Genomic DNA, 115,343 nt, shown 5'->3' on the forward strand with positions numbered 1-115,343 from the left:
ATAATCCGTTTGACGACAAATTTTTCAAAGCCAATTGCGCAATTTTTCTATAGAAAAGTAACGCATCGGTATCTTCAACAAAAAGCGCCAAATGCGGTTCGTAGTCCAATACATTTTTCTTTATTTCTTGTTTTTCTAAGTTCCGAACATAAGGTGGATTTGATACGATGATATCAAAGTTTTGATTTAAATCTAGTACTTCTAAAATATTGGCTTGAATGAAATTCACTTCAACCTTATTTGATTGAGCATTTCTTTTGGCAACTTCTAATGCTTTTTCGGAAACATCAATTGCTGAAACATTTGCTTGTGGTAAATTTACTTTTAATGAAATAGGAATACAACCTGTACCGGTTCCAATATCCAAAATCTCTAACTTTTGACTTTGAACTTTTGACTTTTGACTTTCAATAATCCATTCTACTAATTCTTCTGTTTCTGGTCTAGGAATTAAGGTGCTTTCGTTAACTTCAAATTTTAAGCCGTAAAACCAAGCTTCTCCTGTGATATACTGAATGGGTTTATCATGTTGTAATTGAGCTAAAATGACATTCCATTTTTCAACTTCTTTTTCAGAAATTTCAAAATTTGGATTCAAAGCGACATCTACTCGTTTCAAATTATGCAAATACTCTGTCAGGATAAAAAAGAAACTTTCGATTTCTTGTTCATCTTGAATGTTTTTCAGTGAATTGAAAAAATGGATTTTGTATTGTTTTAGTAGCATTAGAATCCGTATTTTTTTCTGATAAGTTCATAAATATCTTTATCCAATTGCCATGGCGCTAAACCAACAGCTACTCTTCGTTTATCTAAGTTTTCAAAATCTTCAATCCTTTCTTTTTTTACGTTATTGTAAATTCCATATTTAAAAATCCCATTACTTCTTAAATTACTATCGATTAAACGACCATAAATATCTGCTGGAGCTCTTCCCCTTCTTATTAAATCTAGGAAAATAGGTTTCCAATATTCAGCATCTTCCGCATTAATATGCATTACTAAAACAGATATCTCTGGATCAAATTCATCTGTATCGTAACTACCCACTAGATTCACAGAATAATTCGGATAACAATCGCAATCTTTAACTATTCTTTTCAATTTTTCATTATTAATACTATCTACAATTTTAGCTCCTTCAGCATCAAATCCGTTAGTTCTTACCCTTTGATCTTCCTTCTTCATAAAGTTTAATTCTTTTCGTAAATCAAAATCAACACTTTTGGAATAATCATTAAAATATTTCTCAGCATTATTCTTAATTTTTTTCCATCTTTTAGAAGATTTTAATTCATGAAATACAGAGTCATTTTCAATATAACTAAACTTTGTTCCAAATTCTTTTAGGGTAAATTCAATATAATCTAACGCTTCATTATTTTTACCTAATCTAACTGCACATTCTGCTAAAATTGTTGGCTCATAAATCCCCATTTGATTCAATAGCGGACAATTCTTTTCAGCCGTTTTTAATAAATCATACGCTTTTTGGTAATTTCCAGATAAGTTCTCATAATGTGCTTGATAAACAAACTGATAATAATTGTTGATATAATCATATTCTTCATTATTTTTTTTCTTTTGAGAAAAACCAACAATAGAAATTAACAAGAAACATAAAATCTTAATTTTCATAAATTTAGTATTAATACTTACTACTATAATTTCTTCGTCATCCAAACTTCACAACTATTATGTCCTGTATTTCCCATTGGACCATCAATATTTTCAAAACCTATTCTTTTGTATAGTTTTTGTGCGGTTGTCATAAAAGATAAGGTTTCTAAATAACAGATTGCAAATCCTTGAGCTTTGGCGAATTCCAAACATTTTTCAATGATTTTTTCGGCATAACCTGTACCTCTGATTTCGGGAGCAAAATACATTTTTTGTAATTCACATACCGAAACATCTGCATTTTCTAGAGGAGCCACACCACAACCACCAAACACTTTTCCGCCATTTTCCACCACATAATATACCGAACGTGGTGCTTGATATACTTCGTATAACGTATCTAAAATGGGGTCAGCATAAGCAGTTCCTACTTTTGGCGCATCTAATTCATGAAAAATATCGCGAATTACCTTAGCAATCGACTCATTATCTTTTTGTTGGATTTCTCTAATTAGCATAGCATTTTTATTGTCGGGTAAAATTACATAAATTAACTTGAGATTGTTTTAAACATAGAAGTCATTTAAGTTTTTTTTTACAATTTGGAAAGATTTAAAAAGCACATAAAAGAAGATTAATAACTTATATAAACTTGTTAATTAACTCCTTAATCATTTTTAAACTTATATGACTTATATGTTTAATTTTTTAATCTTAAAAATACTACTTTTGTATTATGACGACGCACGAATTTTACATGAAACGCTGTATTGAACTCGCCAAAAATGGTTTGGGAACTACTTATCCAAATCCGTTAGTAGGAAGTGTGATTGTACACGATGGTAAAATCATTGGCGAAGGTTGGCACAAAAAAGCAGGCAAACCTCATGCGGAAGTCAATGCGGTGAATTCTGTAAAAGACAAATCGTTATTGAAAGAAGCTACGATTTACGTAAGTTTAGAACCGTGTAGTCACTTCGGAAAAACGCCTCCGTGTTGCGATTTAATCATTGCAAATAAAATTCCGAATGTTGTAGTTGGAACGGTTGATCCATTTGCAAAAGTGGCTGGAAATGGCATCAAGAAATTAGTTGAAAGTGGCAAAAATGTAACCGTTGGTATTTTAGAAGATGAATGCAACGAACTCAATAAGCGATTTTTTACCTTTCATCAAAAGAAAAGACCTTTTATTATTTTGAAATGGGCAGAAACCGCTGATGGATTTATTGCTCCACTTTCGAAAGAAGAAAAAGCTCCTATTTGGATTACAAATCCATATTCCAGACAATTGGTTCACAAATGGAGAACTGAAGAGCAAGCGATTTTAGTGGGAACCAATACCGTTTTAGACGATAATCCAAAATTAGATGCGCGTGATTTTTCAGGAAATAATCCCGTTCGAATTATCCTAGATAAATCAGGTAAGATTTCGGAAAACTATCATGTAAAAGACAATTCGAAAAAAACAATTTTCATAACCGAAAACGAAAATTTCATTTCAACTGAAAATTGTATCTATGAAAATGCTATCTTTGATATTCACCTGATTTCTTCAATTTGTGACATTTTGTATAAAAACGAAATACAATCGCTTATTATTGAAGGAGGAAGTAAAACTCTTCAATCATTCATAGATGCCAATTTATGGGATGAAGCAAGAGTTTTTATTGGAAAAACAACATTTCAAAACGGCACAACAGCCCCAATTATTTCCGGAAATCCGGTTGCTGGTTTTGACATAATGAATGATGAACTTAAAATTTTCAAGAATTATGATTGAAGCAATTATTTTTGATTTTGGCGATGTTTTTATCGATTTAAACAAACAAGCTATTGATACCGAATTTAGAAAATTAGGTTTAACCGCTTGGCATGACGATTTGGATGCTTTGAACAAAAAGTACGAAATTGGAAAAATTGACGAACTTGAATTCATGCAAGGTTTTCAAAAACATTTACCAAATGCTGATTTATCAGAAATTAGAGCTGCTTGGAATTCCATTTTAGGTGATTTCCCTTTATATCGATTGGAATTTTTACAAATGATTGCATCAAAATATCGTTTGTTTCTTTTAAGCAATACTGATCATACTCATATTGAAAAATTTGAACACAAAGAAGGCCAAACTTTTGCTCGCGATTTTTATAGTTGTTTTGAAAAAGTATACTTTTCATACGAAATCGGAATTCGTAAACCCGATGAAAATGCGTTTAAATACGTGATTAACAATCATAATTTGAATCCTAAAAAGACGTTATTTGTAGACGACAAAAAAGAAAACACTGATATGGCTGAAAAGTTAGGTTTTCGAATTTGGAATTTACAACCAGGCATTGATGATGTTGTGGAACTTTTTGATAAAAAAATAATTTAACATCGTGATTTATTTATTACTGAGCATTGTATTTAATGCTGTACTTTTTGTTATTATTAAACTCTTTGCCAGATTTAACATTGATGCATTACAAGCTTTAGTAGTAAATTACTTTGTTGCTTTTTTAGTTGGATTGTTCTTTTTAGATAATAGTCTTGCGCCAAAAGAAATCATCAGTCATGATTGGTTTAAAGGAAGTATTCTCTTGGGATTTGTTTTTATATCTACTTTTTATGCCACAACATTAACATCACAAAGAAATGGCCTTTCGGTTGCTTCAGTTGCTTCAAAAATGTCAGTGATTATACCTATCTCTTTGGGTGTTATTTTATATAATGAATCTCTCGGTTTCGTTAAGATTATCGGAATACTTTTGGCGTTAATTGCCGTTTATTTTACTTCTAAAAAAGAAACTGGCGAAGTACAAAATGCCAACAATTTACTTTTCCCAGTTTTAGTATTTCTTGGCGCTGGAACTATCGATGCCAGTTTAAAATATTTACAAACCTATCATGTTCCTGCCAATCAAATTGGACTATTTTCAACAGTTACTTTTTTTTGCGCTTTTACTGTTGGAGTTTTAACAATACTTTTTTTAACCATCAGAGGACAAATTAAATTTTCAGGAAGAAATATTTTAGGCGGAATAGCTTTGGGCTTACCCAATTACTTTTCTTTGTATTATTTAGTAAAAATGTTAGAAGCAAAAGCTTTCCAAAGCGCAACTTTATTTACCATTCACAATATTTCTATCGTTTTAGTTTCTACTTTTGTAGGCATTCTTTTTTTTAAAGAAAAAATTTCGCTTCGCAATGCATTCGGAATTGGATTAGCATTATTCGCCCTTTATTTAGTTACCTATTAAAATGAATTTTTCAGAAAACGATTTATACAAAACCATAGATTTTCCGTCGGAAGAAGTTTTACTCAAAGAAAAAAACAGTAAATTCTTTGGCTACGCTATTCCTGTAACTTCTGAAGAAGAAGTAAAAGAGAATTTAGAACGTTTGCGAAAAGAACATTTTTCGGCACGTCATTGGTGTTATGCGTATCAAATTGGTACAGAGAAAATACAATATCGTGCAAATGACGACGGTGAACCAAATAATAGCGCCGGAATGCCCATTTACGGACAAATTCAGTCATTTGAAGTCACGAATGTATTAGTTGTAGTCGTCCGTTATTTTGGTGGCGTAAAACTCGGCGTTGGTGGATTGATTTCGGCATACAAAACAGCAGCTCAAATGGCTTTAGAAAATGCAACTATTATTGAAAAAACAATTGACAAGCATTTTATTATTTCGTTCGGTTATGCACACATGAATAAAGTGATGCGAATTATTAAAGAGAAAAATCTTCAAATTGTTTCTCAAAAAATGGAAATGGATTGCGAAATTGAGATTTCTATCCGAAAAAAAAATGCCCAAAATTTATTGGACACTTTTGAAAGTTTGTATGAAATTAAATTAACGGAAATTTAAACTTGTAGAAAAGAATTTATCTTTTCAGAAACATAATTTGGAGGTGTCATTGGACGTCCAGTTTTCATGTCTACAAACACCAACATTGAGTAACCCGTTGTTAATAACTCATTTGCTTCGTTATAAATTTCATAGTCAAATTCTATCTTCACAGAAGTCTGACTTTTAAAAATTGTTTTAACGGTTAGTAGGTCGTCATAGCGTGCAGGCTTTTTATAATTCATGGTTAAAGTAACTACAGGCAACATCACCCCATTTTCTTCCATCCATTTATAAGAAACCCCCATGTTTCTTAACCATTCCACGCGTCCCATTTCAAAATATTGTGCATAATTTCCGTGATAAACGACTCCCATTTGATCTGTTTCCGCATAACGCACACGAACTTGAAATTGATATTCTCTCATATTAAACTAATATTAAATTAATCTTAAAAAATTATTTACAAGGCTTACAATATTTTTTTTTAAAAATCAAGTGCAAAAAAATTTTTTTTACAGAATTTTGTTCACATATTTGCTATCCCAAATTATCCGAACAGAATATCCGTTCTTTTCACTTTTGTAACCTATACAAAACTAAAATAAACAAGTAATAATTAAATGAATTTATGACGAAAACTGCGCAATCGGTATGGAATAACTGTCTGTCTTTCATAAAAGACAATATTCAAGATCAAGCTTACAAGACTTGGTTTGAACCTATACAGTCAGTTGAGCTAAACGATAACGCGTTGTCTATTCAGGTACCTAGTAAATTTTTCTACGAATGGTTAGAAGAACACTATGTAAAATTATTAAAAGTAGCCTTAACTAAAGAATTAGGACCAGGCGCAAAGTTATTGTATAAAATTAAGATGGAAAACACTTATGGCAATAAACTTCCATTTACTGAGCAAATTCCGAGTTATAATAGAACAGCGGTAAAACCTCAGGAAGTAGATGTGCCAATTGTGAATAAAAATCCAGAATTAAAAAACCCTTTTGTTATTCCTGGAATTCGTAATTTAAAAATCGAATCGCAACTTAATGCTAATTATAGTTTTGATAATTTCCTTGAAGGAGATTCTAACCGTTTAGCAAGAAGTGCTGGAATGGCTGTTGCAAATAAACCAGGCGGAACTTCTTTCAACCCATTGTTAATTTTTGGTGGTGTTGGATTAGGAAAAACGCATTTAGCTCACGCTATTGGTGTTGAGATTAAAGATAAATATCCAGAAAAAACGGTGTTGTATATTTCGGCTGAAATATTCACACAACAATATATCGATTCAGTTAAGAAAAACACACGTAACGATTTTATTCACTTCTATCAATTAATTGATGTTTTGATTATTGACGACGTACAATTCTTATCAGGTAAATCGGGAACGCAAGATGTATTTTTCCACATCTTCAACCACTTACACCAAAACGGAAAACAAGTAATTCTAACTTCTGATAAAGCACCAGTTGACATGCAAGATATTGAGCAACGCTTACTATCTCGTTTTAAATGGGGATTATCAGCAGAATTACACCAACCTGACTACGAAACTCGTATTTCTATCTTAAAAAATATTTTATTTAGAGATGGGGTTGAAATTCCTGACGAAATTGTAGAATATGTTGCTAAAAACATTAAGTCAAACGTTCGTGAATTAGAAGGTGCTATTATTTCGTTAATTGCTCAATCTTCTTTCAATAAACGTGAGGTTACCATTGAATTAGCAAAACAAGTAGTTGAGAAATTCGTTAAAAACGTAAAACGTGAAATTTCAATTGATTATATCCAGAAAATTGTTTCTGATTATTTCCAATTAGATGTTGAGACTTTACAGTCAAAAACTAGAAAACGTCACGTTGTACAAGCTAGACAATTAGCGATGTTCTTTGCTAAGAAATTTACAAAAGCTTCTTTGGCAAACATTGGTTCACAAATTGGAGACAGAGACCACGCAACTGTTCTTCACGCTTGCAAAACAGTAGACAATTTGGTTACTACCGACAAACAATTTAGAAAATTCGTAGACGATATCAACAAGAAATTATCGCTGTAATTCATGGCTTCTAAAATCTTAATGGTTTGCTTAGGAAATATTTGCCGTTCTCCTTTGGCAGAAGGTATTATGCGCTCTAAACTTTCCGAAGATTTTATCGTGGATTCCGCAGGAACTGGCGGTTGGCATGCAGGTGAACTACCTGACAAACGTTCCGTTTCAACTGCCAAGAATAGAGGTTTAGATATTACCAATCAAAGAGCAAGACAATTCAAAAAAAGTGATTTTGATACTTTTGACCATATTTTTGTAATGGATAATTCCAATTACAAAGATGTTTTGACGTTAGCTCCAAATGAAGAATCAAAATCGAAAGTCAAGCTGATTCTAAACGAAATTTTTCCAAATGAAAACGTTGATGTTCCAGACCCATATTACGGAGGTCAAGACGGATTTGAAAGCGTTTTTGATATGTTAGACCAAGCTTGCGAGGAAATTGCAAGAAAACTAAAGCAATAATATCATGAAATCAACTGCAGCAGGTAAACTATATTTAATTCCCATTACTTTATCCAATCCTGGAGAAACTACGGTAGTCCCTGAAGATGTTTTGCCTCAAACCATAAAAAGAACCATTGATTTTGTAGATTATTATATAGTTGAAAACGAGAAAACCGCTCGTAAATTCATTAAAAGCATTCATCCCGAAAAAAAACAACCTGAGTTAAAAATTTCGGTTTTAAATAAGCACACAGAAATTGCGGAACACAACGAATTTATCCAACCTTTATTAAGAGGTGAAAACATCGGATTAATGAGTGAGTCTGGTTGCCCTGGAATTGCTGATCCTGGTGCTGTAATTGTGAAGTTAGCACATGAAAAAGGAATTCAAGTAGTTCCTTTAGTTGGACCAAGTTCGATTTTATTAGCTTTGATGGCGAGTGGAATGAACGGACAAAGTTTTGCTTTCAATGGCTATTTGCCAATCGATAAAAACGATAAAAAACAAGCGTTGAAAAATTTTGAACGTTTGTCGCAAGATAAAAATCAGTCACAATTGTTTATTGAAACTCCGTATCGAAATAATAAATTAATGGAAGATTTGTTGCAAATTTTACAACCAAGCACCTATTTATGCGTGGCTTGTGACATTACTTTGCCAACAGAATACATAAAAACCAAAACGGTTAACGAATGGAAAAAAGAAAAGGCCGATTTACATAATCGACCTTGTATTTTTATTATTCACAAAATGTAAAATTACTCTAAATCTACTTTAGCATTTGCATCTGCTTCAATATGCGAAATGTCGTAATTTGAAAATTTTCTGATGTAACTTGATAACGATGTTCCAAAACCATCTTTGAAACCATTACGTCCATTACTTCTTAGATATTTCTTTACCGAACCTGCACCACCTAAATGAGCTGCTGCAACTAAGCCTGATTCTGTAATTTCAACACCATTAATAATTCTTCCTGAGTATTTTTGAATTTCTTTACGCAATTCCCATTTGTTACGAGCAATTAAAGCTTCAAAAGCCTTGTCTTGCCAGACAGCATTACGTAAAAATTCTTGAAAATCATAAACACCTACAGTGCGTAATGTACTTCTTCCAAACTGGTATTTTCCCATGTATCCGTATGGATTCACTAAATGTAAAATACCTCTTGACTCTTTGTAAGCCATTTTTTGAGCAAAACCAGCAAATGATTTACCAACGTGTGGTACTTTAACTGGTATAATTACTTCTTCGTTTTCGTATTCATTTGGAACGTGGTATTTAATTACCTCTGAGTTCGACAAATGAAATCCTTCCAATTTTTCTTCTTTAAAGGTTATAAAACCTGAAGAAACGACTAAGACTAGGAGTGTCAATCCTATAAAGTAAGACCTTTTTTTTATCATGAATTGTTATTTCTCAGCGTCTGTCACCCATCTGAAATTACCGATGCAAATATACAAAAAAAATTATAATATTGATTTACAGCATGTTAATAATTTCTAAAAGTAGATGAAGTGAGCTTTAACTCCGTTAAAATCATCGTATTGCAAAGTTGGTGCAGGAATTTTTAGCGTGTTAAAAACCGAGAAAAGTGACTTTAAAAAGTGTGATTTTGTTTCAATTTTAGTCAAATCGATATCCAAACTAAGGTAAAATTGACGATATGGGTTTTGAATGATTCCATTTTCGAGTGCTTCTGAATCATTTCCATACAACATTCCCTCTCCACTATAACCAATTGCAAGGTTTAACCACTTGGGAATAAAGCTATCTTTTGTAAACGAATGAACGTTAAACGACAACCAATACGTTTGACCGTTGTAATCTTTTAAAATTTCTTCGTTAAAGGATGCTCCCAGAGTTTCAGGACGTTGTGACGCGAATTTGGTTTGATGAAAGGAGAATTTTGGAGTGATTCGTTGTTCCTTCCAAAGTAGTTCTTGAGAAACATAAAGAGCTGTTCCAGAAACATTTGCAATAATATCGCCAGATGATGCTCCCCATTCTTGCGAAAACCCATCAAAAACCTCAACTACGGTTAAAAAGCCTAATCCAAGAGTAGAACCATAAATTAATTGTTCCTTTTTTGAAGCTCCACTCCATTGCAACATTTCAGCTCCTACCCTTCCTAAATGATAGGTAGAATATAGGTGTCCTAATTTATCCATTTGTAACCACTGATTATTATCGTTGATGAAATGGAAACTCGATTTTGGGTAATCTTTGTACCAAAGTTGGTTCAAACCAATTAAAGTAGCACCCAAAGCAACAGATTCACCAACATATACGCCAGTTCTTCTTGGTTTATTGAGCGTATCAGAAGGTTTTAAGAAAGCATTGATATCTGATTGTGCCTGAGAAAAAACAGAAACAAACAGAAAAATGGACAGCAAACTAGCCCTGATTGTAGTGGAAATACTTTTATAAAACCTTAAAATTTTATAAAAGATTGTAACGGAAAGCAGGAATATGGAAACCAAGAAAGCCCAAGCCATTCGCTCCTAAAAATTAACGGTCAATTCCTAATTTAGTAACCCACTCAGCATATTTTTTGGCATTTACTTGATGTGCTTCATAACTTGATGCAAAAGCATGATAACCTGGTTTATCTGGATTTGCGCAGAAATAAATATAATCGTGTTTTTCTGAATTTAAAACTGCATCGATAGCCGAAACATCTGGCATAGCGATTGGTCCAGGAGGCAATCCTTTATTTACATAGGTATTGTAAGGAGAATTAATTCGTAAATCGTTAAAGAAAACGCGTTTAATTTCTTGGTCAAAATCGCCCGAACGTTTTTTGATTGCAAAAATAATGGTTGGGTCAGCCTGAAGTGGCATATCTTGTTTCAAACGGTTTAAATAAACGCCAGCTACTGTTGGTCTTTCATCTACTTTTGCTGTTTCTTTATGTACAATTGAGGCTAAAGTATATACTTGAATTGGTGTTAAACCTAATGTTTTTGCTTTTTCAGTACGATCAATATTCCAAAAAATTCGGTATTCTTTAGCTAATTTTTGAGCAATTTTGTCCGCCGGTGTATTCCAGTAAAATTCATACGTATTTGGAATAAAAAGCGCTAAAATGGTTTCTTCTGTTAATCCGTTTTCTTCTAAAAAAGGCGTATTAGTAAACGCTACTTCTAATTTTAAACTATCAGGTTCTAATTGAGTTGCTAAACGTTGCACTAACTTCCCTAATGTTTCCTGGTTATTAAAAGCCACTTTTACTGGAACATTTAAACGTAAACTTCTTACCATATCAAAACTGGTCATGTCTTTTTTGAAAAGAAATTTTCCTGCTTTTACATTCGTACTATAATTTCTTGATGTAGCCACGAAATCAAATTTTTCAAAATCTTTGACGAATGGTTTTACAATTTCTACTACTTGTTCATAAGTTGAATTCGTAGGAATATAAACATAAACCTCGTTTTGAGAAAATTGAGTATTTGGTGTAAAAGCTTTAAAATATACATAAACACCAACTGCAGTTGCAACTACGATTCCGGCAACAGCTATAATTGAAATAAGTTTTTTTACGTTCAAGGGGTTATTTTTTTAATTGTGATTGATTAATTGATATAAAATTTCGTCTTCGTATTGGTTGTTGATTTTATTCCAATCTTTTTTTACTCCGATTTTTTGAAAGTCAAATTTAGTAAAAAGGGAAATACTAATTTCATTTTTTGAACCAATATTTGCATATAGTTGATGCAATTGCAATTGATTGAATGCATAATTGATTACAAGTTGCAATGCTTCAGAACCAATTCCTGAATTTCGATTGCTTTCGCTTGAAATTACAATCCCAACTCCTGCTCTATTATTTTTAGGATCAAAATCAAATAAATCGATTAAACCTACTGCTTCAAAAGTATCATTTAAGCAAATGGTTAAGCGTAATTGTTTGGCTTCATAAATATCTTGGTGCGCATTTTCTAAATACTGACGAATTAAAAAACGACTATAAGGCGTTTGTGTATTACTCACTTCCCAAACCGACTCATTGTTTTCTATGGCATAGATAAACTCTAAATCTTCGGGTTCGAGTGCGCGTAGGTATATGTTGGTTCCTTTTAATGTTATCATTAGAGTTTACTTTTAAATTTATCAATATCTAATTTCAATTTTGTAAGAACTCTAATTAATGATTTATTTATAATAATTGTTTCTCTTTGAATTTCAATTTTCCTGTACAATAAATTCCATAATTCAATTGAACCACCAAGTTTATTAAAATCTGTTTCATGTCCAGATTTAACAGAAACATCAGGTAAGTTAAAATGTTTGTTTTTCTCAGGTTTGAGCATTACATCAGCATAATTAATATTTTTTTGAATATAAGGTTGTAATTGCATAATGCAAAATTCATTTCTTAAATCATCATTAACTTTAATCTGCATCTCATAATATTTGAAATGCTCAAATTGTTTTCTAATTTGATTATCATTTATATTTACTAAATACCCTTGATCAAGAAATTCATTTATTACTGGAAAATATAATGTTTGAGCATCACAATCTAACAAAACCTTCAATTTTTTTTTAAAAAAATCATCAGAGGTATTTTTATTGGCTCCCAAAAAAAGAACATTTTCATACAAATCATTTGTTGTTCCTTCATAATATTTAGTATTGTAATCAATTAATTCAACCATTGATGTTATTTCTTCAGATATCTTCTCGCAATATGCTTTAACCTTAATATTTTGCTTCCTTACTTCATTCCAATTATTAATTTGCAAAGCAATCAATATACCAAGAACAACTAAAATCAACTCCCCAAAAGCATATTTAAAATATTCCTTATATGCTTGTTTGATTATAAATTTTTGTCGTATTTTTCTAAAAAGACCTATCATTATATTTCTATTTTACCTTCAAAAACAAAAGTTGCGGGTCCGATTAAGAAAACGTTTGTGTAATTTCCATTATCTACGTCAAATTGTACTTTTAATTTTCCGCCTTCTACATTCAAATCTATAATATTATTATTTGTTTTTCCAGTTTGATGCATCGCAATTGCAACTGCTGTAACTCCTGTTCCACAAGACAAAGTTTCATCTTCTACGCCACGCTCATACGTTCGAACTGCAAAAATGTCATTTGCTAATTGGTGTACAAAATTGACATTACTTCCTGCTTTTCCATACAAATCAGAATAACGAATTTTAGCGCCTTCTGTTTTAATATCCAATTCTACTAAATTATCTACCAATTGCACATGATGTGGTGAACCTGTATTTAAAAAGGTATAATTTGATTCGCTTTTAATCGTATCAACATCTTTCATTTGAAGCGCTACGATTCCTTCAGCCTCGATAGTTGCGTAATGATATCCATCTACGGCTTCAAACTCAGCTTTGTTTTCGATAACGCCCATTTGTTTGGCAAAAGCCACTAGACATCTACCTCCATTTCCACACATCGAACTTTCATTCCCGTCTGAATTGTAGTAGACCATTTTAAAATCATATTGCGGATGATTTTCTAACAAAATCAATCCATCACCACCTACACCAAATCTTCTGTCACACAATTGTGCTACCAGTTTAGTATTATTTTTTGGAAAAAAATCAGTACGATTGTCAATCATAACAAAATCATTTCCTGTTCCTTGATATTTATAAAATGTAAGTTGCATTGTCAAATTAGTTTATACAAAAGTACAAATATTAATAAGATGTTAAACATTGTTAATCGAGCGTTAAAGTGATTTTTTGGAATATTTTTTGTTATAATTTTGAGTGAACAAAAATTAATACACATGAAAAAATTTGGAAGTTTATTATTCGTATCGCTCTTGAGTGGAGCTGTAACATTAGGTGCTTACAAATTCTTTTTAGAGCCAAATAATGCAGGAAAACTTACACTTGCATCACCTAATTATGCCAAAAATGTAAATTTAGGCGCCGAAAACATTGATTTTACCTCAGCAGCCGAAAACACAATTCACGCAGTAGTTCACGTAAAAAACGTGAGCGTTTCAAAAGTACCAAATAATCCTTTAATGGAGTTTTTCTATGGCTATCAAGGACCAAGAGAACAAACACAAATTGGAACTGGTTCTGGAGTTATCATTACCGAAGATGGTTATATTGTAACTAATAATCACGTAATTCAAGATGCAACTGAAATCGAAGTTACACTAAACAATAACAAATCCTACAAAGCAAAATTAGTCGGAACCGATTCTAAAATGGATGTCGCGCTTTTAAAAGTAGAAGCGGATGAAAAATTACCTTACGCTGTTTTTGGTGATTCTGACTCTATTAAAGTAGGTGAATGGGTTTTAGCTGTTGGGAATCCGTATAACTTAAACTCTACTGTTACTGCAGGAATTGTTTCTGCAAAAGCTAGAAATCTATCAAACAACGGAATTCAATCCTTCATTCAAACCGATGCTGCCGTAAATCCTGGAAACAGTGGTGGAGCATTAGTAAATACTCGTGGAGAATTAATTGGAATCAATACCATGATTTCTTCTCCAACAGGAAGTTATGCTGGATATTCGTTTGCTGTTCCGTCGAATTTGACTCGAAAAATTATTGAAGATTTAATGCAATTTGGAAACGTTCAAAGAGGTGTTTTAGGAGTTGAAGGTGGCGAATTGAATTCGAATTACGCAAAAGAACTAGGTATTAAAGAAACACAAGGTTTCTATATTAATAAGGTAACCAAAAATTCGGGAGCTGAAAAAGCAGGATTGACTAAAGGTGATATCATTGTACAATTAGACGATAAAAAAATTAATGGTTTTGCTGAATTATCTGCCTACATAAATACAAAACGACCTAATGACGTTATTCAAGTAACCGTTTTACGTGATGGAAAACAAAAAACACTTCCGGTTAAGTTAACTAAAAAAGAAATTTTGAATTACGAATTCAACGGAATTGAATTTGAAGATCTTGATGCTACCGATAAGAAACAATTCAATACAAAAGAAGGCATCAAAATTAAAAAAGTCAACAATCCTGAGTATGCAGAATATAGTGATATTTTAGATGGCGCAGTTATTTTAAGCATTGACGGAATTAAAGCGAAAGACATGGAAACTGTTTCGAGCTATTTGGCTAAGAAAGAAAATCAGAAAGCGCGCTATCAAATTATTTCTAAAAACGGTCAGATGTATAGTATTATCATGTAAAATCATGCTACCCAATTCATATTTAAAACCAGACAAAAATAATGTCTGGTTTTTTTAGTTAAAAAATTTTACGAAAACGATTGAAATCTATACTTTTGCACCACAAAACAACACATATTATTTTCATGAGCAATATCTCTTTATACGAAAAAGAATTAGCTTTTCAGGCAGACAGAAGAAAAGCTGGTGTAGAATTCATTAAAATCATCAGTGATTTATGGTATGACAAATCAATCGAATTGGTTTTATTCCGTAATCAATTGATTGATAAAAACGTGAGCGAAATCATCAACTTACACGAGTACGCAGGTGCTTTTGTTGAAAAACCAATTAACGTTTTCGACTCAGTTGAAATTGCAAGTGCTATTGTAGATTTAGATTTACCACCTTCAAGAATTGATATTGGAAAATTAACTTACGAATATCATTTAGAAGATGACAAATACAATGATGCAAAAGCATTCGTAATCGACAAATTAAAAAACGCAAAAAACTATCAAGAAATTAAACCAAAAGATGTGGTTTTATACGGATTTGGTAGAATTGGTCGTTTATTAGCACGTGAATTAATGTCGAAAATTGGAAAAGGACAACAATTGCGTTTAAGAGCAATTGTAACTAGAGATAAAAATGATGCGGTTTTATTAGAAAAAAGAGCTTCATTATTACGTTATGATTCAGTTCATGGTGATTTCAATGGTTCAGTTATTGCAGATCCAGAAAATAATGCTCTATTGATTAATGGAACAACGGTTCACATCATTACAGCTAACACACCAGAAGAAATTGATTATACGGCTTTCGGAATTGAAGATGCTTTAGTTATCGACAACACAGGAGCTTTCACTACAGAAGAAGCATTAAAACGTCATTTATCTTCAAAAGGAGCTGATAAAGTTTTATTAACTGCACCAGGAAAAGGAGTTCCAAATATCGTTTACGGAGTAAATCATGAAGATTACAATCCAGACGAAGTAAACATTTTCTCTGCTGCTTCTTGTACGACAAATGCGATTACTCCAGTTTTAAAAGCCGTTGAAGATACTTTAGGAGTGGTTAAAGGACACTTAGAAACGATTCATGCGTATACGAATGACCAAAACTTAGTAGACAACATGCACAAAAAATACCGTAGAGGTCGTGCTGCTGCCTTAAACATGGTTATCACAGAAACTGGCGCTGGAAGTGCTGTTGCAAAAGCTTTACCTGCATTAGCCGGAAAATTAACTTCAAATGCAATTCGTGTTCCCGTTCCAAACGGTTCATTAGTAGTATTGAATTTAGAAGTTGGAAAAGAAACTTCTATTGAAGAAGTAAACAATATCATGAAAAAATATGCTTTAGAAGGCGATCTTGTAGAGCAAATTAAATACTCTTTAAACAATGAGTTAGTATCTTCGGATATTGTAGGAACTTCTGCTCCTGCTATTTTTGATAGTAACGCAACTATTGTTTCTGGAGACGGAAAAAACATTGTAATGTATGTTTGGTACGATAACGAATATGGTTATAGTCACCAAGTAATCCGTTTAGCTAAATACATTGCTAAAGTTAGAAGATACAGCTACTATTAGTAGATAGTCTCAAAAACAAAAAGCTCCAATTTTTCAATAGGAGCTTTTTGTTTTTATAGTATTGCAATTACTCTTTCGAAGCAATATAACGCTCTGCATCTAATGCCGCCATACAACCAGTTCCCGCAGCCGTAATAGCTTGGCGATACACATGGTCAGCTGCATCACCTGCAACGAATACACCTGCTACATTTGTTTTAGAACTTCCAGGAACATTTACGATGTAACCCGTTTCGTCTAACGTAATGTAATCGGCAAAAATATCGGTGTTTGGTTTGTGACCAATCGCTACGAAAAATCCTGTTGCTGGAATTTCAACAACTTCTCCTGTTGCTCTATTTTTTGCTTTAACCCCTGTTACAACTTGACCGTCACCTAAAACTTCTTCTGTTTCAGTGTGCATTAAAATTTCGATGTTTTCTGTTTTTTGAACACGTTCAGCCATAATTTTTGAAGCTCTAAACTTATCGCTACGCACTAACATCGTTACTTTTTTACATAATTTAGAAAGATAATGTGCTTCTTCACATGCACTATCTCCTGCTCCAACAATTACTACTTCTTGATTTCTATAGAAAAATCCGTCGCAAACCGCACAAGCTGAAACACCACCACCTAATTTTAAATAGTGCTGTTCAGATTCTAATCCTAAATATTTAGCTGAAGCTCCAGTAGAAATAATTACCGTTTGTGCATGAATTTCTATGGTATCATTAATCCAAACTTTATGAATATCTCCAGAGAAATCTACTTTTGTAGCCCAACCATCACGAATATCTGAACCAAAACGTTTTGCTTGCTCTTGCAACTGAACCATCATTTCAGGTCCGGTTACACCTTCAGGATATCCTGGAAAATTTTCAACTTCATTGGTTGTAGTTAACTGACCACCTGGTTGTTGTCCTTGATATAAAACAGGATTCATATTAGCTCTAGCCGCATAAATAGCCGCAGTATAACCCGCTGGACCAGAACCTATAATTAAACATTTTACTTTTTCAATTGTATCTGACATAACTTTATTCTTTTAAGAGTAGCAAATGTAAGTTTTTAATTAAAATTATTTCTTAAAAATAGATTAGAATTCACTATTTCATAATAAACGAAATTTATTTTTAAAAAACGTTTTGAAAATAATAATATAGTTCTATATTTGCACTCACAAATTCGGGGTGTAGCGTAGCCCGGTTATCGCGCCTGCTTTGGGAGCAGGAGGCCGCAGGTTCGAATCCTGCCACCCCGACAAAAGACCTTCAATTGAGGGTCTTTTTTCATTTATAAAAATCTGTTTTCTATCTGCGATGCAAAGCATCCGTTTTATCTGCGTTCCAAAACCTATATTTTTTTAGCATTTATTCCCAAAACTTTCTCACCAAAACAAAAAACACATAGAATATTATTTCTATTTTTGCTAAAACAATCAATTTAAGAATCTTTATGCTAATTATTGGAATTGCCGGCGGTACCGGAAGTGGAAAAACAACAGTTGTACATCAGATTATGAATGAGTTACCTGCTACTGAGGTAGGTATTATTTCTCAAGATTCTTACTACAAAGAAACGCATCATCTGAGTTATGAAGAGCGTACCAAAATTAATTTCGACCATCCAAGAGCTATTGATTTTGAATTATTAGTAGCTCATCTTAAAGATTTAAAAGCTGGAAAAACTATTGAACAACCAGTTTATTCTTTCGTTACTCACGACAGAACCGACGATAAAATCATCACACATCCAAGAAAAGTAATGATTGTAGAAGGTATCTTAATTCTAACCAATCCAGAATTAAGAGATATGTTTGATATTAAAGTATACGTTCATGCCGATTCTGACGAACGATTAATTCGCCGTTTAAAACGTGATATTGCAGAACGTGGTCGTGATATGGAAGAGGTTTTAAACCGTTATCAAAACACGTTAAAACCAATGCACGAACAATTTATCGAACCTACAAAAGCATTTGCGGATATCATTATTCCAAATGACAAGTATAACACAGTTGCTATTGATGTAGTACGTGCTGTTATCAATCAAAGATTAGTATAATGAAAAAAATAAAGAATTTAATTGCCAACTATCCGTTCCTAAAGTTTTTAGTGAACCGTTATGTTTTGGTATTACTTTTCTTTATTATTTGGATGTTATTTTTTGACAATTACTCCTATTTAGAACACCGCGTTTTAGATAAAGAAATTGAGGAAATAGAGGATAACATTCAATACTACAAAACCGAAATCAAAAAAGACAGCGCCAATATAAAACACCTTAAAAATGATGATCGTGTAGAAAAATACGCTCGCGAAAAATACTACATGAAACGCGAAAACGAAGATATTTACATCATAGAATTTGAAGGCGAAAAGAAAGCTGAAACTGAGAAAACAACTAGTAACAATTAAACATATAATTCGTGGCTAACAATAATTTATTTTCCGATTTTGAAGCCGTTTCTTCTAAACAATGGAAGCAACAAATTCAATACGAACTAAAAGGTGCTGATTACAACGAAACTTTAGTTTGGGAAAGTCCAGAAGGCATTAAAGTAAAACCGTTTTATCACAATGATGAAACAGCAGTAAATCTTGACGCCATTGTTCCAACAAAACCTTTTGCAATCGTTCAAAATATTTTTGTTCATGATGTGAAAAAATCGAATGCTCGTGCGCTTGAAACTTTACATAGAGGAGCTGAAAGTATTCGTTTTACATTAGAAAATGACACTGTTTCCATTGAAGAATTGATGCAAAATCTTCCGACAGAAAATGTGAATTATTATTTCAATTTACCTTTTCTTTCTGTTGAATTTTCGAATAAAATCAATGATTTCGCTTCAAAAAACAAATCCAACATCTTTATCCAAAACGATCCAATCGGTCAATTAGCAAAAGATGGTAATTGGTTTGAAAACCTTGAAAAAGATTTCGAAAAGCTAAATACAATTGCTTCAAAAACAATAGTTCCATTTTTAACTATTTCAAGTGGAATTTATCAAAACGCTGGTGCGAATATCGTGCAACAATTAGCTTATACTTTAGCACAAGCAAACGAATATTTCAATAGAATTCCAGCTATCAACCAACCGATTACGATTGAAGTTGCTGTTGGAACAAATTACTTTTTCGAAATTGCGAAACTAAGAGCATTACGTCTTTTATTCAACACATTAGCATCAGAATACAATCACAATTTTGATTGTCATATCATTGCAACTCCAACAAAACGCAACAAAACCTTATACGATTACAACGTAAACATGTTACGTACAACCACTGAATGCATGAGTGCAATTCTTGGTGGAGTCGATGCAGTTGCGAATTTAGCTTACGATGCGATTTATCACAAAGACAACGAGTTTGGCGATAGAATTTCGAGAAACCAATTGTTAGTTTTAAAACACGAAAGTTATTTCGACAAAGTGAATAATCCTGCTGATGGCGCGTATTATATTGAAACCTTAACGGAACAATTAGCAGAAAAAGCTTTAGAATTATTCAAAGACATCGAGAAAAATGGCGGACTGATTTCGCAATTAATCGATGGAACAATCCAAAGAAAAATCAACGAAAGCGCACAAAAAGAACAAGAACTTTTCGATTCAGGGAAAGAAGTTTTGTTAGGAACTAACAAGTATCCGAACAAAAACGACCAAATGAAAAACGATTTGGAATTGTATCCTTTCGTAAAACAAAACGCCAGAAAAACGCTAATCACACCGATTATTGAAAAACGTTTGGCTGAAAAATTAGAACAGGAAAGATTAGCTTCGGAATAATTTTGTAACTTTCAAAAAAAGAAGACCATGGAAGCAATTAGAAGATTTGTAAAAGTAAAAAATCATCAAGTAAACATTACTTTACCTGAAGATTTCAATGCAGAAGAAGTAGAAGTGATTATTCTTCCAACTTCCAAGGAATATCAAATTCCGCAATGGCAAATTGATGAAGTTAGAGAACGAACCGAAAACTACTTAAAGAATCCAGAAAGTGCAACAGATTACGAGGATTTTTTAAAAGAACTTGGAGATGAACTTTAAGATTATAATTTTAGAAGAAGCTAAATCTGATGTTCGTGAAAGTATCGCTTGGTATAAAAACATCAATCCAATGCTTTCAAAAAGATTTGCTAATTCTTTTAATAATAGTGTTAAACAAATAAAAGAAAACCCATTTCGATACCAAATTAGATATGATCAAATCCGAGTAGTTTTATTAAAAACTTTCCCCTATCTAATTCATTTTAGTATTGATAATGAAATAATAGTGATTAAAGCTGTTCTTCATACATCGAGAAACAGCAAAATCAACCAAATATTTTAATTGCAAAAGCAATGAGAAAAGATATACAACATTTAAAGTTAGAAGTTAGAAGTCAGAAGTTAGAAGTTTCTGAAAAACAGCACTTCACCACAGCTGAAAACATCGAGTTAAAACCAACTTACACTAAAGAAGATATTTCTAATTTAGAACACCTTGGTTTTGGAGCAGGTTTTGCACCAAATTTACGCGGACCATACGCAACTATGTACGTTCGTAGACCTTGGACAATTCGTCAATATGCGGGATTTTCAACTGCGGAAGAAAGTAACGCTTTTTACAGAAGAAACTTAGCTGCTGGGCAAAAAGGTTTATCTGTTGCCTTCGATTTAGCCACACACAGAGGTTACGATTCTGACCATGAACGAGTGGTTGGTGATGTTGGAAAAGCTGGAGTTGCGATTGATTCGGTGGAAGATATGAAAGTACTTTTCGACCAAATTCCTTTAGGTGAAATGTCGGTTTCGATGACGATGAATGGTGCGGTTTTACCAATTATGGCATTCTATATCGTAGCAGCGGAAGAACAAGGCGTTACTCCTAACCTATTATCGGGAACGATTCAGAATGATATTTTGAAGGAATTCATGGTGCGAAATACCTACATTTATCCACCAACGCCTTCGATGAAAATTATTGCGGATATTTTCGAATATACGAGTAAAAATATGCCAAAATTCAACTCGATTTCTATTTCGGGTTACCACATGCAAGAAGCGGGAGCTACTGCAGATATTGAGTTGGCATACACTTTAGCTGATGGTTTAGAATACATTCGCACCGGTTTAGCCGCTGGAATGGATATTGATACGTTCGCTCCTCGCCTTTCGTTTTTCTGGGCGATTGGAATGAACCATTTTATGGAAATTGCAAAAATGCGTGCCGGTCGTATGCTTTGGGCAAAATTATTGAAACAATTCAACCCAAAAGACGAAAAATCTTTAGCTTTAAGAACGCACTGCCAAACTTCGGGTTGGAGTTTAACCGAGCAAGATCCTTTTAATAACGTGGCTCGAACTGCAATTGAAGCAGCCGCAGCGGCTTTTGGAGGAACACAATCGTTACATACCAATGCTTTAGACGAAGCGATTGCTTTACCAACCGATTTCTCCGCACGAATTGCTCGTAATACGCAAATCTTTTTACAGGAAGAAACTAAAATCTGTAAAACAGTTGACCCTTGGGCAGGAAGTTATTATGTGGAAAGTTTAACCGCTGAAATTGCTGAGAAAGCTTGGGCTTTAATTGAAGAAGTGGAAGCACTTGGCGGCATGACCAAAGCGATTGAAGCTGGAATTCCAAAATTAAGAATTGAAGAAGCTGCTGCGCGCAAACAAGCACGTATCGACAGTAGTCAAGATATTATTGTTGGGGTGAACAAATACCGTTTGGAAAAAGAAGATCCGTTACATATTTTGGATGTGGATAACCAAATGGTGCGCAAACAACAAATTGAACGTTTAGACCAAATCAAAGCCACTCGCGATAACGCTAAAGTTGCCGAATGTTTGGCAAAATTAACCGAAAGCGCTAAAAATGGTGGTGAAAATTTACTATCTTTAGCAGTAGAAGCAGCACGAAATAGAGCTACATTAGGCGAAATTAGTGATGCTTTAGAAGTAGTTTTCGGAAGATATAAAGCACAAATTAGAAGTTTTAGCGGCGTGTATAGTAAAGAAATTAAAAACGACGAAAGTTTTGAAAAAGCAAAACAGTTAGCCGATGCTTTCGCTAAGAAAGAAGGTCGTCGTCCTCGTATTATGATTGCGAAAATGGGACAAGACGGTCACGATCGTGGTGCGAAAGTAGTAGCAACAGGTTATGCCGACGTAGGTTTTGACGTAGACATTGGCCCATTATTTCAAACACCACAAGAAGCAGCCAAACAAGCAGTTGAAAACGACGTACACATTTTAGGCGTTTCTTCATTAGCAGCGGGACACAAAACTTTAGTACCACAAGTAATTGAAGAACTAAAAAAATACGGAAGAGAAGATATCATGGTAATTGTGGGTGGTGTAATTCCTGCACAAGACTACCAATTCTTATTCGACGCCGGAGCTGTAGCAGTTTTTGGTCCTGGAACTAAAATTAGCGATGCCGCGATTACGATTTTAGAGGTTTTATTGGAGGAATAGCTTAAACTCAATATAAAAACAAAAAACACCAGCAGAAATGTTGGTGTTTTTGTTTTATCTAAATTTCTTTAATTCCGATTTTAATAAAAAAATCAAATGTACCATCATACATAAAGTCCGGCCTAGTTAAATCTTCATTATTTCCCTCAGGAATATAAATAATCATACCTTGTCTTGCTCTTGTTAATAAAACCCTATAAGAATTAATCAAATATTTTATTCTTTCAGTATCGCTACAATTCTTCCAAGTTGTTCCTGTAAATTTTTTATAATTCCATTGCTCATTATTATAATACAAATCACCATCCCAAGCAACACAAGTCCAATCTAATTCTAATCCTTGAATATCAAATTCTGTTGCAACTTCTTCCAAAAAATAAGAAGAACGAATATCTTCTTTGGGGTTTAAAAACCAAACCGGGGCATCAATCTTAGCTTTAACATTTAAACCGAAAGGTCTTAATCGAATAGCTCCAGAAGATGCAATAATTCCAGTTCTTTCTGTCCCTTTTGCTTTATTATTTAACCAGTTTTTTGCTTTTTCTAAATCACGAGTTATTCTAATTGGGTAATCTTTTTCAATAAACTCCTTATAAATACTATTTGCTTTTACAATATCATTATTTATAATCTCTTGAATAAAACTTGATAATTGAGCGCTTCTAAATGAACGCAAGGAAACTGACAAATGAAGTTCATCTTTTCTTTCAGCTTTTTTATTTTCTAAAATTTCTAAGGCATAATTGTCTTTTATATAATTATCATCTTCTATTATTTTTGATGAATAATAAATATCCCAATCTTTAAATTTATAATCAAAAGGTCTAATCCATTCTTCTAAACCTGCTTCTCCCGTATTAATTTCTTGTCCTCCTCCTATTAAACAGACTATTGTACACCAATCTTTATGCCTGTCCATAACTTCAATTAAGAATTCAGGTTCAGATTTATTAAATTCAGAATTTCCTTTATTTCTTTTCATAAAACTCGATGCTTGTTCCTTCGTCCAAGCTCTTTGAGCCTCATCGAATATTGTTACTTTTTCAATTGGTGCTTTGTCATCTCTTAAAGATGCATCTCTAAAATGATGAATATTTTGTATGAATGATTTAACTTGAGATTTTGCATTTTCTTTTGATAGTTTTTCTCCATTTTCCAATGCAGACTTTACTTTATCTCTTGTTAAAGCTTCTCTTAAAACATCAACCAATGGACCATTTCCTGAAAGGAAAACTGCATGCTCTTCCTCAATATAATTTGAACGTATGTTCGCGATATTTAAACCTGCCAATGTTTTTCCTGCTCCAGGAACTCCAGTAATAAAACAAATCGATTTCTTATTATTCCTTTTTGAAAAATCAATTATTTCTGAAATACAATTTGATGTTACTGATAAATTTTCAGCACCTGAATCACTTCTTGAAATTTCTAAAACATTATGTTTTTTATACAGAGCCGTTGCTGCTTCAATAATTGTTGGAGTAGGCTTATAAATAGATTCTTCCCAAAACTTTATATCTATCTTCTCAAAAGATTTTAAATTTTGTAGAGTGTTATTAATTATATCTTTAAGATTAGAAGAATTTGCGCAAATAGTCTGATGTAAGCAATCTAAACTTTTTGAATATGTATTTATAATTGAAGGAGCTTTATCAGCAACTAAGATTGGTATTAAATTTTTGTTATGACTTCCTTCATGAAAATTATTCAAGTCTAATCCGTAATCAAAAGCTTGTTCTTTAGCTGATTTATCATAAATATCAGAACCAATTTTAAATTCTAAAACAAAAATACAATTATCAATAATTAAAATATTATCAACTCTTTTTCCCATTCTTGGGATTGTAAACTCAAAATAAATCTTTCCGCTAAATGACGATATGGATTGTTTTAAAATTTCAATTTGCTTTTTCCATGCATTTGACTGTTGAATAGTTAATTTATTCAAATCAAAATTTCCTGAAATTTTTCCGTAAATTGAATTAATATCTTCGTTGATAAATTCTTCAATAGAATTTGAGTAGTAAGACCTATTCATCGAATAAATCTTTAATTTTCACATCAAGAGCTTTGGCTAATTTTTCAACTACTTCAATGGAAACATTTCTTTCTCCTTTTTCTATTGTTGGCAAATATGTTCTATCAATTTCAGCTAAGTTCGCTAATTTTTCTTGCGACAAATTTTTTACTTTTCGCAATTCTTTTACTTTGAGACCAAATTTTTGTTTAATATTCATAGCCTCAAAGTTTAAAAAATGAAGACTACTAAACAACGGAGTATTGTCTACAAAAATAAAATTAGAATTTACTTCACCTCATCCACCGCCTTCACACCTTCAAAAAAATCAATACTTTTCACTTCTTCAAAAAAGTCGATTTCGGTTTCGTGAGGTAAAAAATCGGAGATGATGCGCACGATAAAATCTTGTGGTTTTTTCAAAAATTTAAAGGTATAATCTTCCATATTTACTACCGTTTTTTCGGCTAAATCGGTTGTTCTTACAAACTTATCGGAAGTTAAGGAAGACAAAAAAGGCAAATTTAGCTTTGGCTTTTCGGTGATAATGGGTTTTCCGTTTTCAAACAAGCCGCCTTCGTAACCGTATAGCGAAGCATTGGTAATTTCGATAGGTTTACCTAAATGCAAATAATCGGGTAAATGGGCTTCTTTTCCTACAACAGCAGCAAAACCCATTAACACACAAATATCATGTGGTGGCATTTGCATCATCGCCTTAGCGGTACTTTCACGACCAATTCCAGAAACGATTACTTCGTAAGTATGATTCAAATTCGGAATTCGAGCTAAAGCGTTTAGGACTTTTTCTCGCTCAATTTCCATTGGGGTTAGGATAATTATCTTCAATGTGCTATTTTTTGAAATACAAAGTAAAAGAAATCTATCTTAGTTTCCTAAATTTGTAACATGTCAAAACTACCTAACATCACCACCAGTATTTTCTCTGTAATGTCGCAATTAGCGAACGAACATGGAGCTATTAATTTATCGCAAGGATTTCCAAATTTCCCTGAAGACGAACGCTTGTTACAAATTTCAGAACGCATTATTAGAGAAAACATTCATCAATATACCCCAATGGCGGGTTTGCCTTCGTTATTGGAAAAAATTGCGAATCAAACCTTAAAACAATACGGTAGAAAAGTCAATACGACAACCGAAATGTTGATTACCGCTGGCGCTACACAAGGCGTTTTTACAGCGATTAACACGTTTGTGAATCATGGTGATGAAGTATTGATTTTAGATCCAAGTTATGACAGTTACGAACCCTCGGTTTTAGTAGCGGGTGGAAAACCAGTTCGTGTTTCATTAAACGATGATTACACACCGAATTTCAACCGAATTGAAAGTGCGATTTCGCCTAAAACTAAAATGATTGTCATCAACAATCCACACAATCCAACTGGGAGAATTTGGACAGAACAAGATTTTGAAGCTTTAGAAACCATTTTAGAAAAACATCCTCAAATTCTTATTTTGGGCGACGAAGTGTACGAATATATTACGTTTTCGCAACCTCATATTTCGTTTAATACACGTCCAAAATTAGTAGAACGAACGATTATCGCTTCTTCTTTTGGAAAATCATTACACGTTACCGGTTGGAAAGTGGGTTATCTAATTGCACCTGAAAACCTAATGTTTGAAATGAAGAAGGTGCATCAATTTTTGGTCTTTAGTGTGAATAGTTTTTCGCAACACGCTATTTCTGAATATTTGAAAGTGGTTGATTTTAGTGAAGTTTCGAAAATGTACCAACGTAAACGTGATTTGTTTCAAAACCTAATCAAAGACAGTCGATTCGAGTTGATGCCTTGTGATGGAACGTATTTTCAGGTGGTGAATTACAACCAAATTTCGAATAAAAACGATGTGGATTTTGCTAAGGAATTGATTGTAAATCATGGTGTGGCTTCCATCCCGATTTCAGTTTTTTATAATGATGCTACTGATAGACACATGCTTCGTTTTTGTTTTGCGAAAACCGATGAAACTTTGATTGCCGCAGCTGAAAAACTGTGTTCAATTTAGAAACAACAAATTTATTTGTTTATAAAATCAAACTTTAACCTAAACAACACCTATACAGAATAACGATTTACATCATCAAATCAGCTTTAAAGTCAGTAAATATTGATATTTATTGCTTAATGATTATTTGTATAGTTTTTATGACTGATTTTCGCTTCTAACTCTTGAAAAGATATTCTAATTTTAAGAAGTTATGAATATCCCGAAAAACATGTCACTAAAATTAAAAGAATTTTATTTTTTTATTGTTTTAATTTTTTATTCTGCCCTTTCATTTGGTCAGTTAGGATTTTGTAATGGTAGTAGTGGCGCTCCTATTTTTTTAGAAAATTTTGGTAGTGGTTTAGATTACGGTCCAGCATTACCAGTTGGCGTTACCAATTATAGTTACGTTAATACTGGTTTTCCTCAAGATGGTCAATACACATTATTTCACAGAACAAACATAATTCCGAATTCTCCTAACTGGCTTTTTTCACTAGACCGTACACCCGATAATGAAGTTGACGGTTTAAACGGAAAATGTTTAATCGTAAATGCTAGTAATTCATCAGGACAATTTTACAGAAGAACCGTAACTGGATTATGTAGCAACACGCGTTTTGAATTTTCGGCTTGGCTTTTAAATATTTATAACGCGGCATCAGGCGGTTGTCCTGGGACTGGAATACCAATTAATGTTACTTTCGAAATTTGGGATGAAACCGATACCATTTTGTTACGTTCAGGAAATACTGGGAATATTGCAGGAACTTCAACTCCGATATGGAATCAATTTGGATTAGTTTTCACAATGCCTGCAGGACAAACTTCGGTAATTTTAAAAATGCGAAATAACGGTGTTGGTGGTTGCGGAAACGATTTGGCTATTGATGATATCATGTTTAGAGCTTGTGGAGAAAATAGCGCCATTATCAACACGGCAACTACTGGAAGTGCAATGACCGTTTGTCAAAATTCAAGCATTACCAACCCGAATTTACAAGTAGTAACAACAGGTAGTATTTCTCATGTTTACCAATGGCAACAAAGCAGTGATAACATTAATTTCATGGATATTCCTGGCGAAAACACAGCAAATTATACCATTCCAAATATAACAAACACAACGTATTATCGTGTTAAAGTTGCGCAAGACATTGCTAATTTAAACAATGCGTTTTGTTCCACTTTTTCAGATATTTACACCGTATCTTTAATTTCAGCTCCAAATGCTCCAATTTCAAATGGTGCCCAACGTTTTTGCACCAATCAAGCTACGAGTTTAAGCGTTAGTGTTTTGGCTGGAGAAAGTGCTAATTGGTATGATAGTCCCACAAACGGAAATCTTTTGTTAGCAAATTCAACGACTTACACACCTACTTCCACCGGAACTTATTATGCTGAAACTGTCACTATTTCAAGTGGATGTAGAAGTAATACTAGAACTGCTGTAACATTATTACCCGCAATTTCAGTTACTTATTCAGGACCAACAACTTTATGCACCAACTCCAATACCATGATATCACTTGTTGCTTCTGATGTTAATGCTTCTTTAAATTGGACTGCTTCATCTTCTGATGTTACAGGTTTTTCAAATAGTTCGGGTACGAATATCAATCAAACATTACAATATAATGGAACAACAACAGGAACTGTAACTTATGTGGTTACACCCATTTTAAATGGTTGCGCAGGAACTCCCGAAACCATTGTTGTAACTGTAACGCCTGCAACTACTATTGCTTTAGTTTTTCCACCGATAACTACTACTTATTGTATAAATGCAACCCCAGAAGTTTTACCAACATCATCATCAAATACAACTCCAATTGCAGGAACTTGGAATCCTGCAATAATAAATACAACAACATCAGGAACTACAACCTATACTTTTACACCTCAAGTGGGTTCTTGTCAAAATATTCTTCCGTACCAAATAAATATTACGATTGGAAACAGCTTTTCTCCCGATTTTCCTAGCACCATTTCATTATGTTCTGGAGAAACACCTCCTGTCTTATCTTCTACTTCTCCGAATGGAATTTCAGGAACTTGGTCCCCAGCTGTAATTGATAATTTAGTTTCAGGTAGTTATACTTTTACACCAAATCTAGGTTCTTGTGCTAATCCGCAAACGATAAATACAATCGTTTTACAATCAACACTTACAAGCATTACTTATTCTGTATCTGGTGCTTTTACACAAAATCAAACCATCACTATTATTGCCTCTCCAAGCGGAAATTATTACTATCAACTCGACAATGGGACCATTCAGGAAAGTAATATTTTTGAAAATGTGAGTCCAGGAAATCATACCATAACAGTTATGGATCAGAATGGATGTGGTAATTTTATATCTGAAGATATTTTTATAATAAACTATCCCAATTATTTTACTCCAAATGATGATGGCATAAATGATTTTTGGACAATTGTAGGTATGGATAGTTTTGAAAATTGGAAAATTTCGATTTTTGATCGTTATGGAAAATTAATTACACAACTTTCTGAAACTAATTTATCTTGGGATGGTAAATACAATGGAAATCAATTACCTTCAAGTGATTATTGGTTTACTATTGATTACCAAGAAAACAATGCTGCTAAAAAATTTAGAGCCAATTTCAGTTTAATTCGATGACACTAAATGAAAAAGATTAAATGATATTTGCTTTTTAATTACTACATTTACTAAAAACCTAGAAATTATGGCAAAAAGTCAAGACGCGAAGAAAACCGCAAAGAAAGAACCTTTGAAAACCGCAAAAGAGAAAAAAGAAGAAAAACGAAATAAGAAAAATTCACCAAAGCGTGATTAATACACCTCCAAACACGAATGATCTTCGTGTTTTTTATTTTTTATTCCTAAACGATTGATTGTAGCCCCGATTGTAGTGAAAATCCATTTTGTAAAAGTCAAAAAACTTTTGCAAAATTATTGCAACGGAAAGCGGGAATCGACCTTTAAAAAATGCCTAAAGTGTGGCTTCAAAATATTTTTATTTCGATATTTTTCTGTCTCTAAATCAGTTAAGTTACACTTTAACCCATTGTTAACAAAATTGACTTGAAAAAACCATAAATAATTGTATTTTTACCACTTAAAATTTTTAACTATCAAATGGGTAAAATCATTGCAATTGCCAATCAAAAAGGTGGTGTTGGTAAAACAACTACATCTGTAAACTTAGCGGCGTCTCTGGGTGTTTTAGAAAAGAAAGTACTTTTAATCGATGCTGATCCGCAGGCTAATGCCAGTTCGGGTTTAGGAATCGATGTGGAAAGTGTAGAAATTGGTTCCTATCAAGTTCTAGAACATAGCGCAACACCTGAAGAGGCAACTGTTTCTTGTTCGGCACCAAATGTTATGGTGATTCCGGCTCATATTGACTTGGTGGCTATCGAAATTGAATTAGTAGACAAAGAAAATCGTGAGTACATGCTTAAAAAAGCTTTGGAAAGTGTAAAAGATAAATATGATTATATTTTGATTGACTGTGCTCCTTCTTTAGGATTATTAACATTGAATGCATTAACAGCTGCAGATAGTGTTGTAATTCCAATTCAGTGCGAATATTTTGCATTAGAAGGTTTAGGAAAATTATTAAACACCATTAAAAGTGTTCAAAAAATACACAATCCTAATTTAGATATTGAAGGATTGTTATTAACCATGTACGATTCTCGCTTGCGTTTATCGAACCAAGTGGTTGAAGAAGTTCAAAAACACTTTAACGATATGGTTTTTGAAACGATTATTCAAAGAAATATCAAATTGAGCGAAGCACCAAGTTTTGGAGAAAGCATTATTAATTATGACGCTACGAGTAAAGGAGCGACTAATTATTTGAACTTGGCAGAAGAAATTATTAAGAAAAATCAATAATAGAGAAGATGACAAAAGCGGTAAAAAAACAAGCCTTAGGAAGAGGATTATCGGCTTTATTGAAAGATCCTGAAAACGATATTAAATCGGTTGAGGACAAAAACGCAGATAAAGTTGTAGGAAATATTATTGAATTAGATATTGAATCGATTGAAATTAATCCGTTTCAACCGAGAACAAATTTCAATGAAGAAACGTTACAAGAATTAGCCAAATCAATTAAAGAACTAGGCGTGATTCAGCCGATTACTGTTCGAAAATTAGATTTCAATAACTACCAATTAATTTCGGGAGAACGTCGTTTGCGTGCATCTAAATTAATCGGATTGAAAACGATTCCGGCATACATTCGTTTGGCAAATGACAACGAATCATTGGTTATGGCTTTGGTAGAAAACATCCAACGTCATGATTTAGATCCTATTGAGGTGGCTATTTCATACCAACGATTAATTGAAGAAATCAATTTAACGCAAGAAGAATTGAGCGAGCGTGTTGGAAAAAAACGTTCTACCATTACCAATTATTTACGTTTATTGAAATTAGACCCAATCATTCAAACTGGAATGAGAGATGGTTTTATTTCAATGGGACACGGAAGAGCGTTGATTAATATTGACAATCAAGATGTTCAAAGCGATATTTATCATAAAGTGGTAACGCAAAATCTTTCGGTTAGAGAAACAGAAGCTTTGGTTAAAAATTATCAAGATAGTTTAAAACCAAAAACAGCTAAACCTGTAAAAGGCAATTCATTTGACATTAAAGAAGATGAGAAAAAAGCATTTGCTAATTATTTCGGAACAAAAGTTGATGTTAAAGTAGTGGGTAACGGAAAAGGGAAAATTACGATTCCATTTCACTCAGAAGAAGACTTTAATCGTATCTTGAAACTAATCAATTCTTAGTGAGAAAACTTCAATACATATTCATTTTAACTTGTCTTTTTCTAAGTTTTGAAGGAAGAGCGCAAGAAGAGATTTCTTTGGTTCCTAAAGACACTGTAAAAGCAGTTATAGATCCGAATCGTCCAGCTAGAGCCGCTTTCTATTCAGCTCTTTTACCAGGTTTAGGTCAAGCTTACAATAAAAAATATTGGAAAATTCCAATTGTTTATGCTGGTTTAGGTGCTGGTATTTACTACTATACTTTCAATCAAAATAAATATCACGAATACAGAGACGAATACAAAAGAAGATTAGATGGAACTTCTGACCCTAATCATCCAATTTATGGAAGTTTAGACAACGATAGATTAATTCGTGCCCAAAAATTTCATCAAAAAAACAGAGATTTGTCTGCTTTAATTACGGGTGCTATTTACATTTTAAATATTGTAGATGCCAATATCGACGCGCATTTAATGCAATTCAACGTTAATGATAATCTTTCTTTAAAACCCGATATGAATCAAAATCAAATGGATTACAGATTCAATTACGGAATGACACTCACCTATCGTTTTTAACAAAAATTTGGGTAACATTTCAATCAATCCAACAACTAACTACTATGAAAATTGCACTTTTAGGATACGGAAAAATGGGAAAAGTTATTGAAAGAATAGCTTTAGAAAGAGGTCATGAAATCGTATTAAAAAAAGACCAAAACAACACTTTTGAAGGATTATTAAATGCCGATGTCGCTATCGATTTTAGCGTTCCTGATAGTGCTGTAGAAAATATATCAGAATGTTTAAACAACGGAATTCCTGTTATTTCAGGGACTACAGGTTGGGTTGCAGATTATCCAAAAATGGTAAACTTGTGTGAAGCTAAAAACGGAAGTTTTATTTATGCCTCTAATTTTAGTTTAGGCGTAAATGTGTTTTTTGAATTGAATGAATATTTAGCCAAAATGATGGCCAATTTGAAACAATACAACGTTTCAATGGAAGAAATTCATCACACACAAAAATTAGATGCGCCAAGTGGCACAGCAATAACATTAGCAGAAGGAGTTATCAAACATACCGACTATGTCAATTGGACATTAGAAACACCAATTAGCAACGAAATACACATTGAAGCAAAACGCATCGAAAACGTTCCTGGAACGCATAGTATTTTCTATGATAGCGAAGTTGACCAAATCGAAATCAAACACACAGCACACAGCAGAGAAGGTTTTGCATTAGGAGCTGTTGTTGCTGCCGAATGGTTAGTAGGCAAAAAAGGTGTTTTCACTATGAAAGATGTTTTAGGTTTAAGATAATAGAATATAGAAAACAGAAAAAAGACCAAATGAGTGGTAAAAAGAGACATAATCATAAGAATTTGAAAATTTGGTTATTAGGGATAGAAATAGCAAAAGACATTTCAGATATTTTAGTCCTTTTTCCAAAGCATGAACAATATGATTTAAGTTCTCAAATGAACAAAAGTTCAATTTCTATTTCAAGTAATATTGCAGAAGGATCTTCACGAACAGATAAATCTTTCAGTCATTTTATTGATATATCTTTGGGCTCATCTTTTGAATTAGCAACTCAACTTATTATAGCACGACACAAAAATTACATAGACGATAATACTCATCAAACAATTGAAAATAAACTAGAAGAATTTCAGAGAATGGCAATGGGATTTCAAAACGGACTTCAATAAAGTCTATATTCTATTCTCTATATTCTTTTTTCTAAAAATAAAATTATGGAAATATCAGGTTGGTTAATCTTTATCTTATTAGTTCAAGTAATTCACGGAATTGGAACTTGGAAATTATATGTAAAAGCAGGTAGAAAAGCATGGGAAGCATTTGTTCCGGTGTATAACGGAATTGTATTAATGCAAATCATCAACCGACCAAAATGGTGGATTTTATTGCTTTTTATTCCAGTCATCAACTTGTTTTTATTCCCAATTATTTGGATTGAAACCCTAAGAACTTTTGGTAAAAAATCAACCGTTGACATGGTTTTAGGTCTTATTACATTAGGATTTTACATCGCTTATGTAAATTACACACAAAAAGTAACCTATCATGCAAATCGCGATTTAACGGCACCAAACAAAACAATGGATACTTTGGGTTCGTTGTCTTTTGCAATTGTTGTTGCGACCTTAGTTCACACGTATTTCATACAACCTTATACCATTCCAACTTCATCATTAGAAAAATCGTTATTGGTAGGAGACTTTTTATTTGTGAGTAAATTTCATTATGGAGCAAGAACCCCAATGACGCCAATTGCTGCACCTATGGTTCATGATACTTTACCAATTGTAAAAGTAAAATCATATAGTGCTAAACCTTCATTACCTTATTTTAGATTTCCTGCATTGCAAAAAATTGAGCGTAATGATATTGTAGTTTTCAACTGGCCAGCTGATACTTTATTTCACATGTACAAAGCGGCTGATAAAAGATACGATAAGCCTATCGACAAGAAAACCAATTATGTAAAACGTTGTACGGCTATTCCTGGTGATAAAATTGAAATTAAAGAAGGTATTATTTTTATAAATGGAAAAGAATCAATTCTTCCAGAAAGAGCGAAACCGCAGTATTCATATAAAGTAGCTTGGGACGGAAAAACACCCGTTGATTTAGATTATATTAAAAAAGAACTCAATATAACGGATGCTTTTGGACAGATAGCAAACGACACTTTAATTTTCAGTGCTTTACCTCAATCGTCTGTAGATAGATTAAAAAATATTCCTGGACTTACCAAAGTTGAACGCATTATTCATAAAGAAACTGATAAAACTATTTTTCCTGGAACAAAAGATTGGAACGTAGACAATTTAGGCCCAATTTACATTCCTGAAGCAGGAAAAACAGTTGAATTAAATAAAGAAACACTTCCTTTTTATAAAAAAGTAATAGGTGAATACGAAGGAAACGATTTAAAAGTAAATGGTAATGAAATTCGTATCAACGGACAAGTTGCAACTTCTTATACTTTCAAACAAGATTACTATTGGATGATGGGAGACAATCGTCACAACTCATTAGATTCACGTTATTGGGGCTTTGTTCCGGCTGATCATATCGTTGGAAAACCAATTTTCATTTGGATGAGTATTGATGGTATCAACGATGGCCTCAAAAACTGGAGCATTCGTTGGGACAGATTATTCACAACTGTTCGTGGTGATGGGCAACCAAAATCGTATTTCCAATATTTCTTAATTGCTTTAGCAGCTTACTTTGCTTTTGATTATTTCAGAAAAAAGAAGAAAAAGAAAGAAGACGCTTAATTTCAAATTACCAAAATGAACATCCTTATACATCCAACTTATTTTCCATCAATTAGTCATTACATTGCTATGATTAAGGCTGATTCAGTTACGTTTGAAATGGAAGATAATTTCCAAAAACAAACCAACAGAAATAGGATGTATATTTATAGTCCAAACGGTGTTCAATTACTAAATATTCCTGTAAAACATGCTATTGAAAAACATCAAAAATATAAAGATGTTCGTATTGAAAATGATTTTGGATGGCAAAAAAACCACTTTAAATCCTTAGAAGCAGCTTACCGAACTTCTCCTTTCTTTGAATATTTTGAAGATGATTTTCGTCCATTATTTGAAAAAAAACATGAGTTTTTAATGGATTTGAATTTAGAAGTTTTTCAATTAGTAAATGATTCATTAGGAATTAATATCCAACCCCAAAAAACTACTGAATTCTTCCATGAAGTTCCTGATTATACTGATTTCAGACATTTAGTAAACGGGAAAAAAGACACCACTCAAATAGAAGAATACACGCAGGTTTTCAATGAAAAACATGGTTTTATCAATAATTTAAGCATTCTGGATTTGCTATTTAACGACGGTAGATATGCCGTAGATTATTTGAAGAACCAACAACTTTAGCATTATTCTTTTTCTCCGATTTTCAAACGTGTAATTTGCGGAAAATGATCACTTTGCTGAAAAGTTTCAATCGATTTGAATTCCTTTACTTCAATATTTTCTTCTACAAAAACATAATCAATTCTAGCAGGATAATATTTGTAATTATACGATTTACCAAAACCAGTTCCTGCTTGTTCAAAAGCATCTTTCATATCGCCTTTAATGGTTCGATACACATAAGAAAAAGCACTATTGTTCAAATCGCCACAAATAATTTTTGAAAATTTACAATCTTCAAAATGCTTTTTAATCAATTCAGCCTGTTGCTGCTGCACAGTAAAAGCTTCACTTAAACGTTTGAAAATAAACTTTGACTTTTCCTCATCAATTTTTTCATGAATATCAGTACTGATTTTTATGGATTGTAAATGCATACTGTAAACACGCATGGTATCTTTACCTTTAACAATATCAGCAAAAATGACATTGTTGCTAGAATTTGGAAACTCAATTTCTCCTTCGTCAATTATTTTAAAATTAGAATAAATGGCTTGTCCGTATTTATTTTTTCCTCCGTACAATTTTGTAAAATTGTATTTAAAATTGAACGATTTCGAAACCAATTTGTTTGGAGAAAATTCTTGCAAACACAAAATATCAGGCTGTTCTTCCACTATGAATTTTGAAATTTGTTCAGGTACATCTGTATTGGGTAACCATTCATATAAATTGAATAATCTAACGTTGTAACTCATCAATTTAAAATCGGAATTTTCAGTTGGAATATTGGTTTCAGAAAATTTATAAAATCGATTTACAAACGTAATTCCTAGCAACAAAACAAATCCAGAAAGCAACATATAACGCTTTAACTGAAGTAACCAATACACAAAAAAGAAAAAGTTAAGGAATAAAAAAACAGGTAATCCTAATGTTAAAACGCTTAAAAATGGAAAAACTTTTGGCGCTAAAAAAGGTAAAGTATAAGCAACGAAAGTTACTACAGCTAGAACTATATTAAGAAAAAACATTAATTTGCTTAACCAACTTTGCTTTTGCATGTACTACTTTCCTGCTTTAAATAGGAATTCCTTTTCTTCTTTTGTTAAACTATCATAACCCGATTTACTGATTTTATCTAAAATATCATCAATCTGTTTTTGTGTTACATCTTTATTCTCTTGAAACGAATTTACGCCATTTTTTGTTGTATTACGATGCACTTTTTTAAATGGTGTTTTCTTTTTTGGTTTTAAAAGATTCGCAAAACCATCTAATAGAGCTGAAAAAGGCTTTGTAATATCTGTACCCGATTGCAATAATTTTATGTAGATAAATCCGAATAAAGCGCCACCAAGATGTGCTAAATGTCCGCCAGTGTTATCTAACGGCATTTGAATTAAATCAACTAACAAAATCACAAAAGCGACATGCCATAATTTTACAATTCCGATTAACGGGATACGCAACAACATAAAAGGCGCATACGTTGCTGTAGCAATTAAAATGGCCATAATAGCACCACTTGCTCCAACTAACAAACCTGCTTTTCCAATAAAAATATAAGATATAACGAAGGTGATTCCAGAGAAAATACCGCCTAAAACATAAACACCGAATAACTGCTTATCTGTAAAATAGGTATTAAATAAACGTCCTGAAAAATGAAGCACCATAAGATTAAAAATCAAATGCAAAAATCCACCATGAAAGAAATTAAACGTAATTAATGTCCAAGGTGTTCTAATGAACGTTCCTAAATCAGAAGACAAAGCAATCCATGTTGGAATTTGGAATTTCCCAACAGAAAAACTATAAAAAAACACCAACGAAAACAAGAAGAAACCAATGTTCCAAAAGATTAACTTTTGCACCATGCCTCCTGTTTTGTATTGTAGTTTTAAATCGTCTAAAATGTTCATCTTTTTTCTTTGTTCTTATTTCTATTTTCTAAAAACTATCTATCCCAACGGTTTTTATCAAACTGATTTTTCTTCCAATACCACATCATAACAAAACCAATCAAAGCACCACCAACGTGAGCAAAATGGGCAATATTACCTCCAAAAAGACTAATTCCTGTTACCCCAGAAAATAAATCTAACAATACGATTACAGGAACAAAATATTTTGCTTTAACTGGCACAGGAATAAACATCATCATCAACTCAGCATTTGGAAACATAAAAGCAAAAGCAACTAATAAGCCATAAATAGCTCCAGAAGCTCCTACTGCCTGATTATTAAAGGCATCTCCCATTTGATTTACATAATTTTGAAGTAAAACCGTATCAGAAGCATTAATATTTACACTATCTCCCTTTATTAAAGTTTGAATATCTTGAACAGAAACGCCACTCTGTATTAAGAAATTTTGAGCGTCATGAAAGTAATAATAATTCACACCTGAATGAATTATGGCTGCTCCTAATCCACAAGAAAGATAGAAAAACAAAAACTTTTTTGCTCCCCAAAAATGTTCCAAGGCACTTCCGAAAGAAATTAAAGCGAACATATTAAAGAAAATATGCATCAAACTTCCATGCATGAACATGTGTGTTATCGGTTGCCAAAATTTAAAACCATCGCTTTCAAAATAATGAAGCGATAATAATTCATTGGCTTGTGGCACTAAATAACTTCCTATAAAAAATAAAACGTTAATAATTAATAACTGTTTTACAGTATCGGTCATATTATTCATCATAAGGCAAATCTTTTATCTAAATCTTCTACCGTTAAGGTAATAAATGTGGGTTTTTGAAAAGGAGAAACATTTGGGTCTTTACAAGCAAATAACGAATTTACCAAATTTTCTTGTTCCTTCACCGTCAAATATGTTCCTGTTTTCACCGCCATACTTTTTGCCATTGATTTGGCAATACTATCACTTTGTGAAAAACTACTTTCCGGAATTTCGTTTTGTAAATTACTAATTAATTCTTCTAGAACAATCGAAACTTCGCTTTCAGCCATTCCAATTGGCAATCCCGAAATCTGAACTGAATCGCTATTGAAAGCATCAAAAACAAATCCTGTATTTTCTAACGACGATTGTAATTCGCTTAATAAAACCATTTCTTCCGAAGAAAAATACAATTCCAAAGGAAACAACAATTGCTGACTCGATGCTTTTTGAACCGTAATGCTTGTTAGAAATTGTTCGTATAACACACGTTGGTGTGCTCTACCCTGATCAATTACTAACATGCCCGATTTTATAGCACTTACAATATATTTTTTATGAATTTGATACGTTGAAGAAGATTTTGTTTCCTCAACCTCATCATCAAATAATTTTCCAGTCACTTCTTCGCTTTCAAATGAAAACTGTTCTAATTCTTGTGTTTCTTGCTTTAATCCTACATATAAACTTTCCCAACTTGCAGAAGACGTTTCTCTCTTGTAACTTCCAAAAGAAGAAAGCGATTTAGCAGCTGGTTTATCAGTTGCAAATGGATTAAAACTAGAATCCACTTGAATCGTTGGAAAATCGGCTTCTTTATCTTTGTATTGATATGGCGTATCTAAATTTGAATCGCGCTCAAAATCTAAAACTGGCGCCACATTAAACTGACCTAAACTATGTTTTACAGCCGAACGCAAAATCGCATATAACGAATGTTCATCGTCGAACTTGATTTCGGTTTTGGTAGGATGAATATTGATATCAATGGTGTGAGGTGGCACTTGCAAATACAAAAAATAACTTGGTTGATTGCCTTCCTTTAACAAACCTTCATACGCATTCATAATAGCATGATGCAAATAAGCACTTTTGATATATCTGTCATTTACAAAGAAAAACTGTTCGCCTCTACTTTTCTTGGCGAATTCGGGCTTTCCTACAAATCCTGTAATATTAATTAATTCTGTTTCTTCTGAAACAGGTACTAATTTTTCATTGGTTTTTCCACTAAAAATATTGACGATGCGTTGACGATAATTTGAACTTGGTAAATTATACAACTCACTTCCGTTATGAATCAACGTAAACGAAATTGACGGATGCGCCATTGCTACACGCTGGAATTCATCCATCACATGACGAAATTCTACTGTTTCCGATTTCAAAAAATTTCTTCGAGCCGGAATATTAAAAAAAAGGTTTTTAACAGCAAACGAAGTTCCTTTTGGCAAAACGGCCACTTCTTGAGTTACTAATTTACTGCCTTCAATTACGACATGCGTTCCTAATTCTTCTTGATCTTGTTTGGTTTTCATTTCTACATGAGCAATTGCGGCAATTGAAGCTAATGCTTCTCCACGAAAACCTTTGGTATGCAAATCAAATAAATCTTCTGCTTGGCGAATTTTAGAAGTAGCATGACGCTCGAAACACAAACGCGCATCAGTGGTATTCATACCTAAACCGTTATCAATTACTTGAACTAAGGTTTTACCAGCTTCTTTAACGATTAATTTTATATCGGTAGCTTTAGCATCAACGGCATTTTCCAACAACTCTTTTACTACAGAAGCAGGTCGCTGAACCACTTCTCCTGCAGCAATTTGATTGGCAACATGATCCGGTAAAAGTTGAATAATACTCGCTGCCATTATTTTCTTCTAAAAATGGAAAAATCAAAATCGATGATAAAGAAAAATATCAACACCAATACCAAAGCAATAATGATTACTCTCATATTGAAAGATCTATTCTTTCGGTTACGACTACTATCACGTGCATCTTGCCATTGACCTCTAAAATCATTATAACTCACTCCCTCTCTATCACGACGAATAGGTGAATCAAAATCAAACGGATTATCAACTGTTTTTCCCTGATAATGACGTGGTGTATAATTGAATTGCTTATTTTTTGGCATTCTACCTTTTCCAAACTTAATCATGTCGCATTATTTTTTTCAAATTTAGGGATTTTTACGCTTTTAACCTCCAAATTTTTGTTAACAAAAAATCCCGATGAAAATCGGGATTAGTATATTGATTTTAAAGGAAATCCTTTTATTTTCTATTCAAATCTACCATTTTAATTGCAGCAATTGCAGCTTCTACACCTTTATTTCCGTGTTTCCCACCACTTCTATCTAACGATTGTTGCATGTTGTTATCGGTTAATACACAAAAAATGGTTGGTACATCATATAAAAGATTTAAATCTTTCATTCCTTGTGTAACACCTTCGCATACAAATTCGAAATGCATAGTTTCACCTTTAATTACACATCCAATTACAATTACAGCATCTAGCTCTAATTTTTCATGCATTTGTCGTGCTCCGAAAATCAATTCAAAACTTCCTGGTACATCCCATCGCGTGATATTTTCTGGTAAAGCACCACAATCTGTTAAGGCAGCAAAAGCACCATTATACAAACCTTCAGTTACTTGTTCGTTCCATTCTGAAACAACAATCCCAAACCGAAAATCTTTCGCGTTTGGGATTGTGTTTTTATCATAATTAGATAAATTTTTATTTTCTGTTGCCATTCTTATTCAGTCATTGCAATGAAAGCGTCAATATTCATTCCTTCTTTAGAAGTTTCATATTTTTCTTTAATCTCCACAAATAATTTATTTGCTTCAGCTTTTTTACCAGCTGCTAAATACAATTGAGCTGCTTTTAATAAAAATCTTGGCGTAGTGAAATCATTTTCAGAAGCTTCAGCTGCTTTTTTGTAATGAGCAATAGCATCATCTACTTTATTAGTTTCTGCTAAAGCATCTCCAATAGCTCCTAAAGCCAATGGTTTTAAAATAGCATCTTCCGATTTGAATTTTTCTAAATACGTAATTGCATTTTTAAAATCGCCTAAGTTTAAGTAAGCCATACCTGCGTGGTAATTTGCTAAGTTTCCAGCATCAGTACCAGCATATTGCTCTGCAATTCCGATAAAACCTAATTTACCTTCACCACCTTTAAGTGCTAAATTGTATAATGAATCATTTTTCTCAGTAGCATCAACTGCTTGTTGAAAATATTGTTGCGCTTGGAAAATTTCGTTTGTAGCTTTTTCTTCTTTTGGCTCTACAACAAAACGATTGTATAACAAATAACCTAAAGTTGCGATTGCAATTGCTCCAACCACTCCTAAAATTACTTTTTGATTCTTAGCTACCCAATCTTCCGTTTTAGATGCTGTTTCGTCTAATGTATTGAAAACCTCAGCGGTTGTACTATCGGTAGTATCAACTACTTCTTCTAATTCGTTTTCAACTTTAGCTTCTTCTGGTTTTGGAGCTTTGTATCCTCTTTTGTTATATGTTGCCATTTATATTAAATTTAATGAGGTGCAAAAATATAATTTTTATTAAAATTAAAAACCATTTTAGTATATATTTTTAACAAATTCGATTTACTTTTGCATTAAGTCCTATTTTTAGTCCAAAATCAAAGTATATTTATTGTGTTTTTAAAACAATTATCGCTTCTTAATTACAAAAATTTAGCCCAAATCGAATTTGATTTTGACGCTAAGATTAATTGTTTTGTAGGAAAAAATGGTGTGGGAAAAACCAATGTTTTAGATGCTATATATCATTTAGCCTATGGAAAAAGCTATTTCAATCCGTTAGCGGTTCAAAATATCAAACATGGCGAAGAGTTTTTTGTGATCGATGCTTTACTTGAAAAAAACAGCAAAGAAGAAAAAATTATTTGCAGTTTAAAAAAAGGACAAAAAAAAACCATCAAACGCAACGGAAAAGTTTATGACAAACTTTCTGAACATTTAGGCTTGATTCCGTTGGTAATTATATCACCTTCCGATGCGGATTTAATTGTTGAAGGAAGCGAAACACGCAGAAAATTCATTGATAGCGTAATTGCAACTTTAGACAGTACGTATTTGCAATTACTGATACAATACCAAAAAACGTTAGCGCAACGAAATGCATTATTAAAGTATTTCGCTTTGAATCATACATTTGATGCAGATAATTTATCGATTTATAACGAGCAATTGAGTAATTCTGGACAATTGATTTTCGAAAAAAGAAAACAATTTTTAAATGATTTTATTCCAATTTTCGAAAAACATCACACTAATATTTCGGGCGGAAATGAAAAAGTTGCTTTAAAATATGAAAGTCAGTTGTTCGAAAAAGAATTACATTCACTTTTAGAAGAATCACTACAAAAAGACCGAATTATTCAATATACCAGCGCTGGAATTCATAAAGATGATTTAATTTTTGAAATAGATGGTTTCCCAATTAAGAAATTTGGTTCGCAAGGCCAACAGAAATCTTTTTTGATTGCTTTGAAATTGGCGCAATTCGAGTTCATGAAAAAACAAAGTGGCGAATTACCGATTCTTCTTTTTGATGATATTTTTGATAAATTAGACGAAACCCGCGTGCAAAAAATTGTAACCATGGTTAATGATGCCGTTTTTGGACAAATCTTTATTTCTGACACTCACGCAGAAAGAACAGAACTGATTATCAAAGAAACACATCAATCGTATAAAATATTTCCGATTTAGAAGTTGGATGATGGAAGCTGGAAGCTGGAAGTTTTTTTTAACACATAGTCACATTAGTTTTTCTTTGAACATAAAAAGGCGTTTTACTTTACATAGACAACATAGATTTGATTTGTGAAAATTTTTAAAATTTGTGTTTATTTTTGGAATTTCTACTATATAAGTTACATTTGAAAAAAATTATTCTAAGATGAATATTCAAACCAATTTCTCTCTAAAAAATTATAATACTTTTGGAATTGAGGCTAAAGCTAAACACTTTGTTTCAGTAAGTTCAATTGCTGAATTGAAAGAAGTGTTGACAGAAAACGATGATATTTTTATTTTGGGTGGCGGAAGTAATATGCTTTTAACACAAGATATCGAAAAATTAGTCGTTCATGTGAATTTAAAAGGAAGAGAAATTGTTGAGGAAAACGATGATTTTGCCATTGTAAAAGCGCAAGCTGGTGAAAACTGGCACGAATTTGTACTTTGGTGTATTGACCAAAATTTTGGTGGGATTGAGAATTTATCATTGATTCCAGGAAATGTTGGCACAACTCCTATTCAAAATATTGGTGCTTATGGTGTTGAAATTAAAGATACAATGTTCTCTTGCGATGCTTTAAACCTGAAAACATTAGAAATTGAAACTTTCACTAACGCTCAATGCAAATTTGAATACCGTGAAAGTGTTTTCAAAAACGAATTGAAAAACCAATATATTATCACTTCGGTTTATTTCAAATTGACTAAGAGAAATCATAAAGTTTCTACAACTTATGGAGCAATTGAAACCGAATTACAACATCAAAACATACAAAACCCAACATTAAAAGACGTTAGCAATGCTGTAATTGCAATTCGTCAAAGCAAATTACCAGATCCAAAAGAATTAGGTAATAGCGGAAGTTTCTTTAAAAACCCGATTATTGCAAAAGAAGCTTACGAAAAAGCAAAAGCACTTCACCCAGAAATGCCGAATTATGTAGTTTCTGAAACTGAAGTTAAAGTTCCTGCGGGTTGGTTAATTGAACAAGCTGGTTTTAAAGGAAAACGTTTTGGTGATGCGGGAGTGCATAAAAATCAAGCTTTGGTTTTAGTGAATTATGGAACTGCAACTGGAGCCGAAATTGTAACCCTTTCGAGAAATATCCAACAAACCATTTTAGAAAAATTTGGAATTGCAATAGAAGCGGAAGTGAATATTATTTGAGTTGGGAGATGCGAGATGGAAGTTGGGAGTTTAAAATCTTTGAGTTAACTTTTTAAAACACATAGACACAATAGATTTGCTTTTTGTTGATTTTAGACGTTTCACTTGACATAGTAAACATAAGAAATCCATTTTAATCTGCTTTTTGCATTAGCAAATCAGTTCCTTCCGCGTGCTAATCTTTTTTAATTTAAAGATTTCTTCCATTTCTTCAATCGGTGTTCCAAAAATTTTGAATTTGTTTTTTGAGATTTGTTTGGAATTTGGGATTTGTTACTTGGATTTTAATTAATTTTGCAGTTCAAAATAGAAAAAGATGAAACTTGTATTAGTAACCATTGGACTTTTAGGACTTGCGTTTGCAGGTATCGCAATAAAAATTTGGGCAAAAAAAGACGGAAAATTTGCAGGAACTTGTGCTAGCCAAAGTCCGTTTTTGAATAAAGATGGAGAAAACTGCAGCTATTGTGGAAAAACTCCAGAACAAATGAAAGACTGCAACGAAGAATCGCACGCATAATTTTTACCCATTTATGATACTAACAATACTCTTAATCGCTTTTGCGGTTATCGTGTTTATTCAATTTATTTATTATCTTTTTATTTTCGGAAAATTCTCATTTGGTAAAAAAACCGAAGGAACTCCGAAACGTTTGCCTATTTCTATTATTGTTTGTGCTAAAAACGAAGAAGAAAATATCAAAAAGTACTTTCAATCTTTGGTTACCCAAAACTATCCTGATTACGAAATTGTCTTAATCGACGATGCTTCGAGCGATGAAACTTTGGAATTATTTGAAAGTTACGAAAAGCAATATTCAAATGTAAAATTGGTAAAGGTTGAAAATGTAGAAGCCTTTTGGGGTAATAAAAAATTTGCGTTAACCTTAGGAATCAAAGCCGCAAAAAATGAGTATTTAGTATTTACCGATGCGGATTGTTATCCAGCTTCAAACGATTGGTTGTTACAAATTTCAACTCAATTCACAAAAGAAAAAACGATTGTTTTAGGTTATGGTGCTTACGAAAAAGTGAAGAATTCCTTCCTAAATAAAATCATTCGTTTTGAAACGATGCTAACTGCTACCCAATATTTTTCTTGGGCAAAAATTGGCAAACCTTACATGGGTGTTGGTCGTAATTTAGCTTACAAAAAAGAAGAATTTTTCAACGTTCGTGGTTTTATGGATCACATGAAAATTCGTTCGGGTGATGATGACTTGTTTATTAATCAAGCAGCTACAAAAAAGAACACTACCATTTTATATACGCCAGAAAGTTTTACTTTTTCAGAGCCTAAAACTACTTTTTCGTCTTGGGTTTACCAAAAAAGAAGACACGCTACTACTGCTAAATTCTACAAAGGATTTGATAAATTTCAATTAGGACTATTTTTCTTTAGTCAGTTTTGGTTTTTAGTTTTGGCGATTGTTTTATTGGCGTTTCAATTCCAATGGATGATTGTGACTGGAATTATCGTGTTTAGATATTTATTCACCTGGATTTCTTTAGGTTATGCCGCTGGAAAACTAAAAGAAAAAGATGTCATGTATTGGTATCCAATTATTGAAATTGTACTTATCTTTACACAACTGAGCGTATTTTTTAGAAACCTCATCTCAAAACCTGTACATTGGAAGTAAATTCGGTAATTATTCAAGAAAATATTGAAAAAGCAAAAAAGGGAGACCAAGTTGCTTTCACTTTTTTATTGGATTTTTTCTGGAATGAAGTCTACGGATTCATGCTAAAACGCACCGAAAATGAAACGGATACCGAAGACATCACAATTGAAACTTTCGCAAAAGCGTTTGATAAAATCGCAACTTACAATCCAGAATACGGTTTTAATACTTGGTTGATTGCTATTGCAAAAAACGTCCATATTGATATGCTTCGCAAAAAGAAATCGTCTTTATTTATTGAAATAAATGACGAAGAAGATCATCAAGCCTACAGTGTGGCCGATGATTCCAATTCTGCCGAAGATGAATTGATTATCGAGCAAAATTTAGCCCAATTACTACAATACATCAAACAATTGAAACCTGCTTATCAGGAAGTCATTCAAATGCGTTATTTTCAAGAAATGACGTATCAAGAAATGGCAGAACAAATTGATGAACCGCTAAATAACATCAAAATCAAACTACTAAGAGCTAAAAAATTATTAGCGGAGATTATTTCGGGAAAGTAATCCCTTTTTACATTTCCTAAAACTTTCCTAAAGTTTTCTCATTTTCTAAATTCTTACTTCAAAATTCTAAAATTCATATCGTATCTTTGCCTATCAAAATTTTGATTATGGACACGGCTATTGACAATGTTTTTCCACCAAGAGAACCCAAACCAAAATGGTTGCGCGTAAAATTACCAACCGGTAAAAACTACACCGAACTTAGAGGTTTAGTAGACAAATACAAACTGAATACAATTTGTACTTCGGGAAGTTGTCCTAATATGGGCGAATGTTGGGGCGAAGGAACAGCAACTTTCATGATTTTAGGGAATATCTGTACGCGTTCGTGCGGCTTTTGTGGTGTTAAAACTGGTCGTCCTGAAACTGTGGATTGGGACGAACCTGAAAAAGTAGCGCGTTCTATCAAAATTATGAACATCAAACATGCCGTAATTACTAGCGTTGACCGTGATGATTTAAAAGATATGGGTTCGATTATTTGGGCAGAAACCGTGAAAGCCATTCGCCGAATGAATCCAAATACGACTTTAGAAACCTTAATTCCAGATTTTCAAGGCAATACAAGAAACTTAGACCGAATCATCGAAGTAGCTCCAGAAGTAGTTTCGCACAATATGGAAACCGTTAAACGTTTAACACGTGAAGTGCGTATTCAAGCTAAATATGAAAAAAGTTTGGAAGTGTTGCGTTATTTAAAAGAACAAGGCATCAAAAGAACTAAGTCGGGTATTATGTTAGGTTTAGGTGAAACGGAAGAAGAAGTGATTCAAGTTTTACATGATTTAGCCGATGCAAAAGTAGATATTGTAACGATTGGTCAGTACTTACAACCTAGTAAAAAACATTTACCAGTTAAAGAATACATCACGCCAGAACAATTCGCGAAATACGAACAAATAGGAAAAGAATTAGGTTTTAGACATGTGGAAAGCGGTGCTTTAGTTCGTTCTTCTTATCATGCGGAGAAACATATTCATTAAGCGGGAAGCTGGATGATGGATGCTGGAAGTTTTTTAAATCCCGTATTCAATTAATTAAACTTGGTTACGCTAACTTTTCAACTTGAAACTTGAAACTTGAAACAAAAACATTGAAACCTGAAACAAAAATAAAAATAAAAATTGCTATTAATGGTTTTGGAAGAATTGGACGTAATTTGTTCCGATTACTTTTGAATCATCCTACAATTGAAGTAGTTGCCATCAACGACATTGCGGATAACAAAACAATGGCTCATTTGGTAAAATACGATAGCATTCACGGGGTTTTAAAGCAAAACGTTTCGTTTTCTGACGATTCAATTATCATTGATGATAAATCCTATTTGTTTTTTCATGAAAGAGAAATTAAAAATTTAGATTGGAAGTCGTTAAACATTGATATTGTTATTGAATCGACCGGAAAATTCAAAACTTTTGAGGATATTAACCAACATATTTTAGCTGGAGCGAAAAAAGTTATTCTTTCCGCACCATCTGAAGTTGAAGAAATAAAAACAGTTGTTTTAGGTGTAAACGAACACATTTTAGACGGAAGCGAAACGATAATATCCAATGCAAGTTGCACGACAAACAATGCCGCTCCGATGATTAAAATCATTCAGGAATTGTGTGAAATTGAGCAAGCCTACATCACCACGGTTCACTCCTACACTACCGACCAAAGTCTACACGATCAACCGCATAAAGATTTGCGTAGAGCTCGAGGTGCTGCACAATCTATTGTTCCAACAACAACTGGAGCTGCAAAAGCATTGACAAAAATATTTCCAGAATTAGAAGGAAAAATTGGTGGTTGTGGTATTCGTGTTCCTGTTCCAGATGGTTCGTTGACCGATATTACTTTTAATGTAAAACGACAAGTTTCTATTGAAGAAATTAACTTAGCGTTTAAAAAAGCTGCTGAAACTAATTTTAAAGGAATTTTAGATTATACTGAAGACCCAATTGTTTCGGTAGATATTATAGGAAATAGAAATTCCTGTTTATTTGATGCTCAATTAACATCTGTTATTGATAGAATGGTAAAAATTGTAGGTTGGTACGATAATGAAATTGGTTATTCTTCTAGATTAATTGATTTGATCGCTTTCGTTTCTAAAAAATAAAGTTTTTATTATCACTAAAAAAACTTTAAATTGCAGGGTTAAATTTAACTCAGGCATTTCTTGATTAAAAAACTTTTCATATTATTTTCCCTAGTAACTATAAATAGTTACTCACAATCTGTATATAAAGATGCTGGTAAAATAAGCGATAGTACCGACTACTATTTAGAGATTGGTCTTTTCAATAAAGAAGCTAAAAAATCCTATACAAAAGCAATTCTTTATACAGAAAAAGCAATTGAATATGCCAAAGCAAATAGCTTAAACATCAAACTTGCTGACTGTTATTTGCAATTAGCCACCATTTTTTACGAACTTGAAAAAAATGATTTAGCTATTGATTATTACATTAGAGCGATTAGTATTTATAGTAAAAGTGAGCCAAAATCAAACATTGCGCTGTCTTATTATGGTTTAGGGAAATGTTACCTCAAAAAAAACAATATTGCTTTTGCTGAAATCTATTTTGAAAAAGCTACGGTTATTTATAAAAAATTAAATTTCCTTGAAGCAATTGAATTAATCAATCTTCAAAAAGCTATCATTAAAAAAGAAAAAGGAAACTATAACGAAGCTAGTAATGTATTAAAAGGAGTTGTGGAAAATATTAGCGACGACGCTTTACTTAGTACAAAAACCGAAGCTTATATTCAGTTGGGCGAAATTGAAATTATTAAGAAAAATTATCCTCAAGCAATTAACTACTTAAATCTTGCCAATCAAACTAACGAAACAAATAATAATGATTTTCAATTAACTAAGCGCATTTATAAACTTCTTAGTGTAACTTATGAAAAAAATAAAAACATTTCAAGTTCGAATTTATATTTAAAAAAATATGCCGATTTAACAGATTCTATTGGAAAATATTACAATAGTTATGTTGCCGAAAACACTGTTGATAAAATTCAGTTTGACAAACAACTTAAAACGATTGAACAATTAGACAAAGAGAAAAAAAGTCAACAAAAAACTTTACGATTCTCTAAGTTGATTAGTATTTTAAGTATTGCACTTATTTCCATTTTATCTTTATTGAGTTTGTCTTTGTATAAAAATAATAAAATCAGAATTAGCACCAATAAACTTTTAAAAGAAAAAAATAAAGAGTTAACACTTGAAAAAGACAAAGCAGAAAGAGCTTCAAAAGCTAGAGCCGATTTCTTGTCAACCGTAAGTCACGAACTTCGTACACCTTTAAATGCCATAAATGGTATTACTTATCTTTTATTACAAGAAAAGCCAAAAGCTAGTCAGTTAAATTATTTGAAATCATTAGAATTTTCCGGAAACTATCTATTAAATTTCATTAATGATATATTAGAAATCAACCGTTTAGAATCGGATAAAGTAGTGATTGAAAAAATCAATTTTAATCTTTCCGAATTAACCGAAAATATTGTTATCTCATTCAAAGAATTCATTCACGAAAACAATATTAAGTGTCATTTAAACGTTGATAAATCGATTAACTATAATTTAAAAGGCGATCCAACTAAATTATCACAAATTCTAATTAACTTACTAAACAATGCTATTAAGTTTAGTAAAAATGGTGATGTTTGGTGCAATATCATCAAGAAATCAGAAAATACTGATAATGTAACGTTATATTTCGAAATAAAAGACAACGGAATTGGTATACCAAAAGATAAACAAGATGCCATTTTTGATAGTTTTAGTCAAGGTTCTGTTGAAATCAATCGTACGTATGGTGGAACAGGTTTAGGACTTTCCATTGTGAAGAAAATTCTAGAATTAATGGGAAGCGAAATTCACTTAACGAGTGAATCTGGAAAAGGAAGTGCGTTTAGTTTTGAATTAGAATTTGAAAAAGGAGTGGCAAATAAAACTAAGGAAGTAGAAGCTACACCTGATTTAACTTTACTGAATAAGAAAAAAGTTCTTTTAGTAGAAGACAACAAAATCAACCAAATGATTACACAGAAAATGCTTGAAAAAAGAGGAATTTCTTGTAATATAATTGACAATGGTGAAGATGCCATTGAAGACGCAAAAGCAAATGATTACGATTTAATCCTTATGGACGTTCACTTACCGGGAATCAACGGAACGGAAGCCACGAGTGAAATTAGAAAATTCAACAGTCATACTCCTATCGTGGCATTAACAGCAATTTCTTTGAATGAAAACAGAGAAATGCTCTTATCCTATGGCATGAATGAAGTAATCACCAAACCTTTCGAACCAGAGCATTTCTATACTGTTGTAACTAGTTACTTAACTAATAACGTGCAATCAAATTCTTAATTAAATTTCTTACATGAGGTTCTGCTTTTTGCGCCGCTTGTAACACTTCTTCATGGTTAACTTCTTCGATATTTTCCTCGTCACCCATATCAGTAATCACAGAAACTCCAAAGCATTCCATATCCATATGACGTGCAACGATAACTTCTGGAACGGTTGACATTCCTACGCAATCAGCTCCCAATGCTTTTACCATTTTATATTCGGCAAGCGTTTCAAATGTTGGCCCTTGCAAACCTAAATAAATTCCTCTCTTTAAATCGATGTTTAATTCTTTTGCCAATTCAAATGCTTTTGCATTCATCGTTTTTGAATACGGTTCGCTCATATTTACAAATCTTGGTCCAAAACGCTCATCATTATGACCACGTAATGGGTGTTCAGGCATCATGTTGATGTGATCTGTAATAACAGCGACATCACCTATTTTATAAGATGGATTTACGCCACCCGAAGCATTGGATACAATTAATTTTTCAACACCTAAATATTTCATTACACGAACTGGAAACGTTACTTGTTTCATATCGTAACCTTCATAAAAATGAAAACGCCCTTGCATCGCTACCACTTTTTTTCCTTGAATCGTTCCAAAAACCAAAGCTCCCTTGTGACCTTGAACGGTTGAAACTGGAAAGTTTGGAATTTCTGTGTAAGGTAATGTATGTTCAATAGTAATATCCGCTGTGAATCCGCCTAATCCTGAGCCTAAAATCACACCGTATTCTGGAGTGAAATTGGTTTTATTTTTAATGAAACTAACTGTTTCTTGTACTTTGTCCCACATAATCTTCTATTGTTTTATCAATATTTGTATTTAAAAAAATAGATTTTATTGGCAAATAGAACAATTGCTCTTTAGGCAATAATCCGTTTAAACGAACAAAATCTTTTTCTGTTGTAATTATTTTTCTTCCATTGGCTTTTGCCAAAATTTGCTCACAATCCTGTTTCGAAAAATGATGATGATCTGGAAAAACCAAAGTTTCATCTTTCTGGTTTTTTAGAAAATCGAAGAATAATTTAGGTTTTGCAATTCCAGCAACCAACACTTTACTTTCGGATTGAATTTCCGAAACCAACAATTGACTGTCATTTCCAAAAACAAAATCGTCGTACTGAATTGTGGTGAAGAAAACTTGCTGCTTTACCTTCAACTTTTCTCTGATTTTCTGCTGCGCAAGTTCGGACAAATCATTCGGACATTTTGTGACAATTATCATATCCGCTCTTTTTTTACCGGAAGAAGGTTCGCGTAAATTCCCGAAAGGCAAAATAAAATCATCGCAGAACAAATCATCGTAAGCCGTGAGCAAAATATAAAACCCTGCTTTTACTTTTCTGTGCTGAAAAGCGTCGTCTAGTAAAATAACATCAGGCTTATTTGAAAGTTGTAATAAATTTTCAATTCCATTTTTTCTATTCGCATCAACCGCTACTTGAATATTTGGAAATTTCGAATAAAACTGAAAAGGTTCGTCACCAATTGAACTCGCAGTAGCTTTTTCATCTGCCAAAATAAAACCTTCGGTCGAACGCTTGTAACCGCGACTCAAAACAGCCACTTTATAGTTGAAGGAAAGTAATCGGATTAAATATTCAATTTGAGGTGTTTTTCCTGTTCCGCCAACGCTAAGATTTCCAACAGCAATAATTGGAATATCAAAAGAATAACTCTTGAAAATGCCTTTGTCGTAAAGCCAATTTCGGATAAACGTAATGAGCCAATACAAAAAGGCCAAAGGGAAAAGTATTTTTCGTAACAAAATCATATTACGAAAGTATAATAAATTATCATCATATTAAAGTTTATGCTATTTATCATTTCATTTCTAACTGGTATTTCGTTAATTTGTGTAATCATTTAGTAAAATCAAACATCATGAAACTTTCCGATATACTTTCTGTTCTTGAAGAAATGGCGCCACTAGGTTATGCCGAAGATTTTGACAATGTTGGGCTTTTAGTTGGAAACCCGAATCAAGAAATTGATGGCGTTTTAGTTTGTCATGATGCGTTGGAATCGGTTATTGATGAAGCGATTTCGAAAAAATGTAATTTGGTTGTTTGCTTCCACCCCATTTTATTTTCGGGAATTAAGAAAATTACGGGTAAAAATTACGTCGAACGTGCGATTTTGAAAGCCATTAAAAATGACATTGCGATTTATGCCGTTCATACTGCTTTGGACAATCATCAAAAAGGAGTAAATAAAATTTTCTGTGATTCTTTAGGTTTGAAACATTCTAAAGTATTGATTCCGAAAGAAAATTACATTCAAAAATTAGTTACCTATACGATTCCTGAAAATGTTGAAAAATTGCGAAATGCTTTATTTGATGCTGGTGCAGGAACCATTGGGAATTATGAAGATTGTAGTTTTAATTCGAAAGGAATTGGAACCTACATGGGAAATGAAAATTCGAATCCGGAAATTGGAGAGCGTTTTGAATTTGTAGAAAACGAAGAAATTAAAATCGAGCTAACGTTTGAAAAGCATTTGCAAGGTAAAATCTTGAAGGCTTTATTCAAAAATCATGTGTATGAAGAAGTGGCATATGAAATTTATCAGTTGGAAAACAAACATCAAAATATTGGTTTAGGACGCGTTGGAGAATTCGAAAATCCGCTTTCTGAAACCGAATTTTTACAATTGGTAAAAGACAAATTACAATGTGGAGGCATTAGACATTCGGCTTTTACTGGAAAATCGATAAAAAAAGTAGCGGTTTTAGGCGGAAGCGGCAGTTTTGCAATTAAAAATGCAATTTCCTCAGGCGCAGACGCTTATCTTACGGCAGACCTAAAATACCACCAATTCTATGAGACTGAAAATCAATTACTTTTGGCTGATATTGGACATTTTGAGAGCGAAAGATTTACAAAAAATTATATAGTTGATTTTCTTAAAGAAAAAATCACTAATTTTGCACCAAATTCGCTGCAATGCGGAATTATTTTATCAGAAGAAAATACAAATCCAGTTAAGTACTTTTAAATATGGCAACAATCAAAGAGCTAAATGTAGAAGATAAGTTAAGAGCCCTTTATGCTTTACAACTAGTTGATTCTAAAATAGACGAAATAAGAAATGTAAGAGGAGAATTGCCTCTTGAAGTAGAAGATTTAGAAGATGAAGTTGCAGGACTTTCTACTCGTTTAGAAAAACTAAAAAGCGATTTAGAATCTATTGATGATTTAATCAAAGAAAAGAAAAATGCTATCGACGAGCACAAAGCTGCGATTAAAAAATATTTAGAGCAACAAAAAAATGTTCGTAATAATAGAGAATTCAACTCTTTAACTAAAGAAGTGGAGTTTCAGGAATTGGAAATTCAATTGGCTGAAAAACACATTAAAGAAATGAAAGCTTCTATTGAGCACAAAAAAGAAGTAGTAGCTCAAACTAAAGAAAAATTAGACGGAAAACAAACTCACTTAAAACATAAAAAAGCGGAATTAAGCGACATTATGGCTGAAACTGAAAAAGAAGAAAACTTCTTATCAGCAAAATCAGAAGAATTGAGAGGTCAAATTGAAGAGCGTTTAATTGCTGCCTACGACAGAATTAGAAATAGTGTAAGAAACGGTTTGGCGGTTGTTTCTATTGAGCGTGGCGCTTCTGCTGGTTCATTCTTTACTATTCCACCACAAACGCAAATGGAAATTGCAGCTCGCAAAAAAATCATTACAGATGAGCACAGTGGAAGAATCTTAGTAGACGGTGTTTTAGCTGACGAAGAAAAAGAAAAAATGGAGAAATTATTTGCTAGCATCTAATTGAATCCTTTTCCAAATAAATGAAAGTCCTTTTTTTAAAGGGCTTTTTTTATTTTAAACACATAGGCACATTAGTCTTGCTTTGCCTATATAAAGACGTTACACTTTTCATAGATAATACATAGAGATTACATCGTTGATACTTTATCGCTCGGGTCACTTAGATATTTTAAAAAAGCTTGGCGAACTTTGCGAAAAACTTTGCGACTTTGTGTTTAAAAACACATTGACTCAATACACTAAAAAAACTTATCTTTGCATCATGGAAGAAAATACAACACGAATTAATAAATTTTTATCAGAAACTGGCTATTGTTCTCGTAGAGAGGCCGATCGTTTGATTGAGCAAGGAAGAGTTACCATTAACGGAAAGATTCCGGAAATGGGTACAAAAGTGAGTCCAGGTGATGAAGTTCGTGTGAATGGTGAATTGGTACAACAGAAAAACGAGAAACCTATTTATTTAGCGTTTTACAAACCTGTTGGTATTGAATGTACAACCAACTTAGGCGTGAGAGACAATATTGTAGATTACATCAATTATCCAGAGCGTATTTTTCCTATTGGTCGTTTGGACAAAGCCAGTGAGGGATTGATTTTTATGACCAATGATGGTGATATTGTAAACAAAATTCTTCGTGCGAGAAACAACCACGAAAAAGAATACATCGTAACCGTAAACAAACCGATTACGGATAGATTTATTGACCGAATGGCAAACGGAATTCCGATTTTGGAAACGATTACCAAAAAATGTAAAGTAGAACAAATTAGCAAATACGTTTTCCGAATTATTTTAACGCAAGGTTTAAACCGCCAAATTCGTAGAATGTGTGAATATTTAGATTACGAAGTAACAGCTTTAAAACGTACTCGCATCATCAACATTTCCTTAGACGTACAAGAAGGCAAATACCGAAACTTAACCGATGCCGAAGTTGCTGAATTAAATCAATTAATTGCTCCTTCAAGTAAAACCGAAGAAGCGAGTTTACCAAGTAATAAAAGTAAGTTTACTGGGAAAAGGAATTATGGTGAGCGAAATAGATAGAAAATACATAATTTGAAAAAGCACGGGAAATTTCTCGTGCTTTTTTTTTCTTTGTGGGCACGAGCGTGACGATTACGCTTGAGTGGTAATAGAAATAAATTTAAGTCTATATTTTCATTAATTCATCAATAGCTTTTTGTCTAATGTTTCTATATAATGTATTAAAATTATCAGGAAAAGTATAAATATATAAATCGTGCTTTTTTTCCATCCCAAGTAAACTTTTTGTATCAGTTTTTATAGTTATATATGAATTTGGATCTTGATTTAACTTTTCTAAAATACTTTCAATTTCAATTATTGGGTGATGGAGGATTAGCATTCTTTCAAAAAACTCACTATTATTTTCCAATTCATTTACTACTAAACTAACTGAAGGACTCAAAAAGGAATAAGGATTTATATCAATTTTATTCCATGAGACAAAAACTTTCTGCTTTCTATAATCAAGACCTTCAAAATTAGTAGATTTAATTCCTTGTATTTCATTTAAACAGAACATTTTTAATCCTTTAAGCTCATACAAATTTGAAAGAGAGAGTAAGTCTGCAATAATAACAGAAAGCTTTTCTTCTTTTTTTGTTAGTTCTTTGATAAATTTAGAAATTTCATTTTCTAATGAGTTTAAACTAGTTTTTAAAGGCAAAGACTTCAACCATTCATTAATTCTAATAATATCATAGGCATTTGCTTCAGTATTAGAGGTACCATTACGATAATATACTTTTCCTGCTTCAAGTCCTTTTAAATCTTTGATAATTGGGACAATAGGAAATTCATACTTTTCAACAGGAAACTCTATTACTCCGTATAAAATATCTTTGTAATTGAAAGTATAAAATGAAAAAATAGGTCTAGGAAAAACCTTATCTTTTATTTTATCTTGAAGAATAGCTTCATCAATTTTTTCGTTAATTCCTTTAAACTCTAATTCTCCATTATCCAATTCTTGAATTCCAAATATAATATAAGATGTTTCAGTTCTTATTGTATTAGAAAATGAAATCACATCTTTAACAAACTTGGCTGTGATAAATTTAGTTTTATCATTATTAAAGTCGTAAAACTCTCCTTTAAAATCCAATATTGAACTTTCATTTTTACTAATTAAACTTTCGAATTCTTTTTCTGTAATCATTTGTAAATTGACTTAAAACTAGTGATTTAATTCTATCCTGCAATTTACAAAACCCCTTTCAAACCAAAATGTGAAAATCAGTAATGTTATAAACATTTTAAAGATTTAAAACTTAATATCATTCCAAAAACTGGCGTTGTATTTCACTTTTTCAAATGAATGTTCTTCATCCTTACTTTTTATTAGTTTAGGATTTTGAATATTAAAATTCTTCCAACTTGAATTTACTGTTATTTCAAATTCTTCTTTTTCAGATGCATCGTTATAAACATTTCCTGATAAAACACTTATAGATTGTCTAATGAAATAATACTCACCAATCTTTGTAAAATCTGTAAGCATGGATTCGTTTTTATATTCTTTCGAAGTGTATTTTGATAACGAATTTTTAAGATTAAATCCTTCTCTAAACTGTTCTGGGAATTCGGTTACTGACCAATTTTCGAAAATCTTTACAATTGCAAAATCTTTTTTATTCACATACAAATATCCTGAATAGTCACTTAAAAAAACGCGTCTGGTAAAAGTGGAATGATTTCTTGGCGATGAAAAATTAATCACAAAGACTTCTTCATTGTTGTATATCTTAGTTTCTTCAATTTGAAAAATAAATTTCTTAAACTTTCCTTTTTTCAAAAAAGGCGCATATTTTATTGGACAATTATACACCAAACCATGATATTCCCTTAAGCTTTCCGACAGAAAATTACCTTTCTTATTCCATCTTAACTCTTTTATATTTTTTGTACTTCTGTTGATATGATTTACATAACCTAAATCATATTGTTCGGCAATAAAATCAAAATCAAGATAAGTAACATCTGAAACTTTGGCTTGAACATTGGTTTTCATCGATGAACTAAATGGATTATCAGGATAGTTTCTTTCAAAAGATTCTATCACATTTTTCATAACCTGATAAGCTGTTCTTTTTCCATAAATGACAACTTCATTTAATTCCGTTTTCTTAAGTTCATCATCTTTAGGTTCTGATTGATTGACCGTATGTATATCTTTAGTTTTAAAAACTTTATTCTCTTCATCTGAATCTATTATAGTGGAAGGCGTAACGCTTCTAAAATAGAGATAACCATCGTGTAACTCATTTAATTTACTTTCCACAAAAGTAATTGGACTAAAAAGTCGGTTCCAAGCTAAAATTTGCATTCCACTTTGATTTGAAGAAAGAAAAATGTGTGGAGAAGTATTTTTTTCTTTTAAGAAATACTCAAATGAGTGCTTTTTAATTGGTGTTGCATGCCATTTATTTTGAAGATATATAGAATCCTCAGACGTTATAGTAGCCAAACTATACACTTTGTTTTTTAGTTCTTTTTTAATATAAGAACCCATTGGTACAAATTCTTTTAATATAGGCTCATTAATTGAACTCATATCATTTACAAAATGTGCATTGGCTCCCCAACAAATTATCTTAGCTTCAGGATTTTGTTTTAAATAAGCTAATAAATTATCCGCCATTTGTTTGTCTCGAATATTGTCAAATGAAGTTGTATTGAAAGTACTTAAAATCTCTTCTTTTGAAACAGCATCATAACCTAACTCTAAAAGACTTTTTACAATTTGATTCAAATAAAACTTTTCTTCAGAATCTTTTTGTTGGCTAATTTTAGTTTTAAATAATGTTAATTCGGTTTTAAATTGCTCATAAGAAACATCTTCCTCATCAAACATACCAGAATTAGTCATCGATTCTAAAAGCAACTCAAAATCTTCTTGTTTAAATTTTATTTTATGATTGATTTTTTTAGCATATTCGAATAAATCTTTAGCTAATAATACATTTCCATTATTACCCGTAATCTGATAATCAAAACCGAATATTCTTAAATCTTTCTTATTCTGATTATAAAACTCTATAAAACTTTGAAATTCGTTTCTTTTTGCCCAAATAGAAAATAGAGATTTTGATAGTGCTTCCTTTACATTTTGTCCTTGTTCAATATTTTTTTGAGCTTTCCACACATCATAAATTCCAGATTCAAATGCAATAGTATTAAAACCCATTTCTTGATGCAAATATTGAACGATTTTGGTTTTCATTTCAAACACATTTCCATCAAAATGCGTATTTTCTCCAAGCATAACAACCTGAACATCTTTTAATTCTTCTTTTAAAAAACTAAAATCAGTGATTTCGGGATTTTGTGAAAGAGTTATTATTTTAGGATTGAAATCTTGTGAATAAATTGCAAAACCAAAAAAGAGAAATATAACTAATGTAATTTTTTTCATTGATAGTTTAAAATAATTAAATCTACTACAATACTATTTCAGTGCATTTAAAATTTCATCATACAACGCTTGTCCTTCAGAAGGCTTTTTTGTTGCTGGTAAAACCAATTCTCCTTTGGCATTAAACAATAAATATCTAGGAATATAAACACCATTTGGTTCGTTCAAAAGTTTCTGAAGGGAATCTTGTATTTTATCTGAAGTAAAAATATGATTTCCTTCTAAATAATTATTTTTAATATTTGGAATCCATTTAGTAATTTCCTTGTCTTTATCTATAGCTAAGTATAACATTTCGATATTATTTGTTTTCAAAAACGCAAATAGCTTTTGAGAATGAGAAAACTCTTGAAAACAAGGAGCACAATAAGATGCCCATAAATCTACAAAAACAGCTTTTCCATTAAAATTATCTTTTATAATAGAAGTTATATCAACACTATTAACTTGTTTATTGTATTCAAATTTTCCGTTTAGGAAATAACCAAAAGCAAAAGGTTTGTACTCTGAATTTTTTTTATTTTTTAAATATTTTTCTAAATAGGGCGTGTATCTACTATTTGGAAAGACTTTTTTAAATTGTTTAAAATCATTTTCATCTAATCTATCGTTACTAAATAAATGAGCAAATAATTTTTCTTGCAAATGTAATGGGATAAAATTATAGTAATCCCTAGCATTTTTATTCTTCCATAATCCTCTATCATTACGATTTTCGTCAAAGCCACTTTCAGCCATAAATCTTGTAATTGATTGCGCATTATCAAAAAAAGCATACGTTGTGAAATTTTTAAATTTATCATCAAACGGATTAAATTCCGTCATTAAATTGTTTAATAAATCTAAAAATTCACTTTTAGATAATTTTGTCTTTGTAAACTCTTCTTCAATTCTAAAAACATCTTCAATGATACTTTTTGAATTATTAGCAAGTGTTATCTCAAGATATAGTTTTGAGATTTCATAAATATCTTTAGAGATTTCACCATTTTCTAAAAAAGCTTTCAATCTTTCAGATTCTAATTTATATTCTTCGTTTATAAAGTTTAAAATATCAGCTCCTTTATTTGCATTAAAAATTATCGGTCTTAATTTTTGTGAAAATTTTTGATATTTATAGATAGAGTCTACATTTATTGCTAATGAAATAGAACTATTTCTACCTTCATAATGAATCTGATATTTATTATCTTGATTTTTAGAAACATTTAAAACAATCACTTCATTTGGCTCATATAATATATTGATTCCGGGATTCGCTTTGGAAAACACAAAATAAAGATAACCTGGATTGCTTGCTTCGAATTTTAATTCAGCTTTGTTATTTTTTGTGTAAATTGTATCAGAATAAGATAAAAAATAAGCCGCATTCTCATTTATTGATTTACTAACAACTATAGGAATAGAATCAGTAACATTTTGAAATTTTAACTGAATTGAAACATTTTGAGAATAAGAAATTTGAAGAAACAAAAATGTAAAAAAAAGATATTTCATTTTTATAAGATAAGTTATACAAATATTGATTTGAGTATAACGAATTAATTATAATCTTATTGCATAATATTTACTTCCATCACATAATCATCCATTACATAACCGTTTCCAATATCAATTACTTCGTCTTTTACTTTTGTAAAGCCTAGTTTGGTGTAAAAATGTATGGCATTGTTGTATTTGTTAACGTTTAAGAAAATGGCTTTTTGGTTATTTTCAATGGCTTTTTCTTTTACGAGTTCAAAAAACTGTCTACCTAAACCTGTTCCTTGTGTTTCGGGTAAGACGTATATTTTATGTATTTTTGTTTTGTTGGGTTCGCTATTAATTTCATAGGAAACAAAACCTACGTACTTTTCATTTTCATCTTGTGCCAAATAAAAAACGTGTCCTTTAACTTCTATTTGTTCACGCAAAGCGGTTTCGTTATAAAACTTATCAATCATGTAATCTAGCTGTGCTTTTGACAAGATTTCGCCATACGCTACGGGCCAAATTTTCTTGGTTAAGTCGATTACTATAGGAAGTTGTTCAATTTTTAATGCAGTCAATTTCATGTTGCTAAAATAAAAACAAAAAGGGCCAACCTCGAAAGATTGACCCTTTTTTATTTAAAAAACTTAACTTTATTTTTTAATTACTTTAATTTCAGTTTGGTTTCCACCTGCGTTCACTTTTACAATATACATTGCAGCAGCTAATTCAGACATGTTCACCTCAACCTCAGTTTGATTTGGTGTTACTTGTTTCACCAATCTTCCACTTAAGTCATACACGTTAATTGCAGTAATTTCTTCATTATATCTAATTGATAAAATGTCTACAACTGGATTAGGATAAACAGTTAAAGCATTCATATCAAAAGAAGAAGATCCTAAAGTAGTAACATCAAAACAAGTACTTCTAGAAGTACATCCGTTTAATGTAACATCTACAGCATAACTACCAATTGCAGTTGCTGTATATGATTGTGATGTAGCACCTGAAATAATTGTATATACAGGACCCGCAGCACAAGTATACCATTGGTAAGTTGCACCAGTTTCAGCGGCAGTTAATGTATCGTCTACACGAGTTATTGTCGTATCTGGTAATGCACTTACTGTAACACTTACAGTATTACTTGTAAAACATCCTGTTGCTCCAATTGTTGCAGTAGCAGTATAAACCGTTGTGCTAGGAGTTGCAGACTGTACATAAACTGTTGTTGCATTTGTTCCTGTATATGGAATTGTTGCTCCTGCATCAGTAAATAAATTAGTTACTGGAGACCAAGTAATGTTAGCTGTTTCTAATGTAGAAATTCTAAGGTTTGGTCTTGTTGTAGTAGCTGTAGGAGCTGTTACATTTGTACAAACAGTAGCATTATTATCTTGTGATAAATACAAGTTTAATCCAGTAGCCACAACTGTAGATTCAACAGAAATGTTATTTGCACTAACACCTCCTCCATTGTTATTATTGAAACAAGTTTCAATTAATAAACTTGAAACACCATCCCATGTTAAAGGAGTAGAAAGAGTAAAATCGATATTTCCTGCTCCAGTACTAGGAGTGTAATTAGTAGGTGCTAAAACAACGTTGGTTGCACCAGGAATAAATGCTGTTCCTAAAGTTGTATTAGAAACAAATCCTGCATTAATTGTAAAGTTATTCAATGCTATAGGAGTTCCTGATAAGGCAATATACCCAATTGAATTGATACTTTGTCCAGCTGCTATACCTAAAGCAGTTAATTCAGCAGGTGTATAAAGTGCTTGCATTTTTGAACCACCAAACCAGCCTTTGAAAGGAGTTGATCCTGTATTAGTTGCAACACCTGAACCTAGTTTTCCTACTACTCCTAAAGTTCCGCCTGTAACAGCTAAACTTTGAATTGTATTAACACAAATAGTAGGTGCTACTGGAGTAATTGTTACGCCCGTTGGCAATGGATTTACATTTACAGTAAATGTTGCGGTTGTAGAACATAAAGCTCCAGAAGTTTGAGTAGCTGTTAAAGTATAAGTTGTAGTAATTGTAGGATTGAAAGTCCAACCAATTGTTTCATCACCAGTAACCCCAGTTGCAGGAGACCATACAAAAGTATTATAATCTAATGCACCAGCAGTTAAAGTAACTGCACTAGAAGAATTTCCAGAACAGATTGTTGTAGTAGCTCCACTCAAGGTTAATGCTGGAGGTGAAGAAACAGTAGCAACAACAGGTACTCTTGTTGAAGTACAAGCCGCTTGACCACCAAAAATCACATTAAGTCTATTTACAGAAGTTGTACCTGTAGTAGTTGCGCCAGTATAACTATTTACCCACAATACTTTATTATCTGCTGTTGCAGTAAAATAAGTTTGCGAATTATTAATATTATCAGCACCATCATGAGTTACGTTTACAACGATATTAGACACTCCATCCCACATATAAGGAGTAGCAAATGTAATAGTTTGCCATCCGCTTGCAGTATGAGTATAAGTCGAAGGTCCATATACTGTTGTATAACCAGTTGTTGCTAAGAATGTATTATTAGCAAAGTTATTCCCTGCTGTTGTACCAATTCTAACAGTAAAGTTGGCGTTTGTTGCTGCATCACCTAATGAAGCAATATTATATGCCATTGAAGTAATATTACCTGCACTTAATCCAGCAGCTGTTAATTCTGCAGCCGTATAAATTGTTTGACTCCAATAATTTGGCCATCTGTTACAAAATGCTGTTGGTTGAACTGTAGCACCTGTTAAAGTACCACCTGTACCGATGGTAACAAAACCTGGAGCAGCAGTTGTTGCAGCAGCATAATAAGTAGTAGTAGCACTAATTGAAGGAGTTGTAAATAAATTACCTGAAGCTAATGAAGCACCACCTGTTGCAGCTGCAAACCAATTAATAGTTGCACCAGCGCTTGGTGTAGCACTTAAATCAACTGTTCCTGTTCCACATCTTGTAGCTGGCACAGTTGCAGTTACTTCATTTGCAAAAGTAATTTGAACTGGAACTGAAGCAGCAGTTGAAGGACCTGTTGCACAAGTAACTTCACACATAAAATATGTAGATGCAGTTGGAGTAGTTGAATATGTTGGGTTTGTTGCCGCAGCAATTGGCGAATATGTCACTCCATCTGGAGATGAAAACCATTGATAAGAAACCCCTGAACCCGTTGTTAAATTTTGTAAACTTAAAGTAACCGAAGTTCCTAAACAAATTGCATTACTTGACGCAATTGTATTACCTGGAGTTGGAACTCCAACACAAGCGTTAGAATCTGCATAACTTAAGAAACCGGTGTAGTTTGCAGTTAGTACAGGTGTAGTTGATTGAGTTGAAACTCCTGCAACAGCAGTAGCAACCGATCCAAATGTACTAGTATACTCTCCACTAGCAGAAGGCGCTTGAACAGGAATACTTGTTGCTAAAATTCCAGCATCACCTACTCTAACATTAATATCAGTAATTGTTCCTGACACTAATGGTAATTCCCATCTTCTGTTGGTTGCCATATTTGCAATCGCAGCATTTTGTGTTCCAGTATTAGAATCAAAAGTTTCTGCCTTCATTACAGTTGCAGCGGTAGTAGCTGGTGCAGCCCACACAGGAGCATAAGCTACTTTACCAACAGGGAATAACAAATAATTTGTATTTGCATTAGCATTAGAAATAGTTCTTGCAAATGGACCTCTAACCATGCTAGTAGCACTTGGCGTACCTGCTAAAGTTCCTCCTGCAGTTGCAGTTCCTAATGTTAATAAATTTGTATTTGTAGTATTAATAATACCAGATGTCATTGTTAATGTACCACTAACTGATAAAGGTATATTTAACGTTACACCTGTTGCATTAGTATTATTAACCGTCAATGACGTTAAGTTTGCTGTTGGAGCAGCAGCTAAGTTTCTATAAACTCCTGTACCTCCAATTGTTTGAGCATTTGTAGTTGCAGTTTCAGCACCATTTAAATAATTAGCTAAGCCTAATAATGTAGTTGAAGTAAAAGTACCATTATTAACAATGTTACCCGCTACATAAGACGTTGCAAAAATTACTTCAGAACTTGGTGCAATTGTTACATTTCCACTGAAACCTAACGACCAAGCCGTTGTAACTTGTCTATTTGTACCACCTAAAGTGTTTACTTCTAAGTTACCAAATAAAATTCTATTAGATCCTACAAAAGTATTTAATCTAAAACCATTAGTAGCATTACCACCAGCATCTGTTGAAACACCATCACCTAATTTAAGCGTATGTGTATTAGGAACATTCACATGTGCAGTACTATTACTATAAGCTAATGTATTTGATGCAGTAGCATTCGCATGTGGATCCAAAATAGTTAAAGCACCACCTGTCCAGTTAATAAATTGTGAATTTAATTGTACGATTGCAACTCCAGAAGCTACTGAATTTGCAGCAACGCCACCTTCATTACCATCTACCAAAATATCACCACCACTTTGATTAAAAGTTGAAGCAGCATTATGTACCATATTACCATTAACTGCTAATAGACCTCCAGAAACGGTTAAAGTACCACTATTTGCTAAAGTATTATTATTTAATGTACAACCCACTGTTAAATCTCCTGCAGAAACTACTAAAGTTCCTCCAGTTGCAATAGTTACATTTCTTGCCACATTACCAGATGTAGTAGATGTAACTGTATGACCATTTGCAATTACAGCTGAGTCTGCACATGTTGGCACTACTCCACCATTCCAAGTTGAAGTTGCATTCCAATCTCCTGATGCAATAGAAACGACAGGAACATCAGCTGCATTAACTCCAAGGTATAATCCTGTTGCTGAAGTTAAATCTGCTGTTGAAACTCCACTTCTTTGTCCGTAAGGTGCATTTGAAGTATTAACGTGAGTACCTGACAATGCCACGCTTTCTCCAGTAATTCTAGCACCAATTGCAGTTGTAAAGAAAGCATTTGGAGTAAACATTGTTACCCAGTTTGAAGTCGCAGCAGGTGTTGTACCATCTAATGTAACTACAAAATTACCATCCCATTGATTAGTAACCGTATAAGCACCATCAACAATACTTAAACCAGTAGTAGTCGTTGTAGCATTATTGTATGTTACAGCATATTTACCACCCGCAGTTGGAGTTGTTCTACCGATGTAGAAGATTCTTTGTTCACCTGTTGGAGAATAAAAAGGATATCTTCCAGCAGCACCTGTTGGAATCGTTGTTGGACCTGATGTAGTATACCCTGTCTGACCAGCTGTCCACCATCTAGAGAATGTTCCATTCAAGAAACCTCCATTAGTAGCTGTAAATGTATTACCTGTATCTGCAGCAACTGCCGAACCAATTCCAAAAGTAATTTTATTACCATTTAAATTAATTTTAGCATTAGCTATATTTAAATTATATGCAACACTCACACCATCAAAACCCCAATTAATATTAGGAATTGCTGTTGATGTATTAGTGAAAATTAAATTTCTTATTAAATTATTAGCAAACGTTCCAGAACCAGTAATTGACTGAACTGCACTACCGTTTAATGTTAAACTTCCAGCAGTTGTTGCTCCAATAGAAAGATCAATATTTCCATCGTTTACAATATTTCCTGAAACTACAATTGCTTTACCAGTTGTTCCATTGAATACAAGGAACTCTCCTCCAGCTTCAACAGTTAAATTTCCATTTACATTAAATGTTGTTGGTGTTGCACCAAACTCTAAAGAACCTTGAACTGTTAAGTTATTAATTGCTAAACCAGCTACATCAATTGTTACTGTATGAGCTGCAACGGTTGCGCTATCAAATCCTGTTGGAACTGCATTTGCGTCCCAAGTAGCTGGATCAGACCAGTTACCATTAGCGATAGAAATAAATACTCCTGGAGCATTTGTTGCTTGAGAACCTGAAATTTCTGTTGAAAAAACAGCCTCTGATATTGCTTGAACTTTATAATAATATAAGGTACTTGGCGTTAAACCTGTTTGGATAGAATTATACGCACCACCAGTTGCTGCTACCGATGTTGACGCTACAATTGTAGTAACAACATTAGTAGTAAAAGTTGCATCTGTAGCTCTTGTTACTAAAAATGCAGATTCATTAGTTGAATCATCAACCCAGTTTACTGTAGTTCCCGCAGAAGAAATTCCCGAAAATGTTAAAGTTGTTGGTGCTGCAACTGCTAAAGTTGATGGTGTAAACACATAAGTTCTTCTTGAACCATCAGCACTTGAATTTAAATTTGCAATCGCAGCTACTGCGTAAGTATTATTTACAAAAGTAGTACCGTTAGTTGTAAGTGCATTTGTTGAAGAGGTTATTGAAGCAATTTTACCTGCTACAGCTCCTCCTGAAAAACCAACTATTGGACCAGTAGTAAAAGTATTAGCAACAGACATTGCGCCATAAACAAATTCAATAACTCCTGAAGTTTCATAAATCCTAGCTTGATAGGTACCATTTGAAGTAGTTGATTCATAATCCATCTCCATATTTAACCACTCTATAACTAGAGTTCTGTTTGGGGCTGAACCAACTACTTTATAATGCACTTTACCAGTGGCATGAGTTGCTTGATCACCACCAAAAGGCGCTACAAACATTGTTGTAGCCGAACCCACATTAGTAATGCCAGATGTACCTATTGCAGTATTCCCTAAAGCCATAGCTCCATTTGAGTTGGCTGAGAAATTAGTTTGCACTGCCCCCATACCAATAAAGTTAAAACCTATTGCTTGAACTGTAGATGCTGAATCATCTAGACCAGAAGCAAGCAATTGAGTTGTTCCTGTTGACATATCAACAGTATTTCCATTAGCATCGAGAGCCAATGAACCAGTTGTTGTTGTACTAAAGGCATAGTTTGTTACTGATTGTCCTTGTACAAAAACAAAAGAAAACAACATCAAAAACACAGTCATAAAGGATACCAAAGCTCCTTTTTTTCCCGTGAAGGATGTCGATTCTTGTTTTTTTGAGTTTGCTGAGCCTTTTAAAAGACAGGTCTCAACCGAATCGTAATTGTTTATCATATAGTTAATTTTTGTTAATTGTTGTAAACAGGTTTAACCCTATTTACAAAAAGCTATACAATTTCCAAAAAAAAACAACAACTAAGACAAATCACCGATGAAATGCGGTATTAGTCGATGAAATACATAAATAATAATTCCTCAACCTTGTTGAGGAATTATTATTTATGCTTGCCCAGTTGGTCCAAAATTTAGAGGAATTGGAGGTTGCTCACTCTCTTCAATTTTTCCGTGTGCAGCTTCAAATCGATGAATATTTTCTCCTAATGCTTTTAACAAACGTTTGGCGTGTTGCGGTGTTAAAATAATCCTCGATTTTACTTTTGCTTTTGGCACTCCTGGCATAATCGTTACAAAATCGACTACAAATTCTGAATTGGAATGATTGATAATTGCTAAATTGGAATAGGTTCCTTCTGCTGTTTGTTCATCTAATTCGATGTTTATTTGCCCTTGTTGGTTGTTATTTTCCATAGTTTTTAATTTTTAAACATGTGTAAGTCATATAAGTTTTTCTACTTTGGTTAGACTTACGTTGTGTTATTAAGTTTATTTAAGTGGTATTCAATAATCTTATACAAGAATAAGTATAATTTCGATTAAAAAAAAACCTAACAGAAAAATCTGTTAGGTTTTTAGCATTTAAATAATCGTTGCTCTTAATAGTTGAACTCTTCTTTAGCAGCCATTAGTTCATTATATTCTTCTTTAGAACCTACTATTGTATTGTCGTAGTCTCTCATACCTGTACCAGCCGGGATTCTATGACCTACAATAACGTTTTCTTTTAATCCTTCTAACGTATCGATTTTACCTGCAACTGCAGCTTCGTTCAATACTTTAGTTGTTTCCTGGAACGACGCGGCAGAAATGAATGATTTCGTTTGTAACGATGCTCTCGTAATACCTTGAAGTACTGGAGTAGCTGTAGCCGTAATAACATCACGAGCCACTACTAAGTTTTTATCATTACGTTTTAATAACGAATTTTCGTCTCTTAACTGACGTGGAGAAATAATTTGACCTGGTTTTAAATTTTCAGAGTCACCTGATTCTTCCACAACTTTCATTCCGTATAATTTATCATTTTCTACAAGGAAATCTCTTGTATGCGCTAATTGATCTTCTAAGAATAATGTATCTCCTGGATCTACGATTCTTACTTTACGCATCATTTGACGAATTACCACTTCAAAGTGTTTATCATTGATTTTTACCCCTTGTAAACGGTATACTTCTTGAATTTCATTTACTAAATACTGTTGAACAGCAGATGGTCCTTGAATTCTTAAAATATCTTCTGGTGTAATTGCTCCATCAGAAAGTGGAGTTCCCGCTTTTACGTAATCGTTTTCTTGAACTAAGATTTGGTTCGAAAGTTTTACTAAGTATTTCTTCACTTCACCAAATTTAGACTCGATAGCGATTTCTCGGTTACCTCTCTTAATTTTTCCGAATGTTACAACTCCATCTATTTCAGAAACTACTGCAGGATTTGAAGGATTACGAGCTTCTAACAACTCTGTAATTCTTGGTAAACCTCCTGTAATATCTCCCGCTTTTGAAGAACGACGAGGAATCTTAACTAAAATCTTACCCGCTTTAATTTTTTCTCCGTCATCTACCATAAGGTGTGCCCCTACTGGTAAATTATAAGAACGAATCAATTCACCATCTTTACCATAAATTAATAAAGTAGGAACTAATTTTTTATTTCTACCTTCAGAAATTACTTTTTCTTGGAAACCAGTTTGCTCATCGATTTCAACTAAGAACGATTGTCCTTGTTCTAAATCTTCGTAAGCAATTTTTCCTGTAAATTCAGAAACAATAACTCCATTATACGGATCCCATTTACAAATTGTAGTACCTTTTTCAACAACGTCTCCGTCTTTAACAAAAATACTTGAACCGTAAGGAATATAGTGTGTATTTAATAAAATACCTGTTTTAGCATCTACTAATTTTAACTCAGTAGAACGAGAAATTACGATATCAACAGTATTTCCTTCAGAATCCTCACCTTTAACTGTTTTTAAATCTTCAATTTCTAATTTACCTGCAAAACGAGCAACAATACTAGATTCTTCAGAAATACCTCCAGCAACCCCTCCAACGTGGAACGTACGAAGTGTTAACTGTGTACCTGGCTCACCAATTGATTGCGCTGCAATAACTCCAACTGCTTCACCTTTCTGAGTCATCTTACCAGTAGCTAAGTTTCTACCGTAACATTTCGCACAAATACCTTTTGTAGCTTCACATGTTAATGGCGAACGTACTTCTACTTTTTCAATTGGAGATGCTTCAATCTTCTTAACATCAGCTTCTGTAATTTGTTCCCCAGCATAAATTAAAATTTCATTGTCAAGAGGATTAATTACATTTTGTAACGCTACACGTCCTAAAATTCTTTCTCCTAATGATTCAACGATTTCCTCATTTTTCTTTAAAGGAGATACTACAATTCCTCTTAATGTACCACAATCTACAGAGTTTACAATAACGTCTTGAGATACATCATGTAATCTACGAGTTAAGTAACCAGCATCGGCAGTTTTAAGAGCCGTATCCGCAAGACCTTTACGAGCACCGTGAGTAGAAATAAAGTACTCAAGAATCGAAAGACCTTCCTTAAAGTTAGATAAAATCGGGTTTTCAATAATTTCACCACCACCAGCAGTTGATTTTTTTGGCTTAGCCATCAAACCACGCATACCAGTTAACTGACGAATCTGTTCTTTAGAACCCCTAGCTCCAGAGTCAAGCATCATATATACCGAGTTGAAACCTTGTTGGTCTTCACGGATATTTTTCATTGCTAATTCTGTCAATTGAGCATTAGCAGAAGTCCAGATATCAATAACTTGGTTGTAACGTTCGTTATTGGTAATAAGACCCATACTATAGTTCATCGAAATTCCATCAACTTGCTCACGAGCATCAGCGATTAACTGTGTTTTTTGTTCTGGAATTCTAATATCACCTAATGAGAATGACAATCCTCCACGGAATGCGAACTTATACCCCATATCTTTCATGTTATCCAAGAAAGCTGCTGTTGTAGGAACGTCAGTCACCGCTAAGATTTTACCAATAATATCACGAAGTGATTTCTTAGTTAATACCTCATTAATATATCCTGCAGCTTCAGGTACTACTTCATTAAATAATACTCTACCTGCTGTAGTTTGGATAATTTTATAAACTAATTCACCTTCTTCATTAAAATCTCTTGCTCTAATTTTCACTCTAGCATTCAATTCTAATTTTCCTTCATTCAAAGCAATATTTACTTCTTCAGCAGAATAGAAAGTTAAACCTTCTCCTAAAATTTTCATTTCTGGTGTAGACAAACGCTCTTTGGTCATATAATAAAGACCAAGTACCATGTCTTGAGAAGGTACTGTAATTGGAGCACCATTTGCAGGATTCAAGATATTGTGAGAAGCCAACATTAATAATTGTGCCTCTAAAATAGCTTCTGGTCCTAATGGTAAGTGAACCGCCATCTGGTCACCATCGAAATCGGCGTTGAATGCCGTACATACTAATGGGTGTAACTGGATTGCTTTTCCTTCAATTAACTTAGGTTGGAACGCTTGAATACCCAATCTGTGTAACGTAGGAGCACGGTTTAGTAATACTGGGTGACCTTTAATTACATTTTCAAGGATATCCCATACAACTGGCTCTTTTTTATCAATAATTTTCTTAGCCGACTTAACTGTTTTAACAATTCCTCTTTCGATTAACTTACGAATAACGAATGGTTTGTATAGTTCAGCAGCCATATCTTTTGGAAGACCACATTCGAACAATTTCATTTCTGGTCCAACAACAATTACTGAACGAGCAGAATAATCTACACGTTTTCCTAATAAGTTTTGACGGAAACGACCTTGTTTACCTTTTAATGAATCTGATAAAGATTTTAATGGTCTGTTTGATTCTGTTTTAACTGCAGAAGCTTTACGAGTGTTATCAAATAATGAATCTACAGATTCTTGTAACATACGTTTTTCGTTTCTTAAGATTACTTCTGGAGCTTTAATTTCCATTAATCTTTTTAAACGGTTGTTACGGATGATAACTCTTCTGTATAAATCATTTAAATCTGAAGTTGCAAAACGACCTCCATCAAGTGGCACTAACGGACGTAATTCTGGTGGAATAACTGGAATTACTTTTAAAATCATCCATTCTGGACGGTTTTCTCTGTTTAAGTTAGACTCACGGAATGATTCTACAACATTTAAACGTTTTAACGCTTCTGTTTTACGTTGTTTAGATGTTTCGTTATTAGCTGCGTGACGTAAACTATAAGAAAGTTCATCTAAGTCTGTACGAGCTAATAAATCCATAATACATTCAGCACCCATTTTAGCGATGAATTTATTAGGATCGTTGTCATCTAAATATTGATTTTCCATTGGAAGTGTATCTAAAATATTCAAATACTCTTCTTCCGTAAGGAAATCTAATCTTTGTAATGATTCGCCATCAGCGTTTTTAGCAATACCTGCTTGAATTACTACGTATCTTTCGTAGTAAATAATCATATCTAATTTCTTAGATGGTAAACCTAAAATATAACCAATTTTGTTTGGTAACGAACGGAAATACCAGATATGAGCAATAGGCACAACAAGGTTGATGTGTCCTACTCTATCTCTACGTACTTTTTTCTCTGTTACTTCAACACCACATCGGTCACAAACGATTCCTTTGTAGCGAATTCTTTTATATTTTCCACAAGCACACTCGTAATCTTTTACTGGACCGAAAATACGCTCACAGAAAAGACCATCTCTTTCTGGTTTGTGAGTACGATAGTTGATAGTTTCTGGTTTTAAAACCTCACCTCTAGATTCTCCTAAAATTGATTCTGGAGAAGCTAATCCTATCGTGATTTTGTTAAATCTTTTGATTTGTTGCTTGTCTTTACTATTTCTATTATTCATCATAGTTTTTACTATTGATTTATTTTGCAATTAAAAATTGATTTTGAACAGCTGTAGCAATGCTACTTTTCTGTTGACTCGGATTACTTCTCTAAACTTCAAACCTAAAATTTTGAAGTGCTAATTATAAAAACCAAAAGGTTTAAATAAAAAATCGGAACGGTTTACGGTTATAAATCCTTAAAAACTTAATTATAAAAAGTATTCAGCTCCAAAAAAATCGGAACTGAATACTGCATTCTTTTTTATTCTTCTAATCTGATGTCTAATCCAAGACCTTTCAATTCATGCATTAATACATTGAATGATTCAGGTAATCCTGGTTCTGGCATAGTTTCACCTTTTACGATAGCTTCGTAAGTTTTAGCTCTACCAATTACGTCATCCGATTTAACAGTTAAGATTTCTCTTAAAGTACTTGATGCACCGTATGCTTCAAGTGCCCAAACCTCCATCTCTCCAAAACGCTGACCTCCAAATTGAGCCTTACCTCCTAATGGTTGTTGCGTAATTAACGAGTATGGACCAATTGAACGTGCGTGCATTTTATCATCTACCATGTGTCCTAATTTCAACATGTAAATTACACCCACAGTTGCACGTTGGTGGAAACGCTCTCCAGTTCCTCCATCATACAAGTATGTATGACCGAATCTTGGAATTCCAGCTTCGTCTGTAAATTCATTAATTTGATCTAAAGTAGCACCGTCAAAAATTGGAGTAGCAAATTTCTTGTTCAATTTTTGTCCAGCCCAACCAAGAACTGTTTCATAAATCTGTCCGATGTTCATACGAGATGGTACCCCAAGTGGATTCAATACGATATCTACTGGTGTTCCGTCTTCTAGGAATGGCATATCTTCATGACGAACGATTTTAGCAACAATACCTTTGTTACCGTGACGTCCTGCCATTTTATCTCCTACTTTTAATTTACGTTTCTTAGCGATGTAAACTTTAGCAAGTTTTAAAATTCCAGAAGGTAATTCATCTCCAACAGTAATTGTGAATTTCTCTCTTCTTAACCAACCTTGTAAATCGTTTAATTTGATTTTGTAGTTGTGAATTAAGTCGTTCACCATTGCATTAGTATGCTCATCTGTTGTCCATTGACCTTTAGTTAAGTGAGCAAAATCTTCTACACCTTGTAACATCTTTTTAGTGAATTTTTTACCTTTTGGTAATACTTCTTCACCTAAATCATTCATTACACCTTGAGAAGTTTTACCATCGATGATAACAAATAATTTTTCAATTAATTTGTCTTTCAAGTCAGTATACTTAACTTCAAATTCAACTTCTAATTTATCAACGTCTTCTTTATCTTTAGAACGTTTTCTCTTATCTTTTACTGCTTTCGCAAATAATTTTTTGTCTAAAACCACACCGTGTAAAGATGGAGACGCTTTTAATGAAGCATCTTTTACATCACCTGCTTTATCCCCAAAGATAGCTCTTAAAAGTTTCTCTTCTGGAGTAGGATCTGATTCTCCTTTTGGTGTAATTTTTCCGATTAGAATGTCGCCAGGTTTAACCTCTGCACCAATTCTAATCATACCGTTTTCATCTAAATCTTTAGTAGCTTCTTCAGAAACGTTTGGAATATCATTAGTTAATTCTTCGTTACCTAATTTAGTATCACGAACTTCTAATGTATAATCATCAATATGTAATGATGTAAAAATATCATCACGTACTACTTTTTCAGAAATTACGATTGCATCCTCAAAGTTGTACCCTTTCCATGGCATGAACGCCACTTTTAAGTTTCTTCCGATTGCTAATTCTCCGTTTTGCGTAGCATAACCTTCACATAATACTTGCCCTTTAGCAACTCTGTCACCTTTTCTTACGATAGGTTTAAGGTTGATACAAGTACTTTGGTTGGTTTTTCTATATTTGATTAATTGATATGTTTTATCGTCTGAATCAAAGCTTACCATGCGTTCTTCTTCAGTTCTGTCGTATTTGATAGTAATCATATTAGCATCAACATACTCAACAGTTCCGTTTCCTTCCGCATTGATTAATACTCTTGAATCAGAAGCAACTTGTCTTTCTAAACCAGTACCTACGATTGGAGCTTCAGGACGTAATAATGGAACGGCCTGACGCATCATGTTAGATCCCATCAACGCACGGTTCGCATCATCATGCTCTAAGAAAGGAATCAATGAAGCTGAAATCGAAGCAATTTGATTTGGAGCAACGTCTGTATAATGTACGGCAGTTGGAGCAACCACAGGGAAATCTCCTTCTTCACGCGCAATAACATTCGTAGCGGTAATTTTACCATTTGCATCCATTTCAATGTTTGCTTGAGCAATCATTTTACCTTCTTCTTCCTCTGCACTTAGGTACACTGGAGTAGACTCTAAATCTACAACACCATTAGTTACTTTACGGTAAGGTGTTTCGATGAATCCCATTCCGTTTACTTTAGCATATACTCCTAAAGATGAAATAAGTCCAATGTTTGGTCCCTCTGGTGTTTCAATTGGACAAAGTCTTCCGTAGTGTGTATAGTGAACGTCACGTACCTCGAAACCAGCTCTTTCTCTAGATAAACCTCCAGGTCCAAGGGCAGATAAACGACGTTTGTGTGTAATCTCTGCTAATGGATTGGTTTGATCCATGAACTGAGATAACTGGTTAGTTCCAAAGAATGAGTTGATTACCGATGATAATGTTTTAGCATTAATCAAATCGATAGGTGTAAACACCTCGTTATCACGAACATTCATTCTCTCACGGATAGTTCTAGCCATACGAGCTAAACCTACTCCGAACTGAGCTGATAATTGCTCACCAACTGTTCTTACACGACGGTTTGATAAGTGATCAATATCATCAATCTCTGCTTTAGAGTTGATCAATTCGATCAAATATTTAACGATTGTAATAATATCTTCTTTAGTTAAAACTTGTTTTTCCATAGGAATATCAAGGTTTAACTTTTTGTTCATTCTGTAACGACCTACTTCACCTAAGTTATAACGTTGGTCAGAGAAGAATAATTTATCTATAATACCACGAGCCGTTTCCTCATCAGGCGGTTCCGCGTTACGTAATTGTCTGTAAATATGTTCAACAGCCTCTTTTTCAGAGTTTGTTGGATCTTTTTGTAACGTATTGTGGATAATTGTGTAATCAGCCGCGTTGTTATCCTCTTTATGTAAAAGGATAGTTTTTACGTCTGCTTCAATTATTTCTTCGATATTATCTTTATCAAGAATTGTATCACGATCTAAGATAATTTCGTTACGCTCAATAGAAACTACTTCACCAGTATCCTCATCAACGAAGTCTTCATGCCATGTATTTAATACACGTGCAGCAAGTCTTCTTCCAGCATATTTCTTGATACCAGTTTTAGAAACTTTAATTTCTTCAGCTAAGTCGAAAATCTCTAAGATATCTTTATCTCTTTCAAATCCGATAGCTCTAAATAAAGTAGTTACAGGTAATTTTTTCTTTCTATCGATATACGCATACATTACGTTATTGATATCGGTAGCGAATTCAATCCAAGAACCTTTAAAAGGAATGATTCTGGCAGAATATAATTTAGTTCCATTTGCATGGAAAGACTGTCCAAAGAATACACCTGGAGATCTATGTAATTGCGATACAACTACACGCTCAGCACCATTAATTACGAATGTACCACTAGGAGTCATATATGGTATTGTTCCTAAATACACATCTTGAACGATTGTTTCAAAATCTTCGTGTTCAGGGTCAGTACAATATAATTTTAATCTAGCTTTAAGAGGCACACTATACGTTAAGCCTCTATCAATACACTCTTCGATGGTATATCTAGGTGGATCAATAAAATAATCTAGGAATTCTAATACGAACTGATTTCTCGTGTCCGTAATTGGGAAATTTTCCATGAAGGTATTATACAGCCCTTCGTTGCCTCTTTCGTCAGATTTAGTTTCTAATTGAAAAAAATCTTTAAACGATTTCACTTGAATATCTAGAAAATCTGGATATTGTGGAATGTTTTTTGTTGAAGCAAAATTTAATCTTTCAGTCTGATTAGCAATCATCAATGGATAAAATTTTGATTTAAAAAAAGTAATTTTTGTGTAAATACACTGTTTTAATAATACTTCCTTTTTAATAAACAATACATCTTTAAAATAAACCAGGAAAGATAGTTTAATTTTTTTCTTCGTTATTGTCTACTTTTTAACGCATAAAAAATACAATAATTTAATATACGCAAAATGGTTTAGGTCTTTGAGAACACTCTCAAGACCTAAACCTAGCTTTATTATGAGTAAAAATTATTTTAACTCAACTACAGCTCCTGCTTCTTCTAAAGCTTTCTTAAGACCTTCAGCCTCATCTTTAGAAACACCTTCTTTTACATTTGTTGGTGCAGCATCAACTAAATCTTTTGCTTCTTTAAGACCTAAACCAGTTAATTCTTTAACCGCTTTAACAACTCCTAATTTAGAAGCTCCAGCCTCTTTTAATACTACTGTAAATTCAGTTTGCTCAGCAGCAGCTCCAGCATCTCCACCACCAGCAGCAACTACAACAGCTGCAGCAGCAGGCTCGATACCATACTCATCTTTTAATATTGTTGCTAATTCGTTAACTTCTTTAACTGTTAAGTTAACTAATTGTTCTGCGAATTGTTTCAAATCTGCCATTTTTTCTATCGTTTAAAATGTTTTGTAAAAAATATAATTTATTTGTGCGTACTTATTATTCTGCTCCTTCTTCCTTGTTAGGTTGATTTTTAAGAGCTGCAATAACTCTTTGAGCAGGAGATTGTAATAATCCAATGATTTCTCCAATAACTTCTTCTTTAGATTTAATAGCTACTAAGCTGTCTAATAAGTTGTCACCGATGTAAATTTCTTGGTTAATGTAAGCTCCTTTAAAAAGTGGTTTTTCACCTTTCTTACGGAATTCTTTAATGATTTTTGCTGGACCATTAGCTGTATCCGCAATAAACATAGAAGTATTTCCTTTAAGAACTGTAGATAAATCACCAAAGTCACTATCAGAAGCTTCCATTGCTTTTTCAAGTAATGTATTCTTCACAACTTCTAATTTAATACCTGCTTTGAAACAAGCTCTTCTTAAATTTGAAGTAGTATCTGCATCTAGTCCTGAAATGTCTGCTAAATAGATAACATTAACATCCGCTAACTGTGCAGTTAAATCTTTAATCGCGATTGATTTTTCTTCTCTAGTCATACTAAAAATTTTTAACTACCAATTATACTGCTTTAGGATCTAAAGCAATAGCAGGACTCATTGTACAAGATAAGTGAATAGACTTAATATATGTACCTTTAGCTGCAGTTGGTTTTAATTTGATTAATGTTTGAACGATTTCGTGTGCATTTTCATAGATTTTATCAGCATCAAAAGATACTCTACCTATTCCAGCATGAACGATACCAGTTTTATCAACTTTGAAATCGATTTTACCAGCTTTTACTTCTGCAACAGCTTTAGCAACATCCATAGTTACAGTACCTGTTTTAGGGTTAGGCATTAAACCTCTTGGTCCTAAAACACGTCCTAATGGACCTAATTTACCCATAACAGCTGGCATAGTGATGATTACATCAATATCAGTCCAACCATCTTTGATTTTTTGAAGGTAGTCATCTAAACCTACGTGGTCTGCACCAGCAGCTTTAGCTTCCGCTTCTTTATCTGGAGTAACAAGAGCTAAAACTCTTACATCTTTACCAGTTCCGTGAGGTAATGTCACAACCCCTCTTACCATTTGATTCGCTTTTCTAGGATCTACCCCTAATTTCACTGCGATATCAACAGACTCATCAAATTTTGCAGAAGCAACTTGTTTAATTAATGCAGAAGCATCTTTTAAACTATAAAGTTTGTTCTTTTCAATTTTTGCTGCAGCCTCTTTTTGCTTTTTTGTCAATTTTGCCATTGTCTAATTCTTTTTAGAGATTAAAAAGGAGCATTCCCTGTTACTGTTATACCCATAGATCTAGCTGTTCCAGCAATCATACTCATCGCTTTTTCGATTTCGAAAGCGTTTAAGTCTGCCATTTTGTCTTCAGCAATAGTTCTAATTTGATCCCAAGTAACGTTAGCTACTTTTTTACGGTTAGGTTGCCCTGAACCAGACTTTAATTTTGCTGCTTCTAATAACTGAATTGCAGCAGGTGGCGTTTTAACAACAAAGTCAAAAGACTTGTCTTTATACACAGTAATTTGTACTGGTAAAACTTTGCCAGGTTTATCTTGTGTTCTAGCATTGAACTGCTTACAGAACTCCATGATGTTAACCCCAGCAGCCCCCAAAGCAGGTCCAACCGGTGGCGATGGATTCGCTGCACCTCCCTTAACTTGTAGTTTAACTACTTTACTAACTTCTTTTGCCATTTTTAAAAAAATTTAGCACATCTATCAATTGGAAGCGATTGATGTGATTTATATATGTAACGAAAATTATACTTTTTCAACTTGCATAAAACTCAATTCTAATGGTGTTTTTCTTCCGAAAATCTTAACCATAACTTCAAGTTTACGCTTTTCTTCATTTACTTTTTCGATAGTTCCATTGAAACCATTGAAAGGACCATCTACCACCTTAACTGTTTCTCCAATAGCATAAGGTATTGCAACATTATCTACTGTAACAGATAATTCATCTACTTTACCTAACATTCTGTTTACTTCAGATTGTCTTAATGGCACAGCATCACCTCCTTTAGTTTCACCTAAAAAACCGATAACTCCTGGAATCGATTTGATGATATGAGGAATTTCACCAGTTAAGTTAGCTTCGATCATAATATAACCAGGAAAGTATACTTTATCCTTAGCTATTTTTTTCCCATCTTTAACTTGAACTACTTTTTCAGTAGGAACAAGAACCTGAGAAATATAATCAGCCATACCTAATCTAGCTGTTTCTGTTTCAATGTAAGCTTTAACTTTGTTTTCCTGACCACTTACAGCTCTTACTACATACCACTTATTAACATTATTATCAGCCATACTGTAAGTACTATTTTAAAATGTTAAAAAAACCTTCAAGTGCTTTTACAAATAATTCATCAACACCCCAAGTTAATAGAGCGAAAACAATTGAAAATACAGCTACAATAATTGTTAAACGTTGTACATCTGCCCAAACTGGCCAAGTAACATTCGTTTTCAATTCATGAAATGCTTCAGATATGTAATTAACTACTTTTGTCATTTTAATCTTTATTTGCACGGGCGGAGGGATTCGAACCCCCATCAATGGTTTTGGAGACCACTATACTAGCCCTTGTACTACGCCCGTTTGTTAAAAAAACCAGCAGCGAACTGCTGGTTTTAATTATTATCGACTTATAATTAGTCTAAAATTTCAGTAACCTGACCAGCACCTACTGTTCTACCACCCTCACGGATAGCGAAACGCAAACCTACTGATAAAGCGATAGGGCTTAACAAAGTAACATCAATTGTTAAGTTATCACCAGGCATAACCATCTCTACACCAGCTGGTAAAGAAATAGTACCCGTTACGTCAGTTGTACGTACGTAGAACTGTGGACGGTAGTTATTGTGGAATGGAGTGTGACGTCCACCTTCTTCTTTTTTCAAGATATACACCTCAGCTTTGAAATGAGCGTGTGGTTTAACAGATCCTGGCTTAACAATTACCATTCCTCTTTTGATATCTTCTTTAGCGATACCTCTTAATAATAAACCTACGTTATCTCCAGCCTCACCTCTATCAAGGATTTTACGGAACATCTCAACTCCTGTAATAGTAGAAGTTAATTTATCAGCTCCCATACCAATGATTTCAACAGCATCACCTGTATTAGCAACTCCTGTTTCGATACGACCTGTAGCTACAGTTCCACGACCAGTAATTGTAAATACGTCTTCAACTGGCATTAAGAAAGGTTTTTCAACGTCACGAACTGGTAATTCAATCCAGTTGTCAACAGCTTCCATTAATTCCATGATAGTAGCAACCCATTTTGGATCACCATTCAATCCACCTAAAGCAGAACCTTGGATAACTGGACCATTATCACCATCATATTGATAGAAAGATAATAAATCTCTGATTTCCATTTCTACTAATTCCAATAATTCTGCATCATCAACCATATCCACTTTGTTCATGAATACAACCATTCTAGGCACACCTACTTGACGACCTAAAAGGATGTGCTCTCTTGTTTGTGGCATAGGACCATCTGTAGCAGCAACTACTAAGATAGCACCGTCCATTTGAGCAGCACCTGTAACCATGTTCTTAACGTAATCCGCGTGACCTGGACAGTCAACGTGAGCGTAGTGACGGTTAGCTGTAGAATATTCTACGTGAGATGTATTAATAGTAATACCTCTTTCTTTTTCTTCTGGAGCATTATCAATTTGATCAAATGATTTTGCTTCTGATAAACCAGCATCAGCTAATACTTTAGTAATTGCAGCTGTTAACGTAGTTTTACCGTGGTCAACGTGTCCGATAGTTCCAATATTTAAATGGGGCTTCGAACGATCAAAGGTTTCTTTTGCCATGATTTAATAATTTAATCTTAGTTATATATTAGTGTTCAAAAAATAAACTTTTTTAAGAGCCAATGACGGGAATTGAACCCGTGACCTCTTCCTTACCAAGGAAGCACTCTACCCCTGAGCTACACCGGCTTTTGTGTATTCAGAAGTTAGCCATCAGAATTCAGAAAAACCAAATCCTTATCTCTAAATTCAAAATCTCGTGGGGAGAGCAGGATTCGAACCTGCGAAGACGTAGTCAGCGGATTTACAGTCCGCCCTCGTTGGCCGCTTGAGTATCTCCCCAAACCTTTTACATTCAGTTACTTAAAACTTTGAGCCGATAGAGGGACTCGAACCCACGACCTGCTGATTACAAATCAGCTGCTCTAGCCAGCTGAGCTACATCGGCGTATGAATATAAAAAGTCCGCTATTTCTAACGGACTGCAAATGTATATAATTTATTTTTGAATCAAAACATTTTTTATGTTTTTTTTCTTTTTATGAATGTGCTCTTAATTTTTCTTTCCTTTTTAAGATTACTCGCTCTAAAGAATCAACCGACAAATCAACTCCTTCTTCAAAACTTTTTGCCGTTTTTTTAACTAGAAAATCGTCTCCAGGAACGTTAATTTTTATTTCTACTGTTTTATTTTCTTTATCACTTGTATTTTCAAGCCTCAAAAAAACTTCAGCTGAAACTATTTTATCATAATATTTTTCCAATTTATCCATTCGCTCTTGAATGAAATCTATCAATTTTCTGTCTACATTAAAATTTACTGCTTGCACATTAACTTTCATAATTCTGTTAATTAAAATGGTTATACAATCGAGTTATTTCTTATTTCTAGGATGTGCTTCTTGATACACTTTTTTTAATTCAGCCAAACTGCTGTGCGTATATATCTGAGTAGACGACAAACTAGCATGACCCAATAACTCTTTTACGGAATTTAAATCGGCTCCATTATTCAACAAATGTGTTGCAAAGGAATGCCTAAGAACGTGGGGACTCTTTTTTTCTTTTTTCGAGACAGCACTAAAGTAGTTATTTATTAACCGATAAACAAACGATTCACTTACTTTATTTCCGGTTTTAGATAAAATTAACATCTCTTTCTCGTTAATTACCTCTAAATGATTTCTTTGATCTTTATACAACTTATACAAACCTATTGTACAATCTAATAGCGGAATAATCCTTTCTTTATTTCGTTTACCTATAACTTTTATTGTTTTTTGAATTTCGTTTACACTATTCATTTTTAAGTTAATCAACTCTGCTCTACGGATTCCAGTTGTATAAAAAAGTTCTATTACAAATTGATTTCGAATACTTTCAAAGTCATTTGCGTATTCATTTTCAGAAAAAACATCTTGCAACTCTCTTTCGGAAAAAGGAATTTGAACTTTCTTCGCTGTTTTTAATGATTTATGCTTTAATAATGGATTAATCGAAATTTGCTTCACCTTCAACAAAAATTTGTAATACGATTTTAAAGCCGATATTTTTCGATTAACAGAAGTGGTTGAAATGTTTTGTTCTACCAAAGTTACAATCCAATTTCTAACATGTGGGTAAATAACTTCCTCGAGATTTACAGATTGACCAAGAAGATATTCTTGAAAAGATTTGATATCATCTAAATAAGCACGAACCGTTAAAGGAGAATAGTTTTTCTCTTTAACCAAATAATCCTGATATGCTTGTAGATTTGTAGACATAAAAAAACCGCTAACAACAAAGTTACACTTTATTAATTAGCGGTTAGTATAGTTTATTCAAAAAATTAACTCTCTAATGAGTCTCTTAATCCTTGAATGTAAGCAGCTTTTTGAATTTTAGCTCTATTTGATACAGAAGGCTTAATGAAAGCTTGACGTGCACGTAACTGACGAACAGTTCCTGTTTTATCAAATTTTCTTTTATAGCGCTTTAATGCTCTATCGATATTTTCTCCGTCTTTAATTGGTATAATTAACATAATATAGACACCTCCTCTCGTTAAGGGTGCAAATGTAGAAAATAATTCTGAATTAAAAATTATAAATCAAAATTATTTAACCGCTGGTTTATAATTCTGATTATCAATTATCATTTTTGATAAAATCTCTTTCAAAATTTCAGAAGTTCCTCCACCAATTGGACCTAAACGACTATCTCTTAATAAACGAGCTAAAGGATATTCTTCCATATAACCATAACCACCTAACATTTGCAAACAATCATAAATTGCTAAATCTGCCACTTTAGTAGATTTTAATTTAGCCATGGTAGCTTCTTTAACTACATATTCTCCTTTATCTAAACGAGCTACAGCAGCATAATTAAACAATTTACAATGTTCTACTTCTGTTGCATGTTCTACCATTGTATGTCTCAAGGCTTGGAATTTATTAATTGTACTTCCAAAAGCTTCTCTTTGCGACATATATTCTATAGTATACTCAAGTGCATATTCTGCTCTAGCATGTGCATTGATTGCCATAATTAAACGTTCAAAAGCAAAATGTTGCATGATGTATGGAAAACCTTTTCCTTCTTCGCCCATTAAGTTTTCTAATGGAATTTCAACATTATCAAACGCAATTTCAGCCGTATCTGAAGCTCTCCAACCTAATTTATCTAATTTTGTAGCTGATATACCTTTTGTAGCTGTATCAACTAAAAATATACTTATTCCTTTATTTCCAAGTTCTGGATTTGTTTTTGCAGCCACCACATAGTAATCTGCATACACACCATTTGTAATAAAAGTTTTAGAACCATTAATAACAAATTTATCTCCTTTTCTTACAGCTGTTGTTCTCATTCCTGCTACATCACTTCCTCCAAAAGGTTCTGTAACACACAAAGCTCCAATTTTTTCTCCAGCAATACTTGGTGCTAAATACTCTTGTTTGATTCTTTCATCACCTTCAGCATTTAAGTGTGTCATTGCTAAATAAGCATGTGCCCACATAGCCGCAGCAAAACCAGAAGATTTAACTTTTTGAAGTTCTTCCAAAAACACAACAGTGTAAAATAAATCCAAATTCATTCCACCATACGCTTCCGGATAGTTTAATCCGAAAAAGCCCATATCTCCAAACTTTTTCCAAATGAAGCGTTCAATTGTTCCTGTTTTTTCCCATTTTTCAATGTGAGGAACCACTTCTTTATGTAAAAAATCTCTAAAACTTTGTCTGAATAATTCGTGTTCTTCTGTAAAATATAATGAATTCATAATAAGGTATTATTGTTTTTTGGTGTGTTTTTTAGGGTATTTTTTTAGAATTCCAAATATAAGGCGATTATTTTTATTTTTTCGTTAGGCATTCCCTTAATTTTTGTTAAATCGTCAATATTTTTAATTCCACTATTCATCGTTCTGTAAATCACAATTTCTTTTGCTAAAGCATAATTAAAATATGGAAATTTCGCTAATTCTTTTTGAGACAAATCATTTATCGCAATTTTCTTAATTCCGTTTTGAGTCTTTACAGAAAATCTTTTTTCTAAATCTGAAATTGCTTCTGGGCTAATTCCCCACATAAACTGAAATTGTTCCATACTAACAAAACCGCCTAGCTTTTCTTTTTCTTGCAAAATTTTGTCGGCCAACTTTTCTCCAATTCCGTATACTGCAATTAAATCTTCTCGCGTTGCAGTATTTATATCTTTTTGGATGAATTTTTCTTTTTCCTTTGGTAAAAACTTATGGAATTTTTCCGAAGTAGCAGTTCCTTTATTTTTTACCCAATCTGGAAATTTGAAATAAGGACTAATCTTAGATAGAAAAGCATTTGAAACTTTAGTAACTTGTTGAAACTCTTCTACAGAATTTACAAATTTCCCTTGTTTTCTGTACGCATGTAAACGATCAATTTCTTGAATTGACATTCCTAGCTTATATCCTTTGTAATCGGTTATATAATTTGGATTAAACGGATAAATCGTATCTTTTTTTGTTGATTGAATATTTTTTAAACTATCAATTTCGCTTTGCACCAATAACCAAGCTTTATCCTCTGTAGTATTATTTTTCATAACAAAATAATCGCCAAAAAAGATATACGCCAGTTGAAATATGATAATAATTGCAAACAACAAAAAAATCCCACTTCTGTGTTCTCTTGAAAACAGGAAGTAGGATTTAATCTTATTCATTTATGCAAATATTAATCGTTTTTTCTAACTAATTCATCATCGTTTTCCTCATAAGAGTCAGGCTCTTGTTTAGGAGGTGTACTTAAAACCAAGTAGAAAAAATATCCCGTAACAGCTGTTACTGTTCCAACTGCTGTAAGCATTGTAATTAAAGCTTCTGTTTTCATGATTATATTCTCCCTTCTTTTTTACGTTTTTTATATGCAACAAATACTAAATATGAAATACCTAAGAATACTAAAAGTAATAGCAATCTTGAAGCATTTACAAATAAAATAGTTTCGTTTAATAACTCTAATTCTTTAGGATCTGTTGTAGTTGCAATTTTTTGATAAATATCCTTGTTGATGATTTTATCCCATACTCCAGGTAAACTTGAGAAAAAGACAACTCCTAAAAATAAAGGGGTAACATATTTAATAATAAATTTATATACGCTAGGAACTTTAATATCTGCACCTGTTGTAATTTCTTTCCAACCTTTATCCATTCCAAAAATCCATGCGAAAAGTATAATTTCAAAGAAAGCAAAGACTACTAATGAGAAAGTTCCTGCCCAGTAATCGTATTCATCAAAAACTCCGTAGTTAAAGAATAAAACAGTTGGTAATCCTAATAAGAATACTAAACCTCCAAATGCCCAAGCTGCATTTTTGTGTTTCCAACCAAATTCATCTTTTAAGAATCCCATAACTGGAGTTCCCATTGCTAAAGAAGAGGTAACTCCTGCGAAAAACAATAAACCAAACCAACATACTCCACATAATATGGCTAAAACTGTTCCCCATTGCTCAAATAAGAATGGTAACGTTTTAAATCCTAATCCTAAACCTCCTGTTTGGGTCATTTCTAAAACTTTATCAACTCCTAAATAACCTACAGAAATTGGGATAATAATTGCAGCTCCTAAAACCACTTCAACAAATTCATTCATCCATCCAGCACTCATAGCATTCAAGGCAATATCGTCATTCTTTTTAACATAAGAAGCATAACACTGAATTGAACCCATACCTACTGAAAGCGTAAAGAAAATTTGACCAGCTGCAGCTAACCATACTTTTGGAGACCATATCGTAGAAAAATCAGGTGTCCATAAGAAATTCAGTCCAACAGAAGCGTCATTGATGGCTCCAGCAACTCCAGCTTCAACATTAAAAGCCATTATTGCTAAGAAAACACCAAAAACAATTAATAATGGCATTCCTATTTTAGCAACTTTCTCAACACCTCCACTTAAACCTTTAGATAAAATCCAAGTATTTAAAAGCAAACAAAGTAACCAAAAGAAAATTGTTTCAAACGGCATTTCTAATCCAACATAACTATTGAAAAATCCAGCTACTTCATCTTGGGTTTGTCCAGCAAAAGTTCTAGAAATACTATGCCAAACCCAGCTTAAAGTCCATGATTCTAAATAACAATAGTAAGCAGCAACGGCTAAATTGGTAAAAATTCCAAAAACACCAATGTATTTCCAAAATTTTCTTTTATCCATACTATCTAAGATAAATGGCGTACTGTGATGACCGTATTTTCCACCGAATCTTCCCATACTCCATTCTACGAATAGCAACGGAATTCCCATTAATAAAAAACACACTAAATAAGGAACAATAAAAGCTCCTCCTCCATTTTGAACTGCCTGAACAGGAAACCTTAAAAAGTTACCCAATCCAACGGCGTTTCCTGCCATGGCTAAAATAAGTCCAACTCGTGAACCCCACGATTCTACTTTTGCAGTCATATAATTTTATTGGTTGTTAATTTTTCAAAGATAAGAAAACTATCTAAAAATCAAATAAAAGTTACATTTAATGAAATTTTATAAGTCAAAAACTGAACTTCTTTTAGTTTTTATCATATCTTTTAACTTTAAAAGGAATGCTAAAGTGAGATACAACCCAAACCCTAAGCCTACAGTTATGAAAGATATGTAAATAAAAAACAAACGCACATTAGTTGCTCGCATTCCCAATCGGTCGGCTAAACGAGTTGCTACGAAAAATCCGTGCTTTTCAAAAAAGTGTAACAGGTTTTGAACCATTTTTTATTTATTTTTTCAAAAATACGATTATTTTTTAAGTATGAAATGCCCTACAGCACAATCTAAACATTTTTTTAAATCGCAATACTCCTTTTTTAATTGTAATAAAGCTTGTGATTCATATACATTTTCAGATGCAATACCAAAAGTCTTAAATTTATCAATAATAACATTTCTCTCTGACGGAATTGAATTGGCTAAATCAATCAAATCTTGTGTAATTTCTTTTTTCTGACTTAAGGCATAAGTAAAACGTAATGGAATAATGGTATTTATTACTAATAATTCGATGAATGATTTTGAAAGTTTTTTCATCTTTTTCGAACTTTCTCTATCAAAATTGTAATGGGTTTCCCAATATTCGCTAACACCAATATTAAAAACTTGATACAATTCATTTATAGAACTACAATTCATCACCAAAGAAAATAGATTCTTTTGATGAAAATACAAACTAGCCAATTGCACTAATCGAATAGTAGGAAAATTATCCGGACGATGTTTGAAAAATTCTACAGAACCAATCACTTTTTCATGTAATTGATGTTTCTGAACTAAGTAATAATAGGATTTTTGTAATTCTCTAGCATAACTATCTTGAAAATCATGTGTAAGTAAATTCGCTTGACCTAAAAGTAAAGCTTCCAGACTTTCTTGCTGAAACGATTCTTTTCTAACAACAGAAAAAGGAATAGATTTGGCTACTTTATAAAACATTTCGCCATTCGTATTCAATCCAAAATTCTTAGCTAAAAGACAAAACAAAACCGCTTCCCAATCTTGATTGGAAGTTTCCGCTAATTCAAAAATCAATTGAGATTTTCTTTCCAAACGTTCAAAAAACAAGCGTTCTTGCCAATTCTTAAAAATAAAATCATCTACATTTCCAATTTCATTTTCACAATAAATCCAGGATTTCTTACTTATTAACGATTGATATTTATGCAAATCTGAAAGCGCAACATTTTCCTTGAGTTCTAATGTTGGGATTTCAGAATTATCTTTTCTGAAAATCGGCACATCATGTTCCCAAACTATATGTAAAATCACCGAATCATAGTTTGGATCTTTCTCGTGATTATGCACATACCAATCTGATGACTTGAGATGAATTTCTACATTTCCAGCCCATTTTTGATTTCCGATAATAAGTTGCGCATTAAAAAAATCAGGTCCAGCAAGTTGCAAATATTGACCTGAATTAAGAATCTGGATCGACTCTCCTTTTGTAGTTTTTAAATTGGCAATATCAAATTTCTTGAATTGCCACACGTGGTGCAAAAAATCTTCTTTCATTCTGTATGGCGTATATAATTGAAAAACAAAGATAAAAAAATTATATTTGCGGAACAACCCAACTTTTATGAAAAAATTTATAACCATCACATTATTAAGTCTTTTTACTTTTGCGCAATCTCAAACTAGCACAAAACCGCCAAAAGGATTGAAAATTACGTATGCCAGAAGTTCAAACGGAAAGCTAATTGAAAATCAAGATGCAATATTTGTTTTCACAAATCCAACAGAAACTTTAGTAACTACTGAAAAAATGAATTCAGGAAAAGCGGAATTTCCTTTCGAACAAACGTTAATCAATCGTTCTGAAAATAAAATTATTCAAGTTACCCAACTTAAAAAAGACAAATCGGTAACTACTGTTGATAGTCTTTCTTTAGCGAAACAAAACTTTGAGTTTTTATCGGATACCAAAACTATTTTGGGCTACAAATGCCAAAAAGCGAAAACGATAATCAATTCAAACACAATTGAACTTTGGTACACCAACGAATTACAAGTGAAAGGAGCGCCAACTACTTTAGGACAAAACATTGGCTTGGTTTTGGAAATGGTTCGCAATGGTAATTTTGTGATTTCGGCTACTAAAATCGAAAAAATGAAATCGGTGAGCCCGAATATGATTTTACAAAACAACACAACAAATAGTCCAGTTATAGATGGATTAACTTATAAAGATTTGGTTTGGAAAAGCCGTTTTACAACGATTAAAGTGTTTGAAAATGAAATCATTAATTTTTCAGACGCTTCTAAATCAAATGACAGTATTTTACGATTTGCCAATGGAACTATTATTTTAAAGAAAATTACTTTTCCGGAAATTAAAAAAGGTGATTCAGTCTTTTTAGATTTAGCTGAACAATCTAATGGCGATGCTTATGACAGAACGGGTTCGGTTTTTATAATTCCGCAAGACAAAAGGCTATCGTTTTTTGATGGTTTGCAAAATGGTCCTAAAACTTTACCTATTTATGAAAACGGAAATGGAAAACAATATCAGGGTGTTGTGGCAACTCCAGAATTTTCTCCAATAATTGAATTGATGCGCTTTTTTACACCTTTCGGAATTAAGCAATACAATTACATTCAATTGAAAGATAAAACCTGGCACGAAATTGTTCCGTACCGAATGGATATTACCGATTTAAAACCGAATTTATCAGGAAAAACGATTTATGTTGGAACTTTTATTGGTAATTATGACAAAGGTGGACATAAAATTTCAATGAATATAACCATTAATCCGAGCGAAAGTTCATTAGACAAAACCAATATTTCTATTCCGTTATTTAATACGACAAATGTGATGGAAATGGCAGGACAAGAATATGCTACGATGTTCAATCATGAAAAAGGATTGGAAGTTACTTTCACCTTAGATAAAGAAATCAAAAATGCAAAATTACGTTACATCACAACTGGTCATGGTGGTTGGGAAAACGGCGACGAATTTGTTCCAAAGAGAAATACCATTATTTTAAACGGAAAAGAAGTGTTTTCGTTTATTCCATGGCGACAAGATTGTGGCGGTTACCGATTGTTTAATCCAGCATCAGGAAATTTTAATGACGGCTTATCTTCTTCAGATTTGAGTCGTTCAAATTGGTGTCCAGGAACAGCAACGAATCCAATTTATATAGAATTAGGTGATTTGAAAGCGGGAACACATACGATACAAGTAAAAATCCCACAAGGACCAAACGAAGGAGGAAGTTTTAGTGCTTGGAATGTTTCAGGCGTTTTACAAGGAGAATAAAAAAAGGACGTTCAATTGAACGTCCTTTTTTTATATTATTTTATTGAACCAATAATATCATATTTAGTAATAATGTGATGTTTTCCATTTCCTAAATCGACTAAAACCGCTTGGTTATCTTTAGTAATTAGTTTAGAAACATCTTCTACAGGTGTTCCAATTTTTACAATTGGAAATGGTTTTCCCATTACTTCACGAATTGGTCTTTCTGCTGTGTTTTTATCTGAAATAAAACTTTGGAATAAATCCGATTCATCAACAGAACCTACAAATCCATTTACATCAACTACTGGAATTTGAGAGATTTTATATTTTCTCATTCTTTCGATAGCATGAGAAACCAATTCTTCAGTACGAACAATAACTAATGGTTTGTCGATATGTTCTTTAATTAAATCTTCTGCTTTTGTAATTTCTTCTTCTATGAAACCTCTTTCTCGCATCCAATCATCGTTAAACATTTTCCCAACATAACGGCTTCCAGAATCATGAAATAAGACCACAACTACATCTTCTGGACCAAAGTGTTCTTTTAACTGCAATAAACCCTTTACAGCGGCTCCAGCAGAGTTTCCAACAAAAATCCCTTCTTCTAAAGCGATTTTTCTTGTATAAACGGCCGCATCTTTATCAGTAACTTTTGTAAAACCATCAATTAATGAAAAGTCAACGTTCTTAGGTAAAATGTCTTCACCTATTCCTTCTGTGATATACGAATAGATTTCGTTCTCATCAAAAATTCCAGTTTCATGGTATTTTTTAAAAACCGAACCATAGGTATCAATTCCCCAAATTTTAATGTTTGGATTTTTTTCTTTCAAATATTTAGCAACACCCGAAATGGTTCCACCAGTTCCAACACCCACTACAAAATGTGTGATTTTTCCTTCGGTTTGTACCCAAATTTCTGGACCTGTTTGTTCGTAATGTGCAATAGCATTACTAGGATTGTCATATTGATTTACGTACCAAGAATTTGGAATTTCTTCTCCTAATTTTTTAGACACTGAATAATAAGAACGAGGGTCAGTTGGTTCAACATCCGTTGGACAAACGATTACTTTTGCGCCTACAGCACGAAGAATGTCTGACTTTTCTTTAGATTGTTTATCAGAAATAACAAAAATACATTTGTACCCTTTTACGATTGCTGCTAAAGCTAAACCCATTCCGGTATTTCCTGAAGTTCCTTCAATGATAGTTCCTCCTGGTTTTAAACGACCGTCTGCTTCTGCATCTTCAATCATTTTCACAGCCATTCTGTCTTTTACAGAATTTCCTGGATTGAAAGTTTCTACTTTAGCCAATACTAACGCATCAACTTCAGCAGTTACTTTGTTTAATTGTACTAAAGGTGTATTACCAATTGTTTCTAATATATTTTTTGCGTATTTCATTACTTATGAATGTCTGATATTAATTTTTGCAAAGATAGTGTGAATATTACGAATACAAAAATGAAAATGATTGGCTAACTAACCCTGATGGTAACGGTAGCTTTTTTGTTTGTTAAAAAACAAAAAACTATAGTGTACAGCAGGAACATGGAAACCAAGAAAGCCCAAGTGATTCGTTTCTACTTAAAGAAATTCCAAACTAAACCAAAGCGAACAATAAAATCACGATAAGGATAATTTGGTGCAGAATAAAAATCATAACCCGTCCAAGCAGAGTTGAAATGTTCGGCTTTTAAGAAAATTCGGGTTTGTTTTACTCTTGCATTTACAAAGAAATCAAACATAGGAAAGCCACCTATTTTAGTTTCATTTTGTATATAAAATTCGCCAAGCAAAGGATTATAATCGTTAGCGTAATATTCAGAAAAATATTGAAAGGTAACTCCAGTTTGTAAAAACATTGCCTTTTTAAAAACGTAATCTGAAAAATATAAAGTATTTCGGGTTACAATTTGAGGCACGTTAACAACATCGTCTGATTGATCAACGGATTGATACAAAATGGTGTTATCTAAAGCTAATTTCCAAAACTTGATTTCTTTATTTGCTTTTACCGAAAGGTAATTAATGGTCTTGTCGTATTGTACTGGCTTTACCATTAACTCTGTTATATCGTTTGTTTGATTATCAAAAAACAAGTGATCATTAATAACTTTGTATGTTGCAGAAACGCTTAACCATTTAGTTTGAGCTGAAAATTCAAACTGGTTCAGCTTTTCGTTTTTAAAATTATTAAACCAATTGTAATCCACATAACCACTTTGGTATAATGTGTAATTCAAATTAGGCAAACTATTTAATTTTTGGTATTTGAATTGAAAATTGTAATCATCATTCACTTTATAGTTTGCAGTAGCTTCTATATTTGAAATCGATTGATCTGAAATTGATTGTGAAGCATGTAATCTTACATTAACATCGTTAATTAGATAGGAATAGTTACCTCCCACCATATTAATTCTATCTGAAACTGCATTTGGTACCGTTATATCACCAAGAGCATCATAAACAACGCTATTATAGTAATAGTTGTAATTGTTATCGTCTATAAAAAATTCCAAATCACCATAAGATTTAGTTTTATAAGCTACTCCAAATTTATTGTATAAATGATTATATCGTGTTTTAGTATTAACGGTGTTAGTATAAGTATCACCAAATCTTTCGCTAATTGTAGGTTGTGTGAATTGGAAAAACTTATATTCTTGATTAAATTGATGTGTAAAAACTAAACTATTAGGATTTTTTTTATTTAACTTAAAAGAATGATCAATAAAAAAACGATTCCCCTTTAAAAGTGATGTTGCATTTGTAAAATAAACTTCTATTCTTTCTCTTTCATTAAATGGATCTTCACTAGTTTCAAATTCTTCAGTATTTACAATTCCCCCATTTTCTTGATTCGATATATCTTGACCTGCAAAATGAGCATTTAGAATATAACGTTTATCATTAGTAAAGTAACTAGCAGTAAATCTAAAATTACCTGAACTTGTTAAATTATTAACGTATTTACCTAAAGAACGAAGTCCGCGATAAGCGATTGAGAAATTAAGATTTGGCTTCGTATTAACGGTTAAAAAAGCATCTAAAGCTTGTCCTTGTTCCATAACCGTCTTAAAATACAAATCGGTTAAAGGAGTCGGCACCGAATAATACTTTATGTCATTAACCTCCAAATAATTAAAATGTTTGGCTTTAAAGCCAAAATTAGGGGCAGCACTTTTAGTGTACAATCCAAAATCTAAAGAATTATAAGTATGCCCTTCATTTGCAAAAGGCATCAATCCGAAAATATCTTTTCGCAATAAATTGTATTTATACTCACTTTGAATGGTAAGCGAAGTATCTACATAAGTAGTCTCTTTATGTAGGGTGTAGATTTTGTATAGATTAATTCTAAGTGAATCATTAATCAAAAAAAACTTATCAATGTCTTTTTTCTTTTTAGAAATAGAATCGTTCTGGCCGAAACAAATAGAACTAAGAAAAATAAATAAAACTAAAAATTTCATTAAATCAGATATTGGACAAAGATAAAAAAAAGACCATACAAAAGCATGGTCTTTTAAGCATTAAATTTACTAAAAAACTAGTTAGTTTGGTGTATAAACTGAAACTCCTGTCTCACCATAACCTGTGCAAGTCCATCGTATTGTAATAACTCCGGTAACCGAGTCATACGTACAAGCACCATCAGCAAGAATTTGTCCCCAAGGATCAGTTTGACCACTCCAAGAAATATTACCACAGTTTACTGCGAAAACTAAATCTCTATTTCCAGCTTGTCCAGCAGAACCTGTACCATAATTTGTAGCGTAAGGCCCTGTAGAATATAAACCACCTGAAAAATCATCAACTTTATAAGTATTAGTTCCTGTTTCAGAAACATTAACAGTTAAAGTATTAGAAGCATACGATGGTAAAAAGTCATGGTAGCTGTAAGTAGTAGTAACTGAATAAGAACCTGCTAAATCAGTAGGACAAAATCTAAACAAGCTAACTGTATGAGATTCTTTTCCTGGTATAATATCTTCAGCATCTAAATTTAAAACTAAAGTAGCTGTAACATTATCAACTAAATTAGCATAATTACCATAAATTCTTACTTTACCAACATACTCATTAGCAGGGATTACAAGTGTAGTAGCATCAATAGTATATTGATCAACAGTAGCTGTAGAAGCAGGGTCTACAGATAAAGTAATAGCTCTATCTACAGCAGACTTAGTTGTAACACCAACCTCAACATCTACAAACGAATCACCTGTATTACCAACAGGTAAATTAGAAGCAGGTAAATTAAACAAATAAGCTTCTATATCACCTGAATAACTCTTTAAATTATCATCTGAATTATCACAACTTAATGCAAAAAAAGACAAAGCTAAAAGAGCAATTTTAAAAATATTATTTCTTTTCATATTTTAATAATTTAAGTTAATTAAGGAATGCAATAAATTGCATTCCTTAATAAAAATTAATAACCTGTATTTTGTTGTTGTTGAAGTTGAAGATTTCCAGCAATTTCACTTTGAGGTATAGGGAACGTAAATCTGTAATCAGTTACAGGTAACGTCAAAGGAGTTGAGTTAATGATATCATCAGTAATATTTCTATCAATACTAGCATTAGCTAGAGCACCTAATCTCTTAATATCAATATATCTGTGACCTTCAAAACACAATTCTTTTCTTCTCTCCAAAAGGATATCAGCCCAAGCTGCTTGAGGAGTACCATAAACAGGTAAAGGCTGAGCAACAGTATTTCTTGCAGTTCTAACAGCCTGAATGTATGTAGCTGCTTGAACTAAATTAGGAGTTGCGCCTCCAACTTCACACTCAGCTAATATAAAATACATCTCTGACAATCTAAACAATTTAAGATCATTTCTTAAAGGCTGACTCGCTTTTCCAGGATATTTATCGATAACTAAAACATCAGAGTTGATATAATTTGGATTAGTAAGGTAAGTTGCATCAATTGTTGAAGTACCATCAACAAATACAGTTCTTCTAATATCACCTGAGACAGATCCTAATTCATTAAATAAATTTCTACCCATGTCTAAGAATGCACCACCTGTAGCAGTAGTAGTATTAAAGAAGAAATTTGAAGCTACATTACTCCAAGCACCAGCTGATGGTCTAGAAGCAGCAAAAATAACTTCACCTTGAGCTAAATCTCTCCACATTTGTGTATACTGTGCAGTATTAGATAATGATAAACCAGAACCAGTGATTACAGCTTGAGCATATTGTTTAGCCAAAACATAATCTTTTCTATATAAATACATTCTAGCTCTAATAGCATTTACCAAATTAGCAGTAACATATTTATAGTTTACAGAAGATGGTAGAAGATTATTTTCAGCAAATAATAAATCACCTTCCATTAAATTATAAATTTGAGAATTTGCAACTCTTGGTAATTTAGTGTCAATAGTTGGAACAAAATCTAAAAGTAAAACACCTAAAGCTGAATCATCAGACATATCCTCAGAATAATAAGTCATCAACTTTAAATAAGACAACGCTCTTAACGTTCTTGCTTCAGCTAAGATAGATTGCTTTTCAGCTTCATCAGTAGGATTAGTAGTAACAACTAAATTTGAAACTTCAATAAGCCTATTAACTCTATTAATAATAGTATAATTATTTAACCAAATTGCCTCAGCATAACCATCATTTGCATTGAAAAAATATCTATGCAACTCTAAAGCTTGACCACCATTAGATGGACCAACACCAACTTCATCAGTAAAGATTGAAGTAAAAGCAATTTCATTTCCAATATCTACTCTACCATAGATATCACCATTTAAGTAAGACCTTAAATTAGCAACAGTCTTAAATGATGTCTCGTTGTTAATTTCTCCATCTTGAACTATCTCAATTGCATCATCACACGAAGCAGTAAAGATAACTATCAAGCTGAAAAACAACATTTTTTTTATTTTTTTCATAATTTAATAATTTTTTAATTAATTAAAAACTTACACTAGCTCCAAAAGAAATAGTCTTAGGATTTGGGAAGTTAGTTACAGATAAAGCAGTAGTAGCCTCTGGATCAAAACCTCTCCATTTTGTCCATGTTAATAAATTCTCTCCTTGAACGTAAAAACGTAAATCACTAATTAAAGTGTTCTTCAAGAATTCTTTTGGAAAATTATATCCAAAATTAACACTTTTAAGACGTAAGAAAGATGAATCATATAAAAATCTATCTGAATCCCCTGACAAAGCAGTATTAGCTGCTGATAAAGAAGGGATAGTAGCAGTTTGATTTGTCGGAGTCCAAGCGTTTAACAAATCAGCTGAAACGTTATCATCTCCAATAAAGTCAGGATTATAAGCCCAAGTTAATTGGTTATCAATTCTCCATACATCATATTGATAAGAAAATAAAGTATTTAAGAAGAAACCTTTATAATCAGCATTAAATCCGAAACCACCTTGATAAACTGGTAAATTACTTTTTCCAGTAGCTCTTCTATCATTTGCTGGATCTGGAGTTTCAGTTAAATTACCATCCGCATCAATAAATAATAAATTACCATTTGCAGGATTTACACCAGCATAAGGAATTAAATTCCATTCACGAACAATGTTTCCAACTTGTAATAACTGAGAAACACCGCTTTGATCATTTTCTAACAATTTAGTAATCTCATTTTTATTGTAAGATCCATTAGCAAAAACAGAAAATCTCAAATCATCATTATTGATGATATTATATTTTAAACTTACCTCAATACCTTTATTTACCAATTCACCATTGTTAGCTGAAAGAGCATAATTACCTGTTACAGCTGAAGTACTAACCGAATTGAATAAATCAGAAGTTACTTTTTTGTACACATCAACATTACCTTCTAATTTATTGTTAAATACAATAAAGTCAAGACCAATATTTGATTGAGTAATTTTTTCCCATCCTAAAGTAGTATTTGCTAACTGACCAGTAAAAATACCAGGGATATTTTCATATCCATTACCTGTAGCATTTAAATCTCTAACTAAGTTAGTAGCAGTTAACAAAGAAGGGAAACCATAATTAGCAGCTTGAATGTTTTGATTTCCATTTGTTCCATGAGAAACTCTTAATTTTAACATGTCAAAAACAGAACCTTCCATAAAACTTTCTTTGTCAATATTCCATCTACCAGATACAGACCAAAAAGTACCCCATTTATTATCATCAACAAAACGATAAGAAGCATCTCTTCTTACAAGACCTGTAACTCCATATTTTGAATTATAATCATAATCCAACGTACCAAAATACGCAAGTGTACCACCATCCAACTTAGTACCTCCAACAGTAGAAATGTAAGAGTTTGGAGTAGCAGGATTAAAAGCTACATAACCAGTACCTGCACCAGGAACATAATTAAGAGGATTCAAACCATTTTGTCTTGATGTTTTGGAAATATAGTGAGCTTTAGTATATTCAAAAAACGCACCTAAGCTTAATTTATGAACATCTTTATAAGTTTTATTAAAATTTAAACTTGCAATGTTAGTAAAAGTTAAATCTTTAACATTAGATCTATCTTCAAAACCTCCAAACTGCTCACCTCTTGATTGAGCAACAACTAAAGCTAAATAAGACCACGGAGCTCTTGCAAAAACACCATCACTATCTTTAACATCTAAACCAGATCTATTTCTTAAAGTTAAACTTGGAGTTAACTTATAACCAACAGATAAGTTTACAATAGCTGAATTTTCTGTAAAGAAACTTGGCAGACTATTTGGTCTTAAAATATCTTGCAACACATAAGTATCATTAGCTCCACTAAAATCTTGACCAATTCCAGCCAATAATTCAGCACCTGTATTATAAGGACTAGATGGTAAATAAGGAATACCCATTACACTACCATGAAGTGGATTTTGAATTGTGTTGTTATTTACACCGTTGTTAGTTTCTTGGTTCAACTGATTTCTCTTAGAATGAGCTAGAGCAATTTGACTATCAAAAGTGAATTTATCATTCTTTGATTTAGCCATAAGGTTATTTCTTAAAGAGAATCTTTTGAAATCAGTAGTAGGCACTAAACCTCCTTGAGTAAAGTAACTTAGTGAAGTATAAGAAGTAACGTTCTCTCCACCAAAAGTAACACCTAAATTATGTTGTTGCGTAACATCAACATTAAAAAACTCATCTCTCCAATCAGTATCAATAGCATAAGCAGCAATTTGAGCATCAGTTAACGTAACCCCCAAACCACCATTTGTAGCTTTTCTTTTTTCAATAGTTAACAACTCTCTAGCATTAGACATGTTGTATTTATTTTTTGGCAAAACGTTAAAACCAGTAACAGCATCATACGTGAATTTCACACCAGAGTTATACTTAGCACTCTTAGTTGTAATTTGAATAACACCATTAGCCCCTTTGTTACCATAAATAGAAGTACCCGCCGCATCTCTTAATACAGTTACCGACTCAATATCATTTTGATTTAAATTTCTAAACTGGTTAGAAGTAGAAGGAATTCCATCAATTACAATCAAAGGATCCGTACTACCATTAATAGAAGAAGCTCCCCTAATAAAACCATCAAACTTTGCCGAACCTGGAGAACCCGAAGAAGAAATCAAAGTTAAACCAGGAGAAGTACCTTGTAAAGAAGCCAAAACCGAAGAGTTTGGTCTATTTTCAAGCTTTTCAGAACTTACAACCGTTACAGCCATATTGTTATCAACTTTAGTTTTAGTTCTGTCATAACCAGCAGAAACCACAACATCAGCCAATTCCATAGCTTTTAATTTTACGTTGTAAACACTCTGATCACCAACTGTGATCTCCTGTTTAGACCCAACATAAGAAACTTGCAAAACATCTCCTTTTTTTGCTTTGATGGAAAAATTTCCATCAAAATCCGTGGTTGTACCTTGAGACGTACCTTTAACAACCACTGTTGCACCCGCAACTGGTCCCAGTTCATCTGAAACCACCCCAGTCACTATCCTTTCTTGAGCAAAAGAAATGTGGACTGACAACACCATCAATAGTGTAAAAATCCATTTAAAACTTGATTTCATCATTATTATTTAAGTTAGTTATAATGCAAATATTATATATTTTTTTTGAAAAACCAAAATTAAAAACAATTAATTTACATTAGATTAAAAAAAAAATTTTGAAAATTTTAACATTTAAAAAAATAAAAAAAGCCTCTAAAAATCAAATCTTTAGAGGCTTTTTTTATTTTGAAAAAATTAAAAAACAATTTTCTTTGATATTGTTTGGTTATCAGCTGTAAGAATCTGAACTATGTAAAGCCCTTGTTCTACAGTCTTTAAATCAATTAAACCTTCGTTCTCAAAAACTTGAACACCATAAACCTGTCTCCCATTAACATCAAAAACATTAAAAACAAATGGACCTGTTTTACCCAGTAAGGAGTAGCCCAACAATTTGTCAGATTTTTTTGAAACCCAAACAAAATCATTAACCTCGTTATTATCATCAAAACTTAAATTGGCATCAGCATCGATTCCTGTAACTATTAATGAATAATTTTGACTACCTCCAACTAATGTGTTTTTATGACTAACTGTAACTTGATAAATACCAGACGGATTATCTACATCTACTCTTTCAATAGGATCAACATTATTATCTCCTTTGACCGCAATTAAATTATTCCAATCCTTATTTAACTTCCAAGGTAAGTAATCTACTCCTAATTTAGTAACTTTCACATCCAAATCATTAATTAATCTTGAACTATTACTATCTAAAGTTCCATTAGCAATAACACCCCCCGGTCTATCCGTCCATGAAACAGAAACTTTTAATGGCTCTGTACCGAGTGCTAATACATTAAATACGTAAGACTGACTATTATTTAAAACTCTTTCTTCAACAATAGATTCTGTAGTTCTTTCCTGCAACACCTCTATCATTTTAGCCGTATTAAGTAACCCCCATCCAAACATATGATCTGGACCATCTTCTGGACCAGCCTCGTCAGCAGTATGTATTGCCAAACCTTTTAGCGTTGATGAATTTAAATAAGGTGCACCAAAAAACTGTTGCACTAATAACAACGAAGCTGTTACAGACGGAGCTGCCATAGAAGTTCCTGATAAAAAACCATAAGAAGTATCACTTGTAAAGGTAGTAGAGTTTACATTAATTCCTTTAGCAACTAAATCTGGTTTAATCCTGAAATCATCAGTAGGCCCGTAACTAGAAAAATTAGAAATTGAAACACTTGAAGGATTTAAGTAATTTAAAACCTCAGCAACAGCACCAACAACTAGTCCGTTTTTAGAAGTTTTATCACCACTTAATAAATCATTACCATTTTTTGTAGGATTTAAAGTTACAAAACTATCCCTATCATTTCCAGCTGCATAAACTGGTAAATACTTAAAGTTATTAAAACACACATTATCCACAGCATTTGAATCAGAAACGTATGCACCAAAATACCAAAGAGGTAAAGCTGTTGCGTTTAAACCATATGAATGATTAGATATAATTAATCCAAAACCTGCATAATCATTCATCTCTTCAACATCGTTATTCCAATCAAAAATCCAACCCTCAGCATTATAAGCAATTCCTCTTCCAGACAAACTTGACGAACTTAAACCTGAAGACAAAACAGTACCTGTTACGTGTGTAGAGTGATTACTTGGCGCTGTAGGACCATCAACAGCTAAAATTCTACTAATTCCCATAGAATTTTTAAAATCATTATGAGTTAATCTAGGATGATTTTGATCCCAAACACCTGCAATCATTCCGTTACCAGATAAACTAAGCCCCATTCCACCACCCGTGTAAAGCAAATTTGCTCTTGTTGTAATTGCTGAACCTTGATTGTATGCTCTATAATATAATGGTATATCTCCATCAAACCTAACTAATTCGCTTGTAGTTCCATCTGTATTATGTAACAAAACTGGAACACCCAAAGACTTTGCCTTGCTTATAGTTCGTTCTTTCTCATTATTAGAATATCTTTCAGAATCGAAAGGAATTTTATCTTTTTTAGAATTATATAGTTTAATGATTTCTTCTCTCTCTGAAAGACTTTGAGAAAAAATTAGCTGTCCAAAAAACAAAACCACAAATGCATAGTAGATTTTCATTTTCATATTTTATACTAGTTAAATTAATTGACAAACTTACGATTAATATAGTAAAAATAAAAAAAATAGCCTTTTTTAACAAATGACCAACAATCATATTATATTTTTGTCAAAAAAAAGTATGTTAAGTAAAAGTTACAGTAATTTAATATTAGAATGTGGAACCGACGAAGCTGGGAGAGGATGCTTAGCTGGTCCAGTAACTGCAGCTGCCATTTTACTTCCAACAGAATTTGAGCTTACTTTACTCAACGACTCCAAACAATTGTCAGAAAAAATACGAGAGAAATTAAAACCAATAATTGAAACTACTGCCGTTTCATTTTCTGTGACTCATATATTTCCTAATGAGATTGATGAAATAAACATTCTTAATGCCTCGATGAAAGCGATGCACGAATGTATTTTACAGTTAAATCCCACTCCTGAACATATAATTGTAGATGGAAATCGTCCTTTGAATGGAAAATTAGGCATGAAACAAAAAACAGGAAAAATATTTACCTCGGATGAAATTGAATTATTAAAATCAATCCCCAATACAAGCATTATTAAAGGAGATAGTAAATATTTGAGTATTGCAGCTGCATCAGTTTTAGCTAAAACGTACCGAGACGAATACATGAATAAAATTCACGAGGAATTTCCAATGTATAACTGGAAGAAAAACAAAGGGTATCCAACAAAAGACCATAGAGTAGCCATTAAAAAATATGGCCCATGCAAATATCACAGAATGAGTTTCCGATTATTACCTGAACAATTGACATTAGAATTGTAGTTTAACACAGAGCTTCGCAGAGTTTTTTTGAAACACTTTTTATTAAGATAGTTACACAGAGATATTTTAATTTCTTTAAAGCTTTTGCAATTAAACTTGAATTTGCTCTTGAATTTTAAACAATCTCAGCTTCAAACAAAATTTGAAAATGCTTTACAATTTTTTCTTTTACTTCTTGCTCATTTACAACTTCACCTAATTCTGCATGCATTGAAGTTACAGCTTTACCTTTTATCCCACATGGAATAATATTATCAAAGTAGCCCAAATCGGCATTTACATTTAATGCAAAACCATGCATGGTTACCCAACGTGAAGCTCGCACTCCCATAGCGCAAATTTTTCTAGCAAATGGCGTTCCTACATCAAACCAAACCCCTGTTTCGCCTTCGCTTCGAGTTCCGTGCAATCCGTATTCTGCTAAAGTTAGAATAATTGCTTCTTCTAAGAATCGTAAATATTTATGAATATCGGTAAAAAAATTCTCTAAATCTAAAATAGGATAGCCTACAATTTGCCCTGGTCCATGATACGTAATATCTCCTCCTCTGTTTATTTTATAAAAAGTAGCTCCTTTTGCTTCTAATTGTTTTTCGGAAAGTAATAAATTCGAGACATCTCCGCTTTTTCCCAAAGTATAAACATGCGGATGCTCCACGTATAAAAAATAATTTGGTGTAGCAATTGAAGTTTCTTCTCTCCTATTTTGAACTTTGATGTCTACAATTTCTTTGAATAGTTCTTCTTGATAATCCCAAGTTTCTTTGTAATCTTTATTTCCTAAATCTTGAAGTTGGACTTTTTTATTCATAGCGAACGAAATTGTGTTTTGAAAAAGTTTCGCAAAGATACGAATAGTTTTTTGATGATGGATAATGGGTGATGGATGATGAAAAACCTGAATCTCGAAACTTGAAACTTGAAACCTGAAACTTTTGAACTTGAAACAAAATAAATTATCTTTGCACGCTTAAATACAATACTATGCAACTTTCGGAACAAGAAATCATTAGAAGAGACAAACTAAACGCTTTACGCGAACTTGGAATTAACCCTTATCCAGCGGATTTATTTCCGGTGAATCACACTTCAAAGCAAGTGAAGGAAAATTTCGAAGAAGGCAAGAAGGTTATTTTGGCTGGACGTTTGATGAGTGTTCGTGATCAAGGAAAAGCTTCGTTTGCTGAATTACAAGACAGTGAAGGAAGAATTCAGTTGTATTTTAATCGCGATGTACTTTGCGAAGGCGAAGACAAAACGCTTTACAATCAAGTTTTCAAAAAATTAACCGATTTAGGTGATTTTATTGGAATTGAAGGTGAATTATTCATGACGAAAGTAGGCGCTATGTGTGTTCGTGTGGATGATTTTAAAATGTTGAGTAAAACATTAAAACCGCTTCCATTACCAAAAACTGACGAAGAAGGTCACGTATTTGATGCGTTTACTGACCCAGAATTACGCTACCGTATGCGTTATGTAGATTTAGTAGTAAACCCACATGTGAAAGAAGTATTCATGAAAAGAACCAAATTGTTCACCGCTATGCGAACTTTCTTTAATGAAGCAGGTTATATGGAAGTGGAAACTCCAGTTTTACAATCAATTCCTGGTGGAGCTGCAGCGCGTCCTTTTATTACACATCATAACAGTTTAGATATTCCGTTATACATGCGAATTGCTAACGAATTATATTTGAAAAGATTAATCGTTGGTGGTTTTGATGGTGTTTACGAATTTTCGAAAAATTTCCGTAACGAAGGAATGGACAGAACCCACAATCCAGAATTTACCGCAATGGAAATTTATGTAGCCTACAAAGACTACAACTGGATGATGGAAATGACCGAAAATTTATTAGAATATTGTGCCACTCAAGTAAACGGAACTACGGAAGCTACTTTTGGCGAACACAAAGTAAACTTCAAAGCACCTTACGCAAGAGTAACGATGACGGATGCTATCAAACAATTCACAGGTTTTGACATTACAGGAAAATCGGAAGATGAATTGCGCGAAGCTGCAAAATCTATGGGAATCGAAGTAAACGATACCATGGGTAAAGGAAAATTAATTGATGAGATTTTTGGGGAAAAATGTGAAGGCAACTTCATTCAACCAACTTTTATCACCGATTATCCGAAAGAAATGTCGCCTTTATGTAAATCGCACCGAGATAATCCTGAATTAACAGAACGTTTTGAATTGATGGTTTGTGGTAAAGAAATCGCGAATGCTTATTCCGAATTAAACGACCCAATTGATCAACGTGAGCGTTTTGAGGCACAAATGGCTTTAGCCGAAAAAGGTGATGATGAAGCCAACGGAATTATTGATGAAGATTTCTTAAGAGCATTAGAATACGGAATGCCGCCAACTTCTGGTTTAGGAATTGGAATGGACCGATTAATCATGTTTTTAACGAATAATCCATCGATTCAAGAAGTGTTGTTCTTTCCACAAATGCGACCAGAGAAAAAAGGACCAGAATTAACGGAAGATGAAAAACACATCATCGAAATTTTAAAAGCAAACCAAGGTATCTCAATTGGAGATTTAAAAATAAAAGCCGATTTAAGCGGTAAAAAATGGGATGTAGCTAGTAAAGGCATTAGCAAACATGGCTTAATGAAAATTATTGTTGACGGTGATAATAAAATTGCTGAATATTTAGGGAAATAAATAAAAAAAGGAACTCAAATGAGTTCCTTTTTTATTATAAACTATAATTCAAATTCAAACTCCAACGGTAATTGGCTTCTAAATTACCACCATTCAAATTTTGAGTAATTGGCAACATTACATTTGCTCCCAAAGAAAATTTATCTTTTCCTATTTCAAAGCCTAATTTACCAAAGAAAATATCACCAGCAGTATTACGAACTTTTTGTCCTAACTGATAATTATCTTCATATACTTCTCCTGCAAAACCAAGTTGTGGTGCTATCGAATACTTTTCTTTTTCATACAAATAGAAAAAAGTTCCTGAATAATTGAATTGATTTCCGAAACGATAATTTTTATCATTTTCAGTTTTAATCACATAATTAAGCATGGTGTTTAGCCCAAATTTTTTTCTTTTTACCACATATTCGGTAGCTAAAAAATAATCTAAACTTCCTGTTCCTACTTGGTAACTTGGGTTGAAACTACCGTTATTTGCTTCATCAAATTTTCCAGTTGGAACTTTTATTCCTGCTCCAGCTTGCAATGAATGAACCAAAAAAGTACTGTCTTTATGCGTTTTGTATAATTGATACATTCCTAAAATGGTGATATCTCCAATCCCGCTAACATTTTGTTTCCCATTTGCCGATTCTCGATTATGAAAATGATAAGGAATTAAAGCAGAAATTTGTACTTTTTTCACCACCGGAATTCTTGCCCAAACCTGCATAGTGTTATAACTTTCGTTGTACCAAGCCGAGTTACTATACAAACCATCCGTACTTTTATAGGATTGGTTAAAATAACGAATTCCAACAAAATTGGTATTTAACATAGAGGCAAAACCCATGCTTCCGCCACTTGCCGAACAGCCACAAGCATCGCAATCATCAAAAAAGTCCTCAGAAACTTGATGAAATTTTAAAAACGGATTAATTGTTGACAAACTGTCTTTTTCGGCTGTAAATCCATATTGAAAAATCAATAGGAAAATGATGATATATTTTTTCATTTTAAAATTCAGAAAATTTTGGATTCGTTAAAAATTCGTTATCCGTCAAGGTTTTTAAGAAGGCTACAAGTTGTGATTTTTCGGTTGCAGTCAACGGAATTCCTAATGTTCCACCATTGTTTAAACTTGCGTCTAAATTTTGAGTATTTGAAACACCTGACGAATAATGATTTAACACTGCTTCTAAAGTGTAAAAACGACCATCGTGCATGTAAGGTGCGGTTTTTTCGATGTTTCTCAAACTTGGCACTTTAAACTTGTATTTGTCAATATCCAATTCGGTTACGCGATATCTTCCTTTGTCGTTTATTGACGGATTTATTGGCAATCCGTTGTTTCTGAACGAATTATCAGTAAATATATCAGTGGCATGACACGAAGCACATTTTTGATTGAACAAATCATAACCTGCTAATTCGTCTGAAGTTAATGTTCCTCCAGCTTCGTTTCTTCTGTATTTATCAAAACGTGAATTGGAAGAAGTGAGTAGGGTCATAAATTGTGATAGTGCTTTTAACATGTTTTCGGAATTGATTTCTTCTCCTGGAAAAGCTTGACGGAATAATTTTTTATACTCACTATCATTTTTCATCATATTGATTATACTGATAATATCGCCATTCATTTCTAATTCGTTAGAAATAGGCGCCATTGATAGCAATTCGATATGATCGGCTGCTCCGTCCCAAAAAAATTGGGTTTGATAAGCCATGTTTTGAATGGGTGGTGCATTTCGTGTTCCAACACCATCACCAACACCGTGACTAAAGGTGTGACCGTGATGTGTAAACGCATCTTCTTGAATGTGACAAAAGCCACAAGAAACCACTCCATCTGAAGCTAAGCGACCATCGTAAAAGATTTTTTTTCCCAATTCAAAACCTTTTTCGGTTAATGGATTATTAGCTATATTGTAAGCTAATGGTGGAAAATTTGAAGGCGCTTGATAATCAATAGGAATGTTTTGGTATTCTGATGAATCGTCTGATGCGCAACTGAATAAAAATCCAATTGCTAATAAAATTAAATATTTTGTTTTCATAACGCTATGTTTTAGCCCAGATGGGAATTAAAAGCCCGTAAAGGAAAAACAAATTGATTTTGTTGCTAAAAAAGGCGACCTAAGAAGCCCTTTTTTTAGTTTACAAAATTTTTGTTTTTCCTGCGGACTTGTAATGTACAGCTGGATTAGCTTTTACTAAAATTAATCGTTGTGAACGTGGTGTACTTCAAACATTGTAGGAACGTTGTTTGCAGAAATGTTTTGCACTTTTGTTCCTCCCATTACGTCTAGACCTTCTTCAAAATTGATAACCGTTGTACCATCAACAATCTTCTTTAAATCGGCCATGATATGAACCTGAGGAGTAATGTTTGTTCTTACTAATGCGTTGTCTGGTAAATCTAAAGTAACTTCGGCATAATTGTATACATCACCGGTTTTTCCTGTATGCACTCTGTAATTTGCATTTGTATGCGTTGCTGAAGTAACAGTTCCTTCGAATTTTACAAATTTATATCCAGCAGCCCAAGACCATGTCATTCCTAATGCTTGCGCATCTGTCCACATAGTTCCTTGTCCGTCTGCTCCAGCGTTAAATTGCGCTTGATCAACACCAATTCCGAAGGTAACTTTTGTGTAATTTCCAGCTGGAATGTTTGGTAAATTTAATAATGTACTTGTAGCATCTGCTTCGTTTACAAAGAAATAGCTTTCGCTTTTAGGCACAGTATAAGTTGAACCATCTTCTTTAGTTAAAACAATATTACTCACAATATAGATTGCATTTGAAGCTTTAACAACTTCTCCGTTTGAGTTTGTGTATGCTGTATTGAATGCAAAATCTGCATCACCATATACGTTATCGAATTCTAATTTTAAGTTTCCTTCACCTGTTATTGCGTTGTTATCATCGTCTGAACATGAAGTAAATGCTAAAGCTATAGCCATTACAGCTACTATATTTTTTAATTGAAATTTCATTTTTTGAAAATTTTTAGTTTTTAAAATTTAATATTATTTGTGCTTAAAGATTGATTTCTTTAAACAATTTTGGACATAGATATCCTAATCGATTCTTAGAATTAGAAACGATTGCAATAAAAAATTAAACTAAAAAGGTGGGTGGATGAAAAGTGGACTGTATTGCAGTCAAAGCATACAAATTCTGATAGTCAGAATTGATTTTTTTGTTTGTGAAAACGAAGTTTTTAGCAAAAGAAACTACTTTGAATTCTTGACAAAACATGGTTTCAATTTCTTGTTTTACGTTTTGCTTTTTATCTGAAGAAGCATTTTTATCTTCTTCAGCAGATTTTGCTAATTGCTTCGTTAAGTGACATTTACCATTACATTTAAGTTCTGGTTTTTCCTTATTTTCACAAAGCTCTTTTACAATATAGTCATAGTTAATAACGTATTCCAAAAATGGAATAGCTGGCTTTACCAGCATAAAAAAAGCGATTAAAATGACTAAATTTTTCACTTTGCAAATATACAAACGTTTTTCTATTGCAATTAATTAAAAACAATTTTTAATAATATTTTGTTAATGATTAAACCTTTTTAAAATGGTTGTGTCTTATCATCAAACAATTAAAAAATAAGAAAGATGAAAAAAATGATTTTAGCAATTGCATTAGTAGCTACCACACTAACCTTTGCACAAGAAAGAAAAGCAAGAGGAGCAAAACTAACTCCAGAGCAACAAACAGAACTTCAAGTCAAAAGAATGACTTTGGAATTAGATTTAGATGATAAACAACAAAAAGAAATCAAAACAATTTTAGTAGAACAAAGTAAAAAAAGAGAAACTAAAATTGCCGCTATGAAAGCTAAAAAAGAAAAAGGTGAAAAGCCATCAGCTGATGAAAAATTTGCTGCAAAAAATGAAATGCTTGACAATCAAATTGAAATAAAAGCCAAAATGAAAAAAATATTAAAGCCAGAACAATTTGCAAAATGGGAAGAAAAGCAAGCAGATAGAAAAGAGGACAGAAAAGAGAGAATTGAAAAAAAGGTTGAAAAACGTAGTACTAAATAATTATTTCATTGAAATATTTTGATATTTATTGAATTTAATTTAGTTTTGACGAAACAACATTTAATTTATTAAATCTATTATGAAAAAAATATTTCTATCATTGATAATCTTTTTTGCTTTAAGTAATACTGCACTTGCTCAAGATAAAGTTCAGGAAAAAAAATCTAAAGACCCTGTTGTACAAGCAAAAATGGAAATAGCTGAATTAGTTAAGGAAATTACTCTTGAAAGCTCGTTAGAAAATGGATTAATTAATTTATTAACTTATAAACACGAAACATTAGCTAAAGCAACAACTGATCAAGAGCGCAATCAAGTTTACGAAACTATGAAAAGTAAATTAGATGGATCACTTTCTCCAGAACAATTAAAAAAGTTAAAAAGTAATAAAAAACTTTACGAAAACTTAATTAAATAAAAAAAGTCCCGATTTTATCGGGACTTTTTTTATAGTTCTTTTGCTACTTCTTTAATTTTAGCAATGGTAAAATCTAAATCTTCATACGTTAACGCATCAGTAATAAACCAGGTTTCATAAGCGGAAGGTGCAATATAAATTCCTCTGTTTAATAATCCGTGGAAGAACTTCTTAAAAGTATCGTTATCTCCGTTTTTAGCCGTTGCAAAATCATAAACAGGATTAGCATCAAAATGAACTGAAATCATCGACCCTACTCTATTAATAGTAAAAACTATATTTTCTTCTGTTAATACTTTTTGAATACCTTTTTCTAAATAAGCTGTTTTTTCATCTAAACGTTTAAAAATCTCAGTATCTGAATTCAAAGCTTTCAACATTTCTAATCCTGCAGCCATAGCTAACGGATTTCCAGATAATGTTCCCGCTTGATAAACTGGTCCTAATGGCGCTAAGTAATTCATGATTTCTTCTCTTGCCGCAAATGCCCCAACAGGTAATCCACCACCAATTACTTTACCAAAACAAACAATATCCGCTTGAACTCCGTATAATTCTTGCGCACCACCTTTTGCTAGGCGAAAACCGGTCATTACTTCATCAAAAATAAGCAAAGTTCCGTTTTCTGTACAAACCGCTCGTAAAGCTTCTAAAAATCCTTGTGCTGGTGGAATACATCCCATATTTCCAGCAACAGGTTCAATTATAATTGCTGCGATTTCATTTTTATTAGCTTCGAACAATGCTTTTACGTTGTCGATGTCGTTGTAAGCCGCTAATAATGTATCTTTTGCTGTTCCTTCAGTTACACCAGGAGAATTTGGCACACCAAAGGTACTCAAACCACTTCCCGCTGCAATTAAAAACGAATCTGAGTGTCCGTGATAGCATCCTGAAAACTTGATTATTTTATCTCGCTTTGTATAACCTCGTGCTAATCGAATAGCGCTCATACAAGCTTCTGTACCCGAATTTACAAAACGAATTTTATCGATATTTGGAACCATAGAAACTGCTAATTGAGCAATCTGAGTTTCTAATTCTGTTGGCATTCCGAAAGAAGTTCCTTTTTTAGCTTTTTCTATAACCGCGTTCACCACAGGCTCGTAGGCATGACCTAAAATCATTGGTCCCCACGAATTGATATAATCGATTAATCGGTTTCCATCTTCATCATACAAATAAGCTCCTTTTGCTTCTTTCGCAAAAATAGGAGTACCTCCTACTCCTTTAAATGCTCTTACTGGAGAATTTACGCCACCAGGAATTACTTTGTTAGCCTCTACAAATAGTTCGCTACTTCTTTTATATAACATTATTTTATTTTGATTTGTTGCCCAATAGAAATGGTATTGTCAGACATGTTGTTTAATTTCTTTAAATGATCCACCGAAAGATTGAATCTTTTTGACAAAGAATACAAAGTATCGCCTTGTTGAATGGTATAATAATCGCCACCTTGCGCTAGAATCATTTCTTTTTTTGAAGGTTTAAAATCGCGACTTAGAACTTCATTATCGTATTTATATAATTCGAAACGTTCAATTAATCCAATTAATTTATCTGGATATTTTACATCCGTTGCATAACCTGCCGATTTTAATCCTTTTGCCCAAGATTCATAATCACCTTTATCTAATTTAAACAAATTAGAATAACGGGGTCTAGACGTTAAGAATAAAGAATGATCACGATACGATTCTGATGGATGCTCATATTTTCTAAAACATTCTTGAGCAGCATCGTCGTCGTGTTTTACACTTTCACCTTTCCAACCTGTGTGACATTTTATTCCGAAGTGATTATTAGCACTTAATGCCAATTTTCCTTTACCTGCACCCGATTCTAGAATACCTTGCGCCAATGTAATGCTTGCCGGAATTCCGTGAGCTCGCATGTTATTTTGAGCAATTTCTTTAAAATTATCTACATAAATTTGAATCTCTTCAGCATACGTTTTCACGTTAGATGTAGCCACTAAACTAACTTCTGAATCGGTTTTGGATTTTGATTCTGTGGTTTCCGATTTAGTTGATGAAGTAGTAACAACTGGCTTTGTTGTCTTTTTTGTTTGAGTTACTGGCTTAGATTTTGTCGTTACTTTAGGCTTTGTAGTAGTTCTAACAACTGGTTTAGTGCTCGTACAACTTACTACAAAAAGTGCCAAAATAAATAGAGCAAATTTAATTTTCATAAAACTGTATTATTTCTTTATTCTTACTTTGCAAAGCAAAATTCATGCCTTTAATTCCTTGTAAACCACCAGTATGAATCATTAAAATTTTTGAATTTTCTGGAAAATATCCTTTTTTAATCAAATCCAAAACTCCAAAAACCATCTTACCTGTATATACAGGATCCAATGGAATAGTCGTTTCACTATAAAACGAATTTAAAAAATGAATCAATTCGCTGGTTACTTTTCCATAACCACCAAAATGATAATTATCGTTTATACTCCAATTGGTTTTCGATACAAAATTACGAATTACCTCAGACAAAAAAGCACCTTTTAACGAAGAAAATCCAATTAATTGCTGTTTTTCAGTTGACGAATTAATTAAACCCGAAATTGTTCCGCCTGTTCCTACTGGACAAACAATGTGAGTAAAACACTCTTTATCTGTTGAAGTTAAAATTTCTTCACAGCCTTTTATAGCCAAATAATTAGTACCTCCTTCGGGAACTAAATAGAAGTCTCCATACTTTTCATGCAAATGCGAAATAAAAGAAGGCTCTTCTTTATCGCGATAAGCTGTTCTACTTACGAAGTAAAATTGCATTCCTAATTCTTGTGCTTTAGCTAAAGTAGGATTTTCTGAAATCTTATCTTCTAATTCTTCACCTCGTATAACGCCAATTGTTTTAAAACCAAATTCGGCTCCAGCTCCAGCAACCGCTAAAATATGATTTGAAAAAGCTCCACCAAAGGTTAGTAAAGTCGTTTGATTTAATCTTTTCGCTTCTTCAATATTGTATTTGAGTTTTCTGAATTTATTTCCAGAAATAATAGGATGCAACAAATCTTCTCTTTTTATAAAGAGTTGAATGTTATTAGGGAAGTATTGTTCTATTTCTTGAATCACATTACAAAGGAAGGAAAAAACGCTTTATGATTTTATTTTATTACACTCTAAAACTCTTTTTAATCTTAAGAGATAAAACTACCATTAAAAAAACGTGCACACAAGTTTAAAAATTGCTTTTATCTCATAAAAAGAATGATTTTATAACAATTCATTAACATTTAATTGATTAAAAATCAATTTTACATCATTATTATCATATAACCACCTTTTTTATAAATTTAATTTAATTAAATACAAAAAATAGCAACATGAATTAAAAATAGAGAAAGGAAAACTGCTAAAACACGAGACATCTCACAAAATTCACAAAAAATAAAATTACTTGATTTACAGATAGTTAACAAAAAAATTACTTTGCAATTATCTAACCATAAGAAAAAACTATTATGCAAGCATAGTATTTAGTAATCAGCATTTTATCTTTGCAACCAATTAAAAAAATAACATCTATAAAATTTTTACCCTCAATGAAAAAAAACATTTTATTCTTTCTCTTTCTTTTACCTTTTATAGTTTTTTCACAAAACCCCTACACATTTAACGGAAGTTATTCCTTAACAAATAACACTTCATTTCCAAGTGCCTTCAGTGGGCTAGGTAACGGAAATTGCGGTAATGGGAATACGCAAACTATTATCATTAATGGTGATTTAAACTTAAACGGCAGAACTTTAAACCTTAGAAATGTAAACTTAATTGTTTATGGGAATTTAAATGGAGGAGGTTCTATAACAACATGTACTGCTAATTCTACTTATTGTGTTAGAGGTGCTATTCAAAATAATCCAAATATTACTGTAACTAGAAACTATGATTGTACTCCGCCTCCTGCTTGTACAAAAACATGGACAGGCGTTCAAAACACCAACTGGAATAACAGTGCTAATTGGTCTCCTACAGGTGTACCAACAATTAATTGTGACGTAATCATAAACAACAACGTAAACTGTATTGTTTCTACAACTAATGCAGAAGCTAAAACCATTACAATTTCAAATACTGGATTTTTAACTTTAAATAACTCAGGAAGTGTAAGAGTTAAAGGAAGTGTTAACATTAGTTCAACTGCTTCTTTTATAATTGAAAATGCATCAAGTTTAATACAAATAGACAATGTAGCCAATTCAGGAAACATCCAACTAAAAAGAAACACATCAATATCTAAATTTGACTATGTATACTGGTCATCACCTGTAACTAGTTTTAATACATCACAAGTATCACCTAATTCGAGTTCTATTTACAAATGGGTTCCAACAATTGGAAACAACTTAAATGGATTTGGAAATTGGGCTGGAGCGTCTAACCAAATTATGACATTAGGAAAGGGATATATCATTAGAGCTCCTAATAATTTTCCAACAAATACAACTCAAAATTTTACAGCTACTTTTACGGGAGTTCCAAATAATGGCAATATAAATACTCCTATAGCAAGAGGTAATTATGCTGGAAATAGTTATATGAACGGCAATTTAAAAGTTACAGAAGATGATGATAACTGGAATTTAATTGGAAACCCATACCCTTCTGCGATTAATGCAATCCGATTTTTAAATAGCAATACTTCGCTTGATGGCTTTGTTCGTGTTTGGACACATAACACACCTGTAAGCGCAAACAACAACTCTCCTTTTTATGGTAATTTTACATATAATTATTCTACAGACGATTATTTGTTGATTAACGGAACTGGAACATCTATACCTGGCGCTTTGAGTGTAATTGGTGCCGGACAAGGTTTCTTTGTAAAAATGAATCATAATTCTGCTTCACAGTCAGGAAACGCAATATTTACGAACGATATGCGAGGTTCAGATATATCAAATAATCAGTTCTTTAGAAATGGAAATACAACAACTTCTGAAGATGCTGACGAAAAGCACCGCATTTGGTTAAACCTAGTAAATCCTAATCAGATTGCAAGTAGTTTATTAGTAGGATATGTTGATGAAGCTACTAATGGAATCGATAGAGTTTTTGATGCAGAAACCAAACTTAAAAATAATTTTGAATTATATAGTATTATTGAAAATCAATATTTTACTATTCAAGGAAAGGCATTACCTTTTACAACAAATGACGAGATTCCACTAGGATTTACAACAAATCAAAATGGTATTTACACTTTTGGATTATCAGCTGTAGATGGTTTGTTTGAAGGCAATCAAGATATCTATATTCAAGATTTAGAATTAAACCTGACACACAATTTAAAAGAGTCACCATACAGTTTTACTACTTCAGCAGGGGATTACAATACTAGATTTGTATTAAAATTTTCGAATGAAACTTTAGGAAATGAAGACTTTATAAATAATGAATCGGTAGTTATTTACACAAATGATGCTCTTAACATTGAAGCTAACGAAATCATCAAAGAAGTCTTAGTTTATGATACTTTAGGAAGACTAATTTCACAAAACAAAAAAGTAAATTCAAATAAGTATAGCGAAAATCAATTAGTAAAATCAAATTTACCTTTACTTATTCAGATAACTCTAGAAAACAATATTAAAATTGTCAAAAAAATAATTTACTAATAACTTATAGATTTAACCGTCAATTTATTGGCCGTTTTTTTCTTCAAAAAAAAATAGAATCGCAGCAAACTTTATGATAGGGTTGTTTCTATTTACATTTAACCCTCATTGTCTTACTAAATTCTTAAATAAAAAAGCAGCCTTTTATAAA

102 protein-coding genes and 5 tRNA genes (1 of these 107 running past the window's edge) are annotated in these 115,343 nt (G+C 32.7%); 42 read left to right on the forward strand and 65 right to left on the reverse strand.

Annotated elements, in window-relative coordinates; translation table 11 throughout:
- The 3 genes in view from prmC to B2741_RS01315 are tightly spaced (at most 23 nt apart) and all read right to left on the reverse strand, a layout consistent with a single transcriptional unit that may run on beyond the window.
- A protein-coding gene (gene prmC / locus B2741_RS01305; protein WP_291134715.1) for a peptide chain release factor N(5)-glutamine methyltransferase crosses the window boundary here: on the reverse strand, positions 1-727 show its 5' portion. 128 nt of this gene lie to the left of the window's left edge; the window shows 727 of its 855 coding nt (coding positions 1-727); its start codon is at positions 725-727; the stop codon falls past the left edge of the window.
- On the reverse strand, positions 727-1,638 hold the full coding sequence (locus B2741_RS01310) for a hypothetical protein (protein WP_291134717.1): 912 nt from the start codon (positions 1,636-1,638) through the stop codon (positions 727-729). The genes prmC and B2741_RS01310 overlap by 1 nt, the downstream gene beginning before the upstream one ends.
- A 23-nt stretch (positions 1,639-1,661) precedes the next feature.
- Positions 1,662-2,138 carry a GNAT family N-acetyltransferase gene (locus B2741_RS01315; RefSeq protein ID WP_291134719.1) on the reverse strand — a complete coding sequence of 159 codons (477 nt, stop codon included), beginning with the start codon at positions 2,136-2,138 and terminating at the stop codon, positions 1,662-1,664.
- A gap of 218 nt (positions 2,139-2,356) precedes the next feature.
- Here B2741_RS01315 and ribD point away from each other — a divergent pair, with 218 nt between their 5' ends.
- The 4 genes from ribD to B2741_RS01335 are packed head-to-tail and all read left to right on the forward strand — an operon-like array spanning position 2,357 to position 5,476.
- Positions 2,357-3,400, forward strand: a complete 1,044-nt coding sequence (gene ribD, locus B2741_RS01320; protein WP_291134721.1) for a bifunctional diaminohydroxyphosphoribosylaminopyrimidine deaminase/5-amino-6-(5-phosphoribosylamino)uracil reductase RibD — start codon at positions 2,357-2,359, stop codon at positions 3,398-3,400.
- A complete protein-coding gene (locus B2741_RS01325) occupies positions 3,393-3,995 on the forward strand; it encodes an HAD family hydrolase (protein ID WP_291134723.1) in 603 nt (200 codons plus the stop codon). Before ribD ends, B2741_RS01325 begins: the two co-directional genes overlap by 8 nt.
- 4 nt (positions 3,996-3,999) lie before the next feature.
- Entirely contained in the window at positions 4,000-4,860 is an 861-nt protein-coding gene (locus tag B2741_RS01330; protein WP_291134725.1) for a DMT family transporter, read from the forward strand.
- A 1-nt stretch (position 4,861) separates the two neighbouring features.
- On the forward strand, positions 4,862-5,476 hold the full coding sequence (locus B2741_RS01335) for an IMPACT family protein (RefSeq protein WP_291134727.1): 615 nt from the start codon (positions 4,862-4,864) through the stop codon (positions 5,474-5,476).
- Here B2741_RS01335 and B2741_RS01340 read toward each other — a convergent pair.
- Positions 5,473-5,883: an acyl-CoA thioesterase gene (locus B2741_RS01340; RefSeq protein ID WP_291134729.1), complete on the reverse strand. Its 411-nt coding sequence runs from the start codon at positions 5,881-5,883 to the stop codon at positions 5,473-5,475. The two genes, B2741_RS01335 and B2741_RS01340, sit on opposite strands and share 4 nt — an antisense overlap.
- A 203-nt stretch (positions 5,884-6,086) precedes the next feature.
- Between B2741_RS01340 and dnaA the strand changes: the two genes are divergently transcribed.
- The 3 genes from dnaA to B2741_RS01355 are packed head-to-tail and all read left to right on the forward strand — an operon-like array spanning position 6,087 to position 8,712.
- Entirely contained in the window at positions 6,087-7,514 is a 1,428-nt protein-coding gene (gene dnaA, locus B2741_RS01345) for a chromosomal replication initiator protein DnaA (protein ID WP_291134731.1), read from the forward strand.
- A 3-nt stretch (positions 7,515-7,517) separates the two neighbouring features.
- Complete coding sequence (locus tag B2741_RS01350; RefSeq protein WP_291134733.1) at positions 7,518-7,973, forward strand: low molecular weight protein-tyrosine-phosphatase; 456 nt, start codon at positions 7,518-7,520, stop codon at positions 7,971-7,973.
- Between the two features lie 4 nt (positions 7,974-7,977).
- On the forward strand, positions 7,978-8,712 hold the full coding sequence (locus B2741_RS01355) for an SAM-dependent methyltransferase (protein WP_291134735.1): 735 nt from the start codon (positions 7,978-7,980) through the stop codon (positions 8,710-8,712).
- 2 nt (positions 8,713-8,714) lie between these two features.
- On the opposite strand, the gene B2741_RS01360 is transcribed toward B2741_RS01355, so the two are convergent.
- From B2741_RS01360 to dapF, 6 genes are all read right to left on the reverse strand, one after another.
- Positions 8,715-9,362 carry a peptidoglycan-binding protein LysM gene (locus tag B2741_RS01360; protein ID WP_291134737.1) on the reverse strand — a complete coding sequence of 216 codons (648 nt, stop codon included), beginning with the start codon at positions 9,360-9,362 and terminating at the stop codon, positions 8,715-8,717.
- A 96-nt stretch (positions 9,363-9,458) separates the two neighbouring features.
- Positions 9,459-10,352 carry a DUF2279 domain-containing protein gene (locus B2741_RS01365; RefSeq protein ID WP_291134739.1) on the reverse strand — a complete coding sequence of 298 codons (894 nt, stop codon included), beginning with the start codon at positions 10,350-10,352 and terminating at the stop codon, positions 9,459-9,461.
- 115 nt (positions 10,353-10,467) lie between these two features.
- Positions 10,468-11,508 carry an endolytic transglycosylase MltG gene (gene mltG / locus B2741_RS01370; RefSeq protein ID WP_291134741.1) on the reverse strand — a complete coding sequence of 347 codons (1,041 nt, stop codon included), beginning with the start codon at positions 11,506-11,508 and terminating at the stop codon, positions 10,468-10,470.
- A 12-nt stretch (positions 11,509-11,520) separates the two neighbouring features.
- On the reverse strand, positions 11,521-12,051 hold the full coding sequence (locus B2741_RS01375) for a GNAT family N-acetyltransferase (protein ID WP_291134743.1): 531 nt from the start codon (positions 12,049-12,051) through the stop codon (positions 11,521-11,523).
- Entirely contained in the window at positions 12,051-12,824 is a 774-nt protein-coding gene (locus tag B2741_RS01380; protein ID WP_291134745.1) for a hypothetical protein, read from the reverse strand. The genes B2741_RS01375 and B2741_RS01380 overlap by 1 nt, the downstream gene beginning before the upstream one ends.
- Complete coding sequence (dapF, locus tag B2741_RS01385) at positions 12,824-13,606, reverse strand: diaminopimelate epimerase (protein WP_291134747.1); 783 nt, start codon at positions 13,604-13,606, stop codon at positions 12,824-12,826. Before dapF ends, B2741_RS01380 begins: the two co-directional genes overlap by 1 nt.
- A 123-nt stretch (positions 13,607-13,729) precedes the next feature.
- On the opposite strand from dapF, the gene B2741_RS01390 reads away from it, so the two are divergent.
- Positions 13,730-15,112, forward strand: a complete 1,383-nt coding sequence (locus B2741_RS01390; protein WP_291134749.1) for a Do family serine endopeptidase — start codon at positions 13,730-13,732, stop codon at positions 15,110-15,112.
- 125 nt (positions 15,113-15,237) lie between these two features.
- On the forward strand, positions 15,238-16,686 hold the full coding sequence (locus tag B2741_RS01395; protein WP_291134751.1) for a glyceraldehyde-3-phosphate dehydrogenase: 1,449 nt from the start codon (positions 15,238-15,240) through the stop codon (positions 16,684-16,686).
- Positions 16,687-16,753: 67 nt separating this feature from the next.
- On the opposite strand, the gene trxB is transcribed toward B2741_RS01395, so the two are convergent.
- On the reverse strand, positions 16,754-17,701 hold the full coding sequence (gene trxB, locus B2741_RS01400) for a thioredoxin-disulfide reductase (protein ID WP_291134753.1): 948 nt from the start codon (positions 17,699-17,701) through the stop codon (positions 16,754-16,756).
- A 153-nt stretch (positions 17,702-17,854) separates the two neighbouring features.
- Here trxB and B2741_RS01405 point away from each other — a divergent pair.
- The 7 genes from B2741_RS01405 (at position 17,855) to scpA (ending at position 23,137) form a co-directional block, all read left to right on the forward strand.
- A tRNA-Pro gene (locus B2741_RS01405) sits at positions 17,855-17,929 on the forward strand.
- Between the two features lie 194 nt (positions 17,930-18,123).
- Positions 18,124-18,732, forward strand: coding sequence for a uridine kinase (gene udk, locus B2741_RS01410; RefSeq protein WP_133610547.1), 609 nt, complete (start codon positions 18,124-18,126; stop codon positions 18,730-18,732).
- Positions 18,732-19,085, forward strand: coding sequence for an FtsB family cell division protein (locus B2741_RS01415; protein ID WP_291134755.1), 354 nt, complete (start codon positions 18,732-18,734; stop codon positions 19,083-19,085). The genes udk and B2741_RS01415 overlap by 1 nt, the downstream gene beginning before the upstream one ends.
- Before the next feature lie 11 nt (positions 19,086-19,096).
- A complete protein-coding gene (locus B2741_RS01420) occupies positions 19,097-20,458 on the forward strand; it encodes a methylmalonyl-CoA mutase subunit beta (RefSeq protein WP_291134757.1) in 1,362 nt (453 codons plus the stop codon).
- A gap of 27 nt (positions 20,459-20,485) precedes the next feature.
- Entirely contained in the window at positions 20,486-20,719 is a 234-nt protein-coding gene (locus B2741_RS01425; protein ID WP_291106896.1) for a hypothetical protein, read from the forward strand.
- On the forward strand, positions 20,709-21,002 hold the full coding sequence (locus B2741_RS01430) for a type II toxin-antitoxin system RelE/ParE family toxin (protein WP_291134759.1): 294 nt from the start codon (positions 20,709-20,711) through the stop codon (positions 21,000-21,002). The genes B2741_RS01425 and B2741_RS01430 overlap by 11 nt, the downstream gene beginning before the upstream one ends.
- 11 nt (positions 21,003-21,013) lie before the next feature.
- Positions 21,014-23,137: a methylmalonyl-CoA mutase gene (scpA, locus tag B2741_RS01435; RefSeq protein ID WP_291134761.1), complete on the forward strand. Its 2,124-nt coding sequence runs from the start codon at positions 21,014-21,016 to the stop codon at positions 23,135-23,137.
- A 58-nt stretch (positions 23,138-23,195) separates the two neighbouring features.
- Here the strand turns inward: scpA and B2741_RS01440 are convergent, their stop codons facing one another.
- The 3 genes from B2741_RS01440 to B2741_RS01450 all read right to left on the reverse strand — a co-directional run bounded on the left by B2741_RS01440 (position 23,196) and on the right by B2741_RS01450 (position 26,003).
- Positions 23,196-25,175 (reverse strand): DUF2075 domain-containing protein, encoded by a 1,980-nt coding sequence (locus B2741_RS01440; RefSeq protein WP_291134763.1) that lies wholly within the window; start codon positions 25,173-25,175, stop codon positions 23,196-23,198.
- The gene (locus B2741_RS01445) at positions 25,168-25,374 is read right to left on the reverse strand and encodes a helix-turn-helix domain-containing protein (RefSeq protein WP_231843315.1); all 207 of its coding nucleotides are present in this window, start codon (positions 25,372-25,374) and stop codon (positions 25,168-25,170) included. Before B2741_RS01445 ends, B2741_RS01440 begins: the two co-directional genes overlap by 8 nt.
- Positions 25,375-25,442: 68 nt before the next feature.
- Positions 25,443-26,003 (reverse strand): hypothetical protein, encoded by a 561-nt coding sequence (locus B2741_RS01450; RefSeq protein WP_291134766.1) that lies wholly within the window; start codon positions 26,001-26,003, stop codon positions 25,443-25,445.
- A gap of 60 nt (positions 26,004-26,063) precedes the next feature.
- Here B2741_RS01450 and B2741_RS01455 point away from each other — a divergent pair, with 60 nt between their 5' ends.
- The 9 genes from B2741_RS01455 (at position 26,064) to B2741_RS01495 (ending at position 35,897) form a co-directional block, all read left to right on the forward strand.
- The gene (locus tag B2741_RS01455) at positions 26,064-27,191 is read left to right on the forward strand and encodes a methionine aminotransferase (protein ID WP_291134768.1); all 1,128 of its coding nucleotides are present in this window, start codon (positions 26,064-26,066) and stop codon (positions 27,189-27,191) included.
- A 211-nt stretch (positions 27,192-27,402) separates the two neighbouring features.
- The gene (locus B2741_RS01460) at positions 27,403-29,820 is read left to right on the forward strand and encodes a T9SS type B sorting domain-containing protein (protein ID WP_291134770.1); all 2,418 of its coding nucleotides are present in this window, start codon (positions 27,403-27,405) and stop codon (positions 29,818-29,820) included.
- Between the two features lie 480 nt (positions 29,821-30,300).
- Positions 30,301-31,065 carry a ParA family protein gene (locus B2741_RS01465; RefSeq protein ID WP_291134772.1) on the forward strand — a complete coding sequence of 255 codons (765 nt, stop codon included), beginning with the start codon at positions 30,301-30,303 and terminating at the stop codon, positions 31,063-31,065.
- Between the two features lie 8 nt (positions 31,066-31,073).
- Positions 31,074-31,973 (forward strand): ParB/RepB/Spo0J family partition protein, encoded by a 900-nt coding sequence (locus tag B2741_RS01470; RefSeq protein ID WP_291134774.1) that lies wholly within the window; start codon positions 31,074-31,076, stop codon positions 31,971-31,973.
- Positions 31,973-32,533, forward strand: coding sequence for a DUF5683 domain-containing protein (locus tag B2741_RS01475; RefSeq protein ID WP_291134776.1), 561 nt, complete (start codon positions 31,973-31,975; stop codon positions 32,531-32,533). Before B2741_RS01470 ends, B2741_RS01475 begins: the two co-directional genes overlap by 1 nt.
- Before the next feature lie 44 nt (positions 32,534-32,577).
- Positions 32,578-33,279: a 4-hydroxy-tetrahydrodipicolinate reductase gene (dapB, locus tag B2741_RS01480; RefSeq protein ID WP_291134778.1), complete on the forward strand. Its 702-nt coding sequence runs from the start codon at positions 32,578-32,580 to the stop codon at positions 33,277-33,279.
- A 29-nt stretch (positions 33,280-33,308) separates the two neighbouring features.
- Positions 33,309-33,671 (forward strand): four helix bundle protein, encoded by a 363-nt coding sequence (locus tag B2741_RS01485; RefSeq protein WP_291134780.1) that lies wholly within the window; start codon positions 33,309-33,311, stop codon positions 33,669-33,671.
- Between the two features lie 45 nt (positions 33,672-33,716).
- Entirely contained in the window at positions 33,717-35,270 is a 1,554-nt protein-coding gene (gene lepB, locus B2741_RS01490; protein WP_291134782.1) for a signal peptidase I, read from the forward strand.
- 15 nt (positions 35,271-35,285) lie between these two features.
- On the forward strand, positions 35,286-35,897 hold the full coding sequence (locus B2741_RS01495; protein ID WP_291134784.1) for a WbqC family protein: 612 nt from the start codon (positions 35,286-35,288) through the stop codon (positions 35,895-35,897).
- A gap of 2 nt (positions 35,898-35,899) precedes the next feature.
- On the opposite strand, the gene B2741_RS01500 is transcribed toward B2741_RS01495, so the two are convergent.
- The 7 genes from B2741_RS01500 to B2741_RS01530 form a co-directional block, all read right to left on the reverse strand.
- On the reverse strand, positions 35,900-36,940 hold the full coding sequence (locus B2741_RS01500; protein ID WP_291134786.1) for an endonuclease/exonuclease/phosphatase family protein: 1,041 nt from the start codon (positions 36,938-36,940) through the stop codon (positions 35,900-35,902).
- Between the two features lie 3 nt (positions 36,941-36,943).
- Positions 36,944-37,801 (reverse strand): rhomboid family intramembrane serine protease, encoded by an 858-nt coding sequence (locus B2741_RS01505; protein ID WP_291134788.1) that lies wholly within the window; start codon positions 37,799-37,801, stop codon positions 36,944-36,946.
- A gap of 35 nt (positions 37,802-37,836) precedes the next feature.
- On the reverse strand, positions 37,837-38,583 hold the full coding sequence (locus B2741_RS01510; protein ID WP_291134901.1) for a rhomboid family intramembrane serine protease: 747 nt from the start codon (positions 38,581-38,583) through the stop codon (positions 37,837-37,839).
- Positions 38,583-40,439: a DNA mismatch repair endonuclease MutL gene (mutL, locus tag B2741_RS01515; protein WP_291134790.1), complete on the reverse strand. Its 1,857-nt coding sequence runs from the start codon at positions 40,437-40,439 to the stop codon at positions 38,583-38,585. The genes B2741_RS01510 and mutL overlap by 1 nt, the downstream gene beginning before the upstream one ends.
- Positions 40,439-40,732, reverse strand: a complete 294-nt coding sequence (locus B2741_RS01520; RefSeq protein WP_290820893.1) for a hypothetical protein — start codon at positions 40,730-40,732, stop codon at positions 40,439-40,441. Before B2741_RS01520 ends, mutL begins: the two co-directional genes overlap by 1 nt.
- A 115-nt stretch (positions 40,733-40,847) precedes the next feature.
- Positions 40,848-41,333, reverse strand: coding sequence for a 6,7-dimethyl-8-ribityllumazine synthase (gene ribH / locus B2741_RS01525; protein WP_291134792.1), 486 nt, complete (start codon positions 41,331-41,333; stop codon positions 40,848-40,850).
- Positions 41,334-41,335: 2 nt separating this feature from the next.
- Positions 41,336-42,115, reverse strand: a complete 780-nt coding sequence (locus B2741_RS01530) for a tetratricopeptide repeat protein (RefSeq protein WP_291134794.1) — start codon at positions 42,113-42,115, stop codon at positions 41,336-41,338.
- A 135-nt stretch (positions 42,116-42,250) separates the two neighbouring features.
- Between B2741_RS01530 and recF the strand changes: the two genes are divergently transcribed.
- From recF to B2741_RS01570, 8 genes are all read left to right on the forward strand, one after another.
- Positions 42,251-43,330, forward strand: coding sequence for a DNA replication/repair protein RecF (gene recF / locus B2741_RS01535; RefSeq protein ID WP_291134796.1), 1,080 nt, complete (start codon positions 42,251-42,253; stop codon positions 43,328-43,330).
- Positions 43,331-43,520: 190 nt separating this feature from the next.
- Entirely contained in the window at positions 43,521-44,528 is a 1,008-nt protein-coding gene (murB, locus tag B2741_RS01540) for a UDP-N-acetylmuramate dehydrogenase (protein WP_291134798.1), read from the forward strand.
- 316 nt (positions 44,529-44,844) lie between these two features.
- Positions 44,845-45,048 carry a membrane or secreted protein gene (locus B2741_RS01545; RefSeq protein WP_133610600.1) on the forward strand — a complete coding sequence of 68 codons (204 nt, stop codon included), beginning with the start codon at positions 44,845-44,847 and terminating at the stop codon, positions 45,046-45,048.
- A 13-nt stretch (positions 45,049-45,061) separates the two neighbouring features.
- Entirely contained in the window at positions 45,062-46,171 is a 1,110-nt protein-coding gene (locus tag B2741_RS01550) for a glycosyltransferase (protein WP_291134800.1), read from the forward strand.
- Positions 46,162-46,725: an RNA polymerase sigma factor gene (locus B2741_RS01555; RefSeq protein WP_291134802.1), complete on the forward strand. Its 564-nt coding sequence runs from the start codon at positions 46,162-46,164 to the stop codon at positions 46,723-46,725. Before B2741_RS01550 ends, B2741_RS01555 begins: the two co-directional genes overlap by 10 nt.
- 107 nt (positions 46,726-46,832) lie before the next feature.
- On the forward strand, positions 46,833-47,708 hold the full coding sequence (gene lipA / locus B2741_RS01560) for a lipoyl synthase (protein WP_133610606.1): 876 nt from the start codon (positions 46,833-46,835) through the stop codon (positions 47,706-47,708).
- A gap of 128 nt (positions 47,709-47,836) precedes the next feature.
- Positions 47,837-48,835 (forward strand): type I glyceraldehyde-3-phosphate dehydrogenase, encoded by a 999-nt coding sequence (gene gap, locus B2741_RS01565; RefSeq protein WP_291134903.1) that lies wholly within the window; start codon positions 47,837-47,839, stop codon positions 48,833-48,835.
- A gap of 60 nt (positions 48,836-48,895) precedes the next feature.
- Positions 48,896-51,106: a tetratricopeptide repeat-containing hybrid sensor histidine kinase/response regulator gene (locus tag B2741_RS01570; RefSeq protein WP_291134805.1), complete on the forward strand. Its 2,211-nt coding sequence runs from the start codon at positions 48,896-48,898 to the stop codon at positions 51,104-51,106.
- Here B2741_RS01570 and B2741_RS01575 read toward each other — a convergent pair.
- Entirely contained in the window at positions 51,081-51,893 is an 813-nt protein-coding gene (locus B2741_RS01575) for a purine-nucleoside phosphorylase (protein WP_291134807.1), read from the reverse strand. The two genes, B2741_RS01570 and B2741_RS01575, sit on opposite strands and share 26 nt — an antisense overlap.
- Entirely contained in the window at positions 51,865-52,878 is a 1,014-nt protein-coding gene (gene lpxK, locus B2741_RS01580) for a tetraacyldisaccharide 4'-kinase (protein WP_291134809.1), read from the reverse strand. Before lpxK ends, B2741_RS01575 begins: the two co-directional genes overlap by 29 nt.
- Before the next feature lie 110 nt (positions 52,879-52,988).
- On the opposite strand from lpxK, the gene B2741_RS01585 reads away from it, so the two are divergent.
- The 3 genes from B2741_RS01585 to rluF all read left to right on the forward strand — a co-directional run bounded on the left by B2741_RS01585 (position 52,989) and on the right by rluF (position 55,937).
- The gene (locus B2741_RS01585) at positions 52,989-54,104 is read left to right on the forward strand and encodes a Nif3-like dinuclear metal center hexameric protein (RefSeq protein WP_291134811.1); all 1,116 of its coding nucleotides are present in this window, start codon (positions 52,989-52,991) and stop codon (positions 54,102-54,104) included.
- Positions 54,105-54,106: 2 nt separating this feature from the next.
- On the forward strand, positions 54,107-54,886 hold the full coding sequence (locus tag B2741_RS01590) for a zinc ribbon domain-containing protein (protein WP_133610617.1): 780 nt from the start codon (positions 54,107-54,109) through the stop codon (positions 54,884-54,886).
- A 262-nt stretch (positions 54,887-55,148) separates the two neighbouring features.
- A complete protein-coding gene (gene rluF / locus B2741_RS01595) occupies positions 55,149-55,937 on the forward strand; it encodes a 23S rRNA pseudouridine(2604) synthase RluF (RefSeq protein ID WP_133610619.1) in 789 nt (262 codons plus the stop codon).
- 106 nt (positions 55,938-56,043) lie between these two features.
- On the opposite strand, the gene B2741_RS01600 is transcribed toward rluF, so the two are convergent.
- From B2741_RS01600 to B2741_RS01735, 28 genes are all read right to left on the reverse strand, one after another.
- Positions 56,044-57,075 carry an ATP-binding protein gene (locus tag B2741_RS01600; RefSeq protein ID WP_291134814.1) on the reverse strand — a complete coding sequence of 344 codons (1,032 nt, stop codon included), beginning with the start codon at positions 57,073-57,075 and terminating at the stop codon, positions 56,044-56,046.
- 105 nt (positions 57,076-57,180) lie between these two features.
- A complete protein-coding gene (locus B2741_RS01605) occupies positions 57,181-59,331 on the reverse strand; it encodes an erythromycin esterase family protein (protein WP_291134816.1) in 2,151 nt (716 codons plus the stop codon).
- A 33-nt stretch (positions 59,332-59,364) separates the two neighbouring features.
- A complete protein-coding gene (locus B2741_RS01610; RefSeq protein WP_291134818.1) occupies positions 59,365-60,828 on the reverse strand; it encodes a TlpA family protein disulfide reductase in 1,464 nt (487 codons plus the stop codon).
- Positions 60,829-60,884: 56 nt separating this feature from the next.
- Positions 60,885-61,385, reverse strand: a complete 501-nt coding sequence (locus tag B2741_RS01615) for a GNAT family N-acetyltransferase (RefSeq protein WP_291134820.1) — start codon at positions 61,383-61,385, stop codon at positions 60,885-60,887.
- A gap of 69 nt (positions 61,386-61,454) precedes the next feature.
- A complete protein-coding gene (locus B2741_RS01620) occupies positions 61,455-67,826 on the reverse strand; it encodes a T9SS type A sorting domain-containing protein (protein ID WP_291134822.1) in 6,372 nt (2,123 codons plus the stop codon).
- Between the two features lie 165 nt (positions 67,827-67,991).
- A complete protein-coding gene (locus B2741_RS01625; RefSeq protein ID WP_133610627.1) occupies positions 67,992-68,300 on the reverse strand; it encodes a DUF3467 domain-containing protein in 309 nt (102 codons plus the stop codon).
- A 185-nt stretch (positions 68,301-68,485) separates the two neighbouring features.
- Positions 68,486-72,793, reverse strand: a complete 4,308-nt coding sequence (gene rpoC / locus B2741_RS01630; RefSeq protein ID WP_291134825.1) for a DNA-directed RNA polymerase subunit beta' — start codon at positions 72,791-72,793, stop codon at positions 68,486-68,488.
- A 242-nt stretch (positions 72,794-73,035) separates the two neighbouring features.
- Positions 73,036-76,848, reverse strand: a complete 3,813-nt coding sequence (rpoB, locus tag B2741_RS01635) for a DNA-directed RNA polymerase subunit beta (protein WP_290819751.1) — start codon at positions 76,846-76,848, stop codon at positions 73,036-73,038.
- A gap of 240 nt (positions 76,849-77,088) precedes the next feature.
- Entirely contained in the window at positions 77,089-77,460 is a 372-nt protein-coding gene (gene rplL, locus B2741_RS01640) for a 50S ribosomal protein L7/L12 (protein WP_008256592.1), read from the reverse strand.
- A 55-nt stretch (positions 77,461-77,515) separates the two neighbouring features.
- Complete coding sequence (gene rplJ / locus B2741_RS01645) at positions 77,516-78,013, reverse strand: 50S ribosomal protein L10 (RefSeq protein ID WP_008256591.1); 498 nt, start codon at positions 78,011-78,013, stop codon at positions 77,516-77,518.
- A gap of 22 nt (positions 78,014-78,035) precedes the next feature.
- Positions 78,036-78,725 carry a 50S ribosomal protein L1 gene (gene rplA, locus B2741_RS01650; protein WP_291134828.1) on the reverse strand — a complete coding sequence of 230 codons (690 nt, stop codon included), beginning with the start codon at positions 78,723-78,725 and terminating at the stop codon, positions 78,036-78,038.
- A 20-nt stretch (positions 78,726-78,745) separates the two neighbouring features.
- A complete protein-coding gene (rplK, locus tag B2741_RS01655) occupies positions 78,746-79,183 on the reverse strand; it encodes a 50S ribosomal protein L11 (RefSeq protein ID WP_026724872.1) in 438 nt (145 codons plus the stop codon).
- A gap of 66 nt (positions 79,184-79,249) precedes the next feature.
- Positions 79,250-79,801, reverse strand: coding sequence for a transcription termination/antitermination protein NusG (gene nusG / locus B2741_RS01660; protein ID WP_291134831.1), 552 nt, complete (start codon positions 79,799-79,801; stop codon positions 79,250-79,252).
- Between the two features lie 10 nt (positions 79,802-79,811).
- Positions 79,812-80,006 (reverse strand): preprotein translocase subunit SecE, encoded by a 195-nt coding sequence (gene secE, locus B2741_RS01665; RefSeq protein ID WP_133610637.1) that lies wholly within the window; start codon positions 80,004-80,006, stop codon positions 79,812-79,814.
- A gap of 15 nt (positions 80,007-80,021) precedes the next feature.
- Positions 80,022-80,093, reverse strand: a tRNA-Trp gene (locus B2741_RS01670).
- A 53-nt stretch (positions 80,094-80,146) separates the two neighbouring features.
- A complete protein-coding gene (gene tuf, locus B2741_RS01675; protein ID WP_133610639.1) occupies positions 80,147-81,334 on the reverse strand; it encodes an elongation factor Tu in 1,188 nt (395 codons plus the stop codon).
- 57 nt (positions 81,335-81,391) lie between these two features.
- Positions 81,392-81,463, reverse strand: a tRNA-Thr gene (locus B2741_RS01680).
- A gap of 71 nt (positions 81,464-81,534) precedes the next feature.
- Positions 81,535-81,616 (reverse strand) — tRNA-Tyr (locus tag B2741_RS01685).
- 32 nt (positions 81,617-81,648) lie between these two features.
- A tRNA-Thr gene (locus tag B2741_RS01690) sits at positions 81,649-81,722 on the reverse strand.
- A gap of 91 nt (positions 81,723-81,813) precedes the next feature.
- Positions 81,814-82,116 (reverse strand): ribosome hibernation-promoting factor, HPF/YfiA family, encoded by a 303-nt coding sequence (gene hpf / locus B2741_RS01695; RefSeq protein ID WP_291134833.1) that lies wholly within the window; start codon positions 82,114-82,116, stop codon positions 81,814-81,816.
- 33 nt (positions 82,117-82,149) lie between these two features.
- Positions 82,150-83,040 (reverse strand): tyrosine-type recombinase/integrase, encoded by an 891-nt coding sequence (locus B2741_RS01700; RefSeq protein WP_291134835.1) that lies wholly within the window; start codon positions 83,038-83,040, stop codon positions 82,150-82,152.
- A 65-nt stretch (positions 83,041-83,105) separates the two neighbouring features.
- Positions 83,106-83,300 carry a 30S ribosomal protein S21 gene (rpsU, locus tag B2741_RS01705; protein ID WP_008256580.1) on the reverse strand — a complete coding sequence of 65 codons (195 nt, stop codon included), beginning with the start codon at positions 83,298-83,300 and terminating at the stop codon, positions 83,106-83,108.
- A 72-nt stretch (positions 83,301-83,372) separates the two neighbouring features.
- A complete protein-coding gene (locus B2741_RS01710) occupies positions 83,373-84,542 on the reverse strand; it encodes an acyl-CoA dehydrogenase family protein (protein WP_133610643.1) in 1,170 nt (389 codons plus the stop codon).
- A 44-nt stretch (positions 84,543-84,586) separates the two neighbouring features.
- Positions 84,587-85,465, reverse strand: coding sequence for a ComEA family DNA-binding protein (locus B2741_RS01715; protein WP_291134838.1), 879 nt, complete (start codon positions 85,463-85,465; stop codon positions 84,587-84,589).
- Between the two features lie 11 nt (positions 85,466-85,476).
- Positions 85,477-85,632 carry a hypothetical protein gene (locus tag B2741_RS01720; protein ID WP_291134840.1) on the reverse strand — a complete coding sequence of 52 codons (156 nt, stop codon included), beginning with the start codon at positions 85,630-85,632 and terminating at the stop codon, positions 85,477-85,479.
- 2 nt (positions 85,633-85,634) lie between these two features.
- The gene (locus tag B2741_RS01725; RefSeq protein WP_291134842.1) at positions 85,635-87,212 is read right to left on the reverse strand and encodes a sodium-dependent transporter; all 1,578 of its coding nucleotides are present in this window, start codon (positions 87,210-87,212) and stop codon (positions 85,635-85,637) included.
- A gap of 78 nt (positions 87,213-87,290) precedes the next feature.
- Positions 87,291-87,512, reverse strand: a complete 222-nt coding sequence (locus tag B2741_RS01730) for a PspC domain-containing protein (protein ID WP_111567651.1) — start codon at positions 87,510-87,512, stop codon at positions 87,291-87,293.
- Between the two features lie 27 nt (positions 87,513-87,539).
- Complete coding sequence (locus B2741_RS01735) at positions 87,540-88,808, reverse strand: DUF2851 family protein (protein ID WP_291134845.1); 1,269 nt, start codon at positions 88,806-88,808, stop codon at positions 87,540-87,542.
- A 67-nt stretch (positions 88,809-88,875) separates the two neighbouring features.
- Between B2741_RS01735 and B2741_RS01740 the strand changes: the two genes are divergently transcribed.
- Positions 88,876-90,564, forward strand: a complete 1,689-nt coding sequence (locus tag B2741_RS01740; protein ID WP_291134847.1) for a GLPGLI family protein — start codon at positions 88,876-88,878, stop codon at positions 90,562-90,564.
- A 35-nt stretch (positions 90,565-90,599) separates the two neighbouring features.
- Here the strand turns inward: B2741_RS01740 and B2741_RS01745 are convergent, their stop codons facing one another.
- The 6 genes from B2741_RS01745 to B2741_RS01770 form a co-directional block, all read right to left on the reverse strand.
- Positions 90,600-91,961: a pyridoxal-phosphate dependent enzyme gene (locus B2741_RS01745; RefSeq protein WP_291134849.1), complete on the reverse strand. Its 1,362-nt coding sequence runs from the start codon at positions 91,959-91,961 to the stop codon at positions 90,600-90,602.
- A 179-nt stretch (positions 91,962-92,140) separates the two neighbouring features.
- Positions 92,141-94,036, reverse strand: coding sequence for a putative porin (locus B2741_RS01750; RefSeq protein ID WP_291134851.1), 1,896 nt, complete (start codon positions 94,034-94,036; stop codon positions 92,141-92,143).
- Positions 94,037-94,117: 81 nt separating this feature from the next.
- Positions 94,118-94,945: a hypothetical protein gene (locus B2741_RS01755; RefSeq protein WP_291134853.1), complete on the reverse strand. Its 828-nt coding sequence runs from the start codon at positions 94,943-94,945 to the stop codon at positions 94,118-94,120.
- A gap of 56 nt (positions 94,946-95,001) precedes the next feature.
- A complete protein-coding gene (locus B2741_RS01760; RefSeq protein ID WP_291134855.1) occupies positions 95,002-96,486 on the reverse strand; it encodes a RagB/SusD family nutrient uptake outer membrane protein in 1,485 nt (494 codons plus the stop codon).
- A 22-nt stretch (positions 96,487-96,508) separates the two neighbouring features.
- Positions 96,509-99,574, reverse strand: coding sequence for a SusC/RagA family TonB-linked outer membrane protein (locus B2741_RS01765; protein WP_291134857.1), 3,066 nt, complete (start codon positions 99,572-99,574; stop codon positions 96,509-96,511).
- Between the two features lie 177 nt (positions 99,575-99,751).
- Positions 99,752-101,638, reverse strand: coding sequence for a S8 family peptidase (locus B2741_RS01770; protein ID WP_291134859.1), 1,887 nt, complete (start codon positions 101,636-101,638; stop codon positions 99,752-99,754).
- 121 nt (positions 101,639-101,759) lie between these two features.
- Here B2741_RS01770 and B2741_RS01775 point away from each other — a divergent pair, with 121 nt between their 5' ends.
- Complete coding sequence (locus tag B2741_RS01775; RefSeq protein WP_291134861.1) at positions 101,760-102,419, forward strand: ribonuclease HII; 660 nt, start codon at positions 101,760-101,762, stop codon at positions 102,417-102,419.
- Between the two features lie 115 nt (positions 102,420-102,534).
- On the opposite strand, the gene lipB is transcribed toward B2741_RS01775, so the two are convergent.
- Entirely contained in the window at positions 102,535-103,230 is a 696-nt protein-coding gene (gene lipB, locus B2741_RS01780; protein WP_291134863.1) for a lipoyl(octanoyl) transferase LipB, read from the reverse strand.
- 173 nt (positions 103,231-103,403) lie between these two features.
- Here lipB and lysS point away from each other — a divergent pair, with 173 nt between their 5' ends.
- A complete protein-coding gene (gene lysS / locus B2741_RS01785; protein WP_291134865.1) occupies positions 103,404-105,101 on the forward strand; it encodes a lysine--tRNA ligase in 1,698 nt (565 codons plus the stop codon).
- A gap of 34 nt (positions 105,102-105,135) precedes the next feature.
- Here the strand turns inward: lysS and B2741_RS01790 are convergent, their stop codons facing one another.
- The 4 genes from B2741_RS01790 to B2741_RS01805 all read right to left on the reverse strand — a co-directional run bounded on the left by B2741_RS01790 (position 105,136) and on the right by B2741_RS01805 (position 108,551).
- Positions 105,136-106,098, reverse strand: a complete 963-nt coding sequence (locus B2741_RS01790; protein ID WP_291134867.1) for a transporter — start codon at positions 106,096-106,098, stop codon at positions 105,136-105,138.
- A 1-nt stretch (position 106,099) separates the two neighbouring features.
- Complete coding sequence (locus B2741_RS01795) at positions 106,100-107,140, reverse strand: cytochrome-c peroxidase (RefSeq protein WP_291134869.1); 1,041 nt, start codon at positions 107,138-107,140, stop codon at positions 106,100-106,102.
- Between the two features lie 162 nt (positions 107,141-107,302).
- Entirely contained in the window at positions 107,303-108,082 is a 780-nt protein-coding gene (locus tag B2741_RS01800; protein WP_291134871.1) for an MbnP family protein, read from the reverse strand.
- 124 nt (positions 108,083-108,206) lie between these two features.
- A complete protein-coding gene (locus tag B2741_RS01805) occupies positions 108,207-108,551 on the reverse strand; it encodes a hypothetical protein (protein ID WP_291134873.1) in 345 nt (114 codons plus the stop codon).
- A 168-nt stretch (positions 108,552-108,719) separates the two neighbouring features.
- On the opposite strand from B2741_RS01805, the gene B2741_RS01810 reads away from it, so the two are divergent.
- Positions 108,720-109,142, forward strand: a complete 423-nt coding sequence (locus tag B2741_RS01810) for a hypothetical protein (RefSeq protein ID WP_291134875.1) — start codon at positions 108,720-108,722, stop codon at positions 109,140-109,142.
- Between the two features lie 79 nt (positions 109,143-109,221).
- Positions 109,222-109,560, forward strand: coding sequence for a hypothetical protein (locus B2741_RS01815; RefSeq protein WP_291134877.1), 339 nt, complete (start codon positions 109,222-109,224; stop codon positions 109,558-109,560).
- 29 nt (positions 109,561-109,589) lie between these two features.
- Here the strand turns inward: B2741_RS01815 and hemL are convergent, their stop codons facing one another.
- Genes hemL through B2741_RS01830 form a run of 3 tightly spaced genes read right to left on the reverse strand, consistent with a single transcriptional unit; the run spans position 109,590 to position 112,646 of the window.
- Complete coding sequence (gene hemL, locus B2741_RS01820; protein WP_291134879.1) at positions 109,590-110,876, reverse strand: glutamate-1-semialdehyde 2,1-aminomutase; 1,287 nt, start codon at positions 110,874-110,876, stop codon at positions 109,590-109,592.
- Positions 110,876-111,754, reverse strand: coding sequence for a glucosaminidase domain-containing protein (locus B2741_RS01825; protein ID WP_291134881.1), 879 nt, complete (start codon positions 111,752-111,754; stop codon positions 110,876-110,878). Before B2741_RS01825 ends, hemL begins: the two co-directional genes overlap by 1 nt.
- A complete protein-coding gene (locus B2741_RS01830) occupies positions 111,744-112,646 on the reverse strand; it encodes a 1-aminocyclopropane-1-carboxylate deaminase/D-cysteine desulfhydrase (protein ID WP_291134883.1) in 903 nt (300 codons plus the stop codon). Before B2741_RS01830 ends, B2741_RS01825 begins: the two co-directional genes overlap by 11 nt.
- Before the next feature lie 470 nt (positions 112,647-113,116).
- Between B2741_RS01830 and B2741_RS01835 the strand changes: the two genes are divergently transcribed.
- The gene (locus tag B2741_RS01835) at positions 113,117-115,192 is read left to right on the forward strand and encodes a hypothetical protein (protein ID WP_291134885.1); all 2,076 of its coding nucleotides are present in this window, start codon (positions 113,117-113,119) and stop codon (positions 115,190-115,192) included.
- Positions 115,193-115,343 lie beyond the last annotated feature (151 nt).

Origin of the sequence: Flavobacterium sp. UBA7663 (genome assembly GCF_002483315.1) — a bacterium.
In the GTDB taxonomy this organism is placed as follows: Bacteria; Bacteroidota; Bacteroidia; order Flavobacteriales; family Flavobacteriaceae; genus Flavobacterium.

Bases quoted from the DNA above. Each gene is read 5' to 3' on its own strand.
- B2741_RS01310 (WP_291134717.1), bottom strand. From the start codon at position 1,638: ATGAAAATTAAGATTTTATGTTTCTTGTTAATTTCTATTGTTGGTTTT.
- B2741_RS01315 (WP_291134719.1), bottom strand. From the start codon at position 2,138: ATGCTAATTAGAGAAATCCAACAAAAAGATAATGAGTCGATTGCTAAG.
- ribD (WP_291134721.1), top strand. From the start codon at position 2,357: ATGACGACGCACGAATTTTACATGAAACGCTGTATTGAACTCGCCAAA.
- B2741_RS01325 (WP_291134723.1), top strand. From the start codon at position 3,393: ATGATTGAAGCAATTATTTTTGATTTTGGCGATGTTTTTATCGATTTA.
- B2741_RS01335 (WP_291134727.1), top strand. From the start codon at position 4,862: ATGAATTTTTCAGAAAACGATTTATACAAAACCATAGATTTTCCGTCG.
- B2741_RS01340 (WP_291134729.1), bottom strand. From the start codon at position 5,883: ATGAGAGAATATCAATTTCAAGTTCGTGTGCGTTATGCGGAAACAGAT.
- dnaA (WP_291134731.1), top strand. From the start codon at position 6,087: ATGACGAAAACTGCGCAATCGGTATGGAATAACTGTCTGTCTTTCATA.
- B2741_RS01350 (WP_291134733.1), top strand. From the start codon at position 7,518: ATGGCTTCTAAAATCTTAATGGTTTGCTTAGGAAATATTTGCCGTTCT.
- B2741_RS01355 (WP_291134735.1), top strand. From the start codon at position 7,978: ATGAAATCAACTGCAGCAGGTAAACTATATTTAATTCCCATTACTTTA.
- B2741_RS01360 (WP_291134737.1), bottom strand. From the start codon at position 9,362: ATGATAAAAAAAAGGTCTTACTTTATAGGATTGACACTCCTAGTCTTA.
- B2741_RS01375 (WP_291134743.1), bottom strand. From the start codon at position 12,051: ATGATAACATTAAAAGGAACCAACATATACCTACGCGCACTCGAACCC.
- B2741_RS01380 (WP_291134745.1), bottom strand. From the start codon at position 12,824: ATGATAGGTCTTTTTAGAAAAATACGACAAAAATTTATAATCAAACAA.
- dapF (WP_291134747.1), bottom strand. From the start codon at position 13,606: ATGCAACTTACATTTTATAAATATCAAGGAACAGGAAATGATTTTGTT.
- B2741_RS01390 (WP_291134749.1), top strand. From the start codon at position 13,730: ATGAAAAAATTTGGAAGTTTATTATTCGTATCGCTCTTGAGTGGAGCT.
- B2741_RS01395 (WP_291134751.1), top strand. From the start codon at position 15,238: ATGAGCAATATCTCTTTATACGAAAAAGAATTAGCTTTTCAGGCAGAC.
- trxB (WP_291134753.1), bottom strand. From the start codon at position 17,701: ATGTCAGATACAATTGAAAAAGTAAAATGTTTAATTATAGGTTCTGGT.
- udk (WP_133610547.1), top strand. From the start codon at position 18,124: ATGCTAATTATTGGAATTGCCGGCGGTACCGGAAGTGGAAAAACAACA.
- B2741_RS01415 (WP_291134755.1), top strand. From the start codon at position 18,732: ATGAAAAAAATAAAGAATTTAATTGCCAACTATCCGTTCCTAAAGTTT.
- B2741_RS01425 (WP_291106896.1), top strand. From the start codon at position 20,486: ATGGAAGCAATTAGAAGATTTGTAAAAGTAAAAAATCATCAAGTAAAC.
- B2741_RS01430 (WP_291134759.1), top strand. From the start codon at position 20,709: ATGAACTTTAAGATTATAATTTTAGAAGAAGCTAAATCTGATGTTCGT.
- scpA (WP_291134761.1), top strand. From the start codon at position 21,014: ATGAGAAAAGATATACAACATTTAAAGTTAGAAGTTAGAAGTCAGAAG.
- B2741_RS01440 (WP_291134763.1), bottom strand. From the start codon at position 25,175: ATGAATAGGTCTTACTACTCAAATTCTATTGAAGAATTTATCAACGAA.
- B2741_RS01445 (WP_231843315.1), bottom strand. From the start codon at position 25,374: ATGAATATTAAACAAAAATTTGGTCTCAAAGTAAAAGAATTGCGAAAA.
- B2741_RS01455 (WP_291134768.1), top strand. From the start codon at position 26,064: ATGTCAAAACTACCTAACATCACCACCAGTATTTTCTCTGTAATGTCG.
- B2741_RS01460 (WP_291134770.1), top strand. From the start codon at position 27,403: ATGTCACTAAAATTAAAAGAATTTTATTTTTTTATTGTTTTAATTTTT.
- B2741_RS01465 (WP_291134772.1), top strand. From the start codon at position 30,301: ATGGGTAAAATCATTGCAATTGCCAATCAAAAAGGTGGTGTTGGTAAA.
- B2741_RS01470 (WP_291134774.1), top strand. From the start codon at position 31,074: ATGACAAAAGCGGTAAAAAAACAAGCCTTAGGAAGAGGATTATCGGCT.
- dapB (WP_291134778.1), top strand. From the start codon at position 32,578: ATGAAAATTGCACTTTTAGGATACGGAAAAATGGGAAAAGTTATTGAA.
- B2741_RS01485 (WP_291134780.1), top strand. From the start codon at position 33,309: ATGAGTGGTAAAAAGAGACATAATCATAAGAATTTGAAAATTTGGTTA.
- lepB (WP_291134782.1), top strand. From the start codon at position 33,717: ATGGAAATATCAGGTTGGTTAATCTTTATCTTATTAGTTCAAGTAATT.
- B2741_RS01495 (WP_291134784.1), top strand. From the start codon at position 35,286: ATGAACATCCTTATACATCCAACTTATTTTCCATCAATTAGTCATTAC.
- B2741_RS01500 (WP_291134786.1), bottom strand. From the start codon at position 36,940: ATGCAAAAGCAAAGTTGGTTAAGCAAATTAATGTTTTTTCTTAATATA.
- B2741_RS01505 (WP_291134788.1), bottom strand. From the start codon at position 37,801: ATGAACATTTTAGACGATTTAAAACTACAATACAAAACAGGAGGCATG.
- B2741_RS01510 (WP_291134901.1), bottom strand. From the start codon at position 38,583: ATGAATAATATGACCGATACTGTAAAACAGTTATTAATTATTAACGTT.
- mutL (WP_291134790.1), bottom strand. From the start codon at position 40,439: ATGGCAGCGAGTATTATTCAACTTTTACCGGATCATGTTGCCAATCAA.
- B2741_RS01520 (WP_290820893.1), bottom strand. From the start codon at position 40,732: ATGATTAAGTTTGGAAAAGGTAGAATGCCAAAAAATAAGCAATTCAAT.
- ribH (WP_291134792.1), bottom strand. From the start codon at position 41,333: ATGGCAACAGAAAATAAAAATTTATCTAATTATGATAAAAACACAATC.
- B2741_RS01530 (WP_291134794.1), bottom strand. From the start codon at position 42,115: ATGGCAACATATAACAAAAGAGGATACAAAGCTCCAAAACCAGAAGAA.
- murB (WP_291134798.1), top strand. From the start codon at position 43,521: ATGAATATTCAAACCAATTTCTCTCTAAAAAATTATAATACTTTTGGA.
- B2741_RS01545 (WP_133610600.1), top strand. From the start codon at position 44,845: ATGAAACTTGTATTAGTAACCATTGGACTTTTAGGACTTGCGTTTGCA.
- B2741_RS01550 (WP_291134800.1), top strand. From the start codon at position 45,062: ATGATACTAACAATACTCTTAATCGCTTTTGCGGTTATCGTGTTTATT.
- lipA (WP_133610606.1), top strand. From the start codon at position 46,833: ATGGACACGGCTATTGACAATGTTTTTCCACCAAGAGAACCCAAACCA.
- B2741_RS01575 (WP_291134807.1), bottom strand. From the start codon at position 51,893: ATGTGGGACAAAGTACAAGAAACAGTTAGTTTCATTAAAAATAAAACC.
- lpxK (WP_291134809.1), bottom strand. From the start codon at position 52,878: ATGATTTTGTTACGAAAAATACTTTTCCCTTTGGCCTTTTTGTATTGG.
- B2741_RS01585 (WP_291134811.1), top strand. From the start codon at position 52,989: ATGAAACTTTCCGATATACTTTCTGTTCTTGAAGAAATGGCGCCACTA.
- B2741_RS01590 (WP_133610617.1), top strand. From the start codon at position 54,107: ATGGCAACAATCAAAGAGCTAAATGTAGAAGATAAGTTAAGAGCCCTT.
- rluF (WP_133610619.1), top strand. From the start codon at position 55,149: ATGGAAGAAAATACAACACGAATTAATAAATTTTTATCAGAAACTGGC.
- B2741_RS01600 (WP_291134814.1), bottom strand. From the start codon at position 57,075: ATGATTACAGAAAAAGAATTCGAAAGTTTAATTAGTAAAAATGAAAGT.
- B2741_RS01605 (WP_291134816.1), bottom strand. From the start codon at position 59,331: ATGAAAAAAATTACATTAGTTATATTTCTCTTTTTTGGTTTTGCAATT.
- B2741_RS01610 (WP_291134818.1), bottom strand. From the start codon at position 60,828: ATGAAATATCTTTTTTTTACATTTTTGTTTCTTCAAATTTCTTATTCT.
- B2741_RS01615 (WP_291134820.1), bottom strand. From the start codon at position 61,385: ATGAAATTGACTGCATTAAAAATTGAACAACTTCCTATAGTAATCGAC.
- B2741_RS01620 (WP_291134822.1), bottom strand. From the start codon at position 67,826: ATGATAAACAATTACGATTCGGTTGAGACCTGTCTTTTAAAAGGCTCA.
- B2741_RS01625 (WP_133610627.1), bottom strand. From the start codon at position 68,300: ATGGAAAATAACAACCAACAAGGGCAAATAAACATCGAATTAGATGAA.
- rpoC (WP_291134825.1), bottom strand. From the start codon at position 72,793: ATGATGAATAATAGAAATAGTAAAGACAAGCAACAAATCAAAAGATTT.
- rpoB (WP_290819751.1), bottom strand. From the start codon at position 76,848: ATGATTGCTAATCAGACTGAAAGATTAAATTTTGCTTCAACAAAAAAC.
- rplL (WP_008256592.1), bottom strand. From the start codon at position 77,460: ATGGCAGATTTGAAACAATTCGCAGAACAATTAGTTAACTTAACAGTT.
- rplJ (WP_008256591.1), bottom strand. From the start codon at position 78,013: ATGACTAGAGAAGAAAAATCAATCGCGATTAAAGATTTAACTGCACAG.
- rplA (WP_291134828.1), bottom strand. From the start codon at position 78,725: ATGGCAAAATTGACAAAAAAGCAAAAAGAGGCTGCAGCAAAAATTGAA.
- rplK (WP_026724872.1), bottom strand. From the start codon at position 79,183: ATGGCAAAAGAAGTTAGTAAAGTAGTTAAACTACAAGTTAAGGGAGGT.
- nusG (WP_291134831.1), bottom strand. From the start codon at position 79,801: ATGGCTGATAATAATGTTAATAAGTGGTATGTAGTAAGAGCTGTAAGT.
- secE (WP_133610637.1), bottom strand. From the start codon at position 80,006: ATGACAAAAGTAGTTAATTACATATCTGAAGCATTTCATGAATTGAAA.
- tuf (WP_133610639.1), bottom strand. From the start codon at position 81,334: ATGGCAAAAGAAACCTTTGATCGTTCGAAGCCCCATTTAAATATTGGA.
- hpf (WP_291134833.1), bottom strand. From the start codon at position 82,116: ATGAAAGTTAATGTGCAAGCAGTAAATTTTAATGTAGACAGAAAATTG.
- B2741_RS01700 (WP_291134835.1), bottom strand. From the start codon at position 83,040: ATGTCTACAAATCTACAAGCATATCAGGATTATTTGGTTAAAGAGAAA.
- rpsU (WP_008256580.1), bottom strand. From the start codon at position 83,300: ATGTTAATTATACCAATTAAAGACGGAGAAAATATCGATAGAGCATTA.
- B2741_RS01710 (WP_133610643.1), bottom strand. From the start codon at position 84,542: ATGAATTCATTATATTTTACAGAAGAACACGAATTATTCAGACAAAGT.
- B2741_RS01715 (WP_291134838.1), bottom strand. From the start codon at position 85,465: ATGAATAAGATTAAATCCTACTTCCTGTTTTCAAGAGAACACAGAAGT.
- B2741_RS01720 (WP_291134840.1), bottom strand. From the start codon at position 85,632: ATGAAAACAGAAGCTTTAATTACAATGCTTACAGCAGTTGGAACAGTA.
- B2741_RS01725 (WP_291134842.1), bottom strand. From the start codon at position 87,212: ATGACTGCAAAAGTAGAATCGTGGGGTTCACGAGTTGGACTTATTTTA.
- B2741_RS01730 (WP_111567651.1), bottom strand. From the start codon at position 87,512: ATGGTTCAAAACCTGTTACACTTTTTTGAAAAGCACGGATTTTTCGTA.
- B2741_RS01735 (WP_291134845.1), bottom strand. From the start codon at position 88,808: ATGAAAGAAGATTTTTTGCACCACGTGTGGCAATTCAAGAAATTTGAT.
- B2741_RS01740 (WP_291134847.1), top strand. From the start codon at position 88,876: ATGAAAAAATTTATAACCATCACATTATTAAGTCTTTTTACTTTTGCG.
- B2741_RS01745 (WP_291134849.1), bottom strand. From the start codon at position 91,961: ATGAAATACGCAAAAAATATATTAGAAACAATTGGTAATACACCTTTA.
- B2741_RS01750 (WP_291134851.1), bottom strand. From the start codon at position 94,036: ATGAAATTTTTAGTTTTATTTATTTTTCTTAGTTCTATTTGTTTCGGC.
- B2741_RS01755 (WP_291134853.1), bottom strand. From the start codon at position 94,945: ATGAAAAGAAATAATATTTTTAAAATTGCTCTTTTAGCTTTGTCTTTT.
- B2741_RS01760 (WP_291134855.1), bottom strand. From the start codon at position 96,486: ATGAAAAAAATAAAAAAAATGTTGTTTTTCAGCTTGATAGTTATCTTT.
- B2741_RS01765 (WP_291134857.1), bottom strand. From the start codon at position 99,574: ATGAAATCAAGTTTTAAATGGATTTTTACACTATTGATGGTGTTGTCA.
- B2741_RS01770 (WP_291134859.1), bottom strand. From the start codon at position 101,638: ATGAAAATCTACTATGCATTTGTGGTTTTGTTTTTTGGACAGCTAATT.
- B2741_RS01775 (WP_291134861.1), top strand. From the start codon at position 101,760: ATGTTAAGTAAAAGTTACAGTAATTTAATATTAGAATGTGGAACCGAC.
- lipB (WP_291134863.1), bottom strand. From the start codon at position 103,230: ATGAATAAAAAAGTCCAACTTCAAGATTTAGGAAATAAAGATTACAAA.
- lysS (WP_291134865.1), top strand. From the start codon at position 103,404: ATGCAACTTTCGGAACAAGAAATCATTAGAAGAGACAAACTAAACGCT.
- B2741_RS01790 (WP_291134867.1), bottom strand. From the start codon at position 106,098: ATGAAAAAATATATCATCATTTTCCTATTGATTTTTCAATATGGATTT.
- B2741_RS01795 (WP_291134869.1), bottom strand. From the start codon at position 107,140: ATGAAAACAAAATATTTAATTTTATTAGCAATTGGATTTTTATTCAGT.
- B2741_RS01800 (WP_291134871.1), bottom strand. From the start codon at position 108,082: ATGAAATTTCAATTAAAAAATATAGTAGCTGTAATGGCTATAGCTTTA.
- B2741_RS01805 (WP_291134873.1), bottom strand. From the start codon at position 108,551: ATGCTGGTAAAGCCAGCTATTCCATTTTTGGAATACGTTATTAACTAT.
- B2741_RS01810 (WP_291134875.1), top strand. From the start codon at position 108,720: ATGATTTTAGCAATTGCATTAGTAGCTACCACACTAACCTTTGCACAA.
- B2741_RS01815 (WP_291134877.1), top strand. From the start codon at position 109,222: ATGAAAAAAATATTTCTATCATTGATAATCTTTTTTGCTTTAAGTAAT.
- hemL (WP_291134879.1), bottom strand. From the start codon at position 110,876: ATGTTATATAAAAGAAGTAGCGAACTATTTGTAGAGGCTAACAAAGTA.
- B2741_RS01825 (WP_291134881.1), bottom strand. From the start codon at position 111,754: ATGAAAATTAAATTTGCTCTATTTATTTTGGCACTTTTTGTAGTAAGT.
- B2741_RS01835 (WP_291134885.1), top strand. From the start codon at position 113,117: ATGAAAAAAAACATTTTATTCTTTCTCTTTCTTTTACCTTTTATAGTT.